93 protein-coding genes and 2 riboswitches (2 of these 95 only partly in view) are annotated in these 115,107 nt (G+C 68.1%); of the genes, 43 read left to right on the plus strand and 50 right to left on the minus strand.

Annotated features, from left to right (window positions below; translation table 11 throughout):
* The 4 genes in view from HGB51_RS05650 to pdeM are tightly spaced (at most 14 nt apart) and all read left to right on the plus strand, a layout consistent with a single transcriptional unit that may run on beyond the window.
* Nucleotides 1-196: the 3' end of a ligase-associated DNA damage response exonuclease gene (locus HGB51_RS05650; protein WP_070206896.1), read on the plus strand. Its footprint begins 812 nt before the window's first position; only the last 196 of its 1,008 coding nucleotides appear in the window; its start codon lies off the left edge, out of view; its stop codon occupies nt 194-196.
* On the plus strand, nt 193-1,797 hold the full coding sequence (locus HGB51_RS05655) for an ATP-dependent DNA ligase (protein WP_070206897.1): 1,605 nt from the start codon (nt 193-195) through the stop codon (nt 1,795-1,797). Before HGB51_RS05650 ends, HGB51_RS05655 begins: the two co-directional genes overlap by 4 nt.
* Before the next feature lie 14 nt (nt 1,798-1,811).
* Complete coding sequence (locus HGB51_RS05660; protein ID WP_070206898.1) at nt 1,812-4,259, plus strand: ligase-associated DNA damage response DEXH box helicase; 2,448 nt, start codon at nt 1,812-1,814, stop codon at nt 4,257-4,259.
* Between the two features lie 7 nt (nt 4,260-4,266).
* Complete coding sequence (pdeM, locus tag HGB51_RS05665; protein ID WP_425505357.1) at nt 4,267-4,896, plus strand: ligase-associated DNA damage response endonuclease PdeM; 630 nt, start codon at nt 4,267-4,269, stop codon at nt 4,894-4,896.
* Between the two features lie 3 nt (nt 4,897-4,899).
* Here pdeM and HGB51_RS05670 read toward each other — a convergent pair whose 3' ends face one another.
* From HGB51_RS05670 to rlmD, 7 genes are all read right to left on the minus strand, one after another.
* Nucleotides 4,900-6,123: an FAD-dependent oxidoreductase gene (locus HGB51_RS05670; RefSeq protein WP_171966753.1), complete on the minus strand. Its 1,224-nt coding sequence runs from the start codon at nt 6,121-6,123 to the stop codon at nt 4,900-4,902.
* Nucleotides 6,124-6,189: 66 nt separating this feature from the next.
* A complete protein-coding gene (locus HGB51_RS05675) occupies nt 6,190-6,396 on the minus strand; it encodes a cold-shock protein (RefSeq protein WP_070209558.1) in 207 nt (68 codons plus the stop codon).
* Nucleotides 6,397-6,484: 88 nt separating this feature from the next.
* Nucleotides 6,485-7,231 (minus strand): S-methyl-5'-thioinosine phosphorylase, encoded by a 747-nt coding sequence (locus tag HGB51_RS05680; RefSeq protein WP_070209557.1) that lies wholly within the window; start codon nt 7,229-7,231, stop codon nt 6,485-6,487.
* A 9-nt stretch (nt 7,232-7,240) separates the two neighbouring features.
* Entirely contained in the window at nt 7,241-7,795 is a 555-nt protein-coding gene (locus HGB51_RS05685; protein WP_070209556.1) for a hypoxanthine-guanine phosphoribosyltransferase, read from the minus strand.
* Nucleotides 7,795-8,802 carry a beta-N-acetylhexosaminidase gene (nagZ, locus tag HGB51_RS05690; protein WP_070209555.1) on the minus strand — a complete coding sequence of 336 codons (1,008 nt, stop codon included), beginning with the start codon at nt 8,800-8,802 and terminating at the stop codon, nt 7,795-7,797. Before nagZ ends, HGB51_RS05685 begins: the two co-directional genes overlap by 1 nt.
* Before the next feature lie 151 nt (nt 8,803-8,953).
* The gene (locus tag HGB51_RS05695) at nt 8,954-9,439 is read right to left on the minus strand and encodes a CYTH domain-containing protein (RefSeq protein WP_070209554.1); all 486 of its coding nucleotides are present in this window, start codon (nt 9,437-9,439) and stop codon (nt 8,954-8,956) included.
* Nucleotide 9,440: 1 nt separating this feature from the next.
* Nucleotides 9,441-10,775 (minus strand): 23S rRNA (uracil(1939)-C(5))-methyltransferase RlmD, encoded by a 1,335-nt coding sequence (gene rlmD / locus HGB51_RS05700; protein ID WP_070209553.1) that lies wholly within the window; start codon nt 10,773-10,775, stop codon nt 9,441-9,443.
* 135 nt (nt 10,776-10,910) lie between these two features.
* Here rlmD and HGB51_RS05705 point away from each other — a divergent pair, with 135 nt between their 5' ends.
* On the plus strand, nt 10,911-11,636 hold the full coding sequence (locus tag HGB51_RS05705) for a response regulator (protein ID WP_070209552.1): 726 nt from the start codon (nt 10,911-10,913) through the stop codon (nt 11,634-11,636).
* Between the two features lie 254 nt (nt 11,637-11,890).
* Here the strand turns inward: HGB51_RS05705 and recO are convergent, their stop codons facing one another.
* From recO to rpoE, 9 genes are all read right to left on the minus strand, one after another.
* Nucleotides 11,891-12,607 carry a DNA repair protein RecO gene (recO, locus tag HGB51_RS05710; protein ID WP_070207847.1) on the minus strand — a complete coding sequence of 239 codons (717 nt, stop codon included), beginning with the start codon at nt 12,605-12,607 and terminating at the stop codon, nt 11,891-11,893.
* Between the two features lie 33 nt (nt 12,608-12,640).
* Nucleotides 12,641-13,537, minus strand: coding sequence for a GTPase Era (era, locus tag HGB51_RS05715; RefSeq protein ID WP_070207848.1), 897 nt, complete (start codon nt 13,535-13,537; stop codon nt 12,641-12,643).
* Nucleotides 13,534-14,214: a ribonuclease III gene (gene rnc, locus HGB51_RS05720; RefSeq protein WP_070207849.1), complete on the minus strand. Its 681-nt coding sequence runs from the start codon at nt 14,212-14,214 to the stop codon at nt 13,534-13,536. Before rnc ends, era begins: the two co-directional genes overlap by 4 nt.
* Entirely contained in the window at nt 14,204-14,581 is a 378-nt protein-coding gene (locus HGB51_RS05725) for a DUF4845 domain-containing protein (RefSeq protein ID WP_070207873.1), read from the minus strand. The genes rnc and HGB51_RS05725 overlap by 11 nt, the downstream gene beginning before the upstream one ends.
* A gap of 39 nt (nt 14,582-14,620) precedes the next feature.
* On the minus strand, nt 14,621-15,415 hold the full coding sequence (lepB, locus tag HGB51_RS05730) for a signal peptidase I (protein WP_070207850.1): 795 nt from the start codon (nt 15,413-15,415) through the stop codon (nt 14,621-14,623).
* 24 nt (nt 15,416-15,439) lie between these two features.
* Nucleotides 15,440-17,230: a translation elongation factor 4 gene (lepA, locus tag HGB51_RS05735; protein ID WP_070207851.1), complete on the minus strand. Its 1,791-nt coding sequence runs from the start codon at nt 17,228-17,230 to the stop codon at nt 15,440-15,442.
* Between the two features lie 117 nt (nt 17,231-17,347).
* Nucleotides 17,348-18,871, minus strand: a complete 1,524-nt coding sequence (locus tag HGB51_RS05740; RefSeq protein ID WP_070207852.1) for a DegQ family serine endoprotease — start codon at nt 18,869-18,871, stop codon at nt 17,348-17,350.
* A 64-nt stretch (nt 18,872-18,935) separates the two neighbouring features.
* On the minus strand, nt 18,936-19,742 hold the full coding sequence (locus HGB51_RS05745) for a sigma-E factor negative regulatory protein (protein WP_070207853.1): 807 nt from the start codon (nt 19,740-19,742) through the stop codon (nt 18,936-18,938).
* Nucleotides 19,739-20,359 carry an RNA polymerase sigma factor RpoE gene (gene rpoE / locus HGB51_RS05750; protein WP_070207854.1) on the minus strand — a complete coding sequence of 207 codons (621 nt, stop codon included), beginning with the start codon at nt 20,357-20,359 and terminating at the stop codon, nt 19,739-19,741. The genes HGB51_RS05745 and rpoE overlap by 4 nt, the downstream gene beginning before the upstream one ends.
* 214 nt (nt 20,360-20,573) lie before the next feature.
* Between rpoE and HGB51_RS05755 the strand changes: the two genes are divergently transcribed.
* From HGB51_RS05755 to HGB51_RS05770, 4 genes are all read left to right on the plus strand, one after another.
* Entirely contained in the window at nt 20,574-22,637 is a 2,064-nt protein-coding gene (locus tag HGB51_RS05755) for a 3-hydroxyacyl-CoA dehydrogenase NAD-binding domain-containing protein (protein WP_070207855.1), read from the plus strand.
* Nucleotides 22,638-22,781: 144 nt separating this feature from the next.
* Nucleotides 22,782-23,645, plus strand: coding sequence for a pirin family protein (locus HGB51_RS05760; protein WP_070207856.1), 864 nt, complete (start codon nt 22,782-22,784; stop codon nt 23,643-23,645).
* 61 nt (nt 23,646-23,706) lie between these two features.
* On the plus strand, nt 23,707-24,435 hold the full coding sequence (gene aqpZ / locus HGB51_RS05765) for an aquaporin Z (protein ID WP_070207857.1): 729 nt from the start codon (nt 23,707-23,709) through the stop codon (nt 24,433-24,435).
* Between the two features lie 135 nt (nt 24,436-24,570).
* Nucleotides 24,571-25,032 carry a hypothetical protein gene (locus HGB51_RS05770; protein WP_070207858.1) on the plus strand — a complete coding sequence of 154 codons (462 nt, stop codon included), beginning with the start codon at nt 24,571-24,573 and terminating at the stop codon, nt 25,030-25,032.
* Between the two features lie 47 nt (nt 25,033-25,079).
* Here HGB51_RS05770 and HGB51_RS05775 read toward each other — a convergent pair whose 3' ends face one another.
* Nucleotides 25,080-25,928: a pirin family protein gene (locus HGB51_RS05775; protein WP_070207859.1), complete on the minus strand. Its 849-nt coding sequence runs from the start codon at nt 25,926-25,928 to the stop codon at nt 25,080-25,082.
* A gap of 199 nt (nt 25,929-26,127) precedes the next feature.
* Between HGB51_RS05775 and HGB51_RS05780 the strand changes: the two genes are divergently transcribed.
* A complete protein-coding gene (locus HGB51_RS05780) occupies nt 26,128-28,209 on the plus strand; it encodes a carbon starvation CstA family protein (RefSeq protein WP_070207860.1) in 2,082 nt (693 codons plus the stop codon).
* On the plus strand, nt 28,209-28,433 hold the full coding sequence (locus HGB51_RS05785) for a YbdD/YjiX family protein (protein ID WP_068853636.1): 225 nt from the start codon (nt 28,209-28,211) through the stop codon (nt 28,431-28,433). Before HGB51_RS05780 ends, HGB51_RS05785 begins: the two co-directional genes overlap by 1 nt.
* Nucleotides 28,434-28,555: 122 nt before the next feature.
* Here the strand turns inward: HGB51_RS05785 and HGB51_RS05790 are convergent, their stop codons facing one another.
* From HGB51_RS05790 to HGB51_RS05800, 3 genes are all read right to left on the minus strand, one after another.
* The gene (locus HGB51_RS05790; protein WP_070207861.1) at nt 28,556-29,806 is read right to left on the minus strand and encodes a DUF819 family protein; all 1,251 of its coding nucleotides are present in this window, start codon (nt 29,804-29,806) and stop codon (nt 28,556-28,558) included.
* An 84-nt stretch (nt 29,807-29,890) separates the two neighbouring features.
* Nucleotides 29,891-31,177 (minus strand): sensor histidine kinase, encoded by a 1,287-nt coding sequence (locus HGB51_RS05795; RefSeq protein ID WP_070207862.1) that lies wholly within the window; start codon nt 31,175-31,177, stop codon nt 29,891-29,893.
* Nucleotides 31,164-31,865: a response regulator transcription factor gene (locus HGB51_RS05800; protein WP_070207863.1), complete on the minus strand. Its 702-nt coding sequence runs from the start codon at nt 31,863-31,865 to the stop codon at nt 31,164-31,166. Before HGB51_RS05800 ends, HGB51_RS05795 begins: the two co-directional genes overlap by 14 nt.
* A gap of 132 nt (nt 31,866-31,997) precedes the next feature.
* On the opposite strand from HGB51_RS05800, the gene HGB51_RS05805 reads away from it, so the two are divergent.
* The 3 genes from HGB51_RS05805 to HGB51_RS05815 all read left to right on the plus strand — a co-directional run bounded on the left by HGB51_RS05805 (nt 31,998) and on the right by HGB51_RS05815 (nt 36,611).
* Entirely contained in the window at nt 31,998-33,710 is a 1,713-nt protein-coding gene (locus HGB51_RS05805; RefSeq protein WP_070207864.1) for an ArnT family glycosyltransferase, read from the plus strand.
* Nucleotides 33,711-33,819: 109 nt separating this feature from the next.
* Nucleotides 33,820-34,599, plus strand: a complete 780-nt coding sequence (locus HGB51_RS05810; RefSeq protein ID WP_070207865.1) for a phosphatase PAP2 family protein — start codon at nt 33,820-33,822, stop codon at nt 34,597-34,599.
* Nucleotides 34,600-34,634: 35 nt separating this feature from the next.
* On the plus strand, nt 34,635-36,611 hold the full coding sequence (locus HGB51_RS05815; RefSeq protein WP_070207866.1) for a M2 family metallopeptidase: 1,977 nt from the start codon (nt 34,635-34,637) through the stop codon (nt 36,609-36,611).
* Nucleotides 36,612-36,741: 130 nt separating this feature from the next.
* On the opposite strand, the gene HGB51_RS05820 is transcribed toward HGB51_RS05815, so the two are convergent.
* Together HGB51_RS05820 and HGB51_RS05825 are read right to left on the minus strand one after the other, a co-directional pair.
* Nucleotides 36,742-37,128 carry a hypothetical protein gene (locus tag HGB51_RS05820; RefSeq protein WP_070207867.1) on the minus strand — a complete coding sequence of 129 codons (387 nt, stop codon included), beginning with the start codon at nt 37,126-37,128 and terminating at the stop codon, nt 36,742-36,744.
* Nucleotides 37,129-37,178: 50 nt separating this feature from the next.
* The gene (locus HGB51_RS05825) at nt 37,179-38,402 is read right to left on the minus strand and encodes a multidrug effflux MFS transporter (protein ID WP_070207874.1); all 1,224 of its coding nucleotides are present in this window, start codon (nt 38,400-38,402) and stop codon (nt 37,179-37,181) included.
* Nucleotides 38,403-38,693: 291 nt separating this feature from the next.
* Nucleotides 38,694-38,795: riboswitch (glycine riboswitch) on the plus strand.
* Nucleotides 38,796-38,881: 86 nt separating this feature from the next.
* Between HGB51_RS05825 and gcvP the strand changes: the two genes are divergently transcribed.
* Together gcvP and HGB51_RS05835 are read left to right on the plus strand one after the other, a co-directional pair.
* Nucleotides 38,882-41,761 carry an aminomethyl-transferring glycine dehydrogenase gene (gene gcvP / locus HGB51_RS05830; RefSeq protein ID WP_171966754.1) on the plus strand — a complete coding sequence of 960 codons (2,880 nt, stop codon included), beginning with the start codon at nt 38,882-38,884 and terminating at the stop codon, nt 41,759-41,761.
* Between the two features lie 183 nt (nt 41,762-41,944).
* Complete coding sequence (locus HGB51_RS05835; protein WP_141739129.1) at nt 41,945-43,414, plus strand: hypothetical protein; 1,470 nt, start codon at nt 41,945-41,947, stop codon at nt 43,412-43,414.
* 60 nt (nt 43,415-43,474) lie between these two features.
* Here the strand turns inward: HGB51_RS05835 and HGB51_RS05840 are convergent, their stop codons facing one another.
* Both HGB51_RS05840 and HGB51_RS05845 read right to left on the minus strand, forming a co-directional pair.
* Nucleotides 43,475-44,869: an amino acid permease gene (locus tag HGB51_RS05840; RefSeq protein WP_070207870.1), complete on the minus strand. Its 1,395-nt coding sequence runs from the start codon at nt 44,867-44,869 to the stop codon at nt 43,475-43,477.
* Nucleotides 44,870-44,953: 84 nt separating this feature from the next.
* Nucleotides 44,954-45,664, minus strand: a complete 711-nt coding sequence (locus tag HGB51_RS05845) for an AraC family transcriptional regulator (RefSeq protein WP_070207871.1) — start codon at nt 45,662-45,664, stop codon at nt 44,954-44,956.
* 170 nt (nt 45,665-45,834) lie between these two features.
* Here HGB51_RS05845 and HGB51_RS05850 point away from each other — a divergent pair, with 170 nt between their 5' ends.
* On the plus strand, nt 45,835-47,919 hold the full coding sequence (locus tag HGB51_RS05850; protein ID WP_070207872.1) for a catalase: 2,085 nt from the start codon (nt 45,835-45,837) through the stop codon (nt 47,917-47,919).
* 12 nt (nt 47,920-47,931) lie between these two features.
* Complete coding sequence (locus HGB51_RS05855; protein WP_171966755.1) at nt 47,932-48,333, plus strand: hypothetical protein; 402 nt, start codon at nt 47,932-47,934, stop codon at nt 48,331-48,333.
* A 137-nt stretch (nt 48,334-48,470) separates the two neighbouring features.
* Here HGB51_RS05855 and HGB51_RS05860 read toward each other — a convergent pair whose 3' ends face one another.
* A complete protein-coding gene (locus HGB51_RS05860) occupies nt 48,471-48,815 on the minus strand; it encodes a SymE family type I addiction module toxin (RefSeq protein ID WP_171966756.1) in 345 nt (114 codons plus the stop codon).
* Between the two features lie 704 nt (nt 48,816-49,519).
* Here HGB51_RS05860 and HGB51_RS05865 point away from each other — a divergent pair.
* Together HGB51_RS05865 and HGB51_RS05870 are read left to right on the plus strand one after the other, a co-directional pair.
* The gene (locus tag HGB51_RS05865; RefSeq protein ID WP_070207104.1) at nt 49,520-50,059 is read left to right on the plus strand and encodes a hypothetical protein; all 540 of its coding nucleotides are present in this window, start codon (nt 49,520-49,522) and stop codon (nt 50,057-50,059) included.
* A complete protein-coding gene (locus HGB51_RS05870) occupies nt 50,056-50,904 on the plus strand; it encodes a hypothetical protein (protein WP_141739071.1) in 849 nt (282 codons plus the stop codon). Before HGB51_RS05865 ends, HGB51_RS05870 begins: the two co-directional genes overlap by 4 nt.
* A gap of 64 nt (nt 50,905-50,968) precedes the next feature.
* Here the strand turns inward: HGB51_RS05870 and HGB51_RS05875 are convergent, their stop codons facing one another.
* The 6 genes from HGB51_RS05875 to hflK all read right to left on the minus strand — a co-directional run bounded on the left by HGB51_RS05875 (nt 50,969) and on the right by hflK (nt 56,481).
* Nucleotides 50,969-51,787 (minus strand): hypothetical protein, encoded by an 819-nt coding sequence (locus HGB51_RS05875; RefSeq protein WP_070207106.1) that lies wholly within the window; start codon nt 51,785-51,787, stop codon nt 50,969-50,971.
* 65 nt (nt 51,788-51,852) lie between these two features.
* Nucleotides 51,853-52,077, minus strand: coding sequence for a hypothetical protein (locus HGB51_RS05880; RefSeq protein ID WP_070207107.1), 225 nt, complete (start codon nt 52,075-52,077; stop codon nt 51,853-51,855).
* Between the two features lie 46 nt (nt 52,078-52,123).
* Nucleotides 52,124-52,783 carry a transcriptional regulator gene (locus HGB51_RS05885; protein ID WP_246233409.1) on the minus strand — a complete coding sequence of 220 codons (660 nt, stop codon included), beginning with the start codon at nt 52,781-52,783 and terminating at the stop codon, nt 52,124-52,126.
* A 193-nt stretch (nt 52,784-52,976) separates the two neighbouring features.
* Nucleotides 52,977-54,269: an adenylosuccinate synthase gene (locus HGB51_RS05890; RefSeq protein ID WP_070207108.1), complete on the minus strand. Its 1,293-nt coding sequence runs from the start codon at nt 54,267-54,269 to the stop codon at nt 52,977-52,979.
* Nucleotides 54,270-54,487: 218 nt separating this feature from the next.
* The gene (gene hflC, locus HGB51_RS05895; protein ID WP_070207109.1) at nt 54,488-55,351 is read right to left on the minus strand and encodes a protease modulator HflC; all 864 of its coding nucleotides are present in this window, start codon (nt 55,349-55,351) and stop codon (nt 54,488-54,490) included.
* Nucleotides 55,348-56,481 carry an FtsH protease activity modulator HflK gene (hflK, locus tag HGB51_RS05900; RefSeq protein WP_070207110.1) on the minus strand — a complete coding sequence of 378 codons (1,134 nt, stop codon included), beginning with the start codon at nt 56,479-56,481 and terminating at the stop codon, nt 55,348-55,350. The genes hflC and hflK overlap by 4 nt, the downstream gene beginning before the upstream one ends.
* A gap of 186 nt (nt 56,482-56,667) precedes the next feature.
* On the opposite strand from hflK, the gene HGB51_RS05905 reads away from it, so the two are divergent.
* Complete coding sequence (locus HGB51_RS05905) at nt 56,668-57,663, plus strand: YhdH/YhfP family quinone oxidoreductase (protein WP_070207111.1); 996 nt, start codon at nt 56,668-56,670, stop codon at nt 57,661-57,663.
* An 88-nt stretch (nt 57,664-57,751) separates the two neighbouring features.
* The gene (gene pilH / locus HGB51_RS05910; RefSeq protein ID WP_070207112.1) at nt 57,752-58,135 is read left to right on the plus strand and encodes a twitching motility response regulator PilH; all 384 of its coding nucleotides are present in this window, start codon (nt 57,752-57,754) and stop codon (nt 58,133-58,135) included.
* Nucleotides 58,136-58,180: 45 nt separating this feature from the next.
* Here the strand turns inward: pilH and HGB51_RS05915 are convergent, their stop codons facing one another.
* Nucleotides 58,181-59,080 (minus strand): DnaJ C-terminal domain-containing protein, encoded by a 900-nt coding sequence (locus HGB51_RS05915; RefSeq protein WP_070207113.1) that lies wholly within the window; start codon nt 59,078-59,080, stop codon nt 58,181-58,183.
* Between the two features lie 223 nt (nt 59,081-59,303).
* Here HGB51_RS05915 and HGB51_RS05920 point away from each other — a divergent pair, with 223 nt between their 5' ends.
* The 3 genes from HGB51_RS05920 to HGB51_RS05930 all read left to right on the plus strand — a co-directional run bounded on the left by HGB51_RS05920 (nt 59,304) and on the right by HGB51_RS05930 (nt 61,275).
* Complete coding sequence (locus tag HGB51_RS05920) at nt 59,304-59,786, plus strand: peroxiredoxin (protein WP_070207114.1); 483 nt, start codon at nt 59,304-59,306, stop codon at nt 59,784-59,786.
* Nucleotides 59,787-59,816: 30 nt separating this feature from the next.
* Nucleotides 59,817-60,413 carry a ferritin-like domain-containing protein gene (locus tag HGB51_RS05925; RefSeq protein ID WP_084738882.1) on the plus strand — a complete coding sequence of 199 codons (597 nt, stop codon included), beginning with the start codon at nt 59,817-59,819 and terminating at the stop codon, nt 60,411-60,413.
* Between the two features lie 88 nt (nt 60,414-60,501).
* The gene (locus HGB51_RS05930) at nt 60,502-61,275 is read left to right on the plus strand and encodes a hypothetical protein (protein ID WP_141739072.1); all 774 of its coding nucleotides are present in this window, start codon (nt 60,502-60,504) and stop codon (nt 61,273-61,275) included.
* 26 nt (nt 61,276-61,301) lie between these two features.
* Here the strand turns inward: HGB51_RS05930 and pbpC are convergent, their stop codons facing one another.
* The 7 genes from pbpC to prpB form a co-directional block, all read right to left on the minus strand.
* Nucleotides 61,302-63,677 carry a penicillin-binding protein 1C gene (gene pbpC, locus HGB51_RS05935; RefSeq protein WP_070207115.1) on the minus strand — a complete coding sequence of 792 codons (2,376 nt, stop codon included), beginning with the start codon at nt 63,675-63,677 and terminating at the stop codon, nt 61,302-61,304.
* Nucleotides 63,678-63,679: 2 nt separating this feature from the next.
* The gene (locus HGB51_RS05940) at nt 63,680-68,590 is read right to left on the minus strand and encodes an alpha-2-macroglobulin family protein (RefSeq protein ID WP_070207116.1); all 4,911 of its coding nucleotides are present in this window, start codon (nt 68,588-68,590) and stop codon (nt 63,680-63,682) included.
* A 158-nt stretch (nt 68,591-68,748) separates the two neighbouring features.
* Nucleotides 68,749-69,939 carry a 2-methylaconitate cis-trans isomerase PrpF gene (gene prpF / locus HGB51_RS05945; protein ID WP_070207117.1) on the minus strand — a complete coding sequence of 397 codons (1,191 nt, stop codon included), beginning with the start codon at nt 69,937-69,939 and terminating at the stop codon, nt 68,749-68,751.
* Between the two features lie 354 nt (nt 69,940-70,293).
* Nucleotides 70,294-70,551: a type II toxin-antitoxin system ParD family antitoxin gene (locus tag HGB51_RS05955; RefSeq protein ID WP_070207140.1), complete on the minus strand. Its 258-nt coding sequence runs from the start codon at nt 70,549-70,551 to the stop codon at nt 70,294-70,296.
* A 103-nt stretch (nt 70,552-70,654) separates the two neighbouring features.
* Nucleotides 70,655-73,273, minus strand: coding sequence for a Fe/S-dependent 2-methylisocitrate dehydratase AcnD (gene acnD, locus HGB51_RS05960; RefSeq protein WP_070207141.1), 2,619 nt, complete (start codon nt 73,271-73,273; stop codon nt 70,655-70,657).
* Between the two features lie 108 nt (nt 73,274-73,381).
* Nucleotides 73,382-74,539 (minus strand): bifunctional 2-methylcitrate synthase/citrate synthase, encoded by a 1,158-nt coding sequence (gene prpC / locus HGB51_RS05965; RefSeq protein ID WP_070207118.1) that lies wholly within the window; start codon nt 74,537-74,539, stop codon nt 73,382-73,384.
* A 28-nt stretch (nt 74,540-74,567) separates the two neighbouring features.
* Complete coding sequence (gene prpB / locus HGB51_RS05970) at nt 74,568-75,467, minus strand: methylisocitrate lyase (RefSeq protein ID WP_084738883.1); 900 nt, start codon at nt 75,465-75,467, stop codon at nt 74,568-74,570.
* A 155-nt stretch (nt 75,468-75,622) separates the two neighbouring features.
* Between prpB and prpR the strand changes: the two genes are divergently transcribed.
* Nucleotides 75,623-77,212: a propionate catabolism operon regulatory protein PrpR gene (gene prpR, locus HGB51_RS05975; protein ID WP_070207142.1), complete on the plus strand. Its 1,590-nt coding sequence runs from the start codon at nt 75,623-75,625 to the stop codon at nt 77,210-77,212.
* A gap of 468 nt (nt 77,213-77,680) precedes the next feature.
* On the plus strand, nt 77,681-80,269 hold the full coding sequence (locus tag HGB51_RS05980) for a hypothetical protein (protein ID WP_141739074.1): 2,589 nt from the start codon (nt 77,681-77,683) through the stop codon (nt 80,267-80,269).
* A 51-nt stretch (nt 80,270-80,320) separates the two neighbouring features.
* Here the strand turns inward: HGB51_RS05980 and pdxH are convergent, their stop codons facing one another.
* A complete protein-coding gene (gene pdxH, locus HGB51_RS05985) occupies nt 80,321-80,920 on the minus strand; it encodes a pyridoxamine 5'-phosphate oxidase (protein WP_070207121.1) in 600 nt (199 codons plus the stop codon).
* Between the two features lie 41 nt (nt 80,921-80,961).
* Here pdxH and HGB51_RS05990 point away from each other — a divergent pair, with 41 nt between their 5' ends.
* Nucleotides 80,962-81,792: a kinase gene (locus HGB51_RS05990; RefSeq protein ID WP_070207122.1), complete on the plus strand. Its 831-nt coding sequence runs from the start codon at nt 80,962-80,964 to the stop codon at nt 81,790-81,792.
* Between the two features lie 19 nt (nt 81,793-81,811).
* On the opposite strand, the gene HGB51_RS05995 is transcribed toward HGB51_RS05990, so the two are convergent.
* The gene (locus HGB51_RS05995; RefSeq protein ID WP_070207123.1) at nt 81,812-82,015 is read right to left on the minus strand and encodes a dodecin family protein; all 204 of its coding nucleotides are present in this window, start codon (nt 82,013-82,015) and stop codon (nt 81,812-81,814) included.
* Nucleotides 82,016-82,110: 95 nt separating this feature from the next.
* Here HGB51_RS05995 and HGB51_RS06000 point away from each other — a divergent pair, with 95 nt between their 5' ends.
* From HGB51_RS06000 to mdtD, 5 genes are read left to right on the plus strand one after another with little or no spacing between them, the layout of a single operon-like run.
* Nucleotides 82,111-82,653 (plus strand): shikimate kinase, encoded by a 543-nt coding sequence (locus HGB51_RS06000; protein ID WP_070207124.1) that lies wholly within the window; start codon nt 82,111-82,113, stop codon nt 82,651-82,653.
* On the plus strand, nt 82,650-83,759 hold the full coding sequence (gene aroB / locus HGB51_RS06005) for a 3-dehydroquinate synthase (protein WP_070207125.1): 1,110 nt from the start codon (nt 82,650-82,652) through the stop codon (nt 83,757-83,759). Before HGB51_RS06000 ends, aroB begins: the two co-directional genes overlap by 4 nt.
* Before the next feature lie 49 nt (nt 83,760-83,808).
* Nucleotides 83,809-84,063: a WGR domain-containing protein gene (locus HGB51_RS06010; protein WP_070207126.1), complete on the plus strand. Its 255-nt coding sequence runs from the start codon at nt 83,809-83,811 to the stop codon at nt 84,061-84,063.
* Entirely contained in the window at nt 84,060-85,133 is a 1,074-nt protein-coding gene (gene hemE, locus HGB51_RS06015) for a uroporphyrinogen decarboxylase (protein ID WP_070207127.1), read from the plus strand. Before HGB51_RS06010 ends, hemE begins: the two co-directional genes overlap by 4 nt.
* A gap of 10 nt (nt 85,134-85,143) precedes the next feature.
* The gene (gene mdtD / locus HGB51_RS06020; RefSeq protein WP_070207128.1) at nt 85,144-86,547 is read left to right on the plus strand and encodes a multidrug transporter subunit MdtD; all 1,404 of its coding nucleotides are present in this window, start codon (nt 85,144-85,146) and stop codon (nt 86,545-86,547) included.
* 46 nt (nt 86,548-86,593) lie between these two features.
* On the opposite strand, the gene HGB51_RS06025 is transcribed toward mdtD, so the two are convergent.
* The 4 genes from HGB51_RS06025 to HGB51_RS06040 all read right to left on the minus strand — a co-directional run bounded on the left by HGB51_RS06025 (nt 86,594) and on the right by HGB51_RS06040 (nt 100,454).
* Nucleotides 86,594-90,148, minus strand: coding sequence for a hybrid sensor histidine kinase/response regulator (locus HGB51_RS06025; RefSeq protein ID WP_141739075.1), 3,555 nt, complete (start codon nt 90,146-90,148; stop codon nt 86,594-86,596).
* A 21-nt stretch (nt 90,149-90,169) separates the two neighbouring features.
* Nucleotides 90,170-93,370 (minus strand): hybrid sensor histidine kinase/response regulator, encoded by a 3,201-nt coding sequence (locus tag HGB51_RS06030; protein ID WP_141739076.1) that lies wholly within the window; start codon nt 93,368-93,370, stop codon nt 90,170-90,172.
* Nucleotides 93,367-96,849 (minus strand): ATP-binding protein, encoded by a 3,483-nt coding sequence (locus HGB51_RS20455; RefSeq protein WP_141739077.1) that lies wholly within the window; start codon nt 96,847-96,849, stop codon nt 93,367-93,369. The genes HGB51_RS06030 and HGB51_RS20455 overlap by 4 nt, the downstream gene beginning before the upstream one ends.
* 137 nt (nt 96,850-96,986) lie before the next feature.
* On the minus strand, nt 96,987-100,454 hold the full coding sequence (locus HGB51_RS06040; protein WP_425505359.1) for a hybrid sensor histidine kinase/response regulator: 3,468 nt from the start codon (nt 100,452-100,454) through the stop codon (nt 96,987-96,989).
* On the opposite strand from HGB51_RS06040, the gene HGB51_RS20380 reads away from it, so the two are divergent.
* The 4 genes from HGB51_RS20380 (at nt 100,453) to HGB51_RS06055 (ending at nt 102,534) form a co-directional block, all read left to right on the plus strand.
* On the plus strand, nt 100,453-100,581 hold the full coding sequence (locus HGB51_RS20380) for a hypothetical protein (protein WP_256123593.1): 129 nt from the start codon (nt 100,453-100,455) through the stop codon (nt 100,579-100,581). The genes HGB51_RS06040 and HGB51_RS20380 overlap by 2 nt on opposite strands.
* A 113-nt stretch (nt 100,582-100,694) precedes the next feature.
* Nucleotides 100,695-101,390, plus strand: a complete 696-nt coding sequence (locus HGB51_RS06045) for a YceI family protein (RefSeq protein WP_070207132.1) — start codon at nt 100,695-100,697, stop codon at nt 101,388-101,390.
* Nucleotides 101,387-101,959: a cytochrome b gene (locus HGB51_RS06050; protein ID WP_070207133.1), complete on the plus strand. Its 573-nt coding sequence runs from the start codon at nt 101,387-101,389 to the stop codon at nt 101,957-101,959. Before HGB51_RS06045 ends, HGB51_RS06050 begins: the two co-directional genes overlap by 4 nt.
* A 2-nt stretch (nt 101,960-101,961) precedes the next feature.
* A complete protein-coding gene (locus HGB51_RS06055; protein ID WP_070207134.1) occupies nt 101,962-102,534 on the plus strand; it encodes a YceI family protein in 573 nt (190 codons plus the stop codon).
* 136 nt (nt 102,535-102,670) lie between these two features.
* Here HGB51_RS06055 and HGB51_RS06060 read toward each other — a convergent pair whose 3' ends face one another.
* The gene (locus HGB51_RS06060; protein ID WP_070207144.1) at nt 102,671-102,931 is read right to left on the minus strand and encodes a glutaredoxin family protein; all 261 of its coding nucleotides are present in this window, start codon (nt 102,929-102,931) and stop codon (nt 102,671-102,673) included.
* 98 nt (nt 102,932-103,029) lie between these two features.
* Between HGB51_RS06060 and HGB51_RS06065 the strand changes: the two genes are divergently transcribed.
* Nucleotides 103,030-104,412: an L-serine ammonia-lyase gene (locus tag HGB51_RS06065; RefSeq protein WP_070207135.1), complete on the plus strand. Its 1,383-nt coding sequence runs from the start codon at nt 103,030-103,032 to the stop codon at nt 104,410-104,412.
* Nucleotides 104,413-104,460: 48 nt separating this feature from the next.
* Nucleotides 104,461-105,456 carry an alpha/beta fold hydrolase gene (locus tag HGB51_RS06070; protein ID WP_070207136.1) on the plus strand — a complete coding sequence of 332 codons (996 nt, stop codon included), beginning with the start codon at nt 104,461-104,463 and terminating at the stop codon, nt 105,454-105,456.
* A 69-nt stretch (nt 105,457-105,525) separates the two neighbouring features.
* On the opposite strand, the gene HGB51_RS06075 is transcribed toward HGB51_RS06070, so the two are convergent.
* The 3 genes from HGB51_RS06075 to metX are packed head-to-tail and all read right to left on the minus strand — an operon-like array spanning nt 105,526 to nt 108,862.
* Nucleotides 105,526-106,596, minus strand: coding sequence for a homoserine dehydrogenase family protein (locus tag HGB51_RS06075; protein WP_171966757.1), 1,071 nt, complete (start codon nt 106,594-106,596; stop codon nt 105,526-105,528).
* On the minus strand, nt 106,593-107,837 hold the full coding sequence (locus HGB51_RS06080) for an O-succinylhomoserine (thiol)-lyase (protein ID WP_070209203.1): 1,245 nt from the start codon (nt 107,835-107,837) through the stop codon (nt 106,593-106,595). Before HGB51_RS06080 ends, HGB51_RS06075 begins: the two co-directional genes overlap by 4 nt.
* Entirely contained in the window at nt 107,834-108,862 is a 1,029-nt protein-coding gene (metX, locus tag HGB51_RS06085; RefSeq protein WP_070209204.1) for a homoserine O-succinyltransferase MetX, read from the minus strand. Before metX ends, HGB51_RS06080 begins: the two co-directional genes overlap by 4 nt.
* Nucleotides 108,863-108,940: 78 nt before the next feature.
* Nucleotides 108,941-109,060, minus strand: a riboswitch (SAM riboswitch).
* Between the two features lie 105 nt (nt 109,061-109,165).
* Between metX and HGB51_RS06090 the strand changes: the two genes are divergently transcribed.
* The 4 genes from HGB51_RS06090 (at nt 109,166) to HGB51_RS06105 (ending at nt 114,628) form a co-directional block, all read left to right on the plus strand.
* Nucleotides 109,166-110,056, plus strand: a complete 891-nt coding sequence (locus HGB51_RS06090) for a M23 family metallopeptidase (RefSeq protein WP_070209205.1) — start codon at nt 109,166-109,168, stop codon at nt 110,054-110,056.
* Between the two features lie 75 nt (nt 110,057-110,131).
* On the plus strand, nt 110,132-111,736 hold the full coding sequence (locus tag HGB51_RS06095; protein WP_070209206.1) for a peptide chain release factor 3: 1,605 nt from the start codon (nt 110,132-110,134) through the stop codon (nt 111,734-111,736).
* A gap of 93 nt (nt 111,737-111,829) precedes the next feature.
* Nucleotides 111,830-112,462, plus strand: coding sequence for a PAQR family membrane homeostasis protein TrhA (trhA, locus tag HGB51_RS06100; RefSeq protein WP_070209207.1), 633 nt, complete (start codon nt 111,830-111,832; stop codon nt 112,460-112,462).
* 186 nt (nt 112,463-112,648) lie between these two features.
* Nucleotides 112,649-114,628 (plus strand): AsmA family protein, encoded by a 1,980-nt coding sequence (locus HGB51_RS06105; protein ID WP_070209208.1) that lies wholly within the window; start codon nt 112,649-112,651, stop codon nt 114,626-114,628.
* Between the two features lie 292 nt (nt 114,629-114,920).
* Here HGB51_RS06105 and HGB51_RS06110 read toward each other — a convergent pair whose 3' ends face one another.
* Nucleotides 114,921-115,107, minus strand: partial view of a CBS domain-containing protein gene (locus HGB51_RS06110; RefSeq protein ID WP_070209209.1) — the 3' portion only. Its footprint extends 245 nt past the window's final position; only the last 187 of its 432 coding nucleotides appear in the window; its start codon lies off the right edge, out of view; its stop codon occupies nt 114,921-114,923.

Here is a 115,107-nt window from a genome sequence, read left to right on the forward strand (position 1 = left end):
TCGCCGGCGCAACTACGACCGCGGCTTCGTGGTGTCCGACCATGCCGACTGGCCGGCGCTGCTGCAGACCATCGAACAGACCGGTGCGCAGCGGGTGATCGCCACCCACGGCAACACCGATGCGTTGATTCCCTTCCTGCGCGAACGCGGCATTGCCGCCGAAGCCTTCCGCACCGATTTCGGGAGCGAGGAATGAGGGCCTTTGCCGCGCTGTACCAGCGCCTGGACCGCAGCACCGCGACGCTGGACAAGCGCGCGGCGCTGGTCGCGTATTTCCGCGATGCACGCGCGCACGACGCCGCATGGGCGCTGTACCTGCTAAGCGGTGGCAAGGTCGGCGGTGCGCGGCGGAAGATTGCCGCCAGCGGCGAGCTGCGCGCGTGGATCGGCGAGGCCGCGGGGCTGCCCGCCTGGCTGGTGGCCGACAGCTACGACCAGGTCGGCGACCTGGCCGAGACCTTGACCCTGCTGCTGGACGATCCGGCGGAGGCCGCGCCGGACCGCCCGCTCGCCGACTGGATCGAACACCACCTGCTGGCCGTGGCCAACCAGCCCGAGCCGGTGCGCCGCGCGGCGGTGGAAGCCGGTTGGCGGACGTTGCCGGCGGCCGAGCGGCTGGTGTTCAACAAGCTGCTGACCGGCGCGTTGCGGGTGGGCGTGTCGCAACGGCTGGTGCAGCAGGCGCTGGCCGAACTGTCGGGGATCGACATCGCGCGCATCGCGCAGCGCATGCTGGGCGAGTGGGTGCCCTCGCCCGGCCTGCTTGCAACGCTGCTGAGCGCGGAAGAACTCCCCGAAGACCGCCAGCAGCCCTACCCGTTCTACCTGGCCTCGCCGATTGAAACCGAGGTCGCCGGGCTGGGGCCTGTCGACGAGTGGACGCTGGAATGGAAGTGGGACGGCATCCGCCTGCAGCTGCTGCGGCGCAAAGGCGAAGTCGCGCTGTGGTCGCGTGGCGAAGAACGCCTGGACGGGCGCTTTCCGGAAATCGAAGCCGCGGCCATGGCGCTGCCCGACGGTACCGTGATCGATGGCGAGCTGCTGGCCTGGCGCGATGGCGAAACGCAGCCCCTGCCCTTCACTGCGCTGCAGACCCGCATCCAGCGCCGCAAGCCCGGGCCGAAGACCCTGGCCGATACACCGGTGCGCGTGCTCGCGTACGACCTGCTGGAACGGGACGGCATCGATCTGCGCGGGCAACCGCTGGCCGAGCGTCGCGCGCAGCTGGCGAAGGTACTTGATGCGCTGGGCGATCCGCGCGTGGTGCTTTCGCCCACTGTCGACGTGGGCAGCTGGGAGGACGCAGCACTCCAGCGCACCCAGGCGCGCGAACGCGGCGTCGAAGGCCTGATGCTCAAGCGCAGCAGTTCCACCTATCAGAGTGGGCGCCGGCGCGGCGACTGGTGGAAGTGGAAGATCGAGCCGCTCACCATCGATGCGGTGATGATCTACGCGCAGGCCGGTCACGGCCGCCGCAGCACGCTGTACACCGATTACACCTTCGGCGTGTGGGACGGCGAGAAACTGGTGCCAGTGGCGAAGGCGTATTCGGGCCTTGATGACAAGGAAATCCTGGCGCTGGACCGCTGGATCCGCGCCAATACCGTGGAGCGCTTCGGCCCCGTGCGCAGCGTGCGCGGCGAGCAGGTGTTCGAGCTCGGCTTTGAAGCGGTCAACCGCAGCAGCCGGCACAAGTCAGGCATTGCGGTGCGCTTCCCGCGGATCCTGCGCTGGCGACACGATAAGCCCGCCAGTGAAGCAGATACCCTGGCGCAGCTGCAGGCCCTGGCGCGGTGAGCCGACGCGCGGCGATGGCGCGGCTGGCCGCGTGGTTTGCCGGTCGCGGCTGGGCGCCGCTGCCGTTCCAGAAGACGATGTGGCGGCACTACCTGGCCGGCGACTCGGGGCTGTTGCATACGCCCACCGGCAGCGGCAAGACGCTGGCCATGTTCGGCGGCCCGCTGCTGCAGGCCCTGGCCGACCCGATACCACGCGCGAAAAGCGGACGCGGCGGCAAGACCGTGCCGGCACTCCAGGTGCTGTGGATCACCCCCCTGCGCGCGCTGGCCAGCGACACCGCACGCGCCCTGCGCGAACCGATTGAAGGCTTGGGGCTGGATTGGCAGGTCGGGCTGCGCACCGGCGACGCCAGCGCGCGCGACAAACGGCTGGCCCGCGAGGGCCGCGTGGATGTGCTGGTGACCACGCCAGAGTCGCTGGCGCTGCTGCTGAGTTACCCGGACACGATGGAGCGCCTGCGCCAACTGCGCTGCGTGGTGGTGGACGAATGGCACGAACTGCTGGGCAACAAGCGCGGCGTGCTGCTGCAGTTGAACCTGCGCCGGCTGCGCGATGCGTTGCCGGCGTTGCAGGTGTGGGGGCTGTCGGCAACGCTGGGCAACCTGGACGAAGCGCGCCAGGTCCTGCTGCCCGACCTGCCCGATGCACCGCTCGTGTCTGGCGTACGACCGCGCCCGGTCGCAGTGGAGACGTTGTTGCCGGCGCAGGGCGAACGCTTCCCCTGGGCCGGGCACCTGGGCCTGTCGCAGCTGCAGCGCGTGCAGCAGAAACTGTTCGCGGTGCGCACCAGCCTGGTGTTCACCAACACCCGCGCGCAGGCCGAACTGTGGCACCAGGCGCTGGCCGCAGTGTGGCCGGAAGATCCGGCCACGCTGGCACTGCATCACGGCTCACTGGACCCGGCGCAGCGCCGCATCGTCGAACAGGGCCTGCGTGACGGCGCACTGCGCTGCGTGGTGGCCACCTCCAGCCTGGACCTGGGCGTGGATTTCCCGGCGGTGGACCAGGTGCTGCAGATCGGCAGCCCGAAGGGCATCGCGCGGCTGGTGCAGCGCGCCGGACGCGCCCGGCATCGACCGGGTGAATCGGGCCATATCGTCTGCGTGCCGTCGCACGCGCTGGAGCTGGTCGAATATGCGGCGGCGAGGCGCGCGTTGGCCGATGGCGTGATCGAAGCGCGGCGGCCGCTGCAGCTGTCGCTGGACGTGCTGGCCCAGCATTGCGTGAGCTGTGCGCTCGGCGGTGGCTTTGAGCCAGATGCGCTGCTCGACCAGGTCCGGCGCACGCACGCCTTCGCCGCCCTCGACGCCGCCCACTGGCAGGGCGTGCTCGACTTCATCGTGCAGGGCGGCCAGGCGCTCGCGCAGTACCCGGACTTCCACAAGGTCGTGCGCGACGACGACGGCCTCTACCGCGTGCACGACCGCCGCGTGGCGCTGCGCCATCGGCTGTCGATCGGCACCATCACCAGCGATGGCAGCGCCGTGGTGCAGTTCCTGCGTGGCGGCCGGCTGGGCACGGTGGAAGAACAGTTCGTCGGCCGGCTGCGGCCGGGCGACCGCTTCCAGTTCGCCGGCCGCCTGCTGGAGCTGGTGCGGCTGGAGAACCTCACGGCGTACGTGAAACTGGCACGCGGTGGCGACGGCGTGGTGCCGCGCTGGCAGGGCGGCCGCCTGCCGTTGTCCGATGCACTGGGCCAGGAGATGGAAGCCGTGCTGGGCAGCGCCGCCGACAGCCCGGAAATGCGCTGGCTGGAACCGCTGCTGCGCCTGCAGGCACGCGTGTCGGCGTTGCCCGGTCCTTCGTTGCTGCTGGTGGAAAGCGTGCGGCGGCGCGAAGGACAGTTCGTGTTCGTGTATCCGTTCGCCGGGCGCCAGGTCAACGAAGGCATTGCCGCGTTGATGGCGCTGCGCTGGACCCGGTTGCAGGCAAACACCTTCGGCTATGCGGCCAACGACTACGGCTTCGTACTGGCCCCGGCGCGCGCGGTCGAGGTCGACGCCGACCGCATCGCCACATTGCTGCGCCCCGAAGGCCTGTTCGAAGACCTGCGCGACAGCCTCAACCTGGGCGAGCTGGCGCGCCGCCAGTTCCGCGACATCGCACGCGTGTCCGGCCTGTTGATCCCGGCGCTGCCGGGGCGCACGCCACGCAGCCTGCGCCAGCTGCAGGCTTCAGCCGGCCTGCTCTACGACGTGCTGCGCCAGCACGACCCGGACCACATCCTGCTGGGCCTGGCCGAACGCGAAGTGCTGCACGGCCAGCTTGACCTGGCCAGCCTGGCCACCACGCTGCAGCGCTGCCAGGCACGTACGCTGTGCGTGCAGCAGCCGGCCACGCTGGGTCCGCTGTCGTTCCCGCTGTGGGCCGAGCGCCTGCGCGGCCAGCTCAGCAACGAAGACTGGAAGACCCGCGTGCTGCGCGCGGTCGGCCAGCTGGAGAAACGCCATGCCGAATGAGTGCGTGATGACGCTTGCCGACGAGCAGATGCACCTGCTCGGCGACCGTGCGCTTTACTGGCCGGCGCGCGAAGCGCTGTTGATCGCCGACCTGCACCTGGGCAAGGCCGACCTGTTCCGGCGCGCCGGCATCGGGCTGCCCACCGGCGGTACCGGCGATGACCTTGGGCGGTTGACGCGACTGGTCGAGCAGCGACCGGTGCGCACGTTGTGGATCCTGGGCGACGTACTGCACGGGGCGGCGCATCGCGCGGCGTGGTACCGGCAATGGCAGGGCTGGCGCGAACAGCATGCCGCGCTGGAGATCGGCGCGTTGGCCGGCAACCACGACCGCTTGCTGCCCAAGGCCGACCTGGGCATCACGCTGCTGGGCGAACGCGTGCAGGAAGGCCCGTTCCTGCTGCGCCATGACCCGCAGCCGCACCCGACCCTGCACGTGCTGTGCGGCCACCTGCATCCGTTGGTTCGACTGCCGGGCATGCAGCGCCGCTGGCCCGCGTTCTGGCTGCGCGACCGCCTGACGGTCCTGCCCGCCTATTCGCGCTTCACCGCCGGCATCGCGCCGGTGCTGCATGCACGTGAGCAGCTGGTGGCGTGCGTGGAGGACGCGGCGATCGCCCTGCCCACGCACACGTGACGGTTACCGCGCCGCCATGGCCTCTACGAACCCCGGCGACAGTCCCAGTTTTCCCCACCAGCCGTGCTGGGTCCCGCTGAGCACGCGCAGCATGTGGCCGCGACCACCGGGCAGCGCGCCCATCGGTTTGAACAGGACATCGCGCGCCTGCGCCAGCCGGTCGCGCTCGGACTGGAACAGTGGCGTCAGCCAGCGGCTCCAGAACTGGTAGATGGCCACGTGCGCGCTGCGTTGCGCCTGGTAGGCCTGCAGCGCGGCATCGGTGGCGGCGTGCGCGCGCAGCGCATCGCGCAGCGCCAGCGCGTCCATCAGCGCCATGTTGACGCCCTGCCCCAGTTGCGGGCTCATCGCATGCGCGGAATCGCCGGCGAGCACCAGCCGCCCGCGATGCCAGCGTGTCATCACTGCATCGCGATAGCCGGCGCGGGCCAGCTGCGCGCACTCGCTGACGCCCTGCAGGCGCTGGTGGGCGTCCGGCCACAGCGCTGCAATTTCATCGAGCCAGCGCGCCATGCCGTCGCGCTCCCACTGTTCGAACTGCGTGCGCGGCAGGCTCCAGAAGAAGCTGAGGCGCGGCTGCGCATCGCCGGGGCGGGTGCCGACCGGCAGCAGGCCGATCATCTTGCGCGCGGCCACGTAGCGCTGCCGCAGTTCGTCGGCGTGCGGCCAGTCGCCGCCCGGCAGCAGGCACCACAGCGCGCCCCAGGGGTACTCCCGGTCCAGCCGAGTGCCCTGCACCTGCGCCCGCAGGGACGAGGCCGCGCCATCGGCCGCGATCACCAGATCGTACGGACCATGCCAGGTGCCGCGCGCATCGCGGACGCGGCCGCTGTCGGTATCTACCTCGACGATCTGGGTGTCGGCCTGCAGGTTGCCCGGGTGCTCCCAGGCCTGCGCCAGCAACGAAAACAGCGCGCCACGCTGCAAGCCCATGCCATGCAGGTGCGGATGCAGCGCCGTGTAGCGCATGTCCATCACCGCACGCCCGCACGGCGTGTCGCCATACAGGCGGCGCACGCTGGCGCCGTGCTCCAGCACCTGCGGCAACAGGCCCATCTGCCAGAGCACGTCCAGCCCACTCGGCTGAAGCAGGAAGCCTGCGCCGACCGGGCCGGGCGTGGGCGCACGCTCAAACACGTGCACGTCGTGATGGTCGCGTGAAAGAAGGATCGAAAGCGTCTGGCCTGCGGTGCCGTAGCCGACGATGGCGATGCTGCGCTTTTTCATCTGACGTCCTGTCGGGCGCTAAAAAAAACCCCGCCGAAGCGGGGTTTTCAATGCGCTGGGTAGAAATTACTCGGCCGGCGCAATGTTCGAAGCTTGGGCGCCCTTCGGGCCCTGGGTCACGTCATAGGTGACCTTCTGGCCTTCCTGCAGACTGCGGAAGCCCTTGGAGTTGATCGCGGAGAAGTGCGCGAAGACGTCGGCGCTGCCGTCCTCCGGCGAGATAAAGCCAAATCCCTTGGCGTCGTTGAACCACTTGACGGTACCGTTCGGCATGGTAATGCGAGACCTTCTTCAATGAATGGGTGGTGTACGCTCAACCAGCGCACTGGCGGAGTATGCAAAGCTTGTCAGGCAATGACAATCACCCGCGTGCCAATTCGCCAATCAGTTCCGGCAATCCGGCGGAAGCCGCGTCAACATTGGCCAGTACTTCGGCCATCGTGATCTCGTCGCCATCGCCACAGCCGGCGGCCCAGTTCGCCACGATCGCCAGGCAGGCGTAGTCCAGCCCCAACTCCCTTGCCAGGCCTGCTTCGGGCATGCCGGTCATGCCGACCAGGTCGCAGCCATCGCGGCGCATCCGCGCGATTTCGGCATTGGTCTCCAGTCGCGGCCCCTGGGTGGCGCCGTAGCAGCCGCCGTCCTGCAGGCGCACGCCGGTGACCTTGGCCGCGGCCAGTACCTTGCTGCGCAGGATCGGGGTGTACGGGTGGCCAAAATCGACATGCAGCACTTCGCTGCCGGGCTCTTCGCTCAGCGTGGAGATCCGGCCCCAGGTGTAGTCGATCAGCTGGTCCGGGCAGGCCAGCACGCGCGGGCCGAAGTGCTCGGTGATGCCGCCCACGGTGTTGAGGGCGAGCACGCGGGTGGCACCGATCTGCTGCAACGCAGCAAGATTGGCCCGGTAGTTGATCTTGTGCGGCGGCAGCGAATGCCCTTCGCCGTGGCGGGCCAGGAAGGCCACGCGCTGGCCGAGCAGCGTACCGACCCGGATCGGGCCGGACGGCGTGCCATAGCGGGTTTCCACCGAATGGCTGCTCACATCATCGAGCTGGGCCAGCTTGTACACACCGGTGCCGCCGATCACGGCCAGGGCGATAGGTTCCATGGGCGCTGCTTATTCCTTCATCGCATAGATGGCCGGCACGCCGCGCAGGCCTTCGTTGACGTCCATGCCGAAACCGAACACGTAGCGGTCCGGCAGTTCGACGCCGGCGTAGTCGGCCTTGACGTCCGGCAGCGCGCGGTCGTGCTTCTTCACCGTCAGCGCGGCGATGCGCACGTCGGTAGCGCCCTGCTCCAGGCACCAGGTGCGCACGCCCTGCAGGGTGAAGCCTTCGTCCAGGATGTCGTCGACCAGCAGCACGCGGCGGCCGAACAGCGAGGTGGCCGGCTTGTGCTTCCAGACCAGCTCGCCGCCGGTCAGTTCACCGCGGTAGCGGGTGGCGTGCAGGTAGTCGAACTGCAGGTCCTGGCCACGTGCGCCCAGTTCCAGCGCGAGCTGGCCGGCGAACGGCAGCGCGCCGTGCATGATCGACAGGAACAGCGGGACCTCGCCCTTGTAGTCGGCCGCGATGCCATCGGCGATGCTGGCGATGGCCGCATCGATGGTGGGACGGTCGACCAGCAGGTCGGCCTGGGCCAGGGCCTGGGAAATGGTGAGGTTGGGCATCAGACGGTTCTTCCAAGGGATTCGAGCAAACGGGTTTGGGTGCTGCCGTGGCGGGTGTCGGCCAGCAGGCCGTCCCAGCCAAGCCCGCCGCGGCCGATCAGGCCCAGCAGCGCAGCGGTATTGAGGGTGCGGCCCTGCACGGCCTGCAGTGCGTCGTCGACCAGCTCGGGGTGGCAGACCAGCACCACGTCGCAGCCGGCGTCCAGGTGCGCATGCACGCGCGCCGGCACGCCACCGGCGCTGTGCGAGGCGGCCATGCCGATGTCATCGGAGAACACCACGCCGCGGAAGCCCATCTCCTCGCGCAGGATCTGCTGGATCCAGCGCGGCGAGTAGCCGGCCGGTTCCGGCGCGACCTGCGGGTAGATCACGTGCGCCATCATCACCGCGTCGGCACCGGCGGCAATGCCGGCGGCAAACGGGACCAGGTCCTGCGCGCGCAGTTCGTCCAGCGCGCGCGGGTCGATCGCAGTGTCTACGTGGGTGTCTTCCAGCACGGTGCCGTGGCCGGGGAAATGCTTGAGGGTGGCGCCCATGCCGACCGCGTGCATGCCGCGCACGTAGGCGGCGGTGAACGCGGCGACCACCTGCGGGTCTTCATCGAAGGCGCGGTTGCCGATGGCGCGGTTGCCGCGGCCCAGGTCGACCACCGGGGCGAAACTCAGGTCAACGCCGCTGGCGCGCACTTCGCTGGCCATCAGCCAGGCGTGCTGCTCGGCCAGGGCCAGTGCCTGCTCCGGGTCGCGTGCGTACAGCGCGCCGATCTCCTGCAGCGGCGGCAGGGCGCTGAAGCCTTCGCGGAAGCGCTGCACGCGGCCGCCTTCCTGGTCCACGCAGATCAGCTGCGGGCGCGGTGCGGCGGCGCGGATGGCCGCGGTGAGCTCGCCGACCTGCTGGCGCGAATCGAAGTTGCGCTTGAACAGGACCACCCCGGCCACGGCATCGTGCTGCAGCCAGTCGCGTTCCTGGGCGGTCAGTTCAGTGCCGGCAACGCCGATCAGAAGCATGGGTGGATCTCCAGTACGGGGCGCCGCGATGGCGCACTGCGGCATTGTCGCATGATGTGCGCAAGCCACGCAGGGCGTGGCTCTACCGGCATTCGTACGGATTGATGGCCCGGGTAGAGCCACGACCTGCGTGGCTGCGCTGCCACGGGGATCACCAACGGCTGTACGGCTTGGCGGCCAATGCCAGGTTGTAATACCGCACCTGGTCGGTGACCTCTTCCCCGATCCATTCAGGCAGGTCGATGGCCTGGTCGGCCGACGCCAGCTCCACTTCGGCCACCACCAGCCCGGCGTTGTCGCCCAGGAATTCGTCCACTTCCCAGAGCAGGCCGCCGTGGTCGACCAGGTGCCGGCGCTTGTCGATCAGGCCGCCCACGCACAGCGCCAGCAGGGCGCGCGCGTCCTCGACCGGGATCGGGTAGTCGAACTCCTGCCGGGTGTGGCCGATCTCGCGCGACTTCATGTTCAGGAACGCCTGGTCGCCCTGGATGCGCACGCGCACCGAGGCCTTCTGGGCGCCGCTGTCGATCGAGGCGGTGTCGTTGAGGTAGCCCTGCGCCATCGGGATCACCGCATGCGCGGCGGCCCGCCAGGCATCACTGGTCACAAGGTACTTGCGCTCGATCTCGACGCCCATCTCAACGCTTCTCGAACACGGCGATGCTTTCCACGTGCGCGGTGTGCGGGAACATGTCCATCGCGCCGGCCGAGACCAGGGTGAAGCCCTGCTCGTTGACCAGGTAGCCGGCATCGCGGGCCAGCGAGCCCGGGTGGCAGCTGACGTAGACGATGCGCTTGAACTGCTTGAGCGGCAGCTGCTGCAGCACTTCGATCGCGCCCGAACGCGGCGGGTCCAGCAGCAGCTTGTCGAAGCCCTGGCGCATCCACGGGGTCTGGCGCTGGTCCTGGGTCAGGTCGGCGGCGAAGAACTGCGCGTTGTCCAGGCCGTTGCGCGCGGCATTCTCCTTCGCACGCGCCACCAGCCCGGCCTCGCCTTCCACGCCGACCACTTCGCGCACGGTGCGCGCCAGCGGCAGGGTGAAGTTGCCCAGGCCGCAGAACAGGTCGAGCACGCGCTCGTCCGGACCAGCGTCGAGCAGTTCCAGCGCCAGCGCGATCATCTTCTCGTTGAGCTTGGCGTTGACCTGGATGAAGTCCAGCGGCCGGAACGCCAGCTCCACGTTCCACGGGGCCAGCCGGAACGACAGCGGGACCTCGCCCGGCAGCAGCGGGTGCACCGATTCCACGCCGCCCGGCTGCAGGAAGATCGCAAAGCCATGCTCTGCCCCGAAGCCGGCCCACGCGGCCTTGTCGGCGTCGCTGAGCGGCTGCATGTGGCGGATGGTGAGGACGATCGCGTCATCACCGGCGATGAATTCGACCTGCGGGATATCGCGCTTGCCATCCAGGGTTTCGATGAACGCCGACAGCGCCGCGACCTTCAGCCCGATCTCCGGGATGACGGTCAGGCACTGGGTCAGGTCGGCCACGAAGCGCGGGTCCTGCTCTCGGAAGCCGACCAGGGTCTTGTCCTTCTTTTCGACCCGGCGCACCGAGAAGCGGCCCTTGCGACGGTAGCCCCAGCTCTCGCCGACCAGCGCCGGCAACACCGTGCCGGGGGTGACATGGCCGATGCGGGTCAGGTTGTCCAGCAGCACGCGCTGCTTGGCCACGATCTGCTGGTCTTCGTCCAGGTGCTGCAGCACGCAGCCGGCGCAGACGCCGAAGTGCGGGCAGCGCGGGGTCACGCGCTGCGGCGAGGCCTGCAGCACCTCCACGGTGCGCGCCTCATCGAAATGGCGGTTGCGGGCGGTCGGTTCGGCACGTACCACCTCGCCCGGCAGCGCGCCGGAAATGAAGGTGACCTTGCCACCCTCGCCTTCACGGCGGGCGACGCCACGGCCGTCATGGCTGAGGTCGAGGATGTCGGTCTGGAACGGGGTACGGTCGAGTCGGGAGCGGGATCGGGCCACGTGGCAACAGGCTGCGGGCAAAAAGGGTGCGTATTGTCGCAGATACGCGGCGTGGCCTGCCGCGTTCAGGCTGCAGGGCTTGCAGGGCGCCATATCGTGTTTAATATGCGCATAGCTGACATGGAGGCAGCCCCAATGCAGATGACCCCGAGGGTTCCCATGCCCCGATTCCTGCTCGTCGAGGACGACACCATCAGTCGCGGCTTTTTCCGGGCCGCGCTGGAAACCCTGCCGGCCCAGGTCGAGACCGCCGATTCGCTGGCCTCCGCGCTGGAGCGCGGGCGCGGCAGCGAGCACGATCTGTGGCTGATCGACGTGAACCTGCCCGACGGCAATGGCAGCGAGCTGCTCAAGGCCCTGCGCCAGTCCCATCCCGAGACCCCGGCGCTGGCCCACACGGCCGATGGCGACACCAGCATCCATGCGCGCCTGCGCGATGCCGGGTTCAGCGAAACCCTGGTCAAGCCGCTGAGCCGCGAACAGCTGCTGCAGGCGGTGCGCCGGGCGCTGGTCAACAGCCCCGGCCACACGGCCCCGACCGCGCCCGGCGATGCCCCGGGCGAACGTGAAGACTGGGACGAGATCACCGCGCTGGCCGCCCTGAATGGGCAGCGCAACCACCTGAACGCCCTGCGCGAACTGTTCCTGGCCGAGCTGCCCGGGGTCCGCGACGCAGTGGCCCAGGCGGTCCAGCAGCACGATGTGCGGACCTTGCAAGGCCAGCTGCACCGCCTGCAGGCGAGTTGCGGGTTCGTCGGCGCCGCCCGCCTGGGCCGCGCGGTGCGGCAGCTGCACCAGGCGCCCGAATCCAATGGCGCCCATACGCAATTCAAAGCGGCGGTCGATTCCCTGTTGCATTAGGCGAACAGCGGACACGCATGGCGTGTCCCTACGCGGCGCGTGCATCCACCATCAACGTTCAACGGCCGACGCGTGCAACCCACCGTCAACGTTCGACGGCCGACGCGCGACCGGCGGCAACGTTCGACCCCAATCCCGAGCGACCAAGGGTCGTAGTGACACGCCATGCGTGTCAAAGCCATGATCCTGCGCACGTAACTCCCTGCGTCGCCTCGCGCGGTGTCGAACGATGCGCAGCCACGCAGGGCGTGGCTCTACCGGCGTAGGTCCTCGAGCATTTCCCAGGACTTCAGACCACGTCCGCCGAGGTGGTGCAGCAGCACCGCGCGCATGCCACGGCGCAGGCTGGCAAGGTCGTCGGTGCCCGGCATTTCGTCTTCGGCCAGCGCCAGCAGCGCGCTACCGGTCGCGGTACCCCGGCGCGGATCCGTACCCCGCTCGCTCAACAACCGTCGCGGACCCTCCAGCGGGTCCAGCTCGTAGCGGGCCGCCGGGTCGATCGGTTCGCCATCGCTGCCGTGGCTGAGGTCAAAACCAAACCCCAGGGCCTCCAACAGATCGCGCTCGAAACGACGCAGGGTCCAGGCCAGGGGCTCCCCGGCGCCGAGTCGCTGTCGCATCTGGCCGTAATACGCGTACAACTCCGGCAGCGGGTCCTGGCGGGGGGCCAGCCGCATCACCAGCTCGTTGACGTAGAAGCCGGCCAGCATCGCATCGCCGCTCAATCGCGGCGCTGCGTCGAGCGCTTCGGCGCCCCGCAACTGGGCCAGTTCGCCCCGTTGCACGGCGCTGAAGCGGATCCATTGCAGGGGCTGCAGCGCGGCGCGCAGCGCCTGGCTGCGCGGGCTGCTGACGCCCCGCGCCAGCACCCCGATCCGCCCGTGCTGCTCAGTGAGCATCTCGACCAGCAGGCTGGTCTCCCGCCAGGAGCGGGCGTGCAGCACGAACGCCGGTTCGTCTTCGATGCGCATGGCCAGGGGCGTGGCGAGGCAACCCTGCCGGGTTTACTCGTAGCCGAACGCCTTCAGCGCGGCTTCGTCGTCCGACCAGCCTTCACGCACGCGCACCCAGGTCTCCAGGAAGACCTTGGCGCCGAACAGGCGCTCCATCTGCAGGCGCGACTTGGCGCCGATCTCCTTCAGGCGGGTACCGGCCTTGCCGATCACGATCGCCTTCTGGCCTTCGCGCTCGACCCAGATCACCGCACCGATGCGCAGCAGGTTGCCGTCTTCGACAAAGCGCTCGATCTCCACCGTGGTCGCATACGGCAGCTCTTCGCCCAGCTGGCGCATCAGCTGCTCGCGGACCAGTTCGCCAGCCAGGAAGCGCTGGCTGCGGTCGGTGATTTCGTCCTCGCCGAACATCGGCGGCGCTTCGGGCACCAGCTTGAGCAGGTCGCGCACCAGCGCTTCCAGCCCGTTGCGCTTCTGCGCGGAAATCGGGTGCACTGCGGCGAAGGTGCGGCCTTCGGTGACCTGCTGCAGGAACGGCAGCAGCGCGCCCTTGTCCTTCAGCCGGTCGACCTTGTTGACCACCAGCACCACCGGAATCCCGGCGTCGCTGAGCACGTTGAAGGCCAGGGTGTCTTCCTCGTCCCAGCGGCCGGCTTCGATCACCAGCATGCCGGCGTCCACGCCCTCGAGCGAGCCGCGCGCGGCGCGGTTCATCACCCGGTTCATGGCGCGCTTCTGCGCGCGGTGCAGGCCGGGGGTGTCGACCAGGACCAGCTGCCCTTCCGGATAGCTGGCAATGCCGAGCAGCCGGTGCCGCGTGGTCTGCGGCCGGTTGGACACGATGCTGACCTTGGCGCCGACCAGGGCGTTGGTCAGGGTCGACTTGCCGACGTTGGGACGGCCGATGACGGCCACGCTGCCGCAATGATGGGGGTTTGCTTCGCTCACTTGGAATCCAGTTGCTCGAGGGCGGCGGCGGCCGCCTGTTGTTCGGCCAGCCGTCGCGAGGCACCTTCGCCTTCGGTGCTGACAGCGGGATCGGCTACGCCGCAGCGCACCCGGAAAGTCTTGGCATGATCGTCGCCCGATTCTGACACCAATTCGTACAGCGGCAGTGCCTTCTGTCGGCCCTGCAGCCATTCCTGCAGGCGGGTCTTGGGGTCTTTCTCGGGCTTGCCGGTGGCCGGCAGCGCCTCCATGGAGGGGCCGAACCAGGGCAGTACCACCGCCTGGCAGGCCAGGAAGCCGGCGTCCAGGTAGATGGCGGCGACCACCGCTTCCAGCGCGTCGGCCAGGATCGAGTCGCGGCGGTGGCCGCCGGACTTCATTTCGCCCGGCCCCAGGGTCAGGCGCTCGCCCAGTTCCAGGGTGCGGGCAATCACCGCCAGCGCGCCTTCGCGCACCAGTTCGGCGCGGGCCCGGGTCAGGGCCCCTTCGTCGGCCTTGGGCCAGCGCTGGTACAGCGCGTGGGCCACCATCATGTTGACGATGCTGTCGCCGAGGAATTCCAACCGTTCGTTGTTGGGGGTTCCGGCGCTGCGATGCGTCAGGGCCTGCTGCAGCAGGCCCGGATCGGAGAAGACGTGACCGATGCGGTCACCACGTTGAAAAGTGTTAGTCGGCACCGCTGAGGGTCAGTTCCTGGTGTGCTTCGAATTTTCCAACCACGTCGAGGTTGCCGATCATCGGGCGACGCACTTCGTAGTTGACCTTCATGTTCCAACCACCGCTGACCCGTTCGAACTTCACGTTGGACGGCTTCACGTTGTCGGAGTAATTGATGTACAGGCGGCGGAAGAACATCTCCTGCACCTGGCCCGGCTCCTTGTTGGCAACGCCCGGTTCCTGCGCGACGCCCTTCAGCGCGCTCTTCACTGCGTAAAACTCGGAGTACATCGGGAACAGCTTCATGCCGATGTACAGCCCGAACCCCACCACTGCCAGCACGACCAGGAACGAGGTCAGGGTCATGCCACGCTGCGTCTTCATCATCTTCATTGCGATCTCCCCAGATGCGCTTGTGTGAGTGGATCAGTTGATGCCGGTGCCGATCCGGGACGGTTCGAAGCCGTCCTTGCAGAACCAGCCCGAGCAGTTCAGCCAGATCAGGAAGGCCTTGCCGCGGAGATTCTCTTCCGGCAGCAGGCCCCAGAACCGGCCATCGTCACTGTTGTCGCGGTTGTCGCCCATCACCAGGTACTTGCCCGCCGGCACGGTCCACTGGCCCTCGCCCCGCGGGTAATCGGTCTCCAGGATGGTATGGGTGCGGCCCGGCAGGTGCTCCACCAGCAGCGAGGCGCCCTCCCCCTGGCCACGGTGCCCAGCATACAACCCCTTGTTCTCGTACTTCAGGGGGGTGCCGTTGAGGATCACCTGGTCGCCCTGGAAGGCGATCTCGTCACCCGGCACGCCGATGACGCGCTTGATGAAGTTCTCGCCCTTGTTCGGGTCGTTGTCCGAATGGCCCGGGAAGTGGAACACCACCACGTCGCCGCGTGCCGGTTCACCGATCGGCACCACCTTGGCGTTGTTCAGCGGCAGGCGCAGGCCGTAGGCGAACTTGTTGACCAGGATGAAGTCGCCGATGAGCAGGTTGGGCATCATCGAGCTGGACGGGATCTTGTACGGCTCTGCGATGAAACTGCGCACGATCAGCACGATCGCCAGCACCGGGAAGAATGCCCGGGAGTAGTCGACCAGCACCGGCTCGCTGTCGAGCAGGCCGGCCCGCTGGGCGCGGCGCTTTGCGAAGTACAGCTTGTCGGCGAGCAGGATCAGGCCCGACGCCAGGGTCAGTACGACCAGCAGGATCTCAAACAGTTTCATGCAGTGTCCTTGGGAACGGGGGCCTTACTTGTCCATCTGCAGCACGGCCAGGAAGGCTTCCTGCGGAATCTCCACGCGGCCGACCTGCTTCATGCGCTTCTTGCCTTCCTTCTGCTTTTCCAGAAGCTTCTTCTTGCGCGAAACGTCGCCACCATAGCACTTGGCCAGCACGTTCTTGCGCATCGCCTTGACCGTGGTGCGGGAGATGATCTGCGAGCCGACGGCGGCCTGGATGGCCACGTCGAACATCTGCCGCGGGATCAGCTCCTTCATCTTCTCGCACAGCTCGCGGCCGCGCCGGTCGGCGTGGCTGCGGTGCACGATCAGCGACAGCGCGTCGACCTTGTCACCGTTGATCAGCACGTCCACGCGGACGAACGGACCGGCGTCGAAGCGCACGAAGTGGTAGTCCAGCGAGGCATAGCCGCGGCTGACCGACTTGAGCTTGTCGAAGAAGTCCAGCACCACTTCGGCCATCGGCAGCTCATAGCTGATCTGCACCTGGCTGCCCATGTAGTTGATGCCGATCTGGCTGCCGCGCTTTTCCTCGCACAGCTTGATGATGTTGCCGATGTACTCCTCGGGCGTGAGCACGTTGGCGCGGATGATCGGCTCGCGGATCTCGGTCACCATGTTCACCGGCGGCAGCTTGGCCGGGTTGTCCATGTTGATGATCGTGCCGTCGGTCTTGAGCACCTCATAGACCACCGTCGGCGCGGTGCTGATCAGGTCCAGGTTGTACTCGCGCTCCAGGCGCTCCTGCACGATTTCCATGTGCAGCATGCCCAGGAAGCCGCAGCGGAAGCCGAAGCCCATCGCTTCGGAGCTTTCCGGCTCGAAGCGCAGCGCGGCGTCGTTCAGGCGCAGCTTGTCCAGCGCTTCGCGCAGGTCCGGGTAGTCTTCGGCGTCGACCGGGAACAGGCCGGCGAACACGCGCGGCTGCATTTCCTGGAAGCCCGGCAGCGGCTTGGGCGCCGGGTCGGCGGCCAGGGTCAGGGTGTCGCCGACCGGCGCGCCGTGCACGTCCTTGATGCTGGCCGTGACCCAGCCCACCTCGCCCGCGCGCAGGGCCGGCAGCACCTTGCGCTTGGGGGTGAACACGCCGACGTTGTCGACCTGATGGTTGCGGCCGGTGGACATGACCTGCAGCTTGTCGCCGGCCTTGATCTGGCCCTGCATCACGCGCACCAGCGAGACCACGCCCAGGTAGTTGTCGAACCAGGAGTCGATGATCAGCGCCTGCAGCTTGTCGGTGTCGCGCGGAACCGGCGCCGGAATGCGGTGCACGATGGCTTCCAGCACGTCCTGCACGTTCAGGCCGGTCTTGGCGCTGACCGGCACGGCGTCTTCGGCGTCGATGCCGATGACCGCTTCGATCTCGGCCTTGGCGCGCTCGATGTCGGCGGTGGGCAGGTCGATCTTGTTGATCACCGGCACCACTTCCAGGCCCTGCTCCACGGCGGTGTAGCAGTTGGCGACCGACTGCGCTTCCACGCCCTGGGCGGCATCCACCACCAGCAGCGCGCCTTCGCAGGCGGCCAGCGAGCGGCTGACTTCATAGGAGAAGTCGACGTGGCCGGGGGTGTCGATGAAATTCAGATGATAGGTCTGGCCATCTTTGGCCACGTACGGCAGCGACACCGACTGGGCCTTGATGGTGATGCCGCGCTCGCGCTCGATCGGGTTCGAGTCGAGCACCTGGGCCTCCATTTCGCGGGCCTGCAGGCCGCCGCAAAGCTGGATGATGCGATCGGCCAGCGTCGACTTGCCATGGTCGACATGGGCAATGATGGAGAAGTTGCGGATATTCCGCATCGAATCAGAGGACATAGGTGGCGGCGGCGCGGCGCGTCGTCAGGGTAACGGGTGATTATCGCACGGAAACGACCGGGCCCGCCGAAGCGGGCCCGGAAACGCAGCGGTGGCGGGGACTTACTCCCCGGTGCGGACCGCCACGAAGGCGGTGTTGCCGCTGGCACGGACCAGCAGCATCACCACGTCGCCCTTCTTGTAGCCGGCCAGCGCCTTGTTCAGCGCGGCCACGTTGCCGACCGGGGTGCGGCCGACCTGCAGCACCACCATGCCCGGGGACAGGCGGGCGTCACGCGCCGCCTGGCCCTTCACGCCGGTGATGCGCACGCCCTCGCCCGCGTCCAGGCCCAGCTGCTGGCGCTGCGGCGCGGTCAGGTCGGCCACGTCCAGGCCCAGCAGGGCGTTGGCACCGGTCTGCGGCGCCGCATCCGGCGCGGCCGGGGCGGCGGCGCCGCGCTCGGCGTCTTCGGCCAGCTCGGTCAGGGTCGCGGTGATTTCGCGCTCGCGGCCGTCACGCAGCACGTTCAGGCGGACCTTGCTGCCCGGCGCCTGGGCGCCGATCAGCGGCGGCAAGTCGCTGAAGGTGTTGATCGGCGTGCCGTTGACCGAACGGATCACGTCACCGACTTCCAGCCCGGACTTGGCGGCAGCGCTGCCCGGAACCAGTTCGTTGACCAGCGCACCACGGCTGTCGGGCAGGTTGAAGCCCTGCGCCACGTCGCCGGTGATGGCGCCGACCACCGCGCCCAGCTGGCCGCGGCTGACCCGGCCGTTCTTCTTGATCTGCTCGACCGCGCCCATGGCCAGGTCGATCGGGATCGCGAAGCTGATCCCCATGTAGCCGCCCGAGGCGGAGAAGATCTGCGAATTGATGCCGACCACTTCACCACGGGTATTCAGCAGCGGACCGCCGGAATTGCCCTGGTTGATCGCCACGTCGGTCTGGATGAACGGCACGTAGCGCTGGTCCTGGCCGCCGGTGCTGCGCCCGACCGCACTGACCACGCCGGCGGTGACCGAGTGGTCCAGGCCGAACGGCGAGCCGATTGCGACAACCCACTGGCCCGGCTTGAGCGTATTGGAATCGCCCACCCGCACGGTCGGCAGGTTTTTCGCGTCGATCTTGAGCAGGGCCACGTCGTACTGCTGGTCGCTGCCCACCACCTTGGCGGTGAATTCGCGGCGGTCGCCCAGCTTGACCTTCACCTCACCGGCGTCGGCCACCACGTGGTGGTTGGTCAGCACGTAGCCGTCGGGCGAGATGATGAAGCCCGAGCCCATGCCACGGCCGCGGATGCTGGGACCTTGGTCATCGCCGCCACCGGGCTGGCCCGGCATCTGGAAGTCCGGGCCGAAGAAGCGGCGGAAGAATTCCGGCATCTCGTCATCGCCCGGGCCCGCAGGGCCACGTGCCTGGCGGTTGCTGCGCACGATGGTGGTTTCGATGTTGACCACGCCGGGGCCGACCTGTTCGACCAGGTTGGTGAAATCGGGCAGCCCGCTGACCAGCGGCGCGGCCGGCGCACGCGGCGCGGCCGTGGCCTGGGCGGCGGGTGCGGCCGGGGACGGCGACTGCGCGCAGGCCACCAGCGGCAGGGTGATGGCCAGCAGGGCCAGGGCATGCGTACGGATACGGGCGGTCATCAGACTCGAACCTCCGGGTCAGGGGTATCAGGGGGAGAGGGAAGCAACAGGGCGTGCAGCAGGCTCAATCGGCGCCGTCATCCTGCAGGCGCGGTTCGAACGGATAGAACGCGGCCGGCGGCTGCTGGGTGCGGAAGCTGGCGTTGATCGCGCCATTGTCGCCCAGGGTCGAACGCGGCCACGGCCGGGCCTGCAGGCTGCTGACATCGCCAAACGGCAGGGCGCGTGCCGACGCCGCCGGGACGGTCGGCGCCAGCGGCGCCTGGCTGGCCACGGCCCGCACCGGCTCGGCGACACGGCTGGCCACGCCACGCGCGGCCTGCTGGGTACGGGTGGAGCTGTTGCGGCGCGCGGTGGCGGCAGCGGCAGGCACGGCGGCCACGGCCAAGGCGGCGTCTGCCACGGCGGTCGGTGCCGCAGGCGCACGCGGGGTGGGCGGCGGCAGCTGGGCCTGGCTGGCGATGATGGTGGTTGGCTGATCCGGCGCGGTCTGGCCGGGCAGCTGCTCGCGGGTCACGAACAGGGCAATGGCGGCAACCGAGGCAGCCAGTGCGGCACCGCCGCCCAGGCGCAGCCAGCCGCTGCGGCGCGCGCGCGCCACCGGCGCGGCCGGCACGACGGCCGGTCGCGGCTCGGCGCTCACGGCTGCCTGGATGCGGTCGGCGAAATCGGCCGGGGCCGGCGCGCAGGCCTGGCCGCGCAGCACGTCGCCCAGCAGCTGCCAGCGTTCCTGGCAGCCAGAAAGGTCTTCGTCGTGTTCCAGCCGGCGCAGCAGGAAGCGGGCTTCCTCCAGCGGCAGCTCACCGTCGACCAGCGCCGACAGCTGCTGGCGGTGGTGGGCGTCGAATTTGTCTGGCAGTTGATTGCTCATGCGCGGCTCTTTTCGCGGGTGGCGCTGCCGATATCCAGCAGCGGCCGAAGTTCAGTGTCGATCGCCTCGCGGGCGCGGAAGATCCGCGAACGCACGGTGCCGATCGGGCACCCCATCTTCTGCGCGATGTCTTCGTAACTCAGGCCTTCCACCTCGCGCAGGGTGATGGCCGATCGCAGTTCTTCCGGCAGCGCGGCCACCGCCTTCATCACCGTGTTCTCCAGTTCCTGGCGCATCAGCTCACGCTCGGGCGTGTCGGTGTCGCGCAGGCGGGTGCCGCTGTCGAACTGCTCGGCGTCACCGATTTCAATGTCATCGGTGGGCGGGCGGCGGTTGTGGGCGGCAAGGTGGTTCTTGGCAGTATTCACGGCGATCCGGTGCAACCAGGTATAGAACTGGGCGTCTCCACGGAAACTGTTGATCGCGCGGTAGGCGCGAACGAACGTGTCCTGGGCGACGTCCTGACATTCACTCCAGTCGGCGATGTAGCGCCCGATCAATGCGACGATCCGATGCTGGTACTTGCGCACCAGTACATCGAACGCCGCACTTTCGCCGCGCTGCACGCGCCGGACCAGCTCCAGGTCCAGCTCCTGTGGTGTTTCGACCTCGGCCATTGGGGGCCGCACTCCTGTCAGCCCAACCGACGTCGGGCAATGAGACTGCCAATCCCGGGAAAAGTTCAGCGCCCATCCGTGAACGCCGCACCAGCTTTTAACTACGGTTCCGTTAAGGTTCCCTCCCTCCCCCCAGCTATAGGGATTTGACGGGGAGGAAACAACCTCTGGATCATAGCCCCCTTCTCCATACACAACCGGATGGAACGTCCCCATGCTCTCAGGCTTCGATGGGCTCCGCTTCTCACATTGGCACCCCGAGATCCGTGACGATGGTGTCGTGGTGCTCAGCCTCGACCGCCAGGACAGCAGCGTCAATGCGATGTCGCAGGACGTGCTGCTGGAACTGGGCGACCTGGTCGAACGCCTGGCGCTGGATCCGCCCAAGGCGGTGGTGGTGCAGTCGGTCAAGCCGGCCGGGTTCATCGCCGGGGCCGACCTGAAGGAATTCCAGGAGTTCGACCGCCGCGGCACCGTCAATGACGCGATCCGCCGTGGCCAGACCACCTACCAGAAGCTGGCCGAGCTGCCCTGCCCGACCGTGGCCGCCATCCACGGCCACTGCCTGGGCGGCGGTACCGAGCTGGCCCTGGCCTGCCGCTACCGCGTGGCCTCCAACGACCCCTCCACCCGGATCGGCCTGCCCGAAACCCAGCTGGGCATCTTCCCGGGCTGGGGCGGCAGCGCGCGCCTGCCGCAGCTGCTCGGCGCCCCGGCGGCGATGGACATGATGCTGACCGGCCGCAACCTGTCGGCATCGGCCGCCCGCAATATCGGCCTGGTCGACAAGGTGGTGGCCCCGGCGGTGCTGCTCGACACCGCCGTGGCGCTGGCCCTGGCCGGCACCACCCGCCCGTTCAAGCAGCGCCTGACCGCGTGGGCCACCAACACCTGGCTGGCGCGCAAGCTGCTGGCGCCGCAGATGGCCAAGCAGGTCGCGCGCAAGGCGAAGAAGGAGCACTACCCCGCCCCCTACGCGCTGATCAACACCTGGGCGCGCACCGGCGGCAGCGGCATCCAGGCCCGCCTGGACGCCGAGCGCCGCGCCGTGGTCAAGCTGGCCGGCACCCCGACCGCACGCAACCTGATCCGCATCTTCTTCCTGACCGAACGCCTGAAGGCGCTGGGCGGCAAGGACCATGGCATCCGCCACGTGCACGTGGTCGGCGCCGGCGTGATGGGCGGCGACATTGCGGCCTGGTCGGCCTACAAGGGCTTCGAGGTCACCCTGCAGGACCGCGAGCAGCGCTTCATCGACCCGGCCATGGAACGCGCGCAGGCGCTGTTCGCCAGGAAGGTGCGCGATGAGTCCAAGCGCCCCGCAGTGGCCGCACGGCTCAAGGCCGACCTGGCCGGTGACGGCGTGGCCGTGGCCGACCTGGTGATCGAAGCGATCATCGAGGATGCCGAGGCCAAGCGCGGTCTGTACCAGACGCTGGAGCCGAAGATGAAGGCCGACGCGCTGCTGACCACCAACACATCCTCGATCCCGCTGGTGGAACTGCGCGACCACATCCAGCGTCCGGCCCAGTTCGCCGGCCTGCACTACTTCAACCCGGTCGCGCAGATGCCGCTGGTGGAAATCATCCACCACGACGGCATGGCGCCGGAGACCGAGCGCCGCCTGGCCTCGTTCTGCAAGGCGCTGGGCAAGTTCCCGGTGCCGGTCGCCGGCACCCCCGGCTTCCTGGTCAACCGCGTGCTGTTCCCGTACATGCTGGAAGCGGCGACCGCGTATGCCGAAGGCATTCCCGGCCCGGTGATCGACAAGACCGCGGTGAAGTTCGGCATGCCGATGGGCCCGATCGAACTGCTCGACACGGTGGGCCTGGACGTGGCGGCCGGTGTCGGCAAGGAGCTGGCACCGTTCCTTGGCCTGCAGATTCCAGCCGCACTCCAGACCGTTGAACAGGGCAAGCGCGGCAAGAAGGACGGCCAAGGCATCTACAAGTGGGACAACGGCCGCGCGCAGAAGCCGGACGTGCCGGCCAACTACCAGGCGCCGGACGACCGGGAAGACCGCCTGATCCTGCCGCTGCTCAACGAAGCGGTGGCCTGCCTGCACGACGGCGTGGTCAGCGACGCCGACCTGCTGGATGCGGGCGTGATCTTCGGCACCGGCTTCGCGCCGTTCCGGGGTGGTCCGATCCAGTACATCCGCGCCACCGGCGCCGATGTACTGGTGGAGCGCCTGAAGGTGCTGCAGCAGCGCCATGGCGACCGCTTCGCACCGCGCCCGGGTTGGGACGCGCCGGTGCTGCGCGAACCGGTGATCTGATCGAAACCACGACAACGCCACCGCACGGTGGCGTTGTTGTTTCCGGGTACCGCAAACGAAACACCCTGTTACCCGAACGGGCCATGCACCGCCGTGGGTCGCGTGCCATCCTTGCGGCCTGTCCCCGCCAGCGAGAAAGCCCGCATGACGACCATCATCGCCCCGCGCGTCCATGACATCGGCGGCCTGGAAGTGCGCCGCGCCGTGCCCAGCATCCAGGCGCGCAGCATTGGCCCGTTCGTGTTCGTCGACCAGATGGGCCCGGCGGTGATGGCGCCCGGCACCGGCATCGACGTCCGCCCGCATCCGCATATCGGGCTGGCCACCGTGACCTTCCTGTGGTCCGGCGCCATCGGCCATCGCGACACGCTCGGCTCGGACCAGGTGATCCGCCCCGGCGATGTCAACTGGATGACCGCCGGGCGCGGCATCGCGCACTCCGAGCGCACGCCGCCGGTGGAACGCGAACACGACCACCCGGTGCATGGCATGCAGACCTGGGTGGCGCTGCCGAAAAGCCATGAAGAAACCGATCCCGGTTTCTTCCATCACAGCGCAGCCACCCTGCCGCAGCAGCGTCGCGATGGTGCCTGGCTGCGCGTCATCGCCGGCCGCGCCTACGGCGAAGAATCACCGGTGAAGGTGTTCACCGACACCCTCAACGTCGCCATCGACCTGGACGCCGGCGCCGAACTCGACCTGGACACCGGTCATAAGGAACGGGCGCTCTACATCCTCGAAGGCGACGCACAGCTGGATGGCGTCGACCTGCCTGCACAGCACCTGGTCATCCCCGAATTCAACGCACGTGGCCGCCTGCGTGCCAAGACGCCGTTGAAGGCCATGCTGCTCGGTGGTGAACCCCTGGATGGACCGCGCCACCTCTGGTGGAACTTCGTGTCCAGCTCGAAGGAACGCATCGAACAGGCCAAGCACGACTGGGAATCCGGACGGTTCGGCACCATCCCCGGCGACGACAAGGAATTCATTCCACTGCCGGAGCGTTGAGCGCACGCCGCATTGTCCGATTTCCGCCGTGTTCCCCCTTGGACACTCGTGGAGATCCTCAATGAGCATGGGCAAGCGCGTGGTTGCCGAATTCCTCGGCACGTTCTGGCTGGTGTTGGGCGGCTGTGGCAGCGCCGTCCTCGCCGCGCACTTCGGCGGCGATGGCAATCCGCTCGGTATCGGTTTCCTTGGCGTTGCACTGGCGTTCGGCCTGACCGTACTGACCGGTGCGTACGCGTTCGGCCACATCTCCGGCGCCCACTTCAATCCGGCAGTGAGTGTCGGGCTCTGGGCCGGCGGCCGCTTCCCCGCCCGCGACCTGCTGCCGTACATCGTGGCCCAGGTGCTGGGCGGCCTGCTGGCCGCGTTCATCCTGCTGCAGATCGCCTCCGGCGCGCCCGGTTTCCAGATCGACGGCAGCCAGGCCGGCGCGTTCGCCAGCAACGGCTACGGTGCGCTGTCGCCCGGCGGGTACAGCGTGGCCGCGGCGTTCCTGTGCGAAGTGGTGCTCACCGCCATGTTCCTGGTGGTGATCATGGGCGCCACCCATGGCCGGGCCCCGGCCGGGTTCGCACCGCTCGCGATCGGCCTGGCCCTGACCCTGATCCACCTGATCAGCATCCCGGTTACCAATACCTCGGTGAACCCGGCCCGCTCCACTGCGGTGGCGGTGTTCGCCGGCAGCGGCGCGCTCGGGCAACTGTGGCTGTTCTGGCTGGCGCCGCTGCTGGGCGGGCTGATCGGCGGGATCGTCTACAAGTGGATCGGGGCCGAGCCGTCACCTCGCTAACCGGCTTCAGATTCATTTGAAACGGTTATTTGAAGATCCAGTCACATTCCGTTAAGGTCAAAATCACCAGGCCGTCACCCGGCGGGCGTCATCGCCCCGCCGGGGACGGCTGGGCCAATTCATACGGGGGAACGCATGAAGATCCTGCACGCCTTGGTTGTTCTGGGGCTGTCACTTGCTGCCGGCAATGCGTCGGCGCAGTCGGCGGCGAAATGTCCTGCGCTGCCCGCCGACAGCAACCTGCAATGGCAGGAAACCGCGCAAAGCACCTATGTGCTGTGCAAGGCGGTCGACGCAGGTGGCCGCGAGGTCATGACCTTGATGCTGACCGGACGCGACCCGGATATTCCGCTGGCCCGCACCCTTCGCCAGGAAAAGGGCGGCTTCGCCGGTGAATCGCTGTACTGGTACAAGCCCGACCTGGGCGGCCAGGAGCCACCGGGCTATGCCACGCGACGCATGACCGTGGTGAAGTTCGACAAGAACCAGTACGCGCAGATTTCGCTGTATCCGGGCGATGCCAGCGAGCTGCGTTCGCTGCAGTTGATGTCGCAGGGCATGAACCTCAATCCGTCCGCGGTCGCTGCGGAGCGGTGACGACATCGGGGATGCAGCATGCATCCCCGACGACGCTGTCGAACGGTTTAGAAGCGGCCTTCCTGGAAATCCACGAAGGCCTGCATCAGTTCCTGCTTCGTGTTCATCACGAACGGTCCGTGACGCATGACCGGTTCGCGCAGCGGACGCCCCGCGACCAGGATCAGGCGCGCGCCGTGTGCGCCTGCGCGCAGCTGCAACAGCTCGCCGCCACCAAGCACGGCCATGTCCTGCCGGCCGACCGGGCGGGCGTCGTCGCCCTCGCCCACCACCAGGTCGCCTTCGAACACATAGGCAAACGCGTTGTGACCTTCGGGCAGCAGGTAGTCCCAGCCGCTTCCGGCGGCGAGTTCAACATCCAGGTACAGCGGGTCGGTGGCCGGCTGCACGATCGGCCCGACGGTGTCGCCGACCTGACCGGCAATGACCTTGACCTGCACGCCCGGCGCCGGCTGCACCACCGGAATGCGGTCGGGGGCGAATTCCTGGTACTTCGGGTCGGTCATCTTGTCGCGCGCGGGCAGGTTCACCCAAAGCTGGAAGCCGCGCATCTGGCCGGACTCCTGCTCGGGCATCTCCGAATGCACCAGGCCGCGGCCGGCGGTCATCCACTGCACGCTGCCTGGGGTCAGCAGGCCTTCGTTGCCATGGTTGTCCTTGTGGCGCATGCGGCCGTCGAGCATGTAGGTGACGGTCTCGAAGCCACGGTGCGGGTGGCTGGGGAAGCCGGCGATATAGTCCTCGGCACGGTCGGTGCCGAATTCGTCCAGCAGCAGGAACGGGTCCAGGTCGGGCAGCGAGGGGCCGCCGATCACGCGGGTCAGGCGCACGCCGGCGCCGTCGGACGTGGGCATGCCGCGGATGGTGCGCTGCACGCGTGCGGGGGAGGTGCTCATGATGGCTCCGACAAGAGGATACTGGGTACAAGATGGGCGCAGCCCTGGACGGCGCCAACCGTCACGCCCGCAACCGATCGTTCCAACGGTGGGGATTCAAGTCTACGACCAAAGTACTAGCGGCAAGCCTCCGCGCGCGCATTGACCCGGTCACCGCGAGGGCGGACCCTTAACGAGTTCTTCAGGGAGACGCAATCTCATGAAAGGTTTGTCGAAATTGGGTTGGGCGGCGCTGGCGCTGCTTGGCGCATTCTGTCTGGGCACCGTCGCGCTGCGGCGGGGCGAACAGATCAATGCGCTGTGGATCGTGGTGGCCGCAGTCTCCATCTATCTGATCGCATATCGCTTCTACAGCCTGTTCATCGCCGACAAGGTGATGCAGCTGGATCCGACCCGGGCCACGCCTGCGGTGTTGAACAACGATGGCCTGGATTACGTGCCGACCAACAAGCACGTGCTGTTCGGCCACCACTTCGCGGCGATTGCCGGTGCAGGCCCGCTGGTCGGTCCCGTGCTGGCGGCGCAGATGGGCTACCTACCGGGCCTGTTGTGGCTGGTGGTCGGCGTGGTGCTGGCCGGCGCGGTGCAGGACTTCATGGTGCTGTTCATTTCCAGCCGCCGCAACGGGCGTTCGCTGGGTGACCTGGTGCGTGAGGAAATGGGCCAGGTGCCCGGGACGATCGCGCTGTTCGGTGCGTTCCTGATCATGATCATCATCCTGGCGGTGCTGGCGATGGTGGTGGTGAAGGCGCTGGCGGAAAGTCCGTGGGGCATGTTCACGGTGATTGCGACGATGCCGATCGCGATCCTGATGGGCGTGTACATGCGCTACATCCGGCCGGGCAAGATCGGCGAGATCTCGGTGGTGGGGTTGATCCTGCTGCTGCTGGCGATCTGGTACGGCGGTCGCGTGGCGGCGGACCCGGTCTGGGGCCCGGCGTTCACGTTCACGGGGGTGCAGATCACGTGGATGCTGATCGGGTACGGGTTCGTGGCGTCGGTGCTGCCGGTGTGGCTGCTGCTGGCCCCGCGCGATTACCTGTCGACGTTCCTGAAGATCGGTACGATCGTGGCGCTGGCAATCGGCATCCTGATCGTGATGCCGGAGCTGAAGATGCCGGCGCTGACGCAGTTCGCGGCGAGCGGTGATGGTCCGGTGTGGAAGGGCGGGATGTTCCCGTTCCTGTTCATCACCATTGCGTGTGGTGCGGTGTCGGGCTTCCATGCGCTGATCGCGTCGGGTACGACGCCGAAGCTGCTGGCCAATGAGCGCCACATGCGCTACATCGGCTACGGCGGCATGCTGATGGAGTCGTTCGTGGCGGTGATGGCGCTGGTGGCGGCGTCGATCATCGATCCGGGCATCTACTTTGCGATGAACAGCCCGGCAGCGGTGATCGGTGCGGACGCGGTGTCGGCGGCGCATTACATCACCACTACGTGGGGCTTCACGATCACGCCGGAGCAGCTGGAAGCTACGGCACTGGCGATTGGTGAGCCGACGATCCTGCACCGTGCGGGTGGTGCGCCGACGCTGGCGGTGGGTATCGCGCAGATCCTGCACCAGGCGATTCCGAGCGGCAGCAACGCGATGATGGCCTTCTGGTACCACTTCGCGATCCTGTTCGAGGCACTGTTCATCCTGACGGCGGTGGACGCGGGTACGCGTGCGGGCCGGTTCATGCTGCAGGACCTGCTGGGCAACTTCATTCCGGCGCTGAAGAAGACGGAGTCGTGGACGGCGAACATCATCGCGACGGCGGGCTGCGTGGCGCTGTGGGGCTACCTGCTGTACACGGGCGTGGTGGATCCGTTCGGTGGCATCCAGACGTTGTGGCCGCTGTTCGGCATTTCGAACCAGATGCTGGCGGGTATCGCGCTGATGCTGGGTACGGTGGTGCTGTTCAAGATGAAGCGCGACCGCTATGCGTGGGTGACGGCGGTGCCGGCGGTGTGGCTGCTGATCTGCACGACGTATGCGGGTCTGATCAAGATCTTCGACAGCAATCCGGCGCAGGGTTTCCTGGCGCAGGCGCACAAGTACCAGGATGCGATTGCGAGCGGGACGATCACGGCGCCGGCGAAGACGGTGGGTCAGATGCAGCAGATCGTGGTGAACGCGTACGTGAACACGGGCCTGACGGTGCTGTTCCTGTTCGTGGTGTTCGCGATCCTGGCGTATGCGATCAAGACGATCGTGGTGGCGCGTCGTTCGCCGCAGCGTACGGACCGTGAGACGGAGTACGTGGCGCTGCAGCCGCACCAGATGGCGGACCTGTGATGAGTACGGGTCTGGTTCCGGTCGGGCAGTACCAGGCGCACCGCCGGATCTGGCGGCGCCTGGTGCAGACGGCACGGCTGTGCTGTGGCATTCCCGACTACGACAACTATGTGCGGCACGTGCTGGAGAAGCATCCGGACCGCACGCCGATGGACTACAAGACGTTCTTCCGGGAGCGTCAGGAGGCTCGGTACGGTGGTCGCAACGGTGGTCGTTGTTGCTGACTGTTTTTTGATTTGATTTGTTGAAGCGAAAAGGCGGCGCCGTTGGCGCCGCCTTTTCTTTTGGCTCTGTCTTTTTATCGGTTTTGGGCGGGGCGGGGATGGAACGTAGGGCAAATGCGCGCTTACGCGCCGGCCATCCACTTCAAAATCAAACCTGTCACGTACGCGAGGCCGGTGCCGGTTGCGTACCCGACCGTGCCCAACAAGACCCCTACTGGCGCGAGGCTTGGGTGGAATGCGGCTGCTACCACCGGCGCCGATGCGGCTGCGCCGATGTTGCCCATTGAGCCGATGCCGAAGAAGAACAGCGGCGCTCTTACCAGTTTGGCCACGATCCACAGCACCAGGATGTGGGTGAGCATCCAGATCACGCCGAGCAGGAACAGCCAGGGGCGGTCGAGCAGCGAGAGCAGGTTCATCTGCATGCCGATGCAGGCGATCAGGAAGTAGAGGAACACGGTGCCAAGGCGTGAGGCGCCGGCGGATTCGAGCCGGCGTGCGCGGGTGAAGCTGAGGCCGAGGCCCAGCAGGGTGGAGAGCAGGACGACCCAGACGAAGGCGCTGTCGAGGCTGAACTGGCTGGCCCAGCTGATGTTGGTTTTGAACCAGGCGCTCAGGGGTGCGGCGATGGCGTGGGCGAGGCCCACTCCGCCGAGGGCGACGCCGACGATCAGCATGAGATCGGTGAGGCTGGGAATGCGGGCGTTCTGGGCCTCGTAGGCGCTGATGCGCGCTTTCATTTCGTCGATGGCGCGGGTGTCGGCGCCGTTGCGCGTGTCGATCTGGGTGGCGCGGTTGGCGAGGAACAGGAGGACGGCCATCCACAGGCTGGCGCAGGCGACGTCGACGACGGCGAACTGGCCGAAGGTGGTGGCGTCAGTGCCGAACACTTCGCGCATGGCAACCATGTTGGCGCCGCCGCCGATCCAGCTGCCAGCGAGGGCGGCCATGCCGGCCCAGGTGTCGCCGGCCACGGTTTCGGGGTGGATCCAGGACATGAGCTGGAAGGACACCACGGCGCCGAGCATGATGCCGAAGGTACCGGCGCAGAACACGATGAGCAGTTTGGGGCCGAGTTTGAGGATGCCCTTGAGGTCGATCGAGAGGGTCAGCAGCACCAGGGCGGCGGGCAGCAGGACGTCGCGGGCGATGGGGTTGTAGAGGGCGGTGTTGTGGCCGTCGATCAGGCCGGCGGTGTTGTAGATGGCCGGGATGAAGTAGCACAGCAGCAGTGCGGGCACCCAGGCGAAGATCTTTTTCAGCAGCGGGGTCGGGCCGCTGGCGGCCCAGAAGATGAGGGCCAGGGTGGCGGCGATGAGGCCAAGGCCAACGATGTCGTTGGTGATGAGCGCGGTACTCGGTTCGGTCGGCATGGGGTCCTCTGTCGATCGAAAGGGCAAAAAAAAGCGTCGCAGGGTGCGACGCTCCTTGAGCTTAACATCGTCTTCACCCAGCGATCAGGGCAGCGATGCACCCAGGTCAAGGATCACGCGCGTGCCGCGGGGTTGGCTGTGTTCGAGGGTGAGCAACCATCCAAGGTGTTCGCACAGGCGTGCGATCAGCTCCAGGCCGATGCCGCTTTGTTCGTTGCGGTCGCCGCGTGCCATGCGTGCGTATACGGCGGCGATCTCTTCCGGGCTCATGCCCTCCCCCGGATCCTGCAGGGTGACAACGGCGCGGTCGGAAACGCTGAGGGTGATGGTGCCGCGACCGCTGTTTTCGATGGCGTTGCGCAGCAGGTTGCCGACGGCGGCCCGGACCACGCCGAGCGGCGCGACGATGTCCACGCGCGCCAGGCTGCTTACGGTGATCTGCAGGTCCTTGTCACCCAGCAGGTGGCGGTGGTCTTCGATGATGTCCGGGACCAGCTGATCGAGCGCGATGGGTTCTTTCAGCGACGCCAGCCGGGCCGGGTCGCGGGCCAGCACCAGCAGCAGCTGGATCAGCTGTTCCACGCCCTGCGCGGTGCGGTGTACACGCTGCATCTGATGGCGTGCGCGGTCAGGCACGCCGGGTTGTTCGAGCGCCAGTTCGGCCGCGCCGGTGATCACCGCGACGGGAGTGCGCAGTTCGTGGCTGGCGGTGCTGATGAACACCCGTTCGCGTTCGACGAACTGTTCGTTGCGGGCCAGGTAGTCGTTGAGTGCGGCGGCAATCACGTACAGCTCGGAGCTGCCGCGCGGGTCGACGTCGACACGCTGGCCCGGTGCACCGGGTTTCAGGCCGTCGATGTGGCGGGCCAATGACCGCAGCGGACTCACCAAGCGGCTGACGCCGACGGACGCCATCACCACGGTAACCAGGATCATCACCAGGCCGGCCAGCATCACCCAGCGGGTAGCGAACTCCTCCAGCTCGTGGAAGTCGTTGATGTCCAGCGCCAGCGCCAGCCGACCATGGCGTTCGGTGTTGCGCACCATCACGGCGGCCGAACGGTCGTTGATGACGATCCCGTCGTGCAGGCCCGGGTGCAGGGTGCGCAGGATGGGGGGAAGATCCGGGCTGTCGTCGACGGTATACAGACGCAGGGTGTCGGAATCCTGCCAGCGGTAATGCGGGTCGTGTTCGAAATGGCTGAGGATGCTGTCCAGTTCCGAATTGAGCAGCGCGCGCCAGGCCGAATGTTCGGCGTGTTCGTGCACGTAGTTGCCCACGCTGAACACCGCCAGCGAGATCAAGGCCAGGTAGCCCAGCAACCACCACAACAGGCGCCGGTGCAGCGGCGCGGGTTTACGCAGGCTCATCGCGACCTTCAGCAGCCGGTGCGCCGAGTCGGTAGCCGACCCGTGGCAGGGTGTGGATCAGTTTGCGGGGGAACGGGCCGTCCACGCTGCGGCGCAGTTCGTAGATGTGCGAGCGCAACAGGTCGCCGTCGGGAAGCTCGTCGCCCCACAGCGCGAATTCCAGCTGCTGGCGGGTGACTGCGGCGGGGCTGGCGCGCATCAGCACTTCCAGAAGCTTGCGGCAGGCCGGATACAGATGCAGCGCCTGGCCAGCCCGCTGCGCTTCCAGCGTGGCCAGGTCCAACACCAGGTCGTCCACCTCCAGCACCTTGCGCGGATTGCGGCCCTGCGCACGCACGTGCAGCGCTTCCAGCCGCACCTCCAGTTCCGGCAACGCGAACGGCTTGGTCAGGTAGTCGTCGGCACCGGCGCGGAACCCGGCGATCTTGTCGGGCAGTTCATCGCGCGCGGTGAGCATGATCACCGGCACTTCCGAACCATGCTCCAGGCGCAGGCGACGCAGTACGTCCGGGCCTTCCATGCGCGGCAGCATCCAATCCAGGATCAGCGCGTCGTAGTTCTGGGTGGTCGCCAGGTGCAGGCCGGTGATGCCGTCGGGTGCCACGTCCAGCACGTGGCCGCGCGCTTCGAAGTATTCGAACAGGTTGGTGACCAGCTGGCGGTTGTCTTCGATGACCAGGAGCCGCATGCGTCGGGTACTCGGGGGCAATGCCCCATGGTAGCGGCTGGATTGTCGGAATCAGGTCGCAATCAACCCGATTCGACACATTTCCTACACGAAATAGGACAAAGTCCCCCCTTTCCCTGCGAGCGGCCGCCCTTGTCGACGACCCTGCTGCGCCATCACTGGCGCCTGTTGACCCTGCTGGCCCTGCTGCTGGCATTGGCGGCGGGCATCGGGCTGCGTGCCCCCACCCCGCCGGACGAGCCGCGCTTCGTGCTGGCCGCGCGCGCCATGGTCGAGACCGGGCAGTGGCTGCTGCCGCACCGGGGCAGCGAGCTTTACGCAGAGAAGCCGCCGGTGTTCATGTGGATGCAGGCGGCCACGTACAAAGTGATCGGGCATTGGAACCTGGCGTTCCTGTTGCCCTCGCTGCTGGCCGCGCTGGCCACGCTGTGGCTGAGCTGGGACCTGGCCCGGCGCCTGTGGAACCGGCGCATCGCGTGGTGGGCGGTGCTGGCGCTGGCCAGCTGCCTGCAGTTCGGGCTGATGGCCAAGCGCGCGCAGATCGACATGGTGCTGGTGGCGCTCACCACGCTGTCGCTGTGGGCGTTGCTGCGGTACCTGCTGGAGCGGCCGAACACGCGCCTGCTGTGGGTGGCCGGCTTCGCCGCCGGGCTGGGTACGGTCACCAAGGGCGTCGGCTTCCTGCCGCTGCTGGTGCTGCTGCCGTGGGCGCTGTGGCGCTGGAAAGGGCAAGCGCACGGCGCCGCCGCCCTGCCCCGCGCCCGCGCGCTGCTGTGGCTGATTCCTGCCTTCCTGCTCGGCACGGCGGTATGGCTGGGACCGCTCGGCATCGCGCTGCTCAACGACCCGTCGCCGGAGCTGCAGGGCTACGCGCGCGAGCTGCTGTTCAAGCAGACCGGCACCCGTTACGCCAACGCCTGGCACCACGTGCAGCCGGCCTGGTATTACCTGCAGGTGATCGCCACCCTGTGGCTGCCGGGCAGCCTGCTGCTGCCCGCGCTGCTGCCGGGCTGGTGGCGTCGGCTGCGCCGCGGCGATGGCCGCTGGTGGCTGCTGCTGGGCTGGTCGCTGCTGGTGCTGCTGTTCTTCAGCGCCAGCCCCGGCAAGCGCGAGGTCTACATCTTCCCGATGCTGCCGGCGCTGTGCGTGGCCGCTGCGCCGCTGCTGCCCGGCCTTCTCCGCCGCGCCGGAACGCGCTGGTTGCTGCTGGCCTATGTGCTGGTGCTGGGCGTGGCCGCCACGGGCATCGGTGCGGAGTTGCTCGCCGATGGCGCGTGGGCGCATGCGCAGCTGGCCAAGCGCGGCATGCCGCAAGTACTGCTGCCGGTGCTGGGCGGCTGGCTGCTGGGCTTTGGCGTGGTGGTGCTGCTGCTGGCGGCGTGGCTGCGCCAGCGCCGCGCCGGCCCGCTGGTGGTGATCACCGCGCTGCTGCTATGGAACCTGCACGGATGGAGCTTGATGCCTGCACTGGGGCCGTACAGCTCCGCGTCGGCGTTGATGCAGCAGGTCGGTGAGCGCATCGGTCCGGAGGCGGAACTCGGCGCACTCGCCTGGCGCGAACAGAACCTGCTGCAGGCCGACCGCCCGGTGACCGATTTCGGCTTCAAGCGGCCGTGGGACGCGCAGTGGCATGACGCAGGCCCTTGGCTGGCGCTGGCACCTCACAACCGCTGGCTGCTGGTGCTGGAACAGGCCATCAGCCCGTGCGTGAAGCGCGAGCAGGCAGTGATGATCGGCAGTTCCAACCGCAACCGGTGGTGGCTGGTGCCCGGCACCGCGTGGGATCCGGCCTGCCATGCCGCGTTGCCGCGCGATGCCGCAGCCGGCGTCGACGACGGCGACTGAATCGCGGATGCATGCTGCTGCCGGTTAACACGCGGGCAACGAAGCTCCGACCGCGCTCCGACACGCCGCTGACGACCATGGCGCCGGTTTCCCCGCCGGCCCTGACTTGATGCTTCCCGTTCCTGCTGCGTCCGTTTCCTATGCGTCGAGCACGCCCGCGTCGACGTCTGTGTTCCTGCGTCGCCACCTCGCCGGGCCGCTGCTGGCCGCACTGGCCGCCAGCGGCCTGCTGATGGGCGCCGGCGGCGACCAGTGGCTGGCCGACCAGGTATATCGCCTCGAAGGCCACCACTGGCTGCTGCAGAATGCCTGGGCCACCAGCCAGCTGATCCACAAGGGCGGCAAGTGGCTCAGCGCGGCCGCCACGCTGGTGGCGATCCTGCTGTGCTTCCACGCATGGCGCACCGAACGCGCGGCGGCATGGCGCTGGCCGCTGCTGTACCTGGTGCTGGCGATCGCGCTGGGCACCGGCATGGTGTCGCTGCTGAAATCGGTCACGCACATGGACTGTCCGTGGGACCTGACCCGTTACGGCGGGCTGCGCGAATTCGTGGGCCTGTTCGACACACGTCCGCACGGCATGCCGCGCGGTGCGTGTTTCCCGGGCGGCCATTCCAGCGCGGGCTATGCGTGGGTCACCCTGTACTTCCTGGCGCTGCTGGTGCACCCGGCCTGGCGCTGGCGGGGACTGGCGGTAGGCCTGGTGGCCGGCGGCATCTTCGGGGTGTCCCAGCAGCTGCGCGGCGCGCACTTCCTCTCGCATGACCTGTGGACGCTGGCGACCTGCTGGACGGTGTCGCTGCTGCTGTACCTGCTGGTGCGCCGGCGCTGCCTGCCACGGCAGGGCCCGGTACCTGTGGCCCTTGCGGTGCGGCGGCGGCCCCACTAGCCTTCGCCGGTCTGTCACCACCCAAGGATGTCCCCGTGAACCACCGCCCGCTCCTGCTGGCCCTGGCTGTCGGTGCTGCCGCACTGACCCTGGCGGCCTGTCAGAAGGAACCGTCCCCGGCCGATGCGCCGGCCGCCGGCACCGCCGCGCCGACCGAAACCGCAGATCAGTTCATTGCCCGCGTCAACGCCGAGTACAAGGCCCTGTACCCGGAAATGACCTCGGCCCAGTGGCTGTCCTCGACCTACATCAATGACGATTCCGAGCGCGTGGCGGCCAAGGCCAACGAGCGCTGGCTGACCATCCTCAATGGCTGGATCGCCCAGGCCGGCACGTACGACGGCAAGCCGATGAGCGAGGACACCAAGCGCCAGATCCACCTGCTCAAGCTGATGACCGCCATGCCGGCCCCGCGCGACCCGGCCAAGCTGGGCGAGCTGACCCGCATCGCCAGCCGCATGGAAGGCGCCTACGGCTCGGGCAAGTACTGCACCGACGAAGCCAACCCGGCCACCTGCCGCCAGCTTGGCGACCTGGAGCAGGTGCTGGCCAGCAGCCGCGACTACGACAAGCAGCTTGAAGCCTGGCAGGGCTGGCACGCCACCACCAAGCCGATGCGCGCCGATTACCAGCGCTTCGTCGGCCTGGTCAATGAGGGCGCGAAGGAAATGGGCTTCGCCGATGCCGGCCAGATGTGGCGCAGCGGCTACGACATGCCGGCCGAGCAGATCGGGCCGGAAACCGACCGCCTGTGGGAACAGGTCAAGCCGATGTACGAGCAGCTGCACTGCTATGCGCGTACCAAGCTGGACGGCACCTACGGCAAGGACAAGGCCGAAACCGAAGGCGGCCTGATCGCCGCGCACCTGCTCGGCAACATGTGGCAGCAGGACTGGTCGAACCTGTGGGACCAGCTGGAACCGTACCCGGGTGCGGGCAGCCTGGACATCACCGCCGCGCTGGAAAAGCAGTACCAGGCCAACCTGAGCGGCGCGCTGGCCAAGGCCGGCGGCAACGCCAATGTCGAGACGCTGTACAAGGCGCAGCGTGAGGCCGAACTGCGCACCGCCAAGCAGATGACCGAACGCGCACAGGACTTCTACGTGTCGCTGGGCATGCCGGCGCTGCCGAAGTCGTACTGGGACAAGACCCAGTTCATCAAGCCGCTGGACCGCGACGTGGTCTGCCACGCGAGCGCGTGGGACATGAACATGGACGGCGACGTGCGCACCAAGATGTGCATCAAGCCGAACGAAGAAAACTTCACCACGATCTACCACGAGCTGGGCCACATCTATTACGACCTGGCCTACAACCCGCTGCCGCCGTTGTTCCAGGGCGGTGCCAACGATGGCTTCCATGAAGCGATCGGCGACACCATCGTGCTGGCGATGACCCCGCAGTACCTGAACTCGATCGGCCTGGTCGACAAGCCGCAGGAAAGCCGCGAAGCCACCATCAATGCGCAGATGCGCATGGCGCTCAGCGGCGTGTCGTTCCTGCCGTTCGGCCTGATGATCGACCGCTGGCGCTGGGGCGTGTTCGACGGTTCGATCACCCCGGACAACTACAACAAGGCGTGGTGGGACCTGAAGGCCAAGTACCAGGGCGTGGCCCCGGCCAGCGCGCGTGGCGAAGAGTTCTTCGACCCGGGCGCGAAGTACCACGTGCCGGGCAACACCCCGTACACGCGCTACTTCCTGGCGCGCATCCTGCAGTTCCAGTTCTACAAGGGCCTGTGCGACGCGGCCGGTTACAAGGGCCCGCTGCACCAGTGCAGCTTCTACGGCAACAAGGAAGCCGGCCAGAAGTTCTGGGCGATGCTGAGCAAGGGTGCCAGCCAGCCGTGGCAGGCGACGTTGAAGGAGATCACCGGCGGCGACAAGCTCGATGCCGGCCCGATGATCGAATACTTCACGCCGGTCAACGAGTGGCTGAAGCAGCAGAACCAGGGGCAGATGTGCGGGTGGCAGCCGCCGGCGGCTGCAGCGGCGGCGCCGAAGGCGCCGTAAGATGGAAAAAGCCGGCTGAGAAGCCGGCTTTTTCTTTGGGGATATGCAGCCACGCAGGGCGTGGCTCTACCCCAATTCGACGGTAGAGCCACGCCCTGCGTGGCTGAACCGCGCGGCCCTGCGCGGTGCGTCAGGATTTGGGTTTCAACGACGCGGCCAGCTCCGTCTTGAACTGCTCGAAATCCTTGCCTTCGGCCTTGGCTTCGGCGTGGGCGGCGTCCTTCAATGCGTCCGAATACACCAGGCGCACGGGCGTGCCCTGGCGTTCGTGCAGTTCGGCGGCCTGCATGATCAGCGCCAGCACACGGGCGGCACTGGGGGTCTGGCCGGCAATACGGCCGTCCATGCCCAGCACCCACTCACCATCCCGTCGCACCACGCCGGCCAGCAGCGTGCGTTGCTGGTCGCGCAGTTCGGCATGCGGTTCCACCGGCGAGGCATGCGCCTTTTCACGGTTGGCTTCTTCGATTTCGCGGCGCCGGCGCAGGTCACGGCGCAGTTTGGAGGTGGTCGACATCAGGGGGACTTCCGGACTGCATCAATGGGGACAGAATAGCGCACGGGGGCTCAGGCCACGCTCGCCGCCGCCTCGCGCCGGCGTTCACAGCGACGCTCCCAGAACCAGAAGCTGGCGCCGATGGCGAAGAAGCCGGCGTAGCCCAGCGCCAGGTGCAGCGGCGTGCCGCTGAGCAGCGGCGAGGCCACCCCGGCCACCACGGTGTTGATCATCAGCTGGATGAACATCTGCATGGAGGAGGCCAGCCCGCGCTGGTGCGGGTACATGTCCAGCACGGCCAGCGCCAGGATCGGGAAGATCAGCGCCATGCCCACGCCACCGATGAAGATCGGCAGCACCGCCCACGGCAGTGCGATCTGCCCAACCGCCAGCACATAGGCCAGGTTGACCAGCGCCGACACCGCACACAGGCTGAAGCCGATGCCCACCTGGCGCTGCGCGGTCATCCGCCCGGCCATGCGCCCGGACAGGAACGAGCCCATGGTCATGCCACCGATGGTGGGAATGAACAGCCACGCAAACCCGCCCTGCCCCAGCTGCAGGTGCTGCATCACGAACACCGGCGCCGAAGCGATGTACAGGAAGATACCGGAGAAGTTGAAGGCGCCGGCCGCCGCCAGCCGCAGCAGGCGCGGGTTCGTGCCCATCTGCAGGTAGCTGCGCAGCAGCGCGCCGGTGGACAGCGGCGTGCGCGCTTCCACCGGGTGGGTTTCCGGCAGCCACTTGCCGGTGGCGGCCAGCAGCACCAGCGCGAATGCCACCAGGAACCAGAAGATCAGCGGCCAGTCGCCGCCGCCGAGCAGGATCCAGCCGCCGATGATCGGCGCGATCGCCGGGGCGATGCCGAAGATCATCGAGACCTGGCTCATCAGCCGCTGCGCGTCGGCACCGTGGTACAGGTCGCGGATCACTGCACGGCCGACGATCACGCCGACGCCGGCGGTGACGCCCTGCAGCGCGCGGAACACCAGCAGCGTGGTCAGGTCGCGTGACAGCGCGCAGCCGATGGAGGCGGCAATGAACAGCACCAGCCCGCCCAGGATCACCCGGCGCCGCCCGAACGCGTCCGACAGCGGGCCGTGCGCCAGGCTCATCAGGCCGTAGAACAGCAGGTACACGCTCACGGTCTGCTGCACCGCCACCTGGTCGACCTGCATGCGCTCGCCGAGCAGCAGGAACGCCGGGAAAATGGTGTCGATCGAGAACGGACCGAACATGGCCAGGCCGGCAAGCAGCAGGGCCAGGCGGCGGGTGGAGGGCGAGGCGGCGGTCATCGGGGCTTCCGTGTGCGGCGTGCGCGAACGCACGCAGGGCGCCGGGCCGCAATGCGGTGGCGCCTGATGAATACGAGGATCAGGCCATGATAGGCCGTCCGCCTGCCTGGCACCATGCCCGGGCGCCGGTTACGGCCCTGTCCGCACCCCCTGTTCATGTGCCGGACGGCCGCTGCGGGACGGGTCGCTGGGCTATAATCGCCGGGCTACATGGTGGGAGAAGCGGCGCGTGGTACAGCGCCCGCTGCCGAAGGCGCAACGCCCGTAATCGCTCAGGCCCGATACCACCCGCACCAAAACTCTGGAGAGACCGGCCAGTGCCGGCGCCGAAGGGGCACGAAGCGCGCAGATGCGTACTTCCAAACTCTCAGGCAAAAGGACAGAGGGGCACCCAGGAAGACCGCGAGGTCCGGTGGTTCGTTGTCGTTTTCGACACGCCCGGCCCCAGGGCTTCCGAACGTGCGTGCCCACTCTTTTGGATGCCAGCCATGTCCCAGAACACCCCTACCCTGCGCGAGCTTGAACACCACAACGCGTTCGTCGAACGCCACATCGGCCCGAACGACGCCGAAATCGCGCAGATGCTCGACGTGGTCGGCCACGCCTCGCTGGACGCCCTGACCGACGCCATCGTGCCGGCCGGGATCAAGTCGCCGGCCCCGCTGGCGCTGCCCGACTCGCTGACCGAAGTGGAAGCGCTGGCCAAGATCCGCGCCATTGCCGACAAGAACCAGGTGTTCCGCACCTTCATCGGCCAGGGCTACTACGGCACCCACACCCCGAACGTGATCCTGCGCAACGTGCTGGAAAACCCGGCGTGGTACACCGCCTACACCCCGTACCAGGCCGAGATCTCGCAGGGCCGCATGGAAGCGCTGATCAACTTCCAGACCCTGTGCGCGGACCTTACCGGCATGGAGATCGCCAACGCCTCGCTGCTGGACGAAGCCACCGCCGCCGCCGAAGCGATGACCCTGGCCAAGCGTTCGGCCAAGAGCAAGTCCGACACCTTCTTCGTGCATGACGCCGTGCACCCGCAGACGCTGGAACTGCTGCGCACCCGCGCCGAGCCGCTGGGCATCGTGCTGCGCGTGGGCACCCCGGCCGAAGCGCTGGAAGCCGACTCCTACGGCGTGCTGCTGCAGTACCCGGACACCTTCGGCCACGTGGGCGACTACAAGGCCCTGGCCGACGCCGTGCACGCACGTGGCGGCCTGGTCGCCGTGGCCACCGACCTGCTGGCGCTGACCCTGATCGCCGCCCCCGGCGAATGGGGCGCGGACATCGTGGTCGGCAACAGCCAGCGCTTCGGCGTGCCGTTCGGCTTCGGTGGCCCGCACGCCGCCTTCATGGCCTGCCGCGACGCCTACAAGCGTTCGATGCCGGGCCGCCTGATCGGCGTCTCCATCGACGCCCAGGGCAACCCGGCCTACCGCCTCACCCTGCAGACCCGCGAACAGCACATCCGCCGCGAGAAGGCCACCTCCAACATCTGCACCGCGCAGGTGCTGCTGGCGGTGATGGCCTCGATGTACGCCGTGTACCACGGCCCGGACGGCCTGACCCGCATCGCCCGTCGCACCCACCGCCTGGCCGCGATCCTGGCTGCCGCGCTGCGTGCTGCCGGGGTCAACGTGGGCGAGCACTTCTTCGACACCCTGCACGTCAAGGACATCGACGCCAAGGCGATCCACGCCAAGGCCGCCGCCGCCCGCATCAACCTGCGCGCGATCGACAGCGAAGCCGTCGGCATCAGCCTGGACGAAACCACCACCCGCGCCGACATCGTCGCGCTGGGCCAGCTGTTCGGCGCCACGGTGGACGTGGATGCACTGGACACCGCCACCGCCGACGCGCTGCCGCCGGGCCTGGTGCGCACCAGCGCGTTCCTGACCCACCCGGTGTTCAACACCCACCACAGCGAACACGAGCTGCTGCGTTACCTGCGCTCGCTGGCCGACAAGGACCTGGCGATGGATCGCACCATGATCCCGCTGGGCAGCTGCACCATGAAGCTCAACGCCACCGCCGAGATGATCCCGGTGACCTGGCCGGAGTTCGCCAACATCCACCCGCTGGCCCCGGCCGACCAGGCCACCGGCTACACCCAGCTGATCGACGGGCTGGAAGCGATGCTGGTGGAATGCACCGGTTACGACGCGGTGAGCCTGCAGCCGAACTCCGGCGCGCAGGGCGAATACGCCGGCCTGCTGGCGATCCGCGCCTACCACCGCTCGCGCGGTGAAGCGCACCGCGACATCTGCCTGATCCCGGACTCGGCACACGGCACCAACCCGGCCTCCGCACAGATGTGCGGCATGAAGGTGGTGGTGACCAAGACCGACGCCAACGGCAACGTCGACGTGGAAGACATCCGCATCAACGCGGAGAAGTACAGCGACCGCCTGGCCGCGCTGATGGTCACCTACCCGTCCACGCATGGCGTGTTCGAGGAAGAGATCATCGAAATCTGCGAGATCGTGCACAAGCACGGTGGCCAGGTGTACACCGACGGCGCCAACATGAACGCCCTGGTCGGCGTGGCCAAGCCCGGCAAGTGGGGCTCGGACGTGTCGCACCTGAACCTGCACAAGACCTTCTGCATTCCGCACGGCGGCGGCGGCCCGGGCGTCGGCCCGTGCGCCGTGAAGTCGCACCTGGCGCCGTTCCTGCCGAAGGTGCTGGGTGGCGAAGGCGACGTCGGCATGGTCAGCGCGGCCAGCTTCGGCAGCGCCTCGATCCTGCCGATCAGCTGGATGTACATCACCCTGATGGGCAGCGCCGGCCTGCGCAAGGCGACCCAGGTCGCCCTGCTCAACGCCAACTACATCGCCAAGCGCCTGGCCCCGTACTACAAGACCCTGTACACCGGTCGCAACGGGCTGGTGGCGCATGAGTGCATCCTCGACGTGCGTCCGCTGGAGAAGACCTCCGGCGTGGTCGCCGAAGACGTCGCCAAGCGCCTGATCGACTTCGGCTTCCACGCCCCGACCCTGAGCTTCCCGGTCGCCGGCACGCTGATGGTGGAGCCGACCGAAAGCGAATCGCTGCACGAGCTGGACCGCTTCATCAACGCGATGATCCAGATCCGCGAAGAAATCGCCGCGATCGAAGACGGCCGCCTGGACCGCGAAGACAACCCGCTCAAGCACGCTCCGCACACCGCCACTGCCGTCTCGGGCAGCGAGTGGGGCCACGCCTACCCGCGCGAGCTGGCCGCCTTCCCGCTGGCCAGCCTGCGCCAGCAGAAGTATTGGCCGCCGGTGGCGCGCGTGGACAACGTGTACGGCGACAAGAACGTGATGTGCGCCTGCATCCCGATCGACGCGTACAAGGAAGATGAGGGCGTGGAGGTCTAAGACCTCACCGCTGGAAACGACAACGGCCCGCGCAAGCGGGCCGTTTTTGTTTCAACCGTGCCTGCATTGTCGGACTGATCGGATGACGTGCAGGGGTCGGTAGGAGAATCATGAAAGTTATGGATCTGCTTTTGATCGAGCATGCCGGGGTTTGAGCACCTCTCCCACTCTCGATCCCTGCACATGAAAATTGACGCAAACAACCCAATCATTCAGAAGGCAATCCACACCGGGCGCCCCAACCTTCGCCGATCGCTCAGCCTGTCCTCGCTGACCAACATGTCGCACCCCTGTCCGGATGCTGCCGTGATCCAACGTCAAAAGCATGCACCGGCACTGGACAATGCTACCGAAGCCCCGCCTGCCAAACGCCCCCTACTCGACAATGATCGGGCAAAGCGCATGCAGGCAGCACCGACCGTCCCCATCGCACTGAAATTGAATGGCCGGTGGCTGAAGAACACGGGGGAAGGCAAGACAGCTAACAAATACCGCCCGATAGCCGTGTTGTTCCATCAGAAGCCCGGGCACCAGGAGGCCATCAAACGCATCCTGGACCGTCGAGTGGCCATCTGCCATGACTTGGCCGCGCAGAGTTCAGGCTCAAGCAACTGCAGCTGGCTGTCATTCGTGCGCCCGCCGGAGCACTCCGAGCGACATCTAGGCTCCCATACAGTTCCGGCCCTGGTCCTCACGTCCGGAAGCGCCGGCAAGATTGCGGAGGAGCTGAAACGGAACCACGAGCTTGCCTGGCACCCGGCCAACATGCGCAATGAGCCGGTCTATCTTGTCCTGCACAAGGCAGAACTCTCCCACTATCAGGATTCATTGCGCGACGCGCTATCCACCTACAAGAACCTCCACCTTGTGGGCTGGGACGGGGGCGAGCTGACCGGTTTCGGAGCAGCCCGAGCGGCGGCGCTGGCCTTTGCTGACAGTCTCTCCTACAGCCCAGACCGAATCATCATGATGGATCATGACGTCGTGCTGACCAACGACACCCGCCCGACCAACCCTCGCGTGACGCAACGCGTGGAATCACTCCACCAAAGCACGGGCAAGCGAATCGTCGGGTACGGAACGGGCTACGGGCAACGATCTTCAGCCGTGCCCCGGACAGCCGGGGTGGTCGACCATGCGCTTGGAAAGCCCAAGGCGACCCAGCTGATCACCCCTACCCAGCAGTTCGTCTCCATCAAGGCCCCCTTCCGCGACCTCGACTCAGCACCTGATGGTTTGTATCCCCCCTACATGGTGTCCGGCAACGAAGACCATGTAATGACCATGAGCCAAGGGATCATGGGTGAAGAAAAAAATACCACCATCACGCGCCACAGGATCTCAAAGAAGACACTCGAAGGAACGGAATCACACCCCAACCTCTACGGGTCAGAACTGCGCCCCAGAACACTCGAACAGCTTTTTGAATCTGAAAAGGACACCCCAGTAGAGTTCGAGCATCAGACCATGACGCTTGAGGCCCTTGTCACGTTGTTTGCCGAGCGCGGCTGGATCGAGTCGCACCCGAGTCCAGAGTCACACCAGCTCTCATCGCTGATCATCGAGAAGATAATCATCAAGCTGCTGAGCAATGATGCAGACCCCATGCAGAGGCCAGAGGCGATTTTCAACGTAACGCGCGGCCAACGTTAAACGCATACGGCCCGCTTTCGCGGGCCGCATCTTTTCAGCGACTCTTCTCACGAACCGGCATCAGCGGTTCTCGCGACTCCGCCTCAACCGCCGTGCAATTTCGCTGCTCGCGGCAATCACCGCCGTCAGCGTCGCCATCGACAGGAACTGCAGGCGGGTGTGCTCTTCAGAGAGCAGCAGGCCGAAGATCAACGCCAGGATGCCCAGCGCGGCCACGGTCAGGTACGGGTAGCCGGCCATGCGGAACGGCAGGCGGGTGCCGTCGCGGTTGGCGCGGTGGCGCAGGATCAGCTGCGACAGCAGCGCCATGGTCCATACCAGCAGGCAGGTGGAGCCGACGATGTTCAGCAGCACCGGCAGCACCTGGTCCGGGAACAGCAGTTCCATGATGGTGGCGGCGAAGCCGAACAGCACGCTGGCCAGCACCGCGATGATCGGTACCTGGCGCGGGTCGGTCCAGCCCAGCACTGCCGGCGCTTCGCGACGCCGTGCCAGCGAATACATCATGCGCGAGGCGCCATACAGGTTCGCATTCAAGGCCGACAGCAGCGCGATCACCGCGATCAGGGTGATCGCCGCCGCCGCGCCCGGAATGTTGGCCACTTCCAGCACCGCCGCGAATGGCGACTTCAGCGACTCGCTGTTCCACGGCACCACCGCGATGATCACGGTCAGCGAACCGATGTAGAACACCAGGATGCGCCAGGCCACGGTACGGATCGCCCGCGCGATGCTGCGCTCCGGGTCCTGGGTTTCCGCCGCGGCCACCGCCACGATTTCGGTACCGCCAAAGGCGAACACCACCACCAGCAGCGCCGCGCCGATCCCGGCCAGCCCATTGGGCGCGAAGCCGCCATGCGCGGTGAAGTTGCTCAGCCCCGGCGAGGTCACGTTCGGCAGCCAGCCCATCAGCAGGGCAACACCGATCAGGATGAAGCCGATGATCGCCACCACCTTCAGGATGGCGAACCAGAACTCGAATTCACCGAAATTCTTCACGCCCAGCAGGTTGATCGCGGTAAACACCACCATGAAGGCCAACGCCGCCATCGGCACCGGTATCGCCGGCCATACCGTGGCCAGCAGGCCCGCCGCACCCACCGCTTCAGCGGCGATCACGATCACCAGCTGCACCCACCACAACCACCCCACGGTGGCGCCGGCGGTGGCGCCCATGGCGTCGGCGGCATTGACCGAGAACGCACCGCTGGTCGGCTTGGCCGCGGCCATCTCGCCCAGCGCATTCATCACGATGATCACCAGCGCGCCGGCGACCAGGTAGGACAGCAGCACCGCCGGTCCGGCGGCCTGCACGCCCACCCCGGAGCCCAGGAACAGGCCGGCGCCAATGGCGCTGCCCAGTCCCATCATGATCAGCTGGCGGGGCTTGAGCGCGTGCTCGAGGCGGGGGGTGGTGGACGAAGCGGGAGTAGCCGAACTCTGGGATGCGGGCATCGGTGTCGAAGGCGGGCAACAGGTGCGACACGATACCCTTTCCGGGCTGTCGCAGGCATCCTGCTGTGCGTCATGGACGCGGGGTCAGGCCTCGGCGCGGCCGGTGACCTGGGCGCGATAGGCGCGGGGCGACACGCCGACTTCGGCCTTGAACTTGCGGGTGAACGCGCTCTGGTCGGTGAAGCCGCAGGCCTGGCCGATGCTGGCGATGGTGTCGCTGCCATGCAGCAGGTGCACCGCCATCTGGATCCGCAGGCGGGTCAGCACCTGCTGCGGGGTCATCTGGAACACCTTGCGGAAGGTGCGCTCCAGCTTGGACAGCGAGAACCCCGTGATGTCCAGCAGGGTCTGCATGCGCACGTTCTCCGCGTAATGCGCGTTCAGGTGGGCCAGGGCCAGCCGCAGCTGCTCGTACTGGGTGCCCAGGCTGTCCTTCTGGCCAAGGTCGCGGGAAATGCCGATCAGCCCACGGATTTCGCCTTCCACCAGCAGCGGCCGCTTGCAGGTCAGGCACCAGCCCGGCTCGCGGTTGGCGAACAGGTGCAGCTCCATCAGGTTCTCGATGACCTTGCCGGCCAGCACCTGCGCGTCCTGGGTGGCGTAGTCCGCGCCCAGCCCGGTCGGATAGATCTCCGCCGCCGTGCGCCCGATCACCTCCTTGCGCGACTTCAGTCCCAACCGCCGCAGCATGGTCTGGTTGATGTGCGTGTAGCGCCCGTCGCGGTCCTTCATGAAGAACAGCACGTCGGGAATCGCATCGAACAGGGCTTCGATGTCGGCAGGTTCAACACGCATGCGGGGCGGAATGAGGAAGGGTTCTCCATAAGGATACCCCGCGCGGCCAAGCCGGCGAACGTGCGTGCCCATGTGAAGCACAGGTGCAGGCAGCGCCCGGTTCGGCGACCGGCGATTAACGCCTGCATCGCCAGTGTTGGGCATTGACCCCCGCCAGCCCGGAGCGCCAGATGGCCACCAGCAAGCCCCGCAGCAAACCCGCCCCGCCCGCCGACCTTCGTGGAGAGGGTGACGAACTGCACCAGCGCGCCGGTGGCACGCACCCGGTGCTGACCACCAACCAAGGCATTCCGGTTGCCGACAACCAGAATTCGCTGCGCGACACCCCGCGCGGGCCGACCCTGCTGGAAGACTTCATCCTGCGCGAGAAGATCACCCACTTCGACCACGAACGCATTCCCGAGCGCATCGTGCACGCGCGTGGCAGTGCCGCCCACGGCTACTTCGAGCTGACCCGCTCGCTGCAGGACTACACCCGCGCCCGGGTGCTGACCGAGGTGGGCGTGCGCACCCCCGTATTCACCCGCTTCTCTACCGTGGCCGGCGGCGCCGGTTCGGTGGACACCCCGCGCGACGTGCGCGGCTTCGCGGTGAAGTTCTACACCCGCGAGGGCAACTGGGACCTGGTGGGCAACGATATCCCGGTGTTCTTCATCCAGGACGCGATGAAATTCCCCGACCTGGTGCACGCGGTGAAGATGGAACCGGACCGCGCCTTCCCGCAGGCGGCCAGCGCGCACGACACGTTCTGGGACTTCATTTCGCTGATGCCCGAGTCCATGCACATGATCATGTGGGCGATGAGCGACCGCGGCATTCCGCGCTCGCTGCGCATGATCGAAGGCTTCGGCGTACACAGCTTCCGCCTGCTCAACGAGGAAGGCGAATCCACTTTCGTGAAATTCCACTGGCGCCCGAAGCTGGGCCTCCAGTCCACGGTGTGGGACGAGGCGGTGAAGCTGCAGGGCGCCGACAACGACTACCACCGCCGCGACCTGTTCGAGGCGATCACCGGTGGCGACTTCCCCGAGTGGGAGCTGGCGGTGCAGCTGTTCACCGAGGAAGAAGCCGAAGCGTTCCCGTTCGACCACCTGGACCCGACCAAGATCATTCCCGAATCGCTGGTGCCGCTGACCGTGGTCGGCCGCATGGTGCTGGACCGCTGGCCGGACAACTTCTTCGCCGAGACCGAGCAGGTGGCGTACTGCCCGGCCAACGTGCCGCCGGGCATCGACTTCAGCAACGACCCGTTGCTGCAGGGCCGTCTGTTCTCCTACCTGGACACCCAGCTCAGCCGCCTCGGCGGGCCGAACTTCCACCAGATCCCGGTCAACGCCCCGAAGTGCCCGTTCGCCAACCACCAGCGCGACGGCCACATGCAGATGAACATTCCCAAGGGCCGGGTGGCGTACGACCCCAGTTCGCTGCAGGGCGACAGCCCGCGCGAAACCGCCGACGGTTTCCCCAGCCACGCCACCCCGGCCGACGACGGCCGCAAGGGTCGCGTGCGCGCGGCCAGCTTCGCAGACCACTACAGCCAGGCACGCATGTTCTTCCGAAGCCTGGAGGCGCCGGAGCAGGCGCACCTGGCCTCGGCACTGGTGTTTGAACTTTCCAAGGTGGAAACCGCCGCCGTGCGCGAGCGCACCGTCAGCCACCTGCGCAACATCGACGAAAGCCTGGCCAAGCGCGTGGCCGACGGCCTTGCCATGCCTGCCCTGCCCGAGCCCGCGCCCACGGCGACTCCGGCCAAGGACATGCCCAAGGCCCCGGAAGTGCGCGTGATCGGCCGCACCAAGGACCTGTTGAAAGGACGCTGCGTGGGCATCCTGTTCGACGAAGGCTCGGATGCGGGCTTGATTGCCAACCTGCGCAAGGCCGCCGAAAAGGCCGGCGCCACCGTAAAGCTGGTGGCACCCAAGCTGGGCGGCGGCAAGTTCAGCGACGGCAAGCGCCAGGCGGCCGACGGCCAGCTGGCCGGTACACCGTCTGTCGTGTTCGACGCCGTGGCGATCGTGCTCAGCGCAGACGCTGCCAAGCGCCTGTCCAAGGAGTCGGCCGCCATCGACTTTGCCGCCGATGCCTGGGCGCACCTGAAGGCGATTGCCGCCGACGAAGGCGCCCAGCTGCTGCTCAAGACCGCCCGCGTGGGCAAGGACAACGGCGTAGTGGAAGCCGAAGACACCAAGGCCTTCCTCACCGCCGCCGCCACCCGCCAGTGGGCCCGCGAACCCAAGGTCCGCACCCTCGCCTAAGGAGACGCCAGCATGCCCCGTGGAGACAAATCCAGCTACACCGACAAGCAGAAGCGCCAGGCCGCCCACATCGAGAAGAGCGAGAAGGCAGAAGGACGCAGCGAAGAAGCCGCAGAACGCATCGCCTGGGCCACCGTGAACAAGCAGGATGGCGGTGGCAAGAAGGCGCCTGCGAAGAAGGCGGCCACCAAGAAGGCGGCGAAAAAGTCCACTGCAAAGAAAACTGCAAAGAAGGCGACCAAGAAGGCCGCGAAGAAGACGACAAAGAAGGCGGCCACTAAGAAGGTCGCAAAGAAGGCCACAAAGAAGGCGGCAAAAAAGACGACGAAAAAGGCTGCTACGAAAAAGACTGCCACGAAGAAGGCAGCAAAGAAGACAGCCAAGAAGGCCACAAAGAAGACTGCTGCCCGGTAGGGTTGGTTCCCAAACAACCGCCGATATGCCGTCCACGCTCTTTAACGCATGGACCCAAATCGAATCAGGCTTTCGCATCTCCCCAAAACCACGGGGTGTCGGCAAACCCGGCACCCCGTCGTCGTTCCGGGCACCCGCTACGCCGCCACTCCCAGCACCGCATTCGACTTCCGCCGCATCGCCAGGGCATGCAGCACCGTCCGCCGTGAAGCAAGCCGCGACTCCGCCCCCTCCGGCGCATGCGCCAACGTCAACACCACCCGCCCCGGCCCGATCGACACAACCACCCGGCTCCCCACTTCCAACCCCGCCATGCTCATCCACATGCCGCGCAGAAACAACGAAGGAACACACAACTCCTCCCCCTTCGCTCCCGAACGCCAGTCATACAGCGCGCGGATCTTCAAACTCACCGGCCTGATCCAGTACAACCCATGCACACCGGCCGCACTGACAGGCGCAACAACCTTCGAAACATGCATATGCCACCTCCAACGGAAGATGTCCCTCGCCGGGATGGCGAGGGAGTCGGGAGGCTGAAATCCGTGCAAACGATACGGAGCGGCGTTTTCCCCGGGGGTGTTTTATGGCGCCACCCTCCCGACGCAGAAAGTTCCTACTTCAACTCGTTCGCGGAGATTTCAGTCTCCAGAGCACAGCTTGGTTGATGCGACCGGCGATGACCAATCGAATGTTCCGAATGATATGCGAACTTCAGTAGGCAGCATCTTTGGTGCGACGCATTTAACACCATGCCGCAGTCGAACCGACACCTACTCCACGCTTCTACGTGCCGCAGCAATCTGTGGCGTGGACTGCGCAGGAATGACAATCGCATCACCGCACACATCGCAAGCGCCGACCAGCACGTGGCGCGCCCCGCCGCGACCGTCGCGGAACGGCAGATCTTTGTACATGAAAGTCGCAGTCACCCTTCCATGACGGTGACACAAGCCAGACCTTTTTTCGCCCAGCACGGGGATTGCCATTTGCATGCTCTAAAGATCGGCGACTGGCACCAGAGCCAGTTACCGTGCATGCGCGGCCCAGGAATGAGAAGTTCATTTCGCCTATCGCCGAAACGGGCTCACTCAAGCCTTCCTGCCCGATGTTGACGCGCCGTGCCTCGAATCGGCGATACTCCGGGCATCACCGCAGGACGCGGCTACCCGGGGGAGTACGCTTCATGAAATTCGCACGCACGTTGGCCTTCGCAGCCCTGCTGTCGCCGTTGTCGGCACTGGCCCAATCGGCGCCGGGCAACGCACCGGGCACTGCCCTGCCGGGCGCTTCGGCCACGCAGGCCAGCGAAGGCTTTTCGGCCTCGCTGGTGATCACGGCCGATCCGGACTGGCAGCAGAAGTGGGAGAGCCCGCCCGAGGTGGCGCCGCACTTCGACCTGGCCAACGAGGTCACGGAAGGCGGCTCGCTCTACATCCTCTCGTTCCTGTCCAATCCGATGTTGGATGCAGACGGCATGACCCAGGTGCGCTGCGACCTGCGCATCAGCCAACCCGACGGCAGCCTGAGCGGCGACGAGCGTGACCTGCCCTGCTTCGTCACCAAGCTTGAGACCGATCCCAAGCTGGTCTACCTGTCCACGGTGGGCGTGAAGTTCACGGCCGAAGCCGGCGACCCCAAGGGTACCTGGACGGTGGCGATCAACGTGCGCGACACCCTGCGCAATGTCAGCATCCCGCTGAAATCGTCTTTTGAAATGAAATGATCGCGACTCCCATGAGGCATCTATTTCCGTTGGTGTTGGCGCTGCTGGTCGCCGTTCCGGCTGCACAGGCTGCTGACACGTTGCCCGCACCGGCGCAGACACCGCCATCGAGCGCAAACGAAACCGCTGATGCTCTGGCAAAGGCTGAGCAGCGTGGCCGGGCGATTTTCCTCCACGACCTGGCGGCCGAGCGCGCCACCGACGCGTTGGTTGCCCAGCATCGTGCCTTCCGCAAAGACAAACGCGTGCGAGGCTGGATAACCGAAGAGCACGACGGACGCTATCGGGTCAGTTACATCGATGCGGCGCCTGCTGTGCTTTACAGGGTCGAGGTCCTGCCCGATGGCAGTATCGATGGTCCGGTTGAGGTACTGCCGGTGCCTGCCGCGCTGAGCCCCTATGAGGCCGGCGCCGCCGCTGCCCGCAACCTGGCGATGACCGCACAGGTCGCTTCCTGCGCCAAGTCCTACAACAGCGTGGTGCTGCCTGGGGGCGACGACCGCTGGACGGTGTATCTGCTGCCGGGCACCACTTCGCCCACGGCGGTACCGCTGGGTGGCAGCCACCGCCTGGAAATCGCCGGCGGCCAGATCACCGCCAGCCGCGGTTTCACCCGCAGTTGCATCCAACTGAATCGGGCCCCGTCAACGCATGGCGCGAAGGTGGCGGCCATGATGGTGACCCACATGCTCGACGCCACGCCCACCGAAGCGCATGTCTACTGGAGCCTGTGGGCCCGGACGCCAATGGTGGTGGTCACCGGCGAAGACGCGATCTGGGAAATCGAGAACGGCCGGATCCACCGCATCGAGACCGACGCAGATGCCCCCACGGCGGGCTCTTGACGCTGAGGTCCACCTGATGACTGGACGGTGGCGATCGACGTACGCGACACGCTGCGCAACGTGACTATTCCGCTGCAGTATTCGTTCGAGATGCGCTGACCGGGGGAGCGGCGGTCGACTTGGCCGGCAGCACCACCGACTGCAGGCGCTTGATCGCTGAAATGGGCAGTGCCTCGGCGCGGCGCTCCTCCGGCCACCACAGGAACACGAAGGCGCTGCTGCTGCCAAGCAGGCGCGCCTGCTCCTTGAAGGGTGCTGCATCACCGTTGAGGTGCACGGTTACCGTGGCACCCGCGCCGTTATCGCGGATGTCGTCGGCCTTCTTCATCGAGTATTGGGCCGCGCCGATGGCCATGAAGAACACCACGGCGATGGTCAGACCGGTCAACGGCCGCATGCCTGAAGTATCCCAACTGGTCAGCGGCGACTTTGAGAACAGTATTCGCCAGCCCCAGTGTCGCGCGCGCAGCGCTTCCACCCTGGCCGGATTGCGCCGACGCAGGGTGTCCGGCCAGCCCAGTACCACCGCCAGGAAGATGCCACCGGCCAGGATGCCGGCGTACATGGGGTCGCGCAGGCCTGCGACCAGGAAGTCGCTGATCTGCAGGTAGTCCAGGATCGAAAGGTTGAAGCGCAGGTAGAAGAAGTAGCTCGACCACAGGCCGAGCAGCGACAGCAACACGTACCCCGCGCTGACGATCAGCGCCGGCTCCTGCTTCAGCAGGCGCCAAAGCTCCATCACCACGGAATCTTCGCTGCCCTTGACCACGGGCAGGACCGACCAGTCGGTGGGCGTGACCTCGCCGGCAACGGCAACCGTGCCGCCCAGCTGCCCGGTCGCAGGCACGTCACCGATGATGCTGTCCCTGTCCTTGTTGTCCATGTCGCCCCCTGTGATGGGACGAGCATCGCCGAAATCCGGCCGGGTGGATAGTCAGGGACCTGCGGTCAGGGGTTGGCGCGCAGCCCGCCAATGGCCTTGGCGATGCGGCCGATCACATACACCACGACGCCGCCGGGAATCAGCACCAGGGCGATGTTGGCCAGCCAGGGGAACTGGCCCATGCGCGGGCCGAGCACCAGCCCCAACGCGAAGATCAGCGCTCCCAAAAGCATCATGCCCAGCCCCAACTTCAGATAGATGTTGGTGAGCCCGAAATTCCTGCCAGCCATGTGGCCTCCTTGCCTGTGTTGTTCTGCGGGAAAACGAAACGATCGCTTAGATGCGGAGTGCGCCAGGTTGTGCAGCGCTGAGTTCATGCTCGCCTCCGATGACCCAGATTTTCGGCTGGGCAAGCACGCGCATCAAGAAGGAATTTTCTTCTTGAGTACGTGCGCTCCATTCATGGCGCGAATAGATCGTGGGATTGATTGGGCGTCCTAGCGCTTGGTGCGCATTTTCCAGGTGCTGCATGACGTCTGCATAGCCCAATGTTTCGGAAACGATCATCAGATCAATATCGCTTCGTGCGGTGTCGCTCTGTTTGGCTACCGAGCCGTAGACGAACGCGACAAGGATGTCGGCTGAGATGGGGAGCAATGCGTCTTTGAGCGGACCGGCAAGTCCGACGGTCTTGCGGATCATCGAGACGAGTTCGTTGTAGATGGGCGCCTCAGGGTTGGCCTGATAGCGCTTCTGGTTTGCCGAGCGACGAATGTTCAGCAGACCGGCAGCGGTCAACTTGGCGAGTTCGCGCTGGACGGCGCCGGAGCCACTGCCGGTGGCTGTGATCAGTTGTGAGACCGCGAAATCTTGATTGGGTTGGCCGAAGAGCAGGCCGAGGATGCGCTGCTGGGTTTGGGTGAAAAGGGCATCGGCCAGACTGGATCTTGGGGATGGCCCTGCGGTGGCGGGGATTGAGTTGCCCATATTGGGCATATTAATGCCCAATTTGGGCATGTTCAAGCGGCCCGGGTGGAAAAGCAGAAGCCCCGCTTTCGCGGGGCTTCCTTGCCGGGCAGAGCCCGGCACTACCAGCCGGGCATGGCCCTGCTCTACCAGCCAGGCAGGGCCTGGCTCTACCGGCGGTGGGCAGGGCCCGGCGTTGAACGCCGGGGCCTGCGTCACGCCATCAGGCGAACGGGTCCTGCAGGACCATGGTGTGGTCGCGGTCCGGGCCGGTGGAGACGATGCTGATCGGGCAGCCGGCCAGCTCTTCCAGGGCGCGCAGGTAGGCGCGGGCGGCAGCCGGCAGCTTTTCCCAGTCGGTGATGCCGTGGGTGTTCTCGCTCCAGCCCGGGAACTCCAGGTACACCGGGGTGCAGTCTTCCCAGCCCTGCGCGTCCAGCGGGGCGTATTCAGTACGCTTGCCGTTGTATTCGTAGGCGATGCAGACCTTCAGCTTTTCCATGCCGTCGAGCACGTCCAGCTTGGTGATGCACAGGCCGCTGATGCCGTTGATGGCCACCGCACGCTTCAGCGCGACGATGTCCATCCAGCCGCAGCGACGCGGACGGCCGGTGGAAGCGCCGTACTCGGCACCGCGGTCGCGGATGCCCTGGCCGACTTCGTCGTCGAGTTCGGTCGGGAACGGACCACCGCCGACGCGGGTGGCGTAGGCCTTGGCGATACCCAGCACGTAGTCGATCGAATCCGCGCCGACGCCGGTGCCGGCCAGTGCGCCGCCCACGGTGGTGTTGGAGCTGGTGACGTACGGATAGGTGCCGTGGTCGATGTCCAGCAGGGCGCCCTGCGCGCCTTCGAACAGCACGCGCTTACCCTGCTTGCGCAGGTCGTGCAGGATGCCGGCCACGTCGGACTTCATCGGCTGCACGTATTCGCCGAACGCCAGCGCTTCGTCGAAGGTCTTCTGGAAGTCGACCGCGTCGGTGTTGAGGTACTTGGTCAGCACGAAGTTGTGGTAATCCAGCGCGGTGCGCAGGAGCTCTTCGAGCTGGGCCGGGTAATGCAGGTCGGCGATGCGGATGCCGCGACGCGCCACCTTGTCTTCGTACGCCGGGCCGATGCCACGGCCGGTGGTGCCGATCGCCTTGCCGCCGGCGGCGCGTTCGCGCGCCTGGTCCAGGGCGATGTGGTACGGCATGATCAGCGGCGCGGCCGGGGAGATCTTCAGGCGCGAACGCACTTCAACGCCGGAGGTTTCCAGCTCGGCGATTTCCTTCTGCAGCGCGGCCGGCGAGATCACCACGCCGTTGCCGATCAGGCACAGCGCATCGTCACGCAGGATGCCCGACGGGATCAGGTGCAGGACGGTCTTCTTGCCATTGATGACCAGGGTGTGGCCGGCATTGTGGCCGCCCTGGAAACGCACTACGGCACCGATTTCCTCGGTAAGCAGATCGACGATCTTGCCCTTGCCTTCATCGCCCCACTGGGCACCAAGCACTACGACAGACTGACCCATGACGGGCTCCTCGAATTGTTGCGGCCATCGGGGCCGCGGACGGGTAAACCGTAGCAGGGTCGGCCGGCGCGGAAGTGACGGCTCCAATCGGGGAGCGGTCGGCGCTGGCAGGCCCAGACACGGAAAAAGCCGAACGGGGAGGCCCGTCCGGCTTTTGTGCATTATCCGGGTTTCCGGGGTCGGCCGCCACCCCGTGGGGTGGCGGGTTCAACCGGCGGTCAGCGGTCGTTCTTCATGTACTGCAGGAACGGGTCGTTCTTGTCCAGCACGATCACCCCGTTGCCGTCGGTCATGGAGTTCCGGTAGGCCTCCAGGCTGCGGTAGAACGAGAAGAACGACGGATCGGCCGAGCCGGCCTTGCCGTAGATGCGGGCCGCCTCGGCGTCGCCGGCACCGCGCAGGCGCTGGGCGTCACGTTCGGCTTCGGCCACGATCACCGTGCTTTCGCGGTCGGCCTGGGCGCGGATGGTGAGCGACTGCTCTTCACCCTCTGCCCGCAGCTTGGCCGCTTCCTGCTTGCGCTGGGCGCGCATGCGCTCGTACACGTCGCTGATCACCTGGCTGTCGGTCGGCAGGTCGATCTGCTTGATGCGCAGGTCGATGATCTGCATGCCCAGGCCCTTCACCGCCTCGTTGATGCCGGTCAGCTGGCCGGCGATCAGTTCGCTGCGGTCGCCGGACACCAGCTGCTGCAACGAGCGCGAGTTGATCTGGTTGCGCAGCGAGTCGGTGATGATGGGTGCCAGGCGCGCGTCGGCCACGCTGGCATCGCCGCCGGTGGCGCGGTAGTAGGCGCGCACGTCGGAGATGTAGCCAATGGCGAAGAAGTCGACGCTGACGTCCTTCTGCTCGGCGGTGAAGTAACGCGCCGGCGCGGTGGCCAGCACCTTCAGGCGACGGTCGAACACGCGCACCGATTCCACCACCGGCACCTTGAAGTGCAGGCCCGGCTTGATGTCCGAACGCACCACCTTGCCCAGGTTCAGCACCATGGCGGTCTGGTCCTCACGGACCACGTACACCGAGCCCAGCAGGCCCAGTACTGCAGCAACGGCCAGGCCGATCCACAACGAACTCTTCATCGGATGGCTCCTTCACGACCGGTCGGTCGCGTGGTCGGGCGCTCGGTGTTGCGCACGCCGTCCACCGGCGTACTGGCCGGAAGCGACGGCATCATCACTTCCGGGGTCACCAGCGGGGTGCTGCTGCCGGTGGCGGCAGCGCCTGCGCGGTTGTCGGGCATCGGCACGTAGATCAGCTGGCGGCCATCGCCGCCGATCACCTTGCGGTTCTCCTTGAGCACGCTTTCCACGGTTTCCAGCCACAGGCGCTTGCGGGTCACTTCCGGCGCGCCCTGGTACTGCTGCTGGAGCAGGCTGAAGCGTTCGGCGTCACCCTCGGCGCGGGCCACGGCGGCCTGCTTGTAACCTTCGGCGGTGGTACGGGCGCGCGAGGCCTGGCCACGGGCTTCCGGCACGACCTTGGCGGCATAGGCCTGGGCTTCGTTGATCAGGCGTTCCTTGACCTGCTGGGCACCGTTGACCTCATCGAAGGCCGGCTTGACCTCCTCCGGCGGGCGGGCGTCGGGCAGGGTCAGGCCGGTCACGACCAGGCCGGTGCGGTAGGCCTTGAGCGCGGCCTGCAGGCGTTCCTGCGCGACCACCGCGAGCGGGCCGCGGTTGTTGAGCACCGCGTTGAGATCAGCACGGCCGACCTGCTCACGCACGGCGCTCTGCGCGGACTGTTCCAGCACCTGGTTGGCGTCGACCGAACCGAACAGGTACAGGCGCGGGTCGTCGATGCGGTACTGCACGTTAAGCGACACGCGCACGATGTTCTCGTCGCGGGTCAGCACCGGCACGTCGCTGCTGAAGGTCTTGATCTGGGTCGCGTTGACCTTGGTCACCGACTCGATCGGCCACGGCAGCTTGAAGTTCGGACCCGGCTGCAGGATGCGCGAGAACTGGCCGAAGCGCAGCACCACGCCGCGTTGCTGTTCGCCGATCAGCTGGAAGCTGGAGAACAGCAGCAGCAGGACCACTGCCACCACCACCCAGCGAAGGATGCCGCCATCGAACAGGTCCTTGAGCGGCCCGGGGAAACCGCCCCAGCCACTTCCACCGCCGCTGCCACCGCGGGGACCGAACGGCCCTCGTCGATTCTCGTCGGGGCCTTGTCCGCCCTTGTTGCCGCCGGGTGTATTCCAGGCCATGCACGCTCCATCAGTAATAAGGTTGCCTGCGGGCCAGTCCCGCACCGTCAACCGTGAATCCCGCTCGATTCTACTAGATGGGGCTGGCCGACAGGATTGGAAGGGCGAATGCGTCGCAGGCCGCGATTCATCACCCGGCCCGGGCCCGCCGGGTAAGGTGGAGCCCCCACTTCCCAAGGCCTGCCCATGGCACTCCCCGACCGCTTCACCGCCTTCCGCATCCACCAGGACGAGGCCGGCCACCGCAGCGGGCTGGAGTCCGTCGGCCTGGACCAGCTGGCGCCGGGCCAGGTGGTGGTGCGGGCCGAGTGGTCGTCGGTGAACTACAAGGACGCGCTGGCCGGCACCGGCAAGGGGCGGATCCTGCGCCGGTTCCCGCTGGTCGGGGGGATCGACGTGGCCGGCACGGTGGTGGCCTCCACCGACCCGGCCTGGCACGAGGGCGACGCGGTGCTGGCCACCGGCTGCGGACTGAGCGAGACCCGCGACGGCGGTTACAGCCAGTACGTGCGGCTGGAGTCCAGCGCGGTGATCGCCCGCCCGGCCGGGCTGGGCGCGCGCGAGGCGATGGTGATCGGCACCGCCGGCTTCACTGCGGCGCTGGCCCTGCTGCGCATGCTCGACAACCGGCTCACGCCAGCGCACGGGCCGCTGGCGGTCACCGGGGCCACCGGCGGGGTCGGCTCGCTGGCGGTGGACATCTACAGCCGCGCCGGCTTCGAGGTGCATGCGATCAGCGGCAAGCCCGACCAGGCCGGGTACCTGCTCGGGCTGGGCGCGCGCGAAGTGCTGCCGCGCGAGGTCCTGGCCACCACCCGGCCGATGGAGTCGGCCCGCTTCGGCGGTGGCCTGGACAACGCCGGAGGCCCGATGCTGGCCAGCCTGCTGGCGCAGACAGTGCCCTACGGCAGTGTGGTCAGCGCCGGCCTGGCAGCGAGCCCGGCGCTGGACATGACAGTGATGCCCTTCATCATCCGTGGCGTGTCGCTGCTCGGGGTGTCGTCGTCTTCGGCCCCACGTGCGCTGCGCGAGCAGGTCTGGGAGCGGCTGGGCAGCGACTGGGCGCCGCAGCACCTGGACACGATCTGCACCCGCGAGGTGGGCCTGGACGGGTTGCCCGGCGTGTTCGAGGCGATGCTGGCCGGTGGGTCGCGCGGGCGCACGGTGGTGCGGATCGACTGAGCGTTGCAGCGGGGCGACGGACGGCACGGGGGATGCTTCACGCTGACACAGGCGCGGCACTACACTGCGGCATCACTTGGGGAACCACATGGCACGCATTCTGATCGTTGACGATTCACCGGTGCAGCAGCTGGGCATCAAACGCATCGTTGAAAAGCTGGGGCATGAAACGCTGGTCGCCGAGGACGGTGCCGCCGGCGTCGAGAAGGCCAAGGCCGAGCTGCCCGATCTGGTGCTGATGGATGTGGTGATGCCCAACCTCAACGGGTTCCAGGCCACCCGTACGCTGGCGCGCGAAGCGACCACCAAGCACATCCCGGTGATCCTGGTGACCACCAAGGACCAGGACACCGACCGCATGTGGGGCATGCGGCAGGGCGCCAAGGCCTACATCACCAAGCCGTTCTCCGAGGACGAGCTGTCCGAAGTGCTGGAGCGCGTTTTCAGCGGACAGACGCCGCCGGCAGGTTGATCGGCGGTTCGCCGGGCAGAGCCCGGCGCTACGGCGTACCGCCCCTTAGATCTTCTCGCCGAACGCCTTGGCCAGGCTGCGGTACGCCTTCTTCTGTGCGTCGTCGGTCGGTACCGGGGCAATGATCTCCAGTTCCACGATCTGGTCGCCGTCCGGGTTGCCCGGCAGGCCGCGGCCGCGCAGTCGCAGCTTGCGCCCGGCATCGGAGCCGGCCGGCACCTTCAACTCCACCGCCCCGCCGAGGGTCGGCACGCTGATCGAGGTGCCCAGCGCGGCCTGCCACGGGGTGACGTCCAGGGTGTACAGGATGTTGCGGCCGTCGACCTCGAACTGCGGGTGTGCGGCGTATTCCACTTCCAGCAGCAGGTTGCCACCGTTGGTGCCCTGCCCGGTCAGGCGGATCACCTGGCCGGGGCGGATGCCCTTGGGCACGCGCACGTCCAGCTGCTTGCCATTGACGGTGATGCGCAGACTGTCGCCGCCGTAGGCCGCTTCCAGCGGCACGGAGAGCTTGGCGCGGGTGTCACGCACCGGCTGCGGACCGGCGCCGGCGCCGCCGAAGCCACTGGCCCGGCCCGCACCACCGCCGCCGCGCTGGCGCGCGAACAGGCTTTCGAAGAAGTCGCTGAAGCCACCGCCACCGGCGCCGCCGCCGAACACTTCCTCGAAGTCGAAGCCCTGCGCGCCACCGTAGTTCGGCGGGGCGTGGAATTCTTCGCCCGGGCGGTAGCCCTGGGCCTTGAGCTGGTCATAGGCCGCGCGCTTCTGCGGGTCGCGCAGCGCTTCATAGGCTTCGTTGACCGCCTTGAACTTCTCTTCCGCGCCGGCCTCCTTGCTGACGTCGGGGTGGTACTTGCGCGCCAGCCGGCGGTAGGCGGTCTTGATTTCGGCATCGCCTGCGCTGGGTTCCACACCCAGGGTGGCGTAGTAATCCTTGAATTCCATCCATACACCTCGAATAAGTTCGGCCGCCCGCGCCGGCGGGGGCCCTGCGCGCAATTCTAGCGGCTGGCCGCCCCGCTGCCGTGATCGGCGAATGATCCTGCGCAATGCAGCGGCCATCTGGCCGGGGTACGGTGCAGGAAATGGGAATGAACAGGCACTTTTCAATGTTTTGACATGGCCCTCCCATGGCCCTGTCTACCCTGCCCTTGAACCAGGAGCTCCCATGACCATCCACGTTGGCGACCGCATTCCCGAAGTCACCCTCAAGCGCATCCGCGAGGGGATGGAAACCCTGGACACCACGGCGCTGTTCGATGGCCGCAAGGCGGTTCTGTTTGCGGTGCCCGGTGCATTCACCCCGACCTGCTCGGCGCAGCACCTGCCCGGCTTCGTTGAACGCTTCGCCGAGTTCCGCCAGCGCGGCATCGACGTGTTCTGCATGGCGGTCAACGACCCATTCGTGATGAAGGCCTGGGGCGACAGCCAGCAGGTACCGGACGGGCTGCAGCTGCTGTCTGACGGCAACGGCGACTTCACCCGCGCGCTCGGCCTGGAACTGGACGCCAGCAGTTCCGGCATGGGCATGCGCTCGCGCCGCTTCGCGCTGTACGTGGAAAACGGCGTGGTCCGCGCAACCTTCATCGAAGAGCCCGGCAAGTTCGAGGTCTCTTCGGCCCAGAACGTGCTGGAGCACCTGCCCAGCTGACACTCCCGCAACAAAGGAAACCGGCCAGCCATGTCAAAGCCAGCCAAGCAGAACCCGAAGACCCAACCCAAGCCTTCCCCCGATGCGCCGCGACCGAGCGGGATCAGCGACACCGCGACGCTGCGCGCGCGGGCGCGGAAGAACATCGATGACGGTGCGATCACCGACACCTACAGCGCCGACCGCAAGGCGGTGATCAAGCTGCTCAACGATGCCTTGGCCACCGAATACGTGTGCGTGCTGCGCTACTACCGGCACTACTTCATGGCCAAGGGCATGCTGGCCGACGCGGTAAAGGGCGAGTTCCTGGAACATGCGCAGCAGGAACAGGCTCATGCGGGCAAGCTGGCCGAGCGCATCGTGCAGCTCGGTGGCGAACCGGACCTCAACCCGGCCACGCTGGCCCAGCGTTCGCATGCCGAGTACAAGGAAGGCAAGGACCTGCGCGACATGGTCCGCGAGAACCTGATCGCCGAGCGCATCGCCATCGACAGCTACCGCGAGATGATCAACTTCGTTGGCGATCGCGACACCACCACCAAGCGCATCCTGGAAGAGATCCTGGCCCAGGAAGAAGAGCATGCCGACGAGTTTGCCGACCTGCTGGAAGGCTGGATTGGAGAATAGCGTCACACGGTAATATCCCGGCAATGCAATCGCATTGCCGGGGGTGCTATGGTCGGGCCGATCCCACTGCAAGGACTGCATCGTGACCATGGCACTGTCTCGTGCGCCGCTTGTTGCGGCCCTGTTCGCCTCCGCCACCGCCCTGGCCCAGCCGGCGCCCGCGCCGGAAGTGCGCACGCCCCCTGCCCCGCATTGCCTGGATGCGCGCGCGGTACGCCAGATGGAGCAGGCCAACCCGGATGCCATCGCCGTTCTCGGCAGCAACGGCCAGGCCTACCGCCTGGATTTCGCAGCGGCCTGCCCGGGCGTCAATGACGCCGAACAGGTGCGGCTGGATGCGCCGGATGGCTGGGCCTGTGGTCGGCCCAGTGAGCGGCTGGTGGTGGACGGGCGCAGCTGCCCGCTTTCGGCGGTCAGTGTGCTGGACAACCGCGGCTTTGCCGAAGTGGCGCGCGAGAGCAGCCGCCAGTTTGCGACCACGCTGGAGGCGGTGACCGTCACCGCCAAGGGCGCTGCGACGAGCGAGAGACGGCAAGCGTTCCGGGGTTCTCCGGAGTTCTGTTTCGCCACCCGGAACGTGCGCGGCTGGAGCGAAGACCCCAACGGCGTGGTGGTTGAAACCAACCCGCGCCGCAACGGTGGACACAAGTTCTACCGGGTGGAGTTGGGCAGCAGCTGCAGCATTCTTGCCGGCGCCACCGAAGTGGACTTCCAGTCCGGCTTCCAGAACGGGCTGATCTGCGGCAATCCGGGCGACCGCATCGTGATGCAGCCCAGCGGCATCGAAAACGATGGCCGTTCTTATACGCCGCGGTTTGCGCGTCCCGGCTGCGCGGTGATGGCGGTGTACCCAAAGGAATAGGCACCGGCTGCTGGCCAGTACACCGATTACCTCAACACACGGAACCGCACCTGGGTCCAGGCGCCGTCGGCGGCGAGTGCCGTGAGCGTGTGCTCGCCGGCCTGGTCGAACTCGCGCTGGAAGGTACGCGCGCCTTCGGTGCGCGCGATCCAGCGGTCGTCCAACAACCAGTCCACCGCCTGCTCGCTGCCCAGTGCGCGCAGCTGCAGGCGCACGCCGTGTTCGGCGTTGGGTGCGCGGGCCAGGGTGGCGCGGTCGTTGAGCCCTTCGATGTGCAGGCTGCCGGCGCTGCTGCGGCCATCGTCGCGGCAGTCGGGTGACAGCGCCGGCAGCTGCGCGGCACGGCGCTGGGCCAGCGGCAGCCACGGCGAGACCAGCGCCGGCCACCGCGCGATTTCGCGCTGGGCTGCCTCATGCAGCAGCGTGCACTCCGGTGACAACCGCAAGCCGCTGCGCTTGTCCACCTCGAAGGCCACCCTCCCCGCCTGCCACAGGCGCGCGTCGCGCTCGGCGAACGTGGGCGGCACCACGCCGTCCAGTACGTACGCCTGCAGGCGGCGCTGGCACAGCGCCGGCGGCGTGCTGTCGGCACGTTCGCCGGTGGGCCAGCACACCTCTGTTTGAGTGACGCTGGCCGGCAGCGGCGCGGCGGCGGCATCACCGCTCTGGCGCGGCAGGCTGTCCACCACTTCGAACATCAACGGCAACGCGGTCACCGCGCCGTACTGGCCGGGCAACGGCGTGCCGTCCGGCCGCCCTACCCACACGCCTACGGTGTAATGACGGGTGCTGCCGATCGCCCACGCATCGCGATACCCGTAACTGGTGCCGGTCTTCCAGGCCACGCGCGGGCGGCCGGTGACATCGAAGGTACCGGCGCCATAGCCGGGGCGTGGGTTGGATTCGAGCATTTCGCGGGTGATCCATGCCGCGCCGGGCGACATCAGCCGCCGCTCGATCGCCGCGTCGTCGGCGGTGTAACGCACGCGCCCGGCGATGCCGTTGCGGTTGAACGCAGCGAAGCTGCCGACCAGGTCCTCAAGGCGTACCCCGGTGCCGCCGAGGATCAGCGACAGGTTCGGCGCGCTGCCGCGTGGAAAACGCAGGGTGATGCCGGCGTGCGCCAGCCGTGCGGCGAAACGCGCAGAACCCACCCGGTCGAGCAGGTCCACCGCCGGCACGTTGAGCGAGAGGCGCAGTGCGGTGGCGGCACTGACCGGGCCGTTGAACGCTGCGTCGAAGTTGCCCGGACGGTAGCCGGCAAAACTCTGTGGTGCGTCCACCATCAGGCTTTCCGAATGAATCAGGCCGTCGTCGAGGGCCATGCCGTACAGGAACGGCTTGAGCGTGGAGCCCGGCGAGCGCCAGGCCTGGACCATGTCGACATGGCCCAGCCGCTGCTTGTCGCCGAAAGCCACCGAGCCGACATAGGCGCGCGCTTCCAGGGTGCGGTTGTCGACCACCAGCAGGGCAGCCGAGGTGCGCTCGGGCAACTGCGAGAAGTAGGACGACACACGCTCTTCCAACGTGCGCTGCAGTCCGATGTCGAGCGTGCTCTGGATGCGCGCCGCCTGTGGCTGCGCGGCATGCAGGCGCTGGGCCAGCAGCGCAGCGTGCAGCGGCGGCTGCAGGGCGCGGGTCACCACCGGCTCGATGCGTGCGTCGTCCACCTCTTCGCGCGACCACACGCCAAGCGCGACCATGCGCTCGAGCACCTTGTCGCGCGCGGCCTGCGCGGCTTCGGGATGACGGTCCGGGCGCAGCCGGCTGGGCGACTGCGGCAGCACCGCCAGCAGCGCGGCTTCGGCGTGCGACAGCTGCGCGGCCGGTTTGCCCAGGTAGGCCCAACTGGCCGCCTCCACCCCTTCGATTGTGCCGCCGTAGGGCGCGCGTTCCAGGTACAGCGCCAGGATCTGCGCCTTGTCCAGGTGCAGTTCCAGCTGCAGCGCACGCAGCAGCTGCTTGGCCTTGCCCCACGGCGTGCGCGTATGCGGGTCGAGGATGCGCGCGACCTGCATGGTCAGGGTGGAGCCGCCGGAGACGATCCGCCGTTCCAGCACCCATTGCTTGCCGGCACGCAGCAGCGCCCAGGGATTGACCCCGGGGTGCCGCCAGAACCAGCGGTCCTCGTAGTTGAGCAGCGCCTGCAGGTACAGCGGCGACACCGAGTCTGCAGAGGCCGGGTAGCGCCACACGCCGTCCGCGTCGGCGAACGCGCGCAGCGGCGTGCCGTCGCCCGCCACCACCAGCGTGCTGGTGTCGCGCTGTTTCGGCAGCGGCGGCGGAAACGCCAGGTCCAGCACCAGCAGCAGCGCCAGCAGCGCTGCCGTGCCCCAGCGCAGGCCCGGCCACAGCCATCGCCGCCACCGGGCGGGCCCCGGCGTCGGCCGGGGCCCGCGCATGTTCACGGCTGGACCACCGTGAGGGTGGTCGGGGTGCTGCGGCCCACCCCACGCAGGTCGGGACGGTACATGTCTTCCACCAGCGGCGGCGGCACCGTATAGGTGCCCGGGGTGACCGCGCGCACCAGGTAGAACACCTTGGCGGTGCTGCCACGCGACAGCTTGAGCGCGGCCACGTAGCGGTCGTCGCGGAACTCTTCATGGCGCAGCGTGGCCGCGTCGCCCCGGTCTTCCACGCGCAGGCCGTCCACCACCACGTCGGCCCACTGCTTGGCATCGCCCAGGTTGAAGTTCTCGATTTCCAGGCCGGCCGGCAGCAGGTCGGTCAGCAGCGCGTCGGGCATGTCCACGTTGGGAGTGACGCTGACCCGCACGATCAGCGCCTCGCCTTCCTTCAACGCGCGCGGGGTCCACGGCTTGCCGTCGGTGGTGAACCAGCTGCGTTCCACGCCCAGGGTGCGGTTGTCCGGCTCCGGCGCGGTGCGCGGAATGCCGGCCACTTCCAGGCTGGCGAACATCGGCGGCTCGCCCTTCGGACTGAAGCGCACGCCCTTGTCCAGTGCGGCGTAGTCGAAGCTGCGCCCGAACATGCGCCGCGCAGCGATGGCTTCGACCTCGCCGCCGATGGCCAGCTCGCCCGACACCTGCTTGCTCTGGTTCGCGGCCAGCGCCTTGCCGAGGCGCGCGATGGCGACCTGCTCCTGCGTGCTCAGCCACATCCAGCCGTTGTTGCGGCGTGCATCCAGCGCACGGCCCAGTTCCACCGCACGGGCGTCATAGGCGGGCTTGGCCAGCTTGCGCTCGTGCAGCAGCGCGATCATCAAGGCGTCGTCGCGCACGGCGCTGCCGTAGTCGCCGAAGTACTGCGGGCGTTCGCTGCTCGGCTTGGCGAAGCCGGCCGCAATGGCGGCGTCGCCCCGCTTGTGGTCGCCCTGCAGCGACAGCGCGATGCCCAGGTGGACCAGCGACAGGCCGGTCAGCGACTTGCTGCGCTCGTTGTCGTACAGCGCGCGCAGGGTGCCCAGCGGAGCGCGGTTGACCCGGGCCAGCACGTAGCCGGAGTAGGCCTGGTTGGCGAACTTCAGGTTCTCGCGGCGGTCTTCGCCGTAGAACTGGTTGCCGCCGGAGAGCAGGTCTTCGCTGAGCCGGTTCAGCGCCTTCTGCAGCACGCCGTCGGGCACCGCGAAACCGGCGTCCTTCGCATCAAGCAGGAACTCGGCGATGTACGGGGTCAGCCACGGATTGACGTAGCCGTCGTCGCCCCACATCGAGAAGTTGCCGTTGGCCACCTGCATCGAGGCCAGCCGGCCGAACGCGCCTTCCATGCGCTCGCGGCGGGTCTTGGCATCCAGCCCGTCGGCACCGAGCATGGCCGAGGTGGCCTCGTCCAGCATCAGCGCGGCGTAGCCCTTGCTGGTGGTCTGCTCAGCGCAGCCGTACGGGTAGTTCAACGCACCGTTGAGGGCGCTGGCAAACGGGATCGGCGGCAGCGCGCTGACCAGCATGCGCGCGGTGACCGAATCGGCCATCAGCCCGTCGGCCAGGCCGGCGCCCATCTCCACGTCGGCCAGCGGGTCCAGCGTGCGCGTCTGCGCCCGCAGCACCTGCGGCCACGCGGCACGCACCGGCAGGTCGTAGCGGCGGTCGACCTTGAAGCCGTTGCCTTCCACCCGCACCCGCACCTTGGCCACGGTATAGCCTTCGCGCGCCTGCAGCGGGAAGCTGAGCGTGTTCTTGGCGTCGGCGTTGAGCTTGAGCGTGCGGCTGGGCTCGCCCAGGCTTAGCGGACCGATGCCATCGACCTGCACCTTGAATTCACCAGGCGTGCCGGTGAAGTTCTGCACGTCCAGGGTGACGGTACTGCGGTCGCCCGGGGCGAGCACGCGCGGCATGCTGGCTTCGGCCAGGATCGGCGCGCGCACCACGGTTTCCAGGTCGCGCTTGCCGTACTGTTCGTCGGAGTACACCAGCGCCGAGACCCGCAGGGTGCCGTTGAAGTCCGGCACCTTCAGCGCGATCCGGGCAATGCCCTTGGCGTCCAGCTTCACCGGACCGGAGAACAGGTCTACGGTCTGCACGCGCGCCGTCGGCCGCTTGGCCTGCGGCAACGCCGCCAGCGCCATGTCGCCACCGAACTTGAGCTTGCCGCTGCTGCCGTCGAAGCTTTCGATCACGCGGCTGTAGATGTCATACGCATCCACGCCCAGGCGACGCTGGGCGAAGAAGTGTGCAGAGGCGTCCGGCACCGGGAAGCGGGTGATGTTGAGGATGCCCACGTCGACCGCCGAGACCGTCACGTGCGCCAGCTTGCCAGCCAGCTGCGGTGCGCTGACCGTGACCGGCAGGGTCTGCTCCGGCCGCATCTGCTTCGGCGCGGACAGGCCCACGGCCACGGTGCGTGCCTTGCGGTCCATCGGCACATGGACCACGCCGACCGCACGCGCGGGGGTGATCTTGCTCGGGGCGCTGCCGCCGCGGAACACCAGCGCGGTGATGTAGACGTCGTGGCGCTCCCAGTCGGCGGTGACCGGAATGTCGAAGGTGCTGCCGGGCTTGGCGTCGATCTCCTGCACGTACAGCATCTTGTCGCTTTCAACCATCAGCAGGCCCTTGCCGGCGTGCGGCGGGGTGACCGTGACGCGCAGCTTGTCGCCGGCCTTGTAGGCGGTCTTGTCCAGGCCCAGCTTGACCTTGTCCGGGCGTGCATCCAGCCCGCGGTTCTCGTCGTTCCAGCTCCAACCGGCGTGGAACGGGTAGCGGCTGGTCAACCCGGTGGCCGGGTCGAACACATCCAGCCGGTACTCGCCCCACTCCACCGGGAAGTCCACGCCCACCGCCGCGCTGCCGGCGTCGAGGGTGCGGGTGTCCTTGTTTTCGAAGCGACGGCTGAAGTCGTAGTCCCAGCGGTTGTCGTTGAAGGTCCAGTGGTAGTCGCGCAGCTCGCGCACCAGGGTGACCTTCAGGCCCTTGCCCGGCTGCGGCTTGCCGGCCGCGTCCACCCGCATCACTTCAAAGCGCGCATTGCTGTTGGCGTCGGCCCCGTCGTCCGGGTTGAACAGCGGGCGCACGCCGACCAGCACCGGGGCCGGCCACATCACCCGCTTCAGGGTGCGGGTGACGGTGCGGCCGCCGGTCTCGTACACGCTGCCGGACAGCACCACCGCCACCGGCGCGCTGGCCTTGACCTCGGCGGGCAACTCCACGTCCTGGCGCAGTTTGCCGTCGGCCGGGAATTCGGTGTCGATCACATCGCGCGCTTCGCGCGGCAGTTCCAGGGTCGGGTCACCGAAGAAGTAGCCCGGCAGCGACTCCACCGGCGACTGTTCTGCGGCCACCGCCAAGCGCGCGGTAAAACGATTGCCATCGGCCGGCGCGCCGTACAGGTAGGCCGCATCGGCCTGCAGCTTGAGCGGCTCGCCGGGCTTGAGGGTCTTCTGCGCGCTGTCCAGGTCCAGCTTCATGCGCTCGGGCAGGAACTCTTCGATGCGCAGGGTCATGCCCTGGATCGCTTCCTTGCTGGCCGGGTTGGTGCGGAATTCGACCTGCCAGCGCCCGGTGGGTGCTTCGACCGGGATGGTCTGCTCGAAGCTCAGGTAGCCCTGCTCGCCCGGCTGCAGCCGGGTTTCGCGGAAGGTCTTGCCGTCGGGCTGCTTCAGGCGCAGGAAGACCGGCTGAGGCTTGACCGGCTTGCCGTCGTTGTCGCGCAGCAGCGCGGAGATGCGCACGGTTTCGCCGGGGCGATACAGGTCGCGGCCGGACCAGGCGAACACATCGAACCAGGCGTTGTCGCGACCGGCCACGGCGAACTCGCTCAGGTCCAGCGCCGGCTGGTTGAACGGCAGCATCGAGGTGTCCGGGCCGCTGCTGGCGATCAGCACGTGGCCCGCGTCCAGGGTGTAGTTGAGCAGCGCGTTGCCGTTGCCGTCGGTGCTGCCCTTGAGCACCACCTCGCCCTTGGCGTCGAGGATCCGCAGGTCGACCTTCTTCAGCGCCGCGCCGCTCTGCAGCGAGGCCGTGTGCACGAACAGGGTGTCCTTGTAGGCGCGGGTGTGCAGGCCGATGTCGCTGACGGTGAAGAAGGCGGTGTCGAATTCACTGTCGAACGAACCGCTGCGCTTCATCACCGCGAAGTACAGGCCGGGTTCCTGCAGCTCCTTGATGTCCTGGGTCGGCAGGTAGGTCAGCACGCGCTCGTTCTGCTTGCCGCCGAGCACGAAGCGGTTGACGTAGACCGGCTCGGCCAGCTGCGACATCGGGGTCTTGTCGCCGTACTCGCTGTCCAGCTCCCAGCTGCCGCGACGGCCGCCGCGCTGGTACTGGCTGAAGAAGGCGGGCAGTTCCTTCTCGCGTACGCGCAGGAACTCCACGTCCACCTCGCCCACGTTGACCGAGACCACCGGCAGGCCGCGGCTCTCGCGCGCCGGCAGCACGCTGCCCTGCGAGGCGAAGCCGGCCACCGGCTTGAGTTCGCCGGTGAACACCTTCTGGCGCAGCTCCTTGCCGATCCGGCTGCCGTCGGCGGCGAGCAGGTCCGGGGAGACGATCAAGGTGTATTCCTTGGCGGCCTCCACGAACGGGTAGCGCAGGGTCTTGCCGTCATCGGACAGGGTCCAGCTGCTGTCCTCGGTGCCGACCTTCTCGCCGAAGCGGACCAGTTTGTCGAAGTCCTGGGTGCCGACCAGCGGGCGGGAGAACTCCAGCGCCAGCGACAGGCCGTCGCTGCTCTGGTCAGGGAAGGCGCGCAGGAGGGTGAAACCGGTGACCGCCTCGGCCTTGGCCGCGATCGGCGCGCCGGAGGCGGCCGGCAGCTGCCCGCTGTCGGTGCGCTTGCACCCGCTGATCCCCAGTGCCAGCCCGGCGACCAGCGCCAGCGCGGCGATTCCCTTCCAGTTCCGCAGACGGACCGTGCCCATATGTCGCTCCTTGAACAAGGGCTTCATTATGCACCGCAGGGTTACAGGCTGGCGGTCGGGGTGCGTGGGACACGCATGGCGTGTCGCTACGCATTACCGGGGCGACCCGCGTAGCGACACGCCATGCGTGTCCCACGCGGTGCCCGAATCATTCGCGATTAAACGGTGCCGGCCGGCACCCGCACCTGCCCTTCCATCAACACCCGGGCGCTGCGGCTCATGATCGCCTTGGTCACCGTCCACTGGCCGTCGACCAGGCGGGCCTCGGCGCCTACGCGCAGGGTGCCGGAGGGATGACCGAAGGTCACCGCGCCGCGCTCGCCGCCCCCGGCCGCCAGGTTGACCAGGGTGCCGGGAATGGCGGCTGCGGTACCAATCGCCACCGCCGCGGTGCCCATCATGGCGTGGTGCAGCTTGCCCATCGACAGCGCGCGCGCGTGCAGGTCGATGTAGCCGGCACGGATCTGCTTGCCGCTGGAGGACACGTAGTCCTGCGCCGGCGCCACGAATGCCACCTTGGGCGTGTGCTGGCGGGTGGCGGCCTGGTCGATGTGGTCGATCAACCCCATGCGCACCGCACCGTGCGCGCGGATCGCCTCGAACCGGGCCAGCGCGGCCTTGTCGTCGTTGATCGCGGGCTGCAGCTCGGTTCCGGTGTAGCCGAGGTCGGCGGCGTTGAGGAAGATGGTCGGGATGCCGGCGGTGATCATGGTCACCTGGAAGCTGCCCACGCCGGGCACCTCCAGGGTATCGACCAGGTTGCCGGTCGGGAACATCGAACCGCCCTCGCCTTCACCGTCGTCGGACGGGTCGAGGAATTCCAGCGCGATCTCGGCCGCGGGGAAGGTCACCCCGTCCAGCTCGAAGTCGCCGATCTCCTGAACCTGGCCGTCCACCACCGGCACGTGGGCCAGGATGGTCTTGCCGATGTTTGCCTGCCAGATCCGCACGGTGCAGGTGCCGTTGTGCGGGACGCGCGACGGGTCGATCAACCCGTTGCTGATCGCAAACGGACCCACTGCGGTACTGAGGTTGCCGCAGTTGCCGCTCCAGTCCACGAACGCGGTGTCGATGGACACCTGGCCGTACAGGTAGTCCACATCGTGGTCCGGAACGGACGCTTCAGAAATGATCACGCACTTGCTGGTGCTCGAGGTCGCCCCGCCCATGCCGTCGGTGTGCTTGCCATACGGGTCCGGCGAGCCGATCACGCGCATCAGCAGCGCGTCGCGCGCCGTGCCGGACTGCTGAGCGGCGGCCGGCAGATCCTGCAGGCGGAAGAACACACCCTTGCTGGTACCACCGCGCATGTAGGTGGCGGGAATGCGGAGCTGGGGAAGACTATTCATGAGATGGGGAACCAGAAGGAAAGGTCATCGATGTACATCTGTTTACTCGTCAGATCCCAACAGATCATCCAGCCCGCGTGAGGCGTCCCACACCCTGACTACTTGAATGCAGGAAGGCAGATCGAAGTAGTAGACGAGGTAGCGGTCGAAACTGGAGACCACACTGAAACGAAGCGGGCCCGACACTCCGTCAACGACGTCGGCATGACGCAATGAACCTGACGAAGGAAATTCTGAAAGCCGAGCCAGTACAGCGTCGACAGCGGCAATGAAGCGCTCGCCCAGTGCCAGCCCCCCCGACCTGCATACCAGTACGCCCCATCGGCAACGTCCTGCCTCGCGCTCGGGCGCCACTCAATCGGCTTCACGTCGCAAACGCTCCGCTAGTTCCTGGCGCAACTGCACGAATGTGTCAGGCGTGACCGGCACGGCAGGACCGGACGCCACACCTTCAGCGATCAACTGCCGCAGCAGGTTCTCGGCCTTGGCACGTTGACGCTGCCGAATCAGGTCGCGAACGTAGTCGGAGGTACTGGAGTAACCGCCCTCACTGACTTCTTCGTCGACAAATTGCTTCAAGGGATCGCTGAGCGAGATGTTCATCGTAGCCATGGGAGTCTCTTTGGCAATTATTGCCATAGATGGTGCGCCTGCGGCCGGGTGGCCGCAAGCGCGCTCCGTTCATCGTTCAGGTTGGCGCACCGTTCGCCCTTTTTTACGCCACCTGGGCGGATTCCAGGAAGTCTTGGGCGAAGCGCTGCAGCACGCCGCCGGCTTCGTAAATGGCCACTTCTTCGTCGCTGTCCAAGCGGCAGGTGACCGGTACCAGCACCTGGGTGCCGTCGCGGCGCTTCACGACCAGGGTGAGGTCGGCGCGCGGGGTGCGCTCGCCGATCACGTCGAAGGTTTCGGTGCCGTCGATGCCCACGGTCAGGCGCGTGGTGCCCGGCTTGAACTCCAGCGGCAGCACGCCCATGCCGATCAGGTTGGTGCGGTGGATGCGCTCGAAGCCTTCGGCGACGATGGCTTCCACGCCGGCAAGGCGCACGCCCTTGGCGGCCCAGTCGCGCGAGCTGCCCTGGCCGTAGTCGGCACCGGCGATGATGATCAGCGGCTGCTTGCGCGCCATGTAGGTTTCAATCGCTTCCCACATGCGCATGACCTTGCCTTCCGGCTCGACCCGGGCCAGCGACCCCTGCTTCACGGTGCCGTCTTCGTTGCGCACCATTTCATTGAACAGCTTCGGGTTGGCGAAGGTGGCGCGCTGCGCGGTCAGATGGTCGCCGCGATGGGTCGCATAGGAATTGAAGTCTTCCTCGGGCAGGCCCATCTTCGCCAGGTACTCACCGGCGGCGCTGGAGGCCAGGATCGCATTCGAGGGCGAGAGGTGGTCGGTGGTGATGTTGTCGGGCAGCACCGCCAACGCACGCATGCCGGCCAGCGTGCGTTCGCCCGCCAGCGCACCTTCCCAGTACGGCGGGCGGCGGATGTAGGTGCTCTGCGGGCGCCAGTCGTACAACGGGCTGACCTGCGAGCTGTATTCCACGCGCACGTTGAACATCGGGTTGTAGACGCTGCGGAACTGCTCGGGCTTGACCGCCGCCTTCACCACCGCGTCGATCTCGGCGTCGCTGGGCCAGATGTCCTTGAGGCGGACCTCGTTGCCCTGCGCATCCACGCCCAGCACGTCCTTTTCGATGTCGAAGCGCACCGTGCCGGCAATCGCGTAGGCGATCACCAGCGGCGGCGAGGCCAGGAAGGCCTGCTTGGCATAGGGGTGGATGCGGCCGTCGAAGTTGCGGTTGCCCGACAGCACGGCGGTGGCGTACAGGTCGCGGTCGATGATCTCCTGCTGGATCGCCGGATCCAGCGCGCCACTCATGCCGTTGCAGGTGGTGCAGGCGAACGCGACGATGCCGAAGCCGAGCTTTTCCAGGTCCGGCAGCAGGCCGGCTTCTTCCAGGTACAGCTGCACGGCCTTGGAACCCGGTGCCAACGAGGACTTCACCCACGGCTTGCGCAGCAGGCCGCGCTCGTTCGCCTTGCGCGCCAGCAGGCCGGCGGCGATCACGTTGCGTGGGTTGGAAGTGTTGGTGCAGCTGGTGATGGCGGCGATGATCACCGCGCCGTCCGGCATCAGGCCCTGGGCCTGCTCGGCCTTGCCCGCTTCCAGCTTGGCGGCGTCGGCGATGCCGCGCTCGGCCAGTGCGCTGACCGGCAGGCGGCGGTGCGGATTGCTCGGGCCGGCCATGTTGCGGACCACGCTGGACAGGTCGAAGCTCAGCACGCGCGGGTACTGCGCGGTGACCAGATCGTCGGCCCACAGGCCGGTGGTGCGCGCGTAGTTTTCCACCAGTGCCAGCTGCGCTTCCTCGCGACCGGTCAGGCGCAGGTAGTCGATGGTCTGGCTGTCGATGTAGAACATCGCCGCAGTGGCGCCGTATTCGGGGCACATGTTGGAGATGGTGGCGCGGTCGCCGATGGTCAGCGCGGCGGCGCCTTCGCCGTAGAACTCCAGCCACGCACCGACCACGCGCTGCGCCCGCAGGAACTCGGTCAGGGCCAGCACCACGTCGGTGGCGGTAATGCCCGGCTGCGGCTTGCCGGTGAGCTCAACGCCCACGATGTCGGGCAGGCGCATCCACGAGGCGCGGCCGAGCATGACATTCTCGGCTTCCAGGCCGCCCACGCCGATCGCGATCACGCCCAGCGCGTCCACGTGCGGGGTGTGGCTGTCGGTGCCGACGCAGGTGTCCGGGAAGGCCACGCCGTCCTTGACGTAGATCACCGGCGACATTTTCTCCAGGTTGATCTGGTGCATGATCCCGTTGCCCGGCGGAATCACGTCCACGTTCTGGAAGGCCTGCTTGGTCCAGTCGATGAAGTGGAAGCGGTCTTCGTTGCGGCGGTCTTCGATGGCGCGGTTCTTCTCGAACGCCTGCGGGTCGTAGCCGCCGCATTCCACCGCCAGCGAGTGGTCCACGATCAGCTGCACCGGCACCACCGGGTTGACCTTGGCCGGGTCGCCACCGCCGTCGGCGATGGCATCGCGCAGGCCGGCCAGGTCGACCAGTGCGGTCTGTCCGAGGATGTCGTGGCAGACCACGCGGGCCGGGAACCACGGGAAATCGAGGTCCTGGCGGCGCTCGATCAGCTGCCGCAGCGAGGCTTCAAGGGTGGCCGGGTCGCAGCGGCGCACCAGGTTTTCCGCCAGAACGCGCGAGACATACGGCAGCGTGGCATAGGCGCCGGGCTGGATCGCGTCGACCGCGGCCCGGGTATCGAAATAGTCCAGCGCGGTGCCGGGGAGGTTCTTGCGGTAGAGCGTATTCAAGGAAGTCATGGCTGGCGTTTGCTGCAGGTTGGCGGGCCGGAGGGAAGGTTCCGGAAGGCCGGCCAACGGCCGGCGCTACCGAGGGGCGGCCGCAGCCGCCCCTCACCATCACTTGCGTTCGTCGATCGGCACGAAGGCCTGGTCTTCCGGCCCGGTGTAGTTGGCGCTGGGGCGGATGATCTTGCCGTCGATGCGCTGTTCGATCACGTGCGCGCTCCAGCCGGAGGTGCGGGCGATCACGAACAGGGGGGTGAACATGGCGGTCGGCACGCCCATCATGTGGTAGCTCACCGCGCTGAACCAGTCCAGGTTCGGGAACATCTTCTTGATGTCCCACATCACCGATTCCAGGCGCTCGGCGATGTCGTACATCTTCAGGTTGCCCTGCTCGGCCGACAGCTCGCGGGCCACGTCCTTGATCACGTTGTTGCGCGGATCGCTGACCGTGTACACCGGATGGCCGAAGCCGATCACCACTTCCTTGCGCTCGACGCGGGCCTTGATGTCCGCCTCGGCCTCGTCCGGGGAGTCGTAGCGCTTCTGCACTTCGAACGCCACTTCATTGGCGCCGCCATGCTTGGGACCGCGCAGCGCGCCGATGCCACCGGTGATGCAGCTGTACATGTCGCTGCCGGTGCCGGCGATGACGCGGCAGGTGAAGGTGGACGCGTTGAACTCGTGCTCGGCGTACAGGATCAGCGAGGTGTGCATCGCCTTGACCCAGGACTGCTGCGGCGGCACGCCGTGCAGCAGGTGCAGGAAGTGGCCACCGATGGAATCGTCGTCGGTCTCCACGTCGATGGCGCGGCCGTTGTGGCTCCAGTGGTACCAGTACAGCAGCATCGAGCCCAGGCAGGCCATCAGCTTGTCGGCGATGTCGCGCGCGCCGGAATGGTTGTGGTCGTCCTTCTCCGGCGACACGCAGCCGAGCACGGACACGCCGGTACGCATCACGTCCATCGGGTGCGCCGACGGCGGCAGCTCTTCCAGGGCGGCCTTGACCGCGGCCGGAATGCCGCGCAGCGACTTCAGCTTGGCCTTGTAGGCGGCCAGTTCGGCGCGGTTGGGCAGCTTGCCGTGCACCAGCAGGTGGGCGATTTCCTCGAACTCGCTGGTGTTGGCCAGGTCCAGGATGTCATAGCCACGGTAGTGCAGGTCGTTGCCGCTGCGGCCGACGGTGCACAGTGCGGTGTTTCCGGCGGCGGTACCCGACAGGGCGACGGACTTCTTCGGCTTGAAGCCGGGGGCGGTGGTTGCTTCGCTCATGATCCCTCCAGAAAACAATGGTGCGACGTTACTTCTTGGCGGCGAACAGCGCATCGAGCTGCTGCTCGAAGGCGTGGTAGCCGATACGGTCGTACAGTTCCTCGCGCGTCTGCATGGCGTCCACCACGTTCTTCTGGTGGCCATCGCGACGAATGGTCTCATACACGTTCTCGGCGGCCTTGTTGGCCGCGCGGAACGCCGAGAGCGGGAACAGCTGGATCGCCACGCCGGCCGAGGCCAGTTCGTCGCGGCTGAACAGCGGGGTCTTGCCGAATTCAGTGATGTTGGCCAGCACCGGCACCTTCACCGCGTCCACGAAACGGCGGTAGGTGGCCAGGTCGTACGCGGCCTCGGCGAAGATGCCGTCGGCGCCGGCCTCCACGCAGGCAATGGCGCGCTCGATCGCCGCGTCCACGCCGTCGACCTGGATGGCGTCGGTGCGGGCGATCAGGAAGAAATCGGGGTCGGTCTTGGCGTCGGCCGCAGCCTTGACCCGGTCGACCATCTCGCCCTGGGTCACGATCTCCTTGCCGGGACGATGGCCGCAGCGCTTGGCGCCGACCTGGTCTTCGATGTGGCAGGCGGCGGCGCCGGCCTTGATCAGCGACTTCACGGTGCGCGCGATGTTGAACGCGCTCGGCCCGAAGCCGGTGTCGATGTCGACCATCAGCGGCAGGTCGCAGACGTCGGTGATCCGGCGCACGTCGACCAGCACGTCTTCCAGGGTGTTGATGCCCAGGTCGGGCAGGCCCAGCGAGCCGGCCGCGACGCCGCCACCGGACAGGTAGATCGCGCGGTATCCGGCACGCTTGGCCAGCAGCGCGTGGTTGGCGTTGATCGCGCCGATCACCTGCAGCGGCGACTCAGCGGCCAGCGCTTCGCGAAAACGGGCGCCGGCGGAGGAAACAGGGGTGCTCATGGGCAACATTCCATCGTGGTTGACCCGTTACAGGGCGCAAGGGGCATGCCAACTGGCAAGTGATTGATTTTGTTCATCCGGGGCGTGGAACAAGCTGTTTCATCTTGAAACATTGAAACGCATGTAACATGCATGCAACTGAAACATGGCCCCGCCCGATGTCGATCCGCCTGCCTCGCCCCCGCCAGCCCGATCCCGACTCCGGCGCCCTGCCGGTGATCTGGACGGTCAGCGTGTCGCGCCTGACTGGGCTGCTCGGCGATGTGATTCCCGAATTCGACCGGCGCGCCCGCATCGTGCCGATCAACCTGGGCTTCGAAGAGGCGGTGGACGTGATCGGCCAGCGCCTGCGTCGGGAACACTGCGACGTGGTGATTGCCGGCGGCTCCAACGCGGCCTACCTGCGCAGCCGGCTGGAGGTGCCGCTGGTGCCGATCCAGGCCAACGGCTTCGACCTGATGGAAGCGTTGGCCAGGGCGCGACGGATCGCGCCGCGGATCGGGCTGGTTACCCATGCCAGCGACGTGCCCAGCTTCAACAGCTTCCAGCACAGCTTCGGGCTGGACATCGAGCATCGCCGCTTCGTCACCCGCGAAGACGCGCGCGACTGCATCGCCGACCTGCGTGCCAACGGCATTGAAGTGATCGTCGGCACCGGTATGGCCATCGACCATGCCGAACAGGTCGGGCTGCCCGGAGTGCTGCTGTACTCGGCCGACTCGGTGCGGCACGCGTTTGAACATGCGCTGGAACTGACCCAGACCCTGGCCCGCTCCGGTGCAGCGCCGCCGCGCCGGCGCGCTGCCGCCGCGCGCCGCGCAGAACGGCCGCTGTTGCTGGGCGATAGTGCGCCCATGCAACAGGTGCGCGAACGCATCGCGCTGTACGCGCCGCACGACAGCACCGTGCTGGTCACCGGCGCCACCGGCACCGGCAAGGAACTGGTCGCACGCCAGCTGCACGCGTCCAGCGGACGCAGCGGCCGCTTCGTGGCGCTGAACTGCGGGGCGATCAGCGAATCGCTGCTGGAAGCGGAGTTGTTCGGCTACACCGAAGGCGCGTTCACCGGCGCGCGCCGTGGCGGACGCGTCGGCCTGGTCGAGGCCGCCGACGGCGGCACCCTGTTCCTGGACGAGATCGGCGAACTGCCGCTGCCGTTGCAGACCCGGCTGCTGCGGGTGCTGGAGGAACGCGAAGTGCTGCGCGTGGGCGCCACCGAACCGACTCCGGTCGACGTCCGCGTGGTCGCTGCCACGTTGCAGGCACTGGAATCGCTGGTGCAGGCGCAACGTTTCCGCCGCGACCTGTACTACCGGCTGGCGGCCCTGCGCATTGCCCTGCCCACCCTGCAGGAACGGCCACAGGACGTGCCGGTGTTGCTGGAGCACTTCTTCCAGCAGCTCGGGCAACGTCCTTCGCCGCTGGATGAGGAGGCCACCCAGCGTCTCTGCGCGTATGCCTGGCCCGGCAACGTGCGCGAGCTGCGCAACCTGGTCGACCGGCTGCGCATCCATTGGCCGCTGCAGGCCGGAGCGCTCGGAGTGGCGCAGCTGCAAACCTGGTTGCCGGAACTGCAGCAGGCGCTCCCCGCCGCCGCAGGTGCAGCGTCCGCCCTTCCCGCCATCGCCACTCGCCCTTCCCCGACCGTGCTTCAGCAGTGGCTGGACGACCACCAGGGCAACCGTGAACAGCTGGCGGCACGCCTCGGCGTGTCGCGTACGACCCTGTGGCGCTGGCTGCGCGTTACAGGTTAACGCGCAACCTGCGCACCGCTGCAGGCGCTGACACGCAGATCGGGTGTCATCCGACATTGCACCGGGAAAATTCCGAAACCAATTCGCACCGATTCGGTTCTGCGACATGTTCATCATCACGCATGCTGCAAGTGCAGGAACCGACACCCGCCGCGGTTACCCGGTTTACTTGAACAGAGCGCGCCTATCGCACCGAAAGCGACATCAGTGCATTCGGCACCGTGAATGCCCTTGTTTTCAAGGCTGACGCGCTGCCCCCAGCAACTCCCCACGATTGATCGGAGCGATAGCACCATTCGCCTTTGGCCTGTTACGCGCCGCAAAGCGGGTTCATCAAGAAAAACCCCCAGTGAATTCTTTGCGAGAAGTGGAATGTGCAAGCCCGCGCGGCGCCGGTAGGTTCCGGAGCACACCGGCTGCCCTGCCTGCGCCGGTGCGACCTCCATCCACCCGCATCAGGAACGCCGCATGCCCCAAGCTCTCGCCAGGATCCTTCCCAGCTTCTTCGTCCACGCCGCCAAGCTGATGCGCACCCGGCGCGACACGCCCATCCCGGTCGCCCCGCATGGATTGCGGCGGATTCGGGTGATCGACATCACCAACCAGGCTTCGCTTGCGCTGCCGGCGCCCGTGCGGGTGAGCCGGATGCCAGCGGCTGCCGCCAACGCCGACCCGGCCGATCAGGCCGACGTTCCGCGCGCGCCCGGACCGGACGAAAACGCACTGGGCATCCTGACCGGGCAGATCCATGCCCTGCTCGACCAGGCCCGCACCGAAGCGCCGGCGGCGTTCGGCACGAAGCTGGATGCGCTGGCACTGGACCCGAAGGCGCCGCTGAACAGTCGCCAGGCCAGCCAGCTTCTGCGCGTGGTCAAGACCCTGCCCACCACTACGCCAGTGCGAACCCATGCACCTGCAGCGGAGCGCCTCAAGGTGCTGCGCAGCGCCCTGTACGACCTGACCCGGGCGGCACGTGCCGAAGCGATGCTGCACGAGCAGATCGCGCGGCATACCGAGCGCGAGCGCGTCAACGAACTGCCCGGCTCCCAGCGCAGCACCGGCACCGGCGGCATGCTCGGGGTGCGGTTCGGCCTGCCGGGTGCCGTCGACGCCGGGGTCGCGGGCGGCGCACGCACGGAAACCAGCACGGCGACCTTCGACGATCTGACCATCGGCACCGTGCGCAGTGCCACCGTGATGGCCGAGGCCAGCGCGCAGGCGAAGGTCGGGCCGGGGGTCGGGATCACCGGCACGCTCAGCGGTTACAGCACCGAAGGCGACGCGGACATTTCCATGTCGATGCGTACACGGGTACTGCGCCTGGCCCACGCGTCGGTGGCACGCCGGCTGGGCGGCAACGTCCTGCAGCGCGCGTACCAGCGTGTCACCGAGCCGCACCGCGACCGCTACGACGAGCGCACCAGCCGGGCGATGGCCTGGCAGTCCCGGCTGCCGATGCTGATGGGCGTCCGGGCCGGGGCGCAACCCCTGGCATTCGGCAAGCGCGGGATCCTGATCAAGGCCGGCATGACCACCCATGGCGGCGCAGTGACCGCTGCGGCCGGTTACGGCGTCGGGCAGCTCAGTGCCAGCGGCGCGCTCAGCCGGCTCGAACTGCGCGCGGCGCTGCCGACCCGGCTGACCGAGCTGGACGCGGAAGGCCTGCCCGCAGCCCAGGACGCGTCGATCCGCAGCGTGCTGGATGCGCGCGTATCGCACAGGGTGTCCAGCGTGCTCGACCGTGACCCGACGGGCAAGGCGGCGCCGGTCCCGGTCATGGAGACGGTGCGGTTGCTGATGCAGCACCCGCGGCACCCGGACGGGCTGGCCCAGCGGTTGAATGCCGTAGCGCAGACACGCACCGCGTTCGAGCACCTGCAGTCGCTGACCGCGCTCTCGCTGCGTTCACCGGAACTGGCGCGCGCGCCACTGGCCTCGCTGGCGCGCGACTGGGGAAGTACCGGCACCGCGTGCGAGCCGGTGATGATCGCCATGCTCGACACCCTGGCGTGGCTGCAGGCCGCGCCCGAACCGGACCCGGGCCCGGCGCATGCGCAGTGGACGTCGTTGCAGCGCACGGTGCAGGCGGATGCGCGCAGGATCCACGACACCACGCTTCCGCACGATCGCGAGTGGATCGACCGCGCCACCCAGGCGTTCCGCGAGCAGATCCAGCGCATCGCTACCACCCGCGGCACGCTGTCGCTGAGCACCGCACTGCCGTTGCTCAACATTGGCGGCACGGTGGACGTGGCCCGGCACGTCCGCCAGGATCCGGATCCGTGGCGTGACGGCAAGTACCTGGAGGTGACCGTGGCCGCATCCTTGGGGCCGGCGCTGGGCAGCATCCTGGCCGAAGTGGAACGCCAGGTGCCGGAATGGGGTGCGTTGCCCCTGCGCGAGGTCGAAGCGCTGATCGATCCGATCACGGCGAGCCTGGATGTGAGTGGCGAGGCCACCTGGCTGCTGCGGTTCTTCGAACCGACCTATCAGAAGGACCGGGATTTCCCCGCGTCGGCGCGCGGCAACCACGTGCACCTGACCCGCCTGACCACGGGCACGAAAAAAGAGATCGGGTTTACCGTGCCGGTGCCGGTGGGGCCCGGGGTCTTCCCGACCCTGTCGGCGCAGCACACCCGCGCCCAGCAGACCACCCGCGATGAACACCTCGGCGCCGGCAGCCTGCCCAGCGCGATGATGCGCTACCTCTCCAAATGCTCGGCCACCACGCCGCGCGAAGAGACCTGGGCGGCGCTGCTGGAAACGCACGGCGCCGACCTGGACCGGTTGGCAGACGCGCTGACCGACGCGGATTCGGTGCCGAGCCTGGAAGCAGACTTCTGGCTGCGACGCCAACCGGCCACCCACACCGGCGGCGCCACCACCCGCCGCGCCGTGCCCGATACCTCGACGCTGGACGCGTTCCGCCGCGAGGCCGACCGTACGACCCGGCGCGAACAGTTGTTCGCACTGTTCGAAGCGCTGGGCGGGATCACCACCCAGCAGAAGTCGATGTCGGACCTGATCGGTGCACTGACCCTGCCCGTGGTCGGCTGAGCCCCCATGGCTTCGGTGCGCCGGGGAGGGTGCACCGCAGACCGGGAGACCTCAGGGGTACAGCAGGCGCTTGCTCCACTGCCCTGCCGCGTCGACCTCATAGCACCAGCGCTCGTGCAGGCGGAACTGCGCGCCGTACCAGAACTCGATCCGGCGCGGCACCACGCGAAGCCCGCTCCAGCCATCCGGTCGCGGCACCTCACGCCCGTCGAAGCTGGATTCGGCGGTGGCCACGCGCGCATCGAATTCCTCGCGCGAGGCCAGCGTGCGCGACTGCAGCGAGGCCCACGCGCCGATCTGGCTCATGCGCGGACGCGAGGCGAAGTAGGCATCGGCCTCGGCGTCGCTGACCTGTTCCACCCCACCTTCGATGCGCACCTGGATGCCGGCCTCACGCAGGCTGCGCCACAGGAACAGCAGCGCGGCATGCGGGTTGGCCTGCAGCTCGCGGCCCTTGTGGCTGTCCAGGTGGGTGTAGAACACGAAGCCGCGCGCGTCGAACGACTTCAACAGAACCGTGCGCGCCGAGGGAATGCCTGCGGCCGTAGCGGTGGCCACGGTCATCGCGTTGGGTTCAATTTCGGCGCTGCGCTTGGCTTCTTCGAACAGCGCGGCGAAGGTGGACAGCGCTTCTGCATGGAGATCAGTCATGGTCGGTATCTTGCGGCTCGGTTTGGGTTTATTGTCACCGCATGCACGTTGCAGCGCACATGTCCCGGAACAAGGAATTTCCCGAAGCGCTGGTCGCGCAGGCGCTGGAGGATGCGCTGGCGGTGGACGCAGCGGTACCAGTATTGGCGATCAGCGGCCTGCAGGGCAGCGGCAAATCGACGCTGGCCGCACAGGTGGTCGCCCTGGCCGGGCAGCGAGGGCTGCGCGCGGCCACGCTGTCGATCGACGACTTCTACCTGACCCGCGCGCAGCGCCAGCGACTGGCGCGCCAGGTCCACCCGTTGCTGCTGACCCGTGGCCCGCCGGGCACACACGACCTGGAGCTGGCCCACGCCACGCTGGATGCCATTGCCGCGCGGCAGCCGGTAGCGTTGCCGCGCTTCGACAAACTGGCCGATGAGCGCATGCCCGCGTCGCAGTGGCCGCACGTGGAGGCCGCACTTGACCTGCTGGTCTTCGAGGGCTGGTTCCTGGGCACGCCGGCACAGGCCGAATCCGAACTGGACCCGCCGCTCAATGCGCTGGAACGCGAAGCCGACGCCGACGGCCGCTGGCGCCGCTGGTGCAACCAGGCGCTGGCCGAGCACTACCCTGCCCTGTGGCAGCGCTGCCACCGGCTGTGGTTCCTGCAACCGCCGGATTTTTCCGTGGTGCCGCGCTGGCGATGGCAGCAGGAGCAGAACCTGCAGGCCGCACACCCCGGGCGCAGCAGCATGAGCCGTGCGCAGCTGGACCGTTTCGTGCAGTACTACGAACGGGTCAGCCGCCAGGCCCTGCGCACCCTGCCGGAGCGGGCCGACCGGGTGGTGGTGCTGGACGAACACCGTGGAATCGTGTCCGCGCCGGGCTGAGCGCGGCACGAGGGCCACCTTACTTGACCACGAAGGTCACGCGCAGGTTGACCCGCCACTCGGTGATGTTGCCCGAGTCGTCGGTAACGACCTTGGTTTCGCCGATCCAGGCGCCTTTGATCCCCTTCACTGTTTCGCCGATCTTCTGCAAGCCAGTGCGGACCGCGTCTTCGACGCTGGTGGGGGACGCGGCGGTGATCTCGATGACCTTGGCTACTGACATGGACCTGCTCCGGTTGCGCGCGGGGGATTCCGCGCGGCCCACCATGGGGGTAAACGCGTAAAGGCCGCGACACGGAGGTGTTAGCATCACGGGTAATGAATCCCGCTCCGAACCTGATCCTGATTGGCCCGATGGGCGCCGGCAAGACCTGCATCGGGCGCCGCCTGGCCGAGCGCTTCACCCTGGACTTCGTGGACGCCGACCAAGCCATCGTGGACGCGGCCGGAGCCAGCATTCCCACCATTTTCGAGCACTCCGGCGAGGCCGGCTTCCGCCAGCACGAACGCCAGGTGCTGCAGCAGCTGCTGGCCGGCCAGGGCCAGCTGGTCTCCACCGGCGGCGGCGCGGTGCTGGACCCGGACAACCGCGCGGCAATCGCCCGGCGCGGCTTCGTGGTCTACCTGCGGGTCAGCGTGGCTGCCCAGCTGGAACGGCTGGCCCGCGACCGGACCCGGCCGCTGCTGCAGCGGCCCGACCGCGCGCAGGTGCTGGAACAGATGGCGAGCGTGCGCGACCCGCTGTACCAGGGGCTGGCCGACCTCACCCTCGACACCGATCTGTACACGCCGGGCGAGGCCACCGCGCAGCTGGTGCTGCGCCTGGCCACGCACTGGCAGCGACTGGAACCGACCGCATGACCGCTTCGCCCCGCAACGTCGCCGTAGGCGGCGACACCCCCTACACCATCCATATCGGCCCGGGCCTGCTCGGCCAGGGCGCGCTGCTGGCCCGCCATGTGCGCGGCCGCCACGTGCTGCTGCTCAGCGACTCCTCGGTGGCCCCGCTGTACCTGGCCGGGGTGAAGCAGGCGCTGCAGGCCGAACGCCCCGACCTGATCGTCGGCGAGCTGGTGCTGCCGGCCGGCGAGGCGTCCAAGACCCTGGCCAACTTCGGCGCGGCGATCACCGCGCTGGCCGCGCTGGGTGCCACCCGCGACGCCTGCGTGATGGCCCTGGGTGGCGGCGTCGCCGGCGACCTTGCCGGCTTCGCGGCCGCGTGCTGGATGCGTGGCGTGGACTGCGTCCAGCTGCCGACCTCGCTGCTGGCCATGGTGGACTCCTCGGTCGGCGGCAAGACCGCAGTGGACATCCCCGAAGGCAAGAACCTGGTGGGCGCGTTCCATCCGCCCCGCGCGGTGATCGCCGATACGACCGCGCTGCGCACGCTGCCGCCGCGCGAGCTGCGCGCCGGGCTGGCCGAGGTGATCAAGTACGGTGCGATCCGCGACCCGCTGTTCTTCCAGTGGCTGCAGACCGAGCACGCTGCACTGCTGGCCGGCGACGATGCCGCGCTGGCCCAGGCGATCGCGCGCAGCTGCGAACACAAGGCCGAGATTGTCGCGCGCGATCCGCTGGAACGGGGCGAGCGCGCCCTGCTGAACCTGGGCCACACCTTCGGCCATGCGATCGAGACCGAACAGGGCTACGGCGCGCCGGGCAACGACAACCTCAACCATGGCGAAGCCGTGGCGGTGGGCATGGTGCTGGCCGCGCGGCTGTCGGTCGAGCTCGGCATGAGCCATCCGGACGACACCGCGCGCCTGCGCGACCTGCTGCTGCGCTATGAGCTGCCGGTCGAGATTCCCGCCGGGCTGGATCCCGAAGCGCTGCTGGCGCGGATGCGGCTGGACAAGAAGAACGTGGCTGGCCGCCTGCGCCTGGTGCTGTGGCAGGGCATCGGCCGCGCGCAGGTGGTGTCCGACATCGACGAAGCCGACGTGCTGCGGGTGCTCCGGACCGGCTGAGCCGGCGCAGTGACGGCCGCGTTCCCGGTTCGCGGCTACAATCGTGGTCATGCACGTTTTCCTGCAGCACGCCCCGATCGGCACCGAGCGGGCCCACTATCTCGAGCTCACACTGGTGCCGGACCTGTTCGGCAGCTGGGAGTTGCTGCTCCAGTCGGGCCCGGTCGGCGGGCGCGCGCGACTGCGCCGCCAACAGTACGACACCCGGGCCGAGGCCCAGGCCGCCTTCGACAAGGCACGCGACGCCGAGCTGCGGCGCGGCTACCAGATCATCGAACGTTTACCCCAAGGACGCACCCCGTGACCGACCCTTCCCGCCACGATCGCCTGCTGCGCGCCCTGCGCCGCGAACCGGTGGACTGCACCCCCGTCTGGCTGATGCGCCAGGCCGGCCGCTACCTGCCGGAGTACCGCGCGACCCGGGCCAAGGCCGGCAGCTTCCTGGCGATGGCCAAGACTCCGGACATCGCCTGCGAAGTGACCCTGCAGCCCCTGCGCCGTTTCGATCTTGATGCAGCGATCCTGTTCTCGGACATCCTGACCATTCCCGATGCGATGGGGCTGGAACTGTATTTCGTGGAAGGCGAAGGCCCGAAGTTCCGGCACCCGGTGCGCGACACGGCGGCGATTGCCAGGCTGGCCGTGCCGGACATGGAAACCGAGCTGCGCTACGTGATGGACGCGGTGCGCGTGATCCGCCGCGAACTGGACGGCCGGGTGCCGCTGATCGGCTTCTCCGGCAGCCCGTGGACGCTGGCCTGCTACATGGTGGAAGGCGGCGGCAGCAAGGACTTCGCGCGGATCAAGGCGATGGCGCTGAACGAACCGGCCGCGCTGCACCAGCTGCTCTCGGTGGTGACCGACGCGGTGGTGGCCTACCTGGCCGCGCAGCGTGCGGCCGGTGCACAGGTGCTGCAGGTGTTCGACACCTGGGGAGGCGTGCTCAGCCCGGCCATGTACCGCGAATTCTCGCTGCGTTACCTGACCCGCATCGCGCGCGAACTGGAGCGCGGCGACGGCGAACAGCGCACCCCGCTGATCCTGTTCGGCAAGGGCACCGGGCTGCACCTGGGCGACCTGGCCGACACCGGCGCCGACGCGCTGGGCGTGGACTGGACCCTGGACCTGGCCGATGCGGTGGCCCGTACCGGCGGCCGCGTGGCGCTGCAGGGCAACCTGGACCCGGCGACGTTGTACGGCAACCCGGACGCGATCGAACGCGCCGCCGGGCAGGTGCTGGACAGCTACGCGCGCGGCAACGGCGGTTCGCGCGAGGGGCATGTGTTCAACCTTGGGCATGGCATGTCGCCGGACATGAATCCCGAACACGTGCAGGTGTTGGTGGAGGCCGTGCACCGCCTCAGCCAGCGCTGAGGTGACGGGCATGACGACGCTCAGCTACGCCTCGTTCCGGCCGTTGTTGTGGCTGGTGTCGCTGGCGATCTTCATGCAGATGCTGGACTCGACCATCGTCAACACCGCACTGCCGGCGATGGCGCGCAGCCTGGGCGAAAGTCCGCTGCAGATGCAGTCGGTGGTGTTCAGCTACGCACTGGCTGTGGCCACCTTCATTCCGGCCTCGGGCTGGATCGCCGACCGCTTCGGCACGCGCCGCACCTTCCTGGCCGCGATCATCCTGTTCACCCTGGGCTCGCTGGCCTGCGCGCTGGCCCAGACCCTGCACCAGCTGGTGGCCGCGCGCGTGCTGCAGGGCGTGGGCGGCGCCATGCTGCTGCCGGTGGGACGGCTGGCGGTGATGCGTTCGGTGTCGCGCGAACAGTTCCTGCGCGCGATGAGCTTCATCGCCATTCCGGCGCTGGTCGGTCCGTTGATCGGCCCCACGCTGGGCGGCTGGCTGGTCGAAGTGGCGTCGTGGCACTGGGTGTTCCTGATCAACCTGCCGATCGGCGTGATCGGCTACCTGGCCGCACTCAAGGTCATGCCCGACCACTACGCCGAACACCGCACCCGGTTCGACATCGCCGGCTACCTGATGCTCGCCTTCGGCATGGTGGTGTTGTCGCTGGCGCTGGACGGCATTTCCGGCATGGGCACGCCGCATGCGCTGGTGATGCTGATGACGGTGGCCGGGCTGGCCGCACTGGTCGGCTACTGGCTGCATGCCGCCAACTCGACCGCGCCGCTGTTTTCGCTGGCGCTGTTCCACGTGCCCAGCTACCGCATCGGCATCCTCGGCAACCTGTTCTCGCGGATCGGCAGCAGCGCGATGCCGCTGTTGATTCCGCTGCTGCTGCAGGTGGGCATGGGCATGAGTCCGATGAACGCCGGCCTGTTGATGATTCCCGTGGCCGCTGCCGGCATGCTGTCCAAGCGCTATGCGGTCAAGCTGGTGGAACGCTTCGGGTACCGCCGCGTGCTGATGGTCAACACGGTGCTGGTGGGCATTGCCATGGCCAGTTTCATCTTCATGGTGCCAGGCCAGCCGATGTGGCTGCGCGTGGTGCAGCTGGCGGTGTTCGGCGCGGTCAACTCGCTGCAGTTCACCGTGATGAACACCGTGACCCTGCGCGACCTCGACCGCGACTTCGCCAGCTCGGGCAACAGCCTGCTGTCGATGGTGATGATGCTGGCCACCGGCTTCGGTGCAGCGGCCGCCGGCAGCCTGCTGGCCGCGTTCGGTCACCTCGACGCGCTGCACGGCGCCACCGCCGCCCTGCACGCCACCTTCGTCTGCGTCGGCGCGATCACCCTCACCTCCACCGTGATCTTCTGGCAGCTGCCTGATACCCGCCCGTCGCCGAGGGATGTGGAAGAAGTGGCCGAATAGGCCACTTCGTAGCAGCGGGCCGCTGGCCCGATGATCTTCTGGCGTTTCAGCGGACCGACAGCACCCGCGCGATCGCCTGCTCGAGCAGGTCGCCGGTCACCGGCTTGCGCAGGAAGCCCTGGAATCCTGCCTCGCGTACCTGTTCCTCGATGCCCGGGTCGGTCCGCGCGGTCACCGCCAGCAATGGCATCGCATAGCCCTGGTTGCGCAGGTGCCCGGCCAGTTCCATGCCGCCCAGCCCCGGCAGGTCCAGGTCGAGCAGGATCACGTCGAACGTGGTGTCGCTGACTTCGCGCAGGGCCGCCAACGCATGCCCGGCATGCACCACCTGGTGCCCGCGCGCGCCGAGCAGGCCGACGATCACATCGGCCACGGTGCCGTCGTCCTCCACCAGCAGCAGCCGCAACGGCGGCAACGGCTGGCCGTCGGCCGCCCCTGCACCGCCGGCCGTGGCGTCGGCCAGCTGCAGCGGCAACGGCAGGGTCACGCTGAAGCGCGTGCCCACCCCGAGCTGGCTTTCCACCCCGATCTGGCCCTGCATCGCCAGCGCCAGTTCGCGGCAGATCGCCAGCCCCAGCCCGCTGCCGCCGTACTGCGCTGCAGTGCGCGCGCCATCGGCCTGTTCGAACCGGCGGAACAGGCGCTGCTGCTGGTCGCTGCTGATGCCCGGGCCGGTGTCGGAGACCTCGAAATACAGGCCTCGATCCGGCGCCAGCGCGCGCGCCTTGAGCCGCACCTCGCCCTGGCTGGTGAACTTGACCGCGTTGCCGAGCAGGTTGAGCAGGATCTGGCGCAGCCGCACCGCGTCGCCCACGCTGCCCAGCCCGGCCGGCAGGTCGTTGTCGACCACGAACCGCAGGCCCTTCTGTTCGGCCAGTGCCGCCATCAGCGTGCATACATCGTCGATCACGCCCTGCAGCGCGAACGGCTGGTTCTGCAGCTGCAGTCGGCCCGACTCGATGCGCGCCAGGTCCAGCGCGTCGTTGACCAGATGCAGCAGGTGTTCGCCGGCGTGGCGGATCGACTCGGTGTAGCTGCGCTGTTGCGGGCTCAGGGGTGAGCCGAGCAGGAGCTCGCTCATGCCCAGCACCCCGGTCATCGGCGTGCGCACTTCGTGGCCCAGGTTGGCCAGGAACCGGGTCTTGGCGGCCGAGGCCTGCTCGGCCAGTTCCTGCTTGTGCAGGGCCAGCTGGTAGGCGTGGCGGCGCTGCACGCGGCGCCGGTACAACCACGCGAACAGGCTCATCAGCAGCAGCGCGATCGAGGTCATCACCAGCAGGCCGGACACGCTGCGCCACCACGGCGGCTGCACGCGGAACTCCAGCACCTGCACCCGCGACCAGACGAGGTCGGCCGAACGTGCCTGCACTTCCAGACGGTAGCGCCCTGGCGGCAACCGCGAAAACACGCGTTCGCCGCCCGGACCGACTTCCACCCAGTCCGGGTCATAGCCGGCCAGGCGGTAGCGGTAGCTGTTGGACGACGAATCGGCGAACGACAGCAGTCGCGCCACGATCCGCAGGTCGCGGTCGGCGTCGGCGATTTCCAGCGGTTCCAGGTGGGTCAGATCGAGCATCTGGTCGCCGCGCCGCACTTCAACCCGTTCGATCACCAGCGGCGCGCGCCGGGTCGCCGGCCGTACCTGGTCCGGGTCGAACAGCACCACGCCGGCAGGGGTACCGCCGGCGATGCGGCCGCTGGCGGTTCGCACCAGGGTGCCGCGACGGAATTCCTGGCTGGGCAGGCCATCGCGCACGCCGTACTGGCGCACGCTGCCCTGCGCGGCATCGACGCGGATCAGGCCGCGTGCGCTGGCCGCCCAGACGATGTCCTGCGCGTCGACCACCAGACCGGTCGCCGACAGCTTCGGGTATCCCTCCTCCGCACCGACCAGCGCGTCGCGCTCCAGCCGCTCGCCGCGCCAGCCATAGCGGACCAGTTGTCCCTCTTCCGAAACCCAGATGCTGCCGTCGTTGGCGCGGGCCAGGGCATGGATACCGGCGCCCGTGCCGCCGGGCAACGGTTCGAAACGCGCACGCGCGGGCACCCACTGCAGCAGGCCCTGGCTGGTCCCCAGCCACAGGTGGTCCTGCGGCCCGCACAGCAGGTCCTGGACCATCTGGCCCGCCGCCAGGCCGTGCGTACCGGCCAGCACCTGCTGCAGGACCCGGCCGTCGGGATCGCGCTGCTGCAGTCCACCCGACGCGGAACTCCAGATCCGGTCGCCATCGCACAACGCCAGCGTTTCCACCGTGCCGTCCAGCGCTGGATCGGTCTGCGCGTCATGGCCCCAGCGCTGCAACGCGCCGCTGCGCGGGTCATAGCGCAGCAGCGCCTCGTCCGAGCCGATCCAGACCTGGCCGCGCCGATCCTCCAGCACCGACTGCAGCCACTTGCTGCCGTTGACCCAGGTGCGATGCTGCTCGACGCTGCCGGACACCGCGTCGAAACGGTCCAGGGCGCCATGCGTGCCGACGGTCCACACGCCCCCGTTGGCCGAGGGCGCCATGCCCAGCACATAGCCATTGCGCAGCGAGGCGGGATCGTCCTCCAACCGCGACAACACCGAGAACTGCCACCAGCGCGGCAGCAGGTGCCACAGCCCGCTGTTGCTGCTGGCCAGCCAGATGCCGCCTTCGCGGTCTTCGTAACCGCCGGTCCAGTTGGGCCGCACCTGGCCGCGCGCCACCGCGCTGTACAGCGGCACCTGCTGGAACCGGCCCTGGTAGACGCGACCGAGCCCGGACTGCGTGTCGAGCCAGTACCCGCCCTGTTCGTCGCGCAGCATCATGCCCAGCACCTGGTCGCCGGCATCCACCTTCCAGGGCGCCGGCTCGAAGCTGCCATCGGGGCGGCGCACCACGGTGCCCGCAACGGTGCTGATCCACAGGCTGCCGTCCAGTTCGGCGGTCAGCCCGTTGATGAAGGCGGTCGGCAGCTTCGACATCGGAACGCGCTCGAAGTCGCGCCCGGTCCAGCGTGCCAGCCCGGCCTTGGTACCCACCCACAGGCTGCCATCGCGGGTGGTGGCCATGTGCGTCACCGACGCGGCCGGCAGGCTGCGCTTGTTGCCGGGCTCGGGCATGAAGCGGGTGATGACACCATCGCGGTCGAGTCGATGCAGGCCGCCTTCGTAAGTGCCGAACCACAGCGCGCCATCGCCGGTGGAGGCCAGGCTCCAGATCGTGTTGCTGCCGATCACCGGGTTGCTGCGGCGGTCGAAGAAGCGCAGTTCGCGGCGGTCGGCGGACATCATCGCCAGGCCCGCGTTCTCGGTACCGATCCACAACTGGTTGCGCGCGTCCACGTGCACGCTCCAGATCTGGTTGTCGCGCAGCCCGTCCTCGGCGCGCCAGACCCGGTAGTTGCGCCCGTCGAAGCGCGCCAGGCCATCGTTGGTGGCGAGCCACAGGTAACCGTAGCCATCCTCGGCCATGCGGTAGACCGTGTTGGAAGGCAGCCCGTCGAACACGGTCAGCTGGCGCGGCGTAGGCGGGATCGGCTGCGCCACCGCCAGCTGCGGCCACAGCAACAGCAGTCCCAACAGGAGCAGCCAACGCGTAGGCACCACCAAATGGATCTCCAGGGACGGACCGGGCATGACCTGACGCAATCGGCCCGATCAAGACGGGATGGTAAACGGTTCTGTCCGGCGCAGGGCCTGGCGCAACGTGGTGGCGCTGACCGGTTTGCGCAGCAGGTCGCCGCCGCCGGCCGCGAGGACCCGGCCGGCGAGCCCGGGCCGTGCCTGCGCGCACATCGCCAGCACCGGCGTATCCGGGTGCCTGGCGCGCAGCAGGCCCAGCAGGTCCACGCCATCCAGGCCAGGCAGGTCGGTGTCGACCAGCACCGCGTCGAATCCGCCGCCGGTCAGTTCGGTCAGCGCCGCCAGCGCATTGGCGGCGTGCACGGCCTGCATGCCCTGCGCGCCCAGCAGCGCGCAGCCAGCGACGGCAGCAGCGCGGTCATCGTCCACCAGCAACACCCGGCGGGCAGCCGCTTCGCCGGCGCACGCGTCATGAACGGCCACGGCCGGCATCGGCAGGCTCACCTGCACGCGCCACTGCCTGCCGTCGGCCGCGTGCACGCGCAGCGCACCGCCGAGCGCGCCGGCCAGCCGCTCGGCGGCGGCAAGTGCGGCACACAGCGTGTCCGCCGAAGGTGTCGGCATGACCGCGGCGCGCCTGCCACGCGGCGCCACGTGGCCGGCGGCATCGAATGCCAGCAGCAGGCCGTCGCGTCCCGGTCGCCATGCCACCTGCAGCACCACCCGCCCTGCCCCGGTCCGCCGGCCGAGGGTGCGCCCCACGCTTTCCAGCAGCTGGGCCAGCCGCTGCGGATCACCGTGCGCGCGCGCGCCTTCCTCCACGTGCAGGCACAGCGCCAATGCCGTGCCACGGCGGCAGGAGGCCAGCACCTGCCGCGCCAGCCACTGACGGTGCACGGCCACCACGTCGAAATCGATCGGTTGCAGCGGCGCGCAGCCGGCCTCCAGGCGGGCTTCGTCCAGCGCCGTGTCGACCCGTGCCAGCAGGGCCTGGCCACCGGCCCGGATCTGCTCCAGCGAACGCCGCTGCGCGGCATGCAGCGGCGAGGCCAGCAGCAGCTCGCTCATGCCCAGCACCCCGGTCAGCGGAGTGCGGACCTCATGCCCGAGCGTGGCCAGGTAGTGCGCCTTGGCCTGCGCCGAACGCAGGGTCAGGCTCAGGCGCTGGCTGGACGCATCCGCGCGCCGGCCACGCGCGACCCGGCGCAGCGCCGCCCAGGCGCCGCCGCCGACCAGCAGCACGCCGGCGCCCACCCGTGCCCCTTCCAGCACCGGGTGGTACCAGCCGCTGCGTTCGACCTGCAGCAGTAGCGCCTGGGTTGACGACCAGCTGCCATCGGCCAGCCGCGCCTGGAACTCCAGGCGATGCTCGCCCGGTGGCAACTTCGCAAAGCCACGGGTGCCGCTGCGGCCCACCCGGATCCATTCGCGATCCAGTCCGCACACCCGGAACCGGTACTGCCGGCGCGCCTGCACCGGGGCCCCCAGCAGGCGCACGCTCACCTGCAGGTCGCGGTCGTCCGGACGCAGCGGGATCACCGCGGCCGCCGGCAACGTCTGCAGTGCACCGTCCCGATACAGCTGCACCCGCTCGACCACCAGCGCCGGTTCGCTCCGGCGCGCCGCCAGGCCCATCGGGTCGAAGCGGGTCGCCCGCCCGTGGCGGTCCACCGCCAGCATCTGCGTGCCTTCGGCCTGCAATTGCGCGTTGATCACCGCATCGGGCACGCCCTCGCTGCGCGTGTACATCCGCACGAGGCCTTCGCGCGGGCGCAGCCGCAGCAGGCCGCGCGCGCTGCTGGCCCACACCGCGCCGTGCGCGTCGGCGGCCAGCGACACCAGGCGCACCGCTGGCAACCCCTGGCGGGCATCCACCTGCAGGCCGGGTCGGGCCACGCCGTCCTGGATCTGGTAGCGGCCCACCCGCTCGGGGCTGGCCACCCACAGCGTCGCCGCGTCGACGGCGTGCAGGGCGGTGACCTCCACGTCCACGCCGGGTACCGGATGCAGGCGCCCTGCCTGCCAGCGGGCCAGGCCATGTCGTCCGCCCCACCACAAGCCCGCGCCGCCGTCGCAGTGCAACGCCAGGGGGCCCACCGGCGGCGGCGTCTCCACTGCATTCCAGCGCCAGCGTTGCGCGGCGGCGCCACCGGGCGGGTGTCGTTCGATGGCGGTGGCATCCAGCCGCCAACGACTGCCGTCCGCGCAGGCCAGCTGCACCGGTGGCAGGTGCGGGTCCAACAGCACGCCGCTCGCAGAAGGCGCCCCTGCGGGCACCGGGTCGATCGGCTGGAAGTACTGCCAGTGGGGCGGCAGGCGCCAGACGCCCAGGTGCCTGCCCAGCAACCAGACGCTGCCATGGCGGTCCTCCAGCGCAGTGCGGAACTGCGGCCGGTCCGGGCTGCCCAGCGGCGCCACGGCGATCTCCGGCAACGGTTCCGCGCCGGGCCGCCACACCTGCGCGTCGTCGCCCAGCCACGGCCCACCGCGACGGGACAGGCCCAGCGCACGGGTGCCGGTACTGGCATCCACCGGTTCCAGCCGGCCCGCGCGGGTCCAGCGCCACGGCCCCGCCGCACTGCCCACCCAGAGGTCGCCTTCGGCATCCACCAGCAACGCACTGACCGGCGCGTCCGCCAACACCGCAGGCGAGGGAATGAAGCGACCCTCCCGCCAGCGCACCAGGCCGCGCGGCGTGCCGACCCAGAGCGTGCCATCGGCGGTCAGTGCCAGGTGGTCCACGCGCCGGTCGGGAAGACCATCGCCACGCGCCGCGGGCAGGAACTGGCGCAATCGCTGGTCCGGCCCCATACGGAACAGGCCGGCGTCGCGGCTGCCGAACCACACCGCACCCTCGGGCGTGGGCAGCAGCACGCCGATCGCGGCGTTGGCCAGCGCCGGGTAACGCGTACGGTCGAAATGGACGATGTGGCTGCGGTCGGCCGACATCCGCATCAGCTGTCCGTGGGCCGTGCCGATCCACAGCCGGTCGGCGCTGTCGACCGCGATCGACAGCACGTGGTTGTCCGACAGGCCCTGCTCCATGCGCCAGATCCGGAAGCGCTCACCGTCGAAGCGGGCCAGGCCATCGTCGGTCGCAAACCACAGATACCCCACGCGGTCTTCCACCACCTGGTGCACCGCGTTGGACGGCAGCCCGTCGGCCGTGGTGAAGCGCAACGCATTGGGCGGTGCCGCGCGCGCGGCACCGGCCCACAGCAGGGAGGCCAGCAGCACGGCCACGCAACGCATGCACCAATGCGTCGTATCGATCACGCCGCCTCCAGCGCTGCGGCCAGCCGCGTACCGGTCAACGGCAGCCGCGCGAACAGCTCGAAACCGCCGGCCCGTGCATCGCGCTCGGCGCAGGCATCGGCGCGCGCGGTCAACGCCATCCGGCGCACGCCCGGCCACAGCCACGGCAAGCGCGCACTGAGGCGCCCGCCCTCGACCAGCAGGTCCGGATCGGCCACGATCAGGTCCCACGGCCCTGGGTCCACGTCGTGCACCCAGGCATCCACGTTGCGCACGCCCACGACCTTGTGGCCCTGCGCGCGCAGCAGCGCGCAGACCACCTCCACGGTCTCGACCTCGTCCGGCGACAGCATCAGCATGATCCGCAACGGCGTCGCCGGAGCAGGCGCGCAGGGGCAGACCACCACCGTCGCACCGGGCGGAAGCGGGTGCCAGGGCAACAGCAGCTGGAACTGGGTGCCCCGCCCCTGCTGGCTGTCCACCACCAGGCTGCCGCCCATGGCCTGGGCCAGTTCGCGGCTGATCGCCAGGCCCAGACCACTGCCGCCATGGCATGGTGCGTCCACCTGGCTGAAGCGCTGGAACAGCCGCTGCAGCTGCGCCGGGGTCATGCCCGGTCCGGTATCGGACACGCACAGCAGCAACCCACTGCCATCGGGCGCGGTCCGCGCGGCCAGGCGCACCTGTCCATGCGCGGTGAACTTCAGTGCATTGCCCAGCAGGTTCAACAGGATCTGGCGAAGACGTTGTACGTCGCCGAGATAGCGGGTATCTGGATCCAGCGCACTGCTCCAGTGCAGGGCCAACGCCTTGCGCCGCGCTACCGGCAGCAGCAGGGCGTGCAACTCGCGGACCAGCTCGGCCAGCACGAACGGGGCAGGCTGCAGCTGCAGGCGGCCGGACTCGATGCCGGCCAGGTCCAATGCGTCGTCCATCAGCTGCAGCAGATGATGTCCCGCCTGTTGCAGGCTGCCGACCTGCTCACGCTGCAGGGGGGACAACGGCGACTGCAGCAGCAGCTCGCTCCACCCCAACACGGGCGTGAGCGGCGCGCGTACCTGGCTGCCAAGCTCGGCCAGGAACCGGCTGCGCTGGAGCGAGTCCTGTTCTGCGCGCTGCTCGCGTGCGCGCGCCTGGCGTCGGCGAGCGCGCCGCCGTTGCCGCTGCTGATGCAGGCGCGACAGCCCGATCGCCGCCAGGCAGATCGCCACGCCGGCGACGCTGCGCCCGACGGTCGTTTCCCACCAGCGCGGCACCACCCGCAACGGCAACTGGCGCACGCTCGACCAGGGTCCGCCGGCATGGCGGGCCTGCACCAGCAGGGTATGGTCGCCGGCCGGCAAACGGGCGAACAGGCGCTGAGCGACCGGGCCGGTGTCGACCCACGCCGCGTCCTGGCCGAGCAGGCGGAAGCGGTAATGGATGCGGTCGGGGTCGCCGCGGCCCAGCAGGCGGACCGCCACGCGCACGTTGCGGTCGGCAGTGCCCAGGATCACCGGCTGCATCGACACCGGCACCTGGAGGATCCGGCCATGGCGACGCCGACTCATCGCGTCGAACACCAGCACCGGGGCCGACACCGGCGTGCGCAGCGCGCGCGGGTCGAAGGCCAGCAGCCCGCCTTCGCGCATGCCCGCCACCACCGCGCCCGCACCGGCGCGCAGCAGGCGATGCGACAGCACTTCCTGCACCGGCAGGCCCTGCGCGGTGCCGAGCACCGTCACCTCACCAGAGCCCGGGTCGACTCGCACCAGTCCACGTGCCGCGCCGGCCCACGCCACGCCGTTGCCGCCCACCACCAGCGCTTCGGCACGCAGCTGCGGGTAGCCTTCGACAGGGCCGACCCGGCGCAAATGCTGCAGCCTTCCATGCACGCGGCGATACTGTTCCAGCGCGGCGTCGCGGCTGATCCAGAGCGTGCCATCGTCGGCTTCCGCGAGCGCCAGGACTGCGCCCCCGCCGTCGCCGGGGACCGGTTCGAAGCGTTCGCGTGCGACCGACCAGCGCATCGCGCCGGCCGGATCGGTGGCCCACAGTTCGCCGTCGCGCGTGCACAGCAACTGACGCAGCGGCAGGTCGTTTGCCAGACCCACCGCCTGCGGCGCAACGTCGCGCAGCCGCTCACCGTCCGGCGACCACTGCTGGATCGCCTGCGGGTGGGCCAGCCAGACCTGCTCCTGCGCGCAGACCTGCAACGACAGCGCCCCTTGCAGCGCGTGCAGGCCGAGCGGCCAGATCCGACGCTGTCCCTGCTGCGGGTCGTAGCGCAGCAGACGGTCCGCGCTGGCCAGCCAGACCCGGCCGCGCGCATCCTCATCAAGGCCGACCGGCAGTGCGGTCACTCCGGCATGGGGATACCCGCCGACATCGCGACCGTGCCCGGTACGCAGGTCCAGCCGCTGCAGGCGCCCGCGGCTGCCGGCCACCCAGGCATGGTGCGGACCCGACGCTGCCAGCGCCAGCGCGTAGTGGCTGCCGATGCCCGGTACGCCGTCGGCGACCGCCGGCAAGGCAGTGAACTGCCGCCACCGTGCCGACAGCCACCACAGACCGTGGCGCTCGCTGACCCACCACAGATCGCCGCTTCGGTCTTCCAGTGCCTGCCGGATCACCACGGGACCGGGCGCCGCGCCCGGAGGCAGCGTCAGCGGCACGGGCAGCACGCGGCCGCCTTCGCGCCGTTGCAGGCCGCTGCGTCCGTACTGCCAGAGCGTTCCATCGGCGCTGCGCAGCACGCCGCGGTCGCCCGGCGCAGCGCCGGTTGGCCGTGCGGTCGTTCCCACCGGCCAACTGCCCAGCGCGGAGGTCACTTCGATGCCGCCGTGGGGATCGGCCCACAATGACTGGATGGGCAAGGCTGCGGAATCCGGCAGGGCGACGCGTACGAAATGCGCGCCATGCCAGCGCCACAGCGCCGAAGGCTGGGCCACCCACAGCGTGCCGGTACTGTCGCGCACCAGCGCGGTCACCGTCGCGCCGGGCAGCGGGTAATGCTGCCATTGCCCGTCGCGGGGCGACAGCGCATAGAGCTGCTGGTCGTTGCCGATGGCCCAGACCCGACCATCGCCGCTGCTGCTGACCTGCCGCAGATGGCCCTGGCGCAGCGCGATCGGGGCCGATGCCGACATCCGCTGTAAGCCGCTGCGATCAGTGCCCATCATCACCAGGCCCTGATTGGCGGTGCCCAGCCACAGCCGGTCGCGCGCATCGACATGGATCGCACGCAGATCCACGTCGGGCAGGCCCTCTTCGCGCCGCCACTGCCGGAAGCGCTGTCCGTCGAATCGCATCAGGCCGTCGCTGCCGGCCAGCCACAGGTACCCGGAGGCATCTTCTGCAATGGCCCGCACCTGCGGATCGTGAAGACCGTCGGGGATGCCCAGCAGGCGGGGTGACGGGATCTGCACCACGGTCGGGTTGCCTGCCACCGGCCAGGCCAGCAGGCCGGCCAACAGCACCACAAAAGCCCGGGCGTGCAGGGTTGCGCGCGGAAGCGTCACCGTTCAGCGCAGCGTGATCGTTCTCATTGCTGCAACGGTAGAGCGTTCACAGGCCGCGCGCAGCGCTGGACCTGTAACGGCGTCACACTCGAGCGAATCAAGTTTTGAATGGATTTCGCGTTTTCAAATTGCGTTGCCTATGGCGAGATCGTCGCATCCGGCGTTCCGCGACGTTTCGCGCAGGCCTGGGCGATCGCCGAGACCAGCAGGTCGCCGGTCACCGGCTTGCGCAGGAAGCCGTCGAAGCCTGCCGCCAATACCTGTTGTTCGGCATACGCATCCGAGCGCGCGGTCACCGCGATCAACGGCAGCGCGTAGCCCATCGCCCGCAACTGCCCGGCAATGGCGATGCCGTCCAGCGCCGGCAGGTCGAGATCGAGCAGGCCTACGTCGAAACGACCGGCGGCCACTTCCGACAACGCGGCCAGGCCGTGCAACGCGTGCACGACCGCGTGGCCGCGCGCGCGCAGCAGTCCGGCGATCACCTCGGCCACGGTGGCGTCGTCTTCCACCAGCAGGATCCGCAGCGGCGGCAGCACCACGGGGCTGCCATCGGGGACCGCCGGCGAACCCGTGCCCGGGCGCTGGCACCAGGGCAGCGGCAGGTGCACGGAGAAGCGCGCGCCCTGTCCGGGCTGGCTGTCGATCTCGATCCGGCCACCCATCGCCACCGCCAGTTCCTGGCAGATCGCAAGGCCCAGTCCGCTGCCGCCATAGCGCGAAGCCGTCCGCGGACCATCGGCCTGTTCGAAACGATGGAACAGGCGCTCCTGCTGGTCGCGGTTGATGCCCGGGCCGGTGTCGGAGACCTCGAAGACGACGCCATTGCCGTGTTCGACCAGCTCGATGCCGAGCCCGACATGGCCGTGTTCGGTGAACTTGATCGCGTTGCCCAGCAGGTTCATCAGGATCTGGCGGACACGCATCTCGTCGCCACTGAGCTGGACCGGACCCGGCAGGGTGAAGCTGCGCTCGTAGGCCAGCCCCCGGTGGTGCGCCATCGGCTCCATCAACGCGTCGACCTGGGCCAGCATCGAAACCAGGTCGAACGGCCGGATGTCCAGCTCCAGCCGGCCGGCTTCGATGCGGGCCAGATCCAGCGCGTCGTTGACCAGTCGCAGCAGGTGGGCACCGGCATGCTGGATCGAGGCCGCATACCCGCGCTGCAGTTCGTCCAGCGGCGTGGCCAGCAGCAGCTCGCTCATGCCCAGCACGCCGGTCATGGGCGTGCGGACCTCGTGGCCCAGCGTGGCCAGGAAGCGGCTCTTGGCCTGCGAAGCCTGCTCGGCGATCTGCTGCTTGTGTACGGTCAGCTGCCACTGCTGGCGCCGGCGCAGGCGCGCGCGGGCGAAAGCGGCCACCGCGGCCACCAGCAGCAGCCCCAGCATGACGTAGCCCAGGATCGCCCAGCTGCTGCGCCACCACGGCGGCTGCACGCGCACACTGATGGTGCGCGACGGGGTCCAGTCGCCATGCGGCGTGGCCGCCTGCACGTCGATGGCGTACTCGCCGGAGGGCAGTCGTGACAGCAGGCGCTCGCCGTCTGCGTTCTGCATCACCCAGTTCTGGTCATAACCGGACACGCGGTAGCGGTACCGGTTGCCCATCGGGCTGGCATAGGACAGCAGCCGCGCGGAGATGATCAGGTCGCGGTCGTCGGGTCCCAGCAGCAACGCCGCGTTGACCGGCAGCGACTGCTGACCCTCTGCGTCGTCGCGGCGCACCTGGATGTTGTCGATGACCAGCTGCGAGGGGGGCAGCACCAGGTCCGGTGCGTTCGGGTCGAAGGCGACCAGCCCGGTGGCGGTCACCGCCAGCACGCGGCCGTCGGCCCCCATCACCGGCGGGCGCCCACTGAATTCCATGTCCGGCAGGCCATCGCGCTCGCCGTACACGCGCAGCCGGCGTTCGCGCGGGTGCCAGCTGACCGGGCCGCGTGGCGTGGTCGCCCAGACCTGGCCGTCCCGGCCCATCGCCAGGCCGCCGATCGACACCGGTGGCATGCCCTGCGCGGCGCCGACGCGCTCGCGCAGGGTCATGGCCAGGCCGTCCCAGCGGTACCGCTCCAGGCCGCCCTTGCGCGCCAGCCAGGCTTCCTCCGGGCTGATCCAGACCATGTCGTAGATGTTTCCCGGGGCCACGCCCGGAACCCGTTGGAACCGATCCTCCTGCCAGCGCAGTAGCCCCATTTCCCCCAGGTCGCCCATGAGCCAGAGCTGGCCGCGCGGGTCGAACAGCATCTGTTCCACCGGCACGTCGACCAGGCCGCGGTCGGCATCGACGCGGATCTCGTCGAGCAGCGTGCCGTCGCTGGCGCGGCGCTGCACGCCGAGGTTGGTGATCGACAGCCACAGCTCGCCATCCGGGGCCTGCCGGATCAGCTCGATGCGCTGGCGCACGTCGGTGCCGCTGCCGATCTTCCATTCGCGCAGCTGGCCGCTGCGCGGCTGGTACAGCCCCAACCGCCCGGCACGGCCCAGCCACAGGGCGCCGTCCGCACGCGGCAGTACCGCGCGCACCGCGCCCACGCCGAGCTGCTTTTCGGTTGCGATCTGACGCAGCTGTCCGCCCGCGTCGAGCTGGTACACGCCGTGCGCGCCTGCAATGTAATAGTCGTTGCCGGCGGCGGCAGCACTGAGCAGGTACGCGCTGTCCAGCGGCTTGCCGTCGAGCTGGTACCAGGTGGAGAAGCGCTTCCAGTCCGGCGGCAGGTAAGCCAGTCCCTGGGTCAGCATGGCGAACCAGAGCCCGCCTTCGTGGTCCTGCAGCATGTCCAGCACGCCGCTGCGCTCGGTGAGGAAGCCGCTGCCGGTATCGCCGGCAAGCAGGCGCACGCTGTGCTCGTCGCCGCGGTACAGCCCGTCGGCGGTACCCAGCCAGTAGCCGCCGTTGCGGTCGTGCACGACCGAGGCGGCGCGCACGTCGGCACTGGGCGTCCACGGCGCCGGGCGCACGCTGTTGTCGCTGCCGATCCGGAACAGGCCGCCCTGGGTGCCGGCCCACACGGTGCCGTCGCGGTCGCGGGTCAGGCGGAACACGCTCTTGTCGCCCAGCACGTCCGGGGCGATGCGGGTGAACGCTTTGCCATCCCAGCGCGCTACGCCGCTGCCGGTGCCGACCCAGACCCGCCCCTGCGGATCGGACAGCATGCTGTAGATGGTGTCGCTGGGCAGGCTGTCCGGATTGGCGGGGTCGGCGCGGAACCGCACCAGGCTGCCGTCTTCGTCGCGGCGGCAGATGCCATGCGCGTTGGTGCCGATCCACAGTGCCTTGCCGGCATAGGCGAGCGACCAGAACTGCCCTTCGCACAGGACGCTGATGTCGGGGAACTGTTCGAAGTGTTTGCGGTCCGGGCCCAGCATGCTCAGGCCGCCGCCATTGCTGCCGACCCAGACCCGGTCCAGCGGATCGACGAGCAGCGTTTCGATTTCATTGCTGGGCAGCGAGCCGGGGTCATCCGGTTCATTGCGCCAGACTCGCAAACCGACCCCGTCGACCCGTGCCAGGCCATCGTCGGTGGCCGCCCAGATGTAGCCCTGGCGGTCCTGGGCAAGCGCCAGCACCATGCGCGAGGGCATGCCTTCGGCGGCACCGAAGCGGCGCATGCGCGGTGTTTCTGCCGATGTCCCTGCGGCCCACAACGCCGATGGCACGGCGCATGCCGCCAGTACCAGCAGCACGATGCCTGCCCGCCAACCGCGCGCGCTCAACGCCATCGAGTTCTCCCTGTAGGCGGCGATTGTCACACAGCGGACGGTGCTGCGCGCCTGGGCGCGCCACGATCTGTTGCAGCCATGGAGCTGCCGGGCATCACGGGGCAGCGCGTATGATCGGTCCAGCCCTGAATGGAGCCGGCCGTGATCCGTCGCCTGACCCTCGCCCCGTTGCTGTGCCTGGCCCCATTGGTGGCTGTTGCGGCACCGCCGACCTATCGCCTCGACCCGGTGCACACCCGCGTGCTGTTCGCGGTTGAGCATGCGGGGTTTTCGAACGCGCTGGGCACGGTGTCTGGCAGCGAAGGGACGCTTTCCTTCGACCCGGAGGATTGGAGCAGCGCGACGTTGTCGGTCACTGTGCCGATGCAGCGCATCGACCTCGGCGACGACAAGTGGAACCAGGCCACGCTGGCGCGCAATCTGCTGGACGCCGAGCGTTACCCTGAGGCGCGCTTCGTCTCGACCAGGGTCGAGCCGGTCGACGCGGACCACGCCCGGGTGATCGGCGAGCTGACGCTGCATGGGGTGACCCGCGAGGTCACGCTGGAGGTGACGCTCAATGCGGTCAAGCGCCACCCGATGCCGCCGTTCCGGCGCACGGCGGGCTTCTCGGCGACGACCACGCTCAGCCGCAGTGCGTTTGGCGTGGATGCGTGGCCGTCGATGATCGGCGATGAGGTACAGCTGCGGATCGAAGCCGAAGCGGTGCGCGATCGTTCGGCCGCTGATCCGCAGGACGCACCGTCCGTCGAGGCGCCGGGAACTCCGGCGCCGACCGACGACTCCGACACTTCACCTTCGCCAGCCGGGACGCGCTCGCCATGACCATTCGAAACACCCCTGACCGCTGGGGCAATGTCAGCCAGGGCCTGCATTGGCTGATCGCGCTGTTGATCCTGCTGCTGGGCATCGTCGGGCTGACGATGGGCGAGCTGCCGCGTACGCCGAAATATTTCTGGGTGTACACGGCGCACAAGTCGCTGGGCATCACAGTGCTGGCGCTGGTGGCGCTGCGCCTGGGCTGGCGCCTGGTGGCCGGTGCGCCGGAACCGGTGCCGGGCACGCCAAGCTGGCAGGAGCGGATCGCGTCGGCGACGCATTGGCTGCTGTACGTGCTGATGTTCGCGCTGCCGCTGTCGGGCTGGATCTACGATTCGGCCAGCGGGCTGCGTCCGTTCCGCTGGTTCGGGCTGGTCGAGATGCCCAAGGTGGTGGCGCCGAGCCGGGGCGCGGCCGACATTTCGCATGCGATCCACGAGTGGGGCTTCTGGCTGCTGATCGCGGTCGTGGTCGCGCACGCGGGCGCGGCGCTGTACCACCATCTGTTCCAACGCGATGCCACGCTGGCGCGCATGCTGCCGCAGGGCTGGCTCACCTCCCCCCAGAAGGATTGACGATGACCATCAAGCTCACCTCTCCCGCCGCCGTAGCCGCTGCGCTGGCCGGCCTCATGGCCACCGCGCCGGTGCTGGCCGCCGACTATGTGCAGGCGCCGGGCGCCGGTTCGCACCTGGCGTTCGCCACCAAGTACGACGGGGAGACCTTTACGGGCAGCTTCCCGGGTTTTTCGACCCGGCTGAGCTTCGACCTGGCGAATCCGGCGGCGGGCTCGCTGGATGTGACCATTCCGCTGGCCGGGGCAAAGAGCGGCAACAGCGACCGTGATTCGACCCTGCAGGGGGCGGAATTCTTCAACGTGGCCAAGTTCGCCACCGCGCGCTACACCGCCAAGGGCTTCACCAAGGTTGCCGAGGGCAAGTACGAGGCCAAGGGCACGCTGGAGCTGCGCGGGGTGAGCAAGCCGGTGACCCTGAGCTTCGACTGGAAGCCGGGCGCGAATCCGGTGCTGACTGGCAAGGCTACTGTGAAGCGGCTGGACTTCGGTGTCGGCGAAGGCGATTGGAAAGACACCAAGACCATTCCGAACGAGACTGCGATCAGTACGGTGGTCAAGTTCCAGGCGAAGTGATTGTTCCCGTTAAGAGCAGCGTTTCAGTTGCTACGTGCTGGGGCGGCCGTCGGGCAGCCCCGCTCCGGGACACGCCGTGAACCCGTCCATGGGGGCTGCTAGAAAACATCCATGTTTTCTAGCGTCCCTCCGGGGGCTACCCGCCGGCCGCCCCCGATGGTTGGTCGTGATGCGGCCCGAGCGCCAACCATTCTGCAAGCTGGACCGTATCGAATGGCCAGTCCAGCTCACGACCCCCTGAGTCCTGCAGGACCGGGACCCGGATTCCGTAGCGGGCTTCAAGGTCCGCATCTTCATCAATGAACACACTCTCCAGCCCCCTGACCCGGGCCTGGGCCAGTACGGCCAGGGCCTGGTCGCAGAGGTGGCAGTCGTCGCGCTGGTAAAGAATGAACATTCGGCTCCAGATCGTCGGAAAATGCTGCGCCGCAGCCAGGCCGGGCGGCGGGGACAGCATAGAATAGCGCTCCATCCGATACCCGCAGTTTGGCAATCATGGCTGTCAGCACGTTCGACGTTTTCAAGATCGGCATTGGCCCGAGCTCCTCGCACACCGTAGGGCCGATGAAGGCTGCCGAACGCTTCGTGCACCGCTGGCTGCTGGACCCGGGCTGCCTGCAGGACGTGGTACGCATCCGTGCGGATGTGTACGGTTCGCTGGCCCTGACCGGGCGCGGCCACGGTACCGACAAGGCGGTGCTGCTGGGCCTGGAGGGCCAGCGCCCGAACATGATCGATCCGGACATCATTCCCGATACGCTGGAACGCATCCGCAGCACCAAGCGGATCCGGCTGATGGGCACCCATGAAATCGCCTTCGACGAGAAGCGCGACCTGGGCCTGAACAAGCGCCAGAAGCTGCCGTACCACACCAACGGCATGCGCTTCACTGCGTACGATGCGCAGGAGCAGGTGATCGCCACGCGTGATTACTACTCGGTGGGCGGTGGCTTTGTGGTCAACCAGGACGATGCCGCCGACGACCGCATCGTGCCGGATGAAACGCCGCTGCCCTACCCGTTCAAGAGCGGCGACGAGCTGCTGGCGCAGACGGCGCGCAGCGGGCTGAGCATCGCGCAGCTGATGTTCGAGAATGAAAAGTGCTGGCGCAGCGAGGACGAGATCCGCGAGCAGCTGCGCGAGATCTGGAATGCCATGCAGGCCTGCGTGACCCGTGGCATCCGCCAGGAAGGCACGCTGCCGGGCGGGCTGCACGTGTCGCGGCGCGCGCCGGCGCTGTACCGCGAGCTGTCGTCCAAGCCGGAAGCGGCGATGCGCGACCCGCTGACCACGCTGGACTGGGTGAACCTGTACGCGCTGGCGGTGAACGAAGAAAACGCGGCGGGCGGTCGCGTGGTGACCGCGCCGACCAATGGGGCGGCCGGGGTGCTGCCGGCGGTGCTGCACTATTTCGACCGGTTCTGCCCGGGCGCGAACGAACAGCGCGTGTTCGATTTCCTGCTGACGTCGGCGGCGATCGGCATCCTGTACAAGGAAAACGCGTCGATCTCGGGCGCGGAAGTGGGCTGCCAGGGCGAGGTGGGCGTGGCCTGCTCGATGGCGGCCGGCGGGCTGGTCGCGGCGTTGGGCGGCAACCCGAGCCAGATCGAGAATGCGGCCGAGATCGGCATGGAACACAACCTGGGCCTGACCTGCGACCCGATTGGCGGGCTGGTGCAGATTCCGTGCATCGAGCGCAATGCGATGGGCGCGGTGAAGGCAATCAATGCGTCGCGGATGGCGATGCGCGGCGACGGCAAGCACAAGGTGTCGCTGGACAAGGTCATCAAGACCATGCGCGACACCGGCCGCGACATGCAGGACAAGTACAAGGAAACCAGCCGTGGCGGCCTTGCGGTGAACGTCATCGAATGCTGATGTAATGCGCGGGCGGTTATGCTCCAGTCTCCCCCACTGGAGACCGCCATGCGCATCCTGGCTGCCACCCTGCTTGCCTGCCTGCCCCTGACCTCGTTCGCTGCCGAGACCTACGACGAACGCCTGCAGGAATTCGACTACGGCTGGCCGGTCAAGACCTTCAGCTTCGAGTCGCAGCGCCAGCCGCTGGAAATGGCCTACCTGGACGTGGCGCCCACGGGCGCCGCGATGGCCGGCACGGTGGTGCTGCTGCATGGCAAGAATTTCTGCGCCGGTACCTGGCGCGACGCGATCAAGGCGCTCAGCGCCGCGGGTTACCGGGTGATCGCGCCGGACCAGGTGGGCTTCTGCAAGTCCAGCAAGCCGGAGCGCTACCAGTATTCGTTCGGGCAGCTGGCGGCCAATACCGAAGCGTTGCTTGCCCATTTGAAACTCGACAGCTCGCAGGTGAACCTGGTCGGCCATTCGATGGGCGGCATGCTGGCCGCGCGATTCGCACTGATGTATCCGCAGCAGTTGCGCACGCTGGCGCTGGTCAACCCGATCGGACTGGAAGACTGGAAGGCCAAGGGCGTGCCGTGGCGCAGCGTGGATGCCTGGTATGCCAACGAGCTCAAGACCAGCTTCGACAGCATCAGGAAATATCAGCTGGACGTGTACTACGGCGGCGACTGGACCCCGGAATACGAGCATTGGGCGCGCATGCAGGCTGGCATGTACGCCGGTACCGGCAAGCAGGCGGTGGCGTGGAGCCAGGCGCTGACCTCGGACATGGTGTTCAACCAGCCGGTGGTGTACGAGCTGCCGAACCTGCGCGTGCCGACGACGCTGTTCATCGGGCAGAAGGACCGAACCGCGATCGGCCGCGACCTGGCGCCGCCGGCATTGAAGGCGACGCTGGGCAATTACCCGGCGCTGGGAAGAGCCGCCGCGGCCGCGATTCCCGGTGCGACGCTGGTGACCTTCGACGACCTGGGGCATTCGCCGCAGGTGCAGGATCCGAAGCGGTTCAATGAGGCGTTGTTGAAGACGTTGCAGCGGTAGAGCCACGCCCTGCGTGGCTGCTCCGCAATGTCCGGTGCTCCAGGCCCTGCAGCCACGCAGGGCGTGGCTCTACCGGGCGCGGGTGATGGTCAGGACGTCGTCCAGCAATGCGGCCGCGGTGATCTCCGCGCCCGCACCTGGCCCCTGGATCAACAACGGTTGCGCGTTGTAACGGTCGCTGTGGATGGCCACGCGGTTGTCGGTCTGGGCGCCGCCGGCCAGCGGGTGGTCGCGCGGGATGATGCGCAGGCCGACCGTTGCGCCTTCGGCATCGAAGCCGCCGATGAAACGCAGGCACCCCCCCTGCTCGCGCGCCTGTTCCCATTGCGCGCGTAACGGCGCGTCGAGCAGCGACAGCTGCTCGATCGCAGCAGCCGTCGGCAACGCGGCCAGTGCCACAGGCACCAGCGAGGTGACCTGCACCTGTTCGGCGCGCAGCGCGATGCCGCTGGCGCGGGCCAGGATCAGCAGCTTGCGGCGCACGTCTTCACCGGACAGGTCCACGCGCGGGTCGGGCTCGGTGTACCCCGCCGCAGCCGCTTCGGCGACCCATGCCGAGAACGGACGCTCACCATCGTAGTGGTGGAACAGCCACGCCAGCGAACCAGACAACACGCCTTCGACCCGATGGATGCGGTCGCCGCCGGCGACCAGCCCACGCAGGCTGCTCAACAGCGGCAGGCCGGCTCCCACGGTGGCGCTGTCGCCGTACTGGGCGCCGCCGTCCTGGCCGCTGTCGGTGATCGCCTGGGCGCGGGCCAGCTGTGCGCCCTGCCCCAGCTTGTTGGCGGTGACGACATGTACGCCACGCGCCAGCCACTGTTCGTGCCAGTTGGCCACGTCATCGCTGGCGGTGGCATCGACCACCACGTCACCGCGCTGCAGGCCTTCGGCTTCGGCCCAGGGCTGCAGCACCGGTACGTCGCGTGCCGCGTCGTTGGCGTGCTGCAGGGCCTGCGCCGGCTGCTGCCCGCAGGCGCGCGCGGTGCGCGAGTTGGCCAGCCAGGAGAACTGCGGCAGGTCGATGCCGCGCGACTGCAGCGACTGGTAGCGCTGCACGAACGCGGTCCCCACGGTCCCGGTTCCCAGCAACGCCAGCCGACGCGCCGCCGGCCGTGCGAACGGCAGCACCGCGCTCATGCATCCACCCGTTTGCGTTCGGCCAGCTGCACCTGGCGGTCGATCACCGCCTGGGCACGTTCCAGCCCGGCCTGCAGGTCCGCCACCAGGTCTTCGGACGCTTCGATGCCCACCGACAGGCGCAGCAGTCCTTCGCTGATGCCGGCATGCGCGCGCGCCTCGGCGGTCATCGCCGCATGGGTCATGGTGGCCGGGTGCGCGACCAGGCTTTCCACGCCGCCCAGCGACTCGGCCAGGGTGAAGCAGCGCAGGCCATCGACGAAGGCGCGTACCGCCGCGTGCGGGTCATCGCCCGGACACGAGGCCAGCTCGAACGACAGCATCGCGCCAAACCCGCTCTGCTGGCGCGCGGCGATGGCATGCCCCGGGTGGTCGGCCAGACCCGGGTAGTACACCTGCGCCACCGCATCGCTGGCCGCGAGCAGCTGCACGATGTCGGCGGTGTTCTCCTGGTGTGCGCGCAACCGCGCGCCCAGGGTGCGCAGGCCGCGCAGGGTCAGGAAGGCGTCGAACGGCGAACCGGTCAGGCCCAGCGCATTGGCCCACCACACCAGCTGTTCGTGCAGCGCCGGGTCGCGGGCGATCACCGCACCGCCGACCACGTCGCTGTGGCCGTTGATGTACTTGGTGGTGGAGTGCAGCACCACGTCGGCGCCGAAGGCGATCGGCTGCTGCAGCGCCGGCGAAAGGAAGGTGTTGTCGACCACCACCTTGGCGCCTGCGCGGTGCGCGGCGTCGATCACGAAGCGCAGGTCGGTGATGCGCAGCAGCGGGTTGGACGGGGTTTCCACCAGCACCAGGGTCGGCGACTGCGCCAGCGCCTCGGCCAGCGAACGCGGATCGGTCAGGTCGGCGGTGACCAGGTTGAAGTGGCCCTTCTTCGCCAGCGCGTTGAACAGGCGCCAGCTGCCGCCGTAGGCATCGTGCGGCACCACCAGGGTGTCGCCCGGCTGCAGCAGCGCATTGAGCACCAGGTTGATCGCGCCCATGCCGGTGGAGGTGATGACGCCGCCGGCGCCCCCTTCCAGTTCGGCCAGCGCTTCGCCGAGCAGGTCGCGGGTGGGGTTGCCACTGCGCGTGTAGTCGTACTGGCGCTTGTTGCCGAAGCCGTCGAAGCTGAAGTTCGACGACAGCACGATCGGCGGGATCACCGCCCCGTGCGCGGTATCGCGATCGATCCCGGCGCGCACGGCGGCGGTGACACGGCTACAGGACGGTTCGGAACCGGCGGACAGGCTCATGCGTTTTCTCCCGGGGTACGAAATGCAGTGGCGAGGATCGCGTCGATGCGATCGGTTTCTTTGAGGAAGGCGTCGTGGCCATACGGCGAGCGCAGGACGCGCAGGCTGCCGCGCGGGCCCAGCCCTTCGACCAGGCCGACCAGGTCGGCCAGCGGCACCAGGCGGTCGCCTTCCACGGCGACCACCACCGTCGGCACGCCGATCGCGGCAGGGTCGACACGGTGCAGGTCGATCGATTCGGACAGGCGCAGGTAGGCTTCCACCGGCGTGCGCGCGACGTACTGCGCACCGGCAGCGTCCAGGTAATCTTCGGCCGCCACGCGCACCCGGCCATTGACCACTTCCGGCGGCGCATCGAAGCGCTCACCGAACTCTTCCGGGGTGCGGTAGCTGAGCATGGCGAACTGCCGTGCCAGCGCCAGGCCATGGTGCTCGGCGCACTGCAGTTGCCCCAGGGCAACCGCGCGACGCTGCAGCGCGCGCCAGGCTGCGGCATACGGGTGCGGGCGGTGCGCGCCGCTGACTGCGACCAGCCGCGCCAGCCGCTGCGGATGGCGCACCGCGAACTGCTGCCCGACCAGCGCGCCATACGAGTAGCCGACGAAGCTCTGCAGCTGCGCGATGCCAAGGTGATCCAGCAACAGCGCCAACGCGTCGGCCTGGTCGGCGGTGTCGATCGGCAGGTCGAGCGCGCCGTCGGCGCCGATGAAGTCGAAGGCCAGCACCTGGCGCACGGCCGGATCCAGCGTGCGGCCCGCCGCGACCAGGCCCTCGGCCCAGCCCTTCTCGGGGAACTCGGCGTTGGCGGCGACGTGGCGATGCGCAGAGATGCCACCGGCCAGCACCACCACCGGTGCCCCGGCCCGGCCCACCAGTTCATAGCGCAGGCGCACCGGTCGCGCACCGCCGTGGCGCATCGACAGCACCGCGGCGATCTCGCCGCGCACGGCGCTGCGCCCGGCATCGACCGGAACGCTCAGGGGGGCGAAGGATTCGGAGGCAACAGCGGCGGTGGCGAAACTCATGGCGGTATCCCGAGGAGGAAAACGGCCATCGAGCTTTCGCGGAGCTCGCGTTCGAAGCGCACGGTGCGTGCACGGTTCGAACCATCTTTCGGTGGACGCCACGGTCCCCGCAGGATTTGGCACCTACGCAGGTCGCTTGCGCGCCTGCGGGCTGCCCCGGCTTCAAAGGGCCTGTCCCTCTGCCGGTCTCGATGGTGGAGCCACGATGCCAGCGCTTTCGGCCGATGTCAATCCTTTCATCCGCATGAAGCGATATTTCATTTCCTCATGTAGAGTCCGCCGACCTTTCCGTGAAGATCGACGATGCGCCGGATCCTGCTGCTGCCGCTGCTGCTGTGCCCACTGCTGACCGCTGCAGCCGGCGCGGACCCGGCCGCCAGCTGGCGCAAGGGCTGGGGCCTGGTGCCCACGGCCGATGCGACGGCGCAGGGAACAGTGGGCGGGCCGTTGGCTTCCCTGACGCTGGAGGGCGGCGCCCCGCAGTGGCAGGCCCGGGTCGAGAACCACCTGGCCGGCCCGATCCAGGTGGCCCTGCGCCCCGGCGCCGGTGCCCCCGCGCTGCCCGGCCTGCCCCTGCAGACCGTGCTGCCAAGCTCGGCCAACATGGTGGTGGCCCGGCTGCAGCTGCCAGCGGATGCCCAGCGCCTGGACCTGCTGCTCGACGCCGTGCCCGGCGACCCGTCCGCACGGCCGCAGGACGTGGCCTACCGCCTGCCGTTCGATGCCAGGCGCTTCCAGGTGACCCAGGCGCCGCAGGGCCGTTTCAGCCATGGCGACGCCGAGAACCGCGACGCGGTGGACTTCGCCCTGCCCGAAGGCACGCCGGTGCTGGCCGCCCGCGCCGGCAAGGTGATGCAGGTCCAGGGCAATTTCAGCGCAAACGGCCAGGACCCGCTGCGCGACCGTGAGCGCGCCAACTTCATCCGGATCCTGCACGAAGACGGCAGCATGGCGGTGTATGCGCACCTGCGTGAGAACGGGGTGCTGGTGCGCAGCGGCCAGCGAGTGGAGGCCGGCCAGCGCATCGGCGTGTCCGGCAACACCGGCTTCAGTACCGCCCCGCACCTGCATTTCGTGGTCCAGGCCAATGTCGGCATGCAGCTGCGCTCGATCCCGGCCCGGATCGTGGCCCCACAGGGCGAGTTGCACTTCGCCCGTGAACAGGGCGATGCCGACCAGGCGGCCACGCCCTGACCCGCCGAGGCGTACAGCCCGGTATACTGATGGGCTTGTCTCTATGAATAGCGCCCCGGGCGGGCGCGTGCCGCCATGTCCGAAGTCGCCACCGAAGCTGCGCGCCGCCGCACTTTTGCCATCATCTCCCACCCTGACGCCGGCAAGACCACGCTGACCGAAAAGCTGCTGCTGTTCGGCGGTGCGATCCAGATGGCCGGCTCGGTGAAGGGCCGCAAGGCCGCCCGCCACGCCACCTCCGACTGGATGGCGCTGGAAAAGGAACGCGGCATCTCGGTCACCTCGTCGGTGATGCAGTTCCCGTACGAAGGCAAGATCGTCAACCTGCTCGACACCCCCGGCCACGCCGACTTCGGCGAGGACACCTACCGCGTGCTGACCGCGGTGGACTCGGCGCTGATGGTGATCGACGTGGCCAAGGGCGTGGAAGAGCGCACCATCAAGCTGATGGAAGTGTGCCGCCTGCGCGACACCCCGATCATGACCTTCATCAACAAGCTCGACCGCGAAGGCAAGGAGCCGATCGACCTGCTCGACGAGGTGGAGAGCGTGCTCGGCATCCAGTGCGCGCCGGTGACCTGGCCGATCGGCATGGGCCAGCGCCTGAAGGGCGTGGTGCACCTGATCTCCGGTGAGGTGCACCTGTACGAACAGGGCCGCAACTTCACCCGCCAGGACTCGACCATCTTCCCGTCGATCGACTCGCCGGGGCTGGCCGAGAAGATCGGCGAGCGCATGCTGGCCGACCTGCGCGACGAACTGGAACTGGTGCAGGGCGCCAGCCATCCGTTCGACCTGGAGGCCTACCGGGCCGGCAAGCAGACCCCGGTGTTCTTCGGCTCGGGCGTGAACAACTTCGGCGTACAGCCGCTGCTGGACTTCTTCGTCGAGCACGCGCCGCCGCCGCAGCCGCGCGAAACCACCGGGCGGGTGATTGCGCCGCAGGAAAACAAGCTGACCGGCTTCGTGTTCAAGATCCAGGCCAACATGGACCCGCAGCACCGCGACCGCGTGGCCTTCATGCGGGTCTGCTCGGGCCGTTTCACCGCCGGCATGAAGACCTTCCACGTGCGCAGCGGGAAGGACATGAAGCTGGCCAATGCGCTGACCTTCATGGCCAGCGACCGCGAGATCGCGGCCGAAGCGTGGCCGGGCGATGTGATCGGCATCCACAACCACGGCACCATCTCCATCGGCGACACCTTCACCGAAGGCGAAGCGGTGAGCTTCACCGGCATTCCGAACTTCGCCCCGGAACTGTTCCGCCGGGCGCGCCTGCGCGACCCGCTCAAGCTCAAGCAGCTGCAGAAGGGCCTGGCCCAGCTGTCCGAGGAAGGCGCCACCCAGTTCTTCCGCCCGCTGATGAGCAACGACCTGATCCTGGGCGCGGTCGGCGTGCTGCAGTTCGACGTGGCAGCGTACCGGCTCAAGGACGAGTACGGCGTGGAAGCGGTGTTCGAGCCGGTCAGCGTGACCACGGCGCGCTGGGTGACCTGCAGCAACGAGAAGAAGCTGGAAGAGTTCCGCGAGAAGAACGCGAACAACCTCAGCATCGACGCCGCCGGCCACCTGGTCTACCTGGCCCCGACCCGGGTCAACCTGCAGCTGGCCCAGGAGCGCGCGCCGGACGTCCGCTTCGCCGCCACCCGCGAGGCGGCGCACAGCATTTCGGTCGGCTGACCGGGTGTACCGGCGGTGGCGCGTGCACGCGCGCGCCATCGCGGCGATGATAGGGGGGAGCGGGCTCCCCCACCCCGCGCCACGATCATCGCCATGACCTCTGTTGCTTCCGTACGTGAAGAAATCGCCAGCGCCCTGACCCACGGGCTCGGCGCCGTTGCCGCGCTGGCCGGCAGCGCGGTCCTGATCACCCTGGCCGCCATCTATGGCGACGCCTGGCAGCTGGCCAGCGCCATCGTGTTCGGGGTGGCGCTGCTGCTGCTCTATACGGCCTCCACGCTGTACCACGCCATCCAGCACCCGGTCGCCAAGGGCCGGCTGAAGGTGTTCGACCACTGCGCGATCTACCTGCTGATCGCCGGCACCTACACCCCGTTCACCCTGATCGGCCTGCGCGGTCCGTGGGGCTGGGGCCTGTTCACCGCGATCTGGGCGCTGGCCCTGTTCGGAGTGGTGTTCAAGCTGTTCTACACAGGCCGCTTCAAGCTGCTCTCGACCCTGATCTACATCGCGATGGGCTGGATGGTGATCGTGGCGATCAAGCCGATGTGGTCATCAATCGACGGCTGGACGCTGGGTTGGCTGTTCGCCGGCGGGTTGTCGTACACGCTGGGCACGTATTTCTACCATCGCGAATCGATTCCGTACTCGCACGCGATCTGGCATCTGTTCGTGATCGGCGGCAGCGTTTGCCACTTTGTAGCGGTTACAGCACAGGTGCTGTGACCGCTACAAAGTGACGCCCAATCCTGCTGCGCAGGATCGGGCCCCGTGGCCATGCCTCCTATCCCTGCGCCTGTCGGCGCGCCCCCTTAACAGAAGGGGGCTTGCACGTTCTGAAGCACTCCTCGCTGACATCCTTGTTACGTCCGCTTCGCACCACCTGCACGATGGCCGGGTAAGGATGCGCGGGTGAATACTGAATCCGCTCAGGTTACGCCGCCCCCTTCCCGCCCGCGCTGGCGCCTGCGTCGTCCCGGTAAACGCGGGCAACGCTGGCTGGCCATCCTGGTGTTCCTGTTCGCGATGATCCTGTTGGTCATCGCGTTGTGGGACTGGAACTGGTTCAAGGGACCGGTGGAGCGGGCGGTGCAGGCCAAGACCGGGCGCGAGTTCCATATCGGCGGCAATCTGGATGTGGACCTGGGACGCACGCTGACGGTGCGCGCCGATGGGCTGACGTTCGCCAATGCGGAATGGTCGAAGACGCCGCGCATGGCCAGCGCCGACCGCGCCGAGATCGATCTGCGCGCGTGGCCGCTGCTGCGTGGCCAGATCCGTATTCCGGAAATCCGCCTGACCCGTCCGGACCTGCTGCTGGAAACGGCGCCGGGCAAGGACCAGCCGGGCAACTGGGATTTCCTGGGCCCGAGCGACGGTGAGCCGCCGGTGCTGCAGCGCCTGCTGGTGGACGACGGTCGGCTCAAGTTCCTGGATGCCGCAGGGAAGACGGACATCCTGGTGTCGCTCGACAGCGGCAAGCCGCGCAGTGCGGACAGCGCGCCGCCACTGTTGGTGAACGGCAAGGGCCGCTGGCAGGGCAATCCGTTCACGCTGGATGGCAACACGGAGTCGCCGCTGGAGCTGACCAACAGCGACCATCCGTTCCGGATCCATCTGGACGGGCGCGCGGGCGCCACGCGCGCGATCGCCAGCGGCACGCTGACCAACCCGTTCGCGCTGCGCACCTTCGACCTGGATTTCGCGCTCAGCGGCCAGGACATGGAGGACCTGTATCCGCTGATCGGGCTGGCGATTCCGTCCACTCCGCCGTATCGGTTGAAGGGGCGGCTGAAGCGCAACAACAATACATGGCGCTATGAGAATTTCACCGGGGTCGCGGGCGACAGCGACCTGGGTGGCACGGCGCAGATCGAGGTGGGTGGCGAGCGTCCGTTCCTCAAGGCGGACCTGGTGTCGAAGCGGCTGGACTTCGATGATCTTGCCGGCTTCATCGGCGCGCCGCCGAAGACGGGCGCGGGCGAATCGGCCAATGCGGAGCAGAAGGCGGAAGCGGCGGCGTTGGCAGCCAAGCCGACGGTGCTGCCGGATACGCCGTACGATCTGAGCAAGCTGCGCGCGATGGACGCGGATGTGAAGTGGAAGGCGCAGCGGATCAATTCGCCGAAGCTGCCGCTGGACGACATGGACGCGCACCTCAAGCTGGACGATGGCCTGCTGCGCCTGGAGCCGCTGAATTTCGGTGTGGCGGGCGGCGACATCCGCAGCACGATCCGGATGGACGCGCGCAAGCCGACGATTTCGACGCAGCTGAAGGCGAGTATCCGCAAGGTGCAGCTGGGTGGGCTGTTCCCCGATGCAAAGCTGGCCGAGCAGGCGTCGGGCGGGATCAGCGGGGAGATTGATCTTGCCGGCAACGGCAATTCCATCGCGGCGATGCTGGGCAGTTCGGACGGCAAGGTGGCGGTGGGCATGGGCCGTGGCCATATCGGCAATCTGCTGATGGAGCTGGCCGGCCTGGACGTGGCGGAGTCGCTGAAGTTCCTGTTCACCGGTGACAAGCAGATTCCGCTGCGCTGCGCGTGGGGCGATTTCGGCGTGCAGCGCGGGCTGATGACCTCGCAGCAGATGGCGTTCGACACCACCGATACGCTGGTGCTGGGCGAAGGCACCATCGACCTCAAGCAGGAAAAGCTCGACCTGCTGCTGCGCCCGCGGCCGAAGGACATCAGCATCCTGGCGCTGCGCTCGCCACTGCGCATCGGCGGCACCTTCAAGGACCCGTCGTTCCGCCCGGACTTCAAGGCGCTGGGCATCCGTGGTGCGATCGCGCTGACGCTGGGCAGCATCGCCCCGCCTGCTGCGCTGCTGGCCACCATCGAAACCGGCCCGGGCGAAGATTCGAATTGTGGTGGGCGGTACGCGAAGTAGAGCGCGCCTTGATTGGCTGCTTTTGAATCCAGGCGGGTAGAGCCGGGCCCTGCCCGGCTGCTGTTGGATTTGTGCGAACAGCCTTGTGCTGCGGGGTCTCCCTGGTCAGGGCCGTCGGGTGCGGGTTTAAGGAGCACTGCTGGCGAGGCACTGCCTCGCGTGCGACTGAACGCCCAATCGCCAGCGATTGGGCCGGGGCCCGGAGGGCGGTTCACGGCGTGTCCCGGAGCGGGGCTGCCCGGCGGCCGCCCCTGCACGTAGCACGGAGACGCTGCTCTTCGCGGGAGAGCAATCAGCCCGCAACGATGTACTGCTGCAACTGATCCAGCTTCTGGGCCTGTTCGTCGATAACCGACTTCACCAGATCGCCGATGGAGATCACGCCGATCACACCGCTGTTGTCCACCACCGGCAGATGGCGAATGCGGTAATCGGTGACCAGCTGCAGGCAATGCTCGACCTGCTCGGAAGGCGCTACC

Origin of the sequence: Stenotrophomonas bentonitica, assembly GCF_013185915.1 — a bacterium.
In the GTDB taxonomy this organism is placed as follows: Bacteria; Pseudomonadota; Gammaproteobacteria; order Xanthomonadales; family Xanthomonadaceae; genus Stenotrophomonas; species Stenotrophomonas bentonitica.

What these genes read in the sequence shown, in the direction of transcription:
- HGB51_RS05655 (WP_070206897.1), top strand. Translation starts at nt 193, where the DNA reads ATGAGGGCCTTTGCCGCGCTGTACCAGCGCCTGGACCGCAGCACCGCG.
- HGB51_RS05660 (WP_070206898.1), top strand. Translation starts at nt 1,812, where the DNA reads ATGGCGCGGCTGGCCGCGTGGTTTGCCGGTCGCGGCTGGGCGCCGCTG.
- pdeM (WP_425505357.1), top strand. Translation starts at nt 4,267, where the DNA reads ATGACGCTTGCCGACGAGCAGATGCACCTGCTCGGCGACCGTGCGCTT.
- HGB51_RS05670 (WP_171966753.1), bottom strand. Translation starts at nt 6,123, where the DNA reads ATGAAAAAGCGCAGCATCGCCATCGTCGGCTACGGCACCGCAGGCCAG.
- HGB51_RS05675 (WP_070209558.1), bottom strand. Translation starts at nt 6,396, where the DNA reads ATGCCGAACGGTACCGTCAAGTGGTTCAACGACGCCAAGGGATTTGGC.
- HGB51_RS05680 (WP_070209557.1), bottom strand. Translation starts at nt 7,231, where the DNA reads ATGGAACCTATCGCCCTGGCCGTGATCGGCGGCACCGGTGTGTACAAG.
- HGB51_RS05685 (WP_070209556.1), bottom strand. Translation starts at nt 7,795, where the DNA reads ATGCCCAACCTCACCATTTCCCAGGCCCTGGCCCAGGCCGACCTGCTG.
- nagZ (WP_070209555.1), bottom strand. Translation starts at nt 8,802, where the DNA reads ATGCTTCTGATCGGCGTTGCCGGCACTGAACTGACCGCCCAGGAACGC.
- HGB51_RS05695 (WP_070209554.1), bottom strand. Translation starts at nt 9,439, where the DNA reads ATGGGCGTCGAGATCGAGCGCAAGTACCTTGTGACCAGTGATGCCTGG.
- HGB51_RS05705 (WP_070209552.1), top strand. Translation starts at nt 10,911, where the DNA reads ATGCAGATGACCCCGAGGGTTCCCATGCCCCGATTCCTGCTCGTCGAG.
- recO (WP_070207847.1), bottom strand. Translation starts at nt 12,607, where the DNA reads ATGCGCATCGAAGACGAACCGGCGTTCGTGCTGCACGCCCGCTCCTGG.
- HGB51_RS05725 (WP_070207873.1), bottom strand. Translation starts at nt 14,581, where the DNA reads ATGATGAAGACGCAGCGTGGCATGACCCTGACCTCGTTCCTGGTCGTG.
- lepB (WP_070207850.1), bottom strand. Translation starts at nt 15,415, where the DNA reads ATGAAACTGTTTGAGATCCTGCTGGTCGTACTGACCCTGGCGTCGGGC.
- lepA (WP_070207851.1), bottom strand. Translation starts at nt 17,230, where the DNA reads ATGCGGAATATCCGCAACTTCTCCATCATTGCCCATGTCGACCATGGC.
- HGB51_RS05740 (WP_070207852.1), bottom strand. Translation starts at nt 18,871, where the DNA reads ATGACCGCCCGTATCCGTACGCATGCCCTGGCCCTGCTGGCCATCACC.
- HGB51_RS05745 (WP_070207853.1), bottom strand. Translation starts at nt 19,742, where the DNA reads ATGAGCAATCAACTGCCAGACAAATTCGACGCCCACCACCGCCAGCAG.
- rpoE (WP_070207854.1), bottom strand. Translation starts at nt 20,359, where the DNA reads ATGGCCGAGGTCGAAACACCACAGGAGCTGGACCTGGAGCTGGTCCGG.
- HGB51_RS05755 (WP_070207855.1), top strand. Translation starts at nt 20,574, where the DNA reads ATGCTCTCAGGCTTCGATGGGCTCCGCTTCTCACATTGGCACCCCGAG.
- HGB51_RS05760 (WP_070207856.1), top strand. Translation starts at nt 22,782, where the DNA reads ATGACGACCATCATCGCCCCGCGCGTCCATGACATCGGCGGCCTGGAA.
- aqpZ (WP_070207857.1), top strand. Translation starts at nt 23,707, where the DNA reads ATGAGCATGGGCAAGCGCGTGGTTGCCGAATTCCTCGGCACGTTCTGG.
- HGB51_RS05770 (WP_070207858.1), top strand. Translation starts at nt 24,571, where the DNA reads ATGAAGATCCTGCACGCCTTGGTTGTTCTGGGGCTGTCACTTGCTGCC.
- HGB51_RS05775 (WP_070207859.1), bottom strand. Translation starts at nt 25,928, where the DNA reads ATGAGCACCTCCCCCGCACGCGTGCAGCGCACCATCCGCGGCATGCCC.
- HGB51_RS05780 (WP_070207860.1), top strand. Translation starts at nt 26,128, where the DNA reads ATGAAAGGTTTGTCGAAATTGGGTTGGGCGGCGCTGGCGCTGCTTGGC.
- HGB51_RS05785 (WP_068853636.1), top strand. Translation starts at nt 28,209, where the DNA reads ATGAGTACGGGTCTGGTTCCGGTCGGGCAGTACCAGGCGCACCGCCGG.
- HGB51_RS05790 (WP_070207861.1), bottom strand. Translation starts at nt 29,806, where the DNA reads ATGCCGACCGAACCGAGTACCGCGCTCATCACCAACGACATCGTTGGC.
- HGB51_RS05795 (WP_070207862.1), bottom strand. Translation starts at nt 31,177, where the DNA reads ATGAGCCTGCGTAAACCCGCGCCGCTGCACCGGCGCCTGTTGTGGTGG.
- HGB51_RS05800 (WP_070207863.1), bottom strand. Translation starts at nt 31,865, where the DNA reads ATGCGGCTCCTGGTCATCGAAGACAACCGCCAGCTGGTCACCAACCTG.
- HGB51_RS05810 (WP_070207865.1), top strand. Translation starts at nt 33,820, where the DNA reads ATGCTTCCCGTTCCTGCTGCGTCCGTTTCCTATGCGTCGAGCACGCCC.
- HGB51_RS05820 (WP_070207867.1), bottom strand. Translation starts at nt 37,128, where the DNA reads ATGTCGACCACCTCCAAACTGCGCCGTGACCTGCGCCGGCGCCGCGAA.
- HGB51_RS05825 (WP_070207874.1), bottom strand. Translation starts at nt 38,402, where the DNA reads ATGACCGCCGCCTCGCCCTCCACCCGCCGCCTGGCCCTGCTGCTTGCC.
- gcvP (WP_171966754.1), top strand. Translation starts at nt 38,882, where the DNA reads ATGCCAGCCATGTCCCAGAACACCCCTACCCTGCGCGAGCTTGAACAC.
- HGB51_RS05835 (WP_141739129.1), top strand. Translation starts at nt 41,945, where the DNA reads ATGAAAATTGACGCAAACAACCCAATCATTCAGAAGGCAATCCACACC.
- HGB51_RS05840 (WP_070207870.1), bottom strand. Translation starts at nt 44,869, where the DNA reads ATGCCCGCATCCCAGAGTTCGGCTACTCCCGCTTCGTCCACCACCCCC.
- HGB51_RS05845 (WP_070207871.1), bottom strand. Translation starts at nt 45,664, where the DNA reads ATGCGTGTTGAACCTGCCGACATCGAAGCCCTGTTCGATGCGATTCCC.
- HGB51_RS05850 (WP_070207872.1), top strand. Translation starts at nt 45,835, where the DNA reads ATGGCCACCAGCAAGCCCCGCAGCAAACCCGCCCCGCCCGCCGACCTT.
- HGB51_RS05855 (WP_171966755.1), top strand. Translation starts at nt 47,932, where the DNA reads ATGCCCCGTGGAGACAAATCCAGCTACACCGACAAGCAGAAGCGCCAG.
- HGB51_RS05860 (WP_171966756.1), bottom strand. Translation starts at nt 48,815, where the DNA reads ATGCATGTTTCGAAGGTTGTTGCGCCTGTCAGTGCGGCCGGTGTGCAT.
- HGB51_RS05865 (WP_070207104.1), top strand. Translation starts at nt 49,520, where the DNA reads ATGAAATTCGCACGCACGTTGGCCTTCGCAGCCCTGCTGTCGCCGTTG.
- HGB51_RS05870 (WP_141739071.1), top strand. Translation starts at nt 50,056, where the DNA reads ATGATCGCGACTCCCATGAGGCATCTATTTCCGTTGGTGTTGGCGCTG.
- HGB51_RS05875 (WP_070207106.1), bottom strand. Translation starts at nt 51,787, where the DNA reads ATGGACAACAAGGACAGGGACAGCATCATCGGTGACGTGCCTGCGACC.
- HGB51_RS05880 (WP_070207107.1), bottom strand. Translation starts at nt 52,077, where the DNA reads ATGGCTGGCAGGAATTTCGGGCTCACCAACATCTATCTGAAGTTGGGG.
- HGB51_RS05885 (WP_246233409.1), bottom strand. Translation starts at nt 52,783, where the DNA reads ATGCCCAATATGGGCAACTCAATCCCCGCCACCGCAGGGCCATCCCCA.
- HGB51_RS05890 (WP_070207108.1), bottom strand. Translation starts at nt 54,269, where the DNA reads ATGGGTCAGTCTGTCGTAGTGCTTGGTGCCCAGTGGGGCGATGAAGGC.
- hflC (WP_070207109.1), bottom strand. Translation starts at nt 55,351, where the DNA reads ATGAAGAGTTCGTTGTGGATCGGCCTGGCCGTTGCTGCAGTACTGGGC.
- hflK (WP_070207110.1), bottom strand. Translation starts at nt 56,481, where the DNA reads ATGGCCTGGAATACACCCGGCGGCAACAAGGGCGGACAAGGCCCCGAC.
- HGB51_RS05905 (WP_070207111.1), top strand. Translation starts at nt 56,668, where the DNA reads ATGGCACTCCCCGACCGCTTCACCGCCTTCCGCATCCACCAGGACGAG.
- pilH (WP_070207112.1), top strand. Translation starts at nt 57,752, where the DNA reads ATGGCACGCATTCTGATCGTTGACGATTCACCGGTGCAGCAGCTGGGC.
- HGB51_RS05915 (WP_070207113.1), bottom strand. Translation starts at nt 59,080, where the DNA reads ATGGAATTCAAGGATTACTACGCCACCCTGGGTGTGGAACCCAGCGCA.
- HGB51_RS05920 (WP_070207114.1), top strand. Translation starts at nt 59,304, where the DNA reads ATGACCATCCACGTTGGCGACCGCATTCCCGAAGTCACCCTCAAGCGC.
- HGB51_RS05925 (WP_084738882.1), top strand. Translation starts at nt 59,817, where the DNA reads ATGTCAAAGCCAGCCAAGCAGAACCCGAAGACCCAACCCAAGCCTTCC.
- HGB51_RS05930 (WP_141739072.1), top strand. Translation starts at nt 60,502, where the DNA reads ATGGCACTGTCTCGTGCGCCGCTTGTTGCGGCCCTGTTCGCCTCCGCC.
- pbpC (WP_070207115.1), bottom strand. Translation starts at nt 63,677, where the DNA reads ATGCGCGGGCCCCGGCCGACGCCGGGGCCCGCCCGGTGGCGGCGATGG.
- HGB51_RS05940 (WP_070207116.1), bottom strand. Translation starts at nt 68,590, where the DNA reads ATGGGCACGGTCCGTCTGCGGAACTGGAAGGGAATCGCCGCGCTGGCG.
- prpF (WP_070207117.1), bottom strand. Translation starts at nt 69,939, where the DNA reads ATGAATAGTCTTCCCCAGCTCCGCATTCCCGCCACCTACATGCGCGGT.
- HGB51_RS05955 (WP_070207140.1), bottom strand. Translation starts at nt 70,551, where the DNA reads ATGGCTACGATGAACATCTCGCTCAGCGATCCCTTGAAGCAATTTGTC.
- prpC (WP_070207118.1), bottom strand. Translation starts at nt 74,539, where the DNA reads ATGAGCGAAGCAACCACCGCCCCCGGCTTCAAGCCGAAGAAGTCCGTC.
- prpB (WP_084738883.1), bottom strand. Translation starts at nt 75,467, where the DNA reads ATGTTGCCCATGAGCACCCCTGTTTCCTCCGCCGGCGCCCGTTTTCGC.
- HGB51_RS05980 (WP_141739074.1), top strand. Translation starts at nt 77,681, where the DNA reads ATGCCCCAAGCTCTCGCCAGGATCCTTCCCAGCTTCTTCGTCCACGCC.
- pdxH (WP_070207121.1), bottom strand. Translation starts at nt 80,920, where the DNA reads ATGACTGATCTCCATGCAGAAGCGCTGTCCACCTTCGCCGCGCTGTTC.
- HGB51_RS05990 (WP_070207122.1), top strand. Translation starts at nt 80,962, where the DNA reads ATGCACGTTGCAGCGCACATGTCCCGGAACAAGGAATTTCCCGAAGCG.
- HGB51_RS05995 (WP_070207123.1), bottom strand. Translation starts at nt 82,015, where the DNA reads ATGTCAGTAGCCAAGGTCATCGAGATCACCGCCGCGTCCCCCACCAGC.
- HGB51_RS06000 (WP_070207124.1), top strand. Translation starts at nt 82,111, where the DNA reads ATGAATCCCGCTCCGAACCTGATCCTGATTGGCCCGATGGGCGCCGGC.
- aroB (WP_070207125.1), top strand. Translation starts at nt 82,650, where the DNA reads ATGACCGCTTCGCCCCGCAACGTCGCCGTAGGCGGCGACACCCCCTAC.
- HGB51_RS06010 (WP_070207126.1), top strand. Translation starts at nt 83,809, where the DNA reads ATGCACGTTTTCCTGCAGCACGCCCCGATCGGCACCGAGCGGGCCCAC.
- mdtD (WP_070207128.1), top strand. Translation starts at nt 85,144, where the DNA reads ATGACGACGCTCAGCTACGCCTCGTTCCGGCCGTTGTTGTGGCTGGTG.
- HGB51_RS06025 (WP_141739075.1), bottom strand. Translation starts at nt 90,148, where the DNA reads ATGCCCGGTCCGTCCCTGGAGATCCATTTGGTGGTGCCTACGCGTTGG.
- HGB51_RS20380 (WP_256123593.1), top strand. Translation starts at nt 100,453, where the DNA reads ATGCGCGGTGTTTCTGCCGATGTCCCTGCGGCCCACAACGCCGATGGC.
- HGB51_RS06040 (WP_425505359.1), bottom strand. Translation starts at nt 100,454, where the DNA reads ATGCGCCGCTTCGGTGCCGCCGAAGGCATGCCCTCGCGCATGGTGCTG.
- HGB51_RS06045 (WP_070207132.1), top strand. Translation starts at nt 100,695, where the DNA reads ATGGAGCCGGCCGTGATCCGTCGCCTGACCCTCGCCCCGTTGCTGTGC.
- HGB51_RS06050 (WP_070207133.1), top strand. Translation starts at nt 101,387, where the DNA reads ATGACCATTCGAAACACCCCTGACCGCTGGGGCAATGTCAGCCAGGGC.
- HGB51_RS06055 (WP_070207134.1), top strand. Translation starts at nt 101,962, where the DNA reads ATGACCATCAAGCTCACCTCTCCCGCCGCCGTAGCCGCTGCGCTGGCC.
- HGB51_RS06060 (WP_070207144.1), bottom strand. Translation starts at nt 102,931, where the DNA reads ATGTTCATTCTTTACCAGCGCGACGACTGCCACCTCTGCGACCAGGCC.
- HGB51_RS06065 (WP_070207135.1), top strand. Translation starts at nt 103,030, where the DNA reads ATGGCTGTCAGCACGTTCGACGTTTTCAAGATCGGCATTGGCCCGAGC.
- HGB51_RS06070 (WP_070207136.1), top strand. Translation starts at nt 104,461, where the DNA reads ATGCGCATCCTGGCTGCCACCCTGCTTGCCTGCCTGCCCCTGACCTCG.
- HGB51_RS06075 (WP_171966757.1), bottom strand. Translation starts at nt 106,596, where the DNA reads ATGAGCGCGGTGCTGCCGTTCGCACGGCCGGCGGCGCGTCGGCTGGCG.
- HGB51_RS06080 (WP_070209203.1), bottom strand. Translation starts at nt 107,837, where the DNA reads ATGAGCCTGTCCGCCGGTTCCGAACCGTCCTGTAGCCGTGTCACCGCC.
- metX (WP_070209204.1), bottom strand. Translation starts at nt 108,862, where the DNA reads ATGAGTTTCGCCACCGCCGCTGTTGCCTCCGAATCCTTCGCCCCCCTG.
- HGB51_RS06090 (WP_070209205.1), top strand. Translation starts at nt 109,166, where the DNA reads ATGCGCCGGATCCTGCTGCTGCCGCTGCTGCTGTGCCCACTGCTGACC.
- HGB51_RS06095 (WP_070209206.1), top strand. Translation starts at nt 110,132, where the DNA reads ATGTCCGAAGTCGCCACCGAAGCTGCGCGCCGCCGCACTTTTGCCATC.
- trhA (WP_070209207.1), top strand. Translation starts at nt 111,830, where the DNA reads ATGACCTCTGTTGCTTCCGTACGTGAAGAAATCGCCAGCGCCCTGACC.